The sequence below is a fragment of the Pseudomonas sp. NFR02 genome (assembly GCF_900119375.1).
Taxonomy (GTDB): Bacteria; Pseudomonadota; Gammaproteobacteria; order Pseudomonadales; family Pseudomonadaceae; genus Aquipseudomonas; species Aquipseudomonas paracarnis.
In genome coordinates, this window is record NZ_FPJJ01000001.1 from 229,502 (window position 1) to 344,844 (window position 115,343).

General features: G+C 61.8%; 101 protein-coding genes (2 of these 101 running past the window's edge). 69 read left to right on the forward strand and 32 right to left on the reverse strand.

What is annotated here, in order from left to right; all coding sequences use genetic code 11:
* Nucleotides 1-280: the 3' portion of a MarR family transcriptional regulator gene (locus tag BT199_RS01065; RefSeq protein WP_003193007.1), read on the forward strand. The gene continues 155 nt to the left of window position 1, outside the view; only the last 280 of its 435 coding nucleotides appear in the window; its start codon lies beyond the left edge, outside the window; the stop codon is at nucleotides 278-280.
* A 120-nt stretch (nucleotides 281-400) separates the two neighbouring features.
* On the opposite strand, the gene BT199_RS01070 is transcribed toward BT199_RS01065, so the two are convergent.
* Complete coding sequence (locus BT199_RS01070; protein WP_019818412.1) at nucleotides 401-2,590, reverse strand: patatin-like phospholipase family protein; 2,190 nt, start codon at nucleotides 2,588-2,590, stop codon at nucleotides 401-403.
* A gap of 83 nt (nucleotides 2,591-2,673) precedes the next feature.
* Between BT199_RS01070 and BT199_RS01075 the strand changes: the two genes are divergently transcribed.
* A complete protein-coding gene (locus BT199_RS01075; RefSeq protein WP_014719371.1) occupies nucleotides 2,674-2,961 on the forward strand; it encodes an Rdx family protein in 288 nt (95 codons plus the stop codon).
* A gap of 2 nt (nucleotides 2,962-2,963) precedes the next feature.
* Here the strand turns inward: BT199_RS01075 and BT199_RS01080 are convergent, their stop codons facing one another.
* Complete coding sequence (locus BT199_RS01080; protein WP_019818408.1) at nucleotides 2,964-3,845, reverse strand: DMT family transporter; 882 nt, start codon at nucleotides 3,843-3,845, stop codon at nucleotides 2,964-2,966.
* A gap of 100 nt (nucleotides 3,846-3,945) precedes the next feature.
* Nucleotides 3,946-4,695, reverse strand: coding sequence for an AraC family transcriptional regulator (locus BT199_RS01085; RefSeq protein ID WP_014719369.1), 750 nt, complete (start codon nucleotides 4,693-4,695; stop codon nucleotides 3,946-3,948).
* Between the two features lie 137 nt (nucleotides 4,696-4,832).
* On the opposite strand from BT199_RS01085, the gene BT199_RS01090 reads away from it, so the two are divergent.
* Nucleotides 4,833-5,642: a UDP-2,3-diacylglucosamine diphosphatase gene (locus BT199_RS01090; RefSeq protein ID WP_014719368.1), complete on the forward strand. Its 810-nt coding sequence runs from the start codon at nucleotides 4,833-4,835 to the stop codon at nucleotides 5,640-5,642.
* A gap of 176 nt (nucleotides 5,643-5,818) precedes the next feature.
* On the opposite strand, the gene BT199_RS01095 is transcribed toward BT199_RS01090, so the two are convergent.
* The 3 genes from BT199_RS01095 to phhA all read right to left on the reverse strand — a co-directional run bounded on the left by BT199_RS01095 (nucleotide 5,819) and on the right by phhA (nucleotide 8,258).
* Nucleotides 5,819-7,012 carry an amino acid aminotransferase gene (locus tag BT199_RS01095; protein WP_072433690.1) on the reverse strand — a complete coding sequence of 398 codons (1,194 nt, stop codon included), beginning with the start codon at nucleotides 7,010-7,012 and terminating at the stop codon, nucleotides 5,819-5,821.
* Nucleotides 7,012-7,368: a 4a-hydroxytetrahydrobiopterin dehydratase gene (locus BT199_RS01100; protein ID WP_003192995.1), complete on the reverse strand. Its 357-nt coding sequence runs from the start codon at nucleotides 7,366-7,368 to the stop codon at nucleotides 7,012-7,014. The genes BT199_RS01095 and BT199_RS01100 overlap by 1 nt, the downstream gene beginning before the upstream one ends.
* 98 nt (nucleotides 7,369-7,466) lie before the next feature.
* Nucleotides 7,467-8,258 (reverse strand): phenylalanine 4-monooxygenase, encoded by a 792-nt coding sequence (gene phhA, locus BT199_RS01105; protein WP_014719366.1) that lies wholly within the window; start codon nucleotides 8,256-8,258, stop codon nucleotides 7,467-7,469.
* Nucleotides 8,259-8,515: 257 nt separating this feature from the next.
* Between phhA and BT199_RS01110 the strand changes: the two genes are divergently transcribed.
* The 53 genes from BT199_RS01110 (at nucleotide 8,516) to yegS (ending at nucleotide 62,372) form a co-directional block, all read left to right on the forward strand.
* Nucleotides 8,516-10,078 carry a sigma-54-dependent transcriptional regulator gene (locus tag BT199_RS01110; RefSeq protein ID WP_072433691.1) on the forward strand — a complete coding sequence of 521 codons (1,563 nt, stop codon included), beginning with the start codon at nucleotides 8,516-8,518 and terminating at the stop codon, nucleotides 10,076-10,078.
* Nucleotides 10,079-10,405: 327 nt separating this feature from the next.
* Nucleotides 10,406-11,146: a flagellar basal body rod protein FlgF gene (locus BT199_RS01115; RefSeq protein WP_003192988.1), complete on the forward strand. Its 741-nt coding sequence runs from the start codon at nucleotides 10,406-10,408 to the stop codon at nucleotides 11,144-11,146.
* A gap of 62 nt (nucleotides 11,147-11,208) precedes the next feature.
* On the forward strand, nucleotides 11,209-11,994 hold the full coding sequence (gene flgG, locus BT199_RS01120) for a flagellar basal-body rod protein FlgG (protein WP_003192986.1): 786 nt from the start codon (nucleotides 11,209-11,211) through the stop codon (nucleotides 11,992-11,994).
* 52 nt (nucleotides 11,995-12,046) lie between these two features.
* A complete protein-coding gene (gene flgH, locus BT199_RS01125) occupies nucleotides 12,047-12,742 on the forward strand; it encodes a flagellar basal body L-ring protein FlgH (RefSeq protein WP_014719364.1) in 696 nt (231 codons plus the stop codon).
* A 6-nt stretch (nucleotides 12,743-12,748) separates the two neighbouring features.
* Nucleotides 12,749-13,858 carry a flagellar basal body P-ring protein FlgI gene (locus tag BT199_RS01130; protein WP_161981170.1) on the forward strand — a complete coding sequence of 370 codons (1,110 nt, stop codon included), beginning with the start codon at nucleotides 12,749-12,751 and terminating at the stop codon, nucleotides 13,856-13,858.
* Nucleotides 13,859-13,862: 4 nt separating this feature from the next.
* Nucleotides 13,863-15,122, forward strand: coding sequence for a flagellar assembly peptidoglycan hydrolase FlgJ (flgJ, locus tag BT199_RS01135; protein ID WP_072433692.1), 1,260 nt, complete (start codon nucleotides 13,863-13,865; stop codon nucleotides 15,120-15,122).
* Between the two features lie 10 nt (nucleotides 15,123-15,132).
* Complete coding sequence (flgK, locus tag BT199_RS01140; protein ID WP_014719361.1) at nucleotides 15,133-17,178, forward strand: flagellar hook-associated protein FlgK; 2,046 nt, start codon at nucleotides 15,133-15,135, stop codon at nucleotides 17,176-17,178.
* Between the two features lie 14 nt (nucleotides 17,179-17,192).
* Nucleotides 17,193-18,803, forward strand: a complete 1,611-nt coding sequence (locus BT199_RS01145) for a flagellar hook-associated protein 3 (RefSeq protein WP_072433693.1) — start codon at nucleotides 17,193-17,195, stop codon at nucleotides 18,801-18,803.
* Nucleotides 18,804-19,079: 276 nt separating this feature from the next.
* Nucleotides 19,080-20,009, forward strand: a complete 930-nt coding sequence (locus tag BT199_RS01150) for a ketoacyl-ACP synthase III (RefSeq protein ID WP_014719359.1) — start codon at nucleotides 19,080-19,082, stop codon at nucleotides 20,007-20,009.
* A gap of 264 nt (nucleotides 20,010-20,273) precedes the next feature.
* Nucleotides 20,274-22,001, forward strand: coding sequence for a flagellin N-terminal helical domain-containing protein (locus BT199_RS01155; RefSeq protein ID WP_072433694.1), 1,728 nt, complete (start codon nucleotides 20,274-20,276; stop codon nucleotides 21,999-22,001).
* A 76-nt stretch (nucleotides 22,002-22,077) separates the two neighbouring features.
* Nucleotides 22,078-22,425, forward strand: a complete 348-nt coding sequence (locus tag BT199_RS01160) for a flagellar protein FlaG (RefSeq protein WP_014719357.1) — start codon at nucleotides 22,078-22,080, stop codon at nucleotides 22,423-22,425.
* Nucleotides 22,426-22,507: 82 nt separating this feature from the next.
* The gene (gene fliD, locus BT199_RS01165; RefSeq protein ID WP_072433695.1) at nucleotides 22,508-23,875 is read left to right on the forward strand and encodes a flagellar filament capping protein FliD; all 1,368 of its coding nucleotides are present in this window, start codon (nucleotides 22,508-22,510) and stop codon (nucleotides 23,873-23,875) included.
* A gap of 128 nt (nucleotides 23,876-24,003) precedes the next feature.
* Nucleotides 24,004-24,393 (forward strand): flagellar export chaperone FliS, encoded by a 390-nt coding sequence (gene fliS / locus BT199_RS01170; RefSeq protein ID WP_057023033.1) that lies wholly within the window; start codon nucleotides 24,004-24,006, stop codon nucleotides 24,391-24,393.
* 25 nt (nucleotides 24,394-24,418) lie between these two features.
* A complete protein-coding gene (locus BT199_RS01175; protein WP_014719354.1) occupies nucleotides 24,419-24,715 on the forward strand; it encodes a flagellar protein FliT in 297 nt (98 codons plus the stop codon).
* 169 nt (nucleotides 24,716-24,884) lie between these two features.
* The gene (locus BT199_RS01180; RefSeq protein WP_003192966.1) at nucleotides 24,885-26,357 is read left to right on the forward strand and encodes a sigma-54 dependent transcriptional regulator; all 1,473 of its coding nucleotides are present in this window, start codon (nucleotides 24,885-24,887) and stop codon (nucleotides 26,355-26,357) included.
* 110 nt (nucleotides 26,358-26,467) lie between these two features.
* Nucleotides 26,468-27,679 carry a sensor histidine kinase gene (locus BT199_RS01185; RefSeq protein WP_072433696.1) on the forward strand — a complete coding sequence of 404 codons (1,212 nt, stop codon included), beginning with the start codon at nucleotides 26,468-26,470 and terminating at the stop codon, nucleotides 27,677-27,679.
* Between the two features lie 7 nt (nucleotides 27,680-27,686).
* Nucleotides 27,687-29,063, forward strand: coding sequence for a sigma-54-dependent transcriptional regulator (locus BT199_RS01190; RefSeq protein ID WP_019818386.1), 1,377 nt, complete (start codon nucleotides 27,687-27,689; stop codon nucleotides 29,061-29,063).
* A gap of 275 nt (nucleotides 29,064-29,338) precedes the next feature.
* On the forward strand, nucleotides 29,339-29,668 hold the full coding sequence (gene fliE / locus BT199_RS01195) for a flagellar hook-basal body complex protein FliE (protein WP_003192959.1): 330 nt from the start codon (nucleotides 29,339-29,341) through the stop codon (nucleotides 29,666-29,668).
* Nucleotides 29,669-29,684: 16 nt separating this feature from the next.
* Nucleotides 29,685-31,460, forward strand: coding sequence for a flagellar basal-body MS-ring/collar protein FliF (gene fliF, locus BT199_RS01200; protein ID WP_014719351.1), 1,776 nt, complete (start codon nucleotides 29,685-29,687; stop codon nucleotides 31,458-31,460).
* Nucleotides 31,453-32,469: a flagellar motor switch protein FliG gene (fliG, locus tag BT199_RS01205; protein ID WP_003192957.1), complete on the forward strand. Its 1,017-nt coding sequence runs from the start codon at nucleotides 31,453-31,455 to the stop codon at nucleotides 32,467-32,469. The genes fliF and fliG overlap by 8 nt, the downstream gene beginning before the upstream one ends.
* A gap of 10 nt (nucleotides 32,470-32,479) precedes the next feature.
* A complete protein-coding gene (gene fliH / locus BT199_RS01210) occupies nucleotides 32,480-33,244 on the forward strand; it encodes a flagellar assembly protein FliH (protein ID WP_014719350.1) in 765 nt (254 codons plus the stop codon).
* On the forward strand, nucleotides 33,234-34,592 hold the full coding sequence (fliI, locus tag BT199_RS01215; protein WP_003192955.1) for a flagellar protein export ATPase FliI: 1,359 nt from the start codon (nucleotides 33,234-33,236) through the stop codon (nucleotides 34,590-34,592). The genes fliH and fliI overlap by 11 nt, the downstream gene beginning before the upstream one ends.
* Before the next feature lie 3 nt (nucleotides 34,593-34,595).
* On the forward strand, nucleotides 34,596-35,045 hold the full coding sequence (gene fliJ, locus BT199_RS01220) for a flagellar export protein FliJ (RefSeq protein ID WP_003192954.1): 450 nt from the start codon (nucleotides 34,596-34,598) through the stop codon (nucleotides 35,043-35,045).
* Nucleotides 35,046-35,228: 183 nt separating this feature from the next.
* Nucleotides 35,229-35,534, forward strand: a complete 306-nt coding sequence (locus tag BT199_RS01225) for an STAS domain-containing protein (RefSeq protein WP_072433697.1) — start codon at nucleotides 35,229-35,231, stop codon at nucleotides 35,532-35,534.
* The gene (locus BT199_RS01230) at nucleotides 35,531-37,249 is read left to right on the forward strand and encodes a fused response regulator/phosphatase (RefSeq protein ID WP_072433698.1); all 1,719 of its coding nucleotides are present in this window, start codon (nucleotides 35,531-35,533) and stop codon (nucleotides 37,247-37,249) included. Before BT199_RS01225 ends, BT199_RS01230 begins: the two co-directional genes overlap by 4 nt.
* 30 nt (nucleotides 37,250-37,279) lie before the next feature.
* Nucleotides 37,280-37,627: an Hpt domain-containing protein gene (locus tag BT199_RS01235; RefSeq protein WP_014719347.1), complete on the forward strand. Its 348-nt coding sequence runs from the start codon at nucleotides 37,280-37,282 to the stop codon at nucleotides 37,625-37,627.
* Between the two features lie 84 nt (nucleotides 37,628-37,711).
* A complete protein-coding gene (locus BT199_RS01240; protein WP_072433699.1) occupies nucleotides 37,712-39,016 on the forward strand; it encodes a flagellar hook-length control protein FliK in 1,305 nt (434 codons plus the stop codon).
* A 262-nt stretch (nucleotides 39,017-39,278) separates the two neighbouring features.
* Nucleotides 39,279-39,779: a flagellar basal body-associated protein FliL gene (fliL, locus tag BT199_RS01245; protein WP_014719345.1), complete on the forward strand. Its 501-nt coding sequence runs from the start codon at nucleotides 39,279-39,281 to the stop codon at nucleotides 39,777-39,779.
* A gap of 9 nt (nucleotides 39,780-39,788) precedes the next feature.
* The gene (gene fliM / locus BT199_RS01250; protein ID WP_014719344.1) at nucleotides 39,789-40,757 is read left to right on the forward strand and encodes a flagellar motor switch protein FliM; all 969 of its coding nucleotides are present in this window, start codon (nucleotides 39,789-39,791) and stop codon (nucleotides 40,755-40,757) included.
* A gap of 43 nt (nucleotides 40,758-40,800) precedes the next feature.
* Nucleotides 40,801-41,268 carry a flagellar motor switch protein FliN gene (fliN, locus tag BT199_RS01255; protein WP_003192941.1) on the forward strand — a complete coding sequence of 156 codons (468 nt, stop codon included), beginning with the start codon at nucleotides 40,801-40,803 and terminating at the stop codon, nucleotides 41,266-41,268.
* A 1-nt stretch (nucleotide 41,269) separates the two neighbouring features.
* The gene (fliO, locus tag BT199_RS01260; RefSeq protein WP_072433700.1) at nucleotides 41,270-41,704 is read left to right on the forward strand and encodes a flagellar biosynthetic protein FliO; all 435 of its coding nucleotides are present in this window, start codon (nucleotides 41,270-41,272) and stop codon (nucleotides 41,702-41,704) included.
* Nucleotides 41,704-42,447, forward strand: coding sequence for a flagellar type III secretion system pore protein FliP (fliP, locus tag BT199_RS01265; protein WP_003192937.1), 744 nt, complete (start codon nucleotides 41,704-41,706; stop codon nucleotides 42,445-42,447). Before fliO ends, fliP begins: the two co-directional genes overlap by 1 nt.
* A gap of 4 nt (nucleotides 42,448-42,451) precedes the next feature.
* Nucleotides 42,452-42,721, forward strand: coding sequence for a flagellar biosynthesis protein FliQ (fliQ, locus tag BT199_RS01270; protein WP_003192936.1), 270 nt, complete (start codon nucleotides 42,452-42,454; stop codon nucleotides 42,719-42,721).
* Between the two features lie 4 nt (nucleotides 42,722-42,725).
* A complete protein-coding gene (gene fliR / locus BT199_RS01275; RefSeq protein WP_005790062.1) occupies nucleotides 42,726-43,511 on the forward strand; it encodes a flagellar biosynthetic protein FliR in 786 nt (261 codons plus the stop codon).
* 3 nt (nucleotides 43,512-43,514) lie between these two features.
* Complete coding sequence (flhB, locus tag BT199_RS01280) at nucleotides 43,515-44,651, forward strand: flagellar biosynthesis protein FlhB (RefSeq protein ID WP_072433701.1); 1,137 nt, start codon at nucleotides 43,515-43,517, stop codon at nucleotides 44,649-44,651.
* A gap of 100 nt (nucleotides 44,652-44,751) precedes the next feature.
* Nucleotides 44,752-44,934 (forward strand): cold-shock protein, encoded by a 183-nt coding sequence (locus tag BT199_RS01285; RefSeq protein ID WP_072433702.1) that lies wholly within the window; start codon nucleotides 44,752-44,754, stop codon nucleotides 44,932-44,934.
* A 148-nt stretch (nucleotides 44,935-45,082) separates the two neighbouring features.
* Nucleotides 45,083-45,286 carry a hypothetical protein gene (locus BT199_RS01290; protein ID WP_072433703.1) on the forward strand — a complete coding sequence of 68 codons (204 nt, stop codon included), beginning with the start codon at nucleotides 45,083-45,085 and terminating at the stop codon, nucleotides 45,284-45,286.
* A 33-nt stretch (nucleotides 45,287-45,319) separates the two neighbouring features.
* On the forward strand, nucleotides 45,320-45,523 hold the full coding sequence (locus tag BT199_RS01295) for a cold-shock protein (RefSeq protein ID WP_072433704.1): 204 nt from the start codon (nucleotides 45,320-45,322) through the stop codon (nucleotides 45,521-45,523).
* A gap of 689 nt (nucleotides 45,524-46,212) precedes the next feature.
* Complete coding sequence (gene flhA / locus BT199_RS01300; protein WP_019818353.1) at nucleotides 46,213-48,327, forward strand: flagellar biosynthesis protein FlhA; 2,115 nt, start codon at nucleotides 46,213-46,215, stop codon at nucleotides 48,325-48,327.
* 11 nt (nucleotides 48,328-48,338) lie between these two features.
* On the forward strand, nucleotides 48,339-49,655 hold the full coding sequence (gene flhF, locus BT199_RS01305; RefSeq protein WP_019818351.1) for a flagellar biosynthesis GTPase FlhF: 1,317 nt from the start codon (nucleotides 48,339-48,341) through the stop codon (nucleotides 49,653-49,655).
* A 105-nt stretch (nucleotides 49,656-49,760) separates the two neighbouring features.
* Complete coding sequence (fleN, locus tag BT199_RS01310; RefSeq protein WP_003192912.1) at nucleotides 49,761-50,594, forward strand: flagellar synthesis regulator FleN; 834 nt, start codon at nucleotides 49,761-49,763, stop codon at nucleotides 50,592-50,594.
* Nucleotides 50,591-51,331: an RNA polymerase sigma factor FliA gene (gene fliA / locus BT199_RS01315; protein ID WP_003192909.1), complete on the forward strand. Its 741-nt coding sequence runs from the start codon at nucleotides 50,591-50,593 to the stop codon at nucleotides 51,329-51,331. The genes fleN and fliA overlap by 4 nt, the downstream gene beginning before the upstream one ends.
* Nucleotides 51,332-51,498: 167 nt before the next feature.
* Complete coding sequence (locus BT199_RS01320; protein ID WP_003192908.1) at nucleotides 51,499-51,873, forward strand: chemotaxis response regulator CheY; 375 nt, start codon at nucleotides 51,499-51,501, stop codon at nucleotides 51,871-51,873.
* A gap of 18 nt (nucleotides 51,874-51,891) precedes the next feature.
* The gene (locus BT199_RS01325) at nucleotides 51,892-52,680 is read left to right on the forward strand and encodes a protein phosphatase CheZ (protein WP_003192906.1); all 789 of its coding nucleotides are present in this window, start codon (nucleotides 51,892-51,894) and stop codon (nucleotides 52,678-52,680) included.
* Nucleotides 52,681-52,691: 11 nt separating this feature from the next.
* On the forward strand, nucleotides 52,692-54,896 hold the full coding sequence (locus BT199_RS01330; protein ID WP_014719334.1) for a chemotaxis protein CheA: 2,205 nt from the start codon (nucleotides 52,692-52,694) through the stop codon (nucleotides 54,894-54,896).
* A 48-nt stretch (nucleotides 54,897-54,944) separates the two neighbouring features.
* On the forward strand, nucleotides 54,945-56,075 hold the full coding sequence (locus BT199_RS01335) for a protein-glutamate methylesterase/protein-glutamine glutaminase (protein WP_003192904.1): 1,131 nt from the start codon (nucleotides 54,945-54,947) through the stop codon (nucleotides 56,073-56,075).
* On the forward strand, nucleotides 56,075-56,815 hold the full coding sequence (locus BT199_RS01340) for a flagellar motor protein (protein WP_003192902.1): 741 nt from the start codon (nucleotides 56,075-56,077) through the stop codon (nucleotides 56,813-56,815). The genes BT199_RS01335 and BT199_RS01340 overlap by 1 nt, the downstream gene beginning before the upstream one ends.
* A gap of 16 nt (nucleotides 56,816-56,831) precedes the next feature.
* Complete coding sequence (motD, locus tag BT199_RS01345) at nucleotides 56,832-57,719, forward strand: flagellar motor protein MotD (protein WP_014719333.1); 888 nt, start codon at nucleotides 56,832-56,834, stop codon at nucleotides 57,717-57,719.
* 51 nt (nucleotides 57,720-57,770) lie between these two features.
* Nucleotides 57,771-58,559: a ParA family protein gene (locus BT199_RS01350; RefSeq protein WP_014719332.1), complete on the forward strand. Its 789-nt coding sequence runs from the start codon at nucleotides 57,771-57,773 to the stop codon at nucleotides 58,557-58,559.
* A complete protein-coding gene (locus BT199_RS01355) occupies nucleotides 58,559-59,350 on the forward strand; it encodes a CheW domain-containing protein (RefSeq protein WP_032902451.1) in 792 nt (263 codons plus the stop codon). Before BT199_RS01350 ends, BT199_RS01355 begins: the two co-directional genes overlap by 1 nt.
* 79 nt (nucleotides 59,351-59,429) lie before the next feature.
* Nucleotides 59,430-59,912, forward strand: coding sequence for a chemotaxis protein CheW (locus BT199_RS01360; RefSeq protein WP_003192896.1), 483 nt, complete (start codon nucleotides 59,430-59,432; stop codon nucleotides 59,910-59,912).
* Nucleotides 59,913-60,305 (forward strand): DUF2802 domain-containing protein, encoded by a 393-nt coding sequence (locus BT199_RS01365; protein ID WP_014719330.1) that lies wholly within the window; start codon nucleotides 59,913-59,915, stop codon nucleotides 60,303-60,305.
* Between the two features lie 1,146 nt (nucleotides 60,306-61,451).
* Nucleotides 61,452-62,372 carry a lipid kinase YegS gene (gene yegS / locus BT199_RS01380; protein WP_072433706.1) on the forward strand — a complete coding sequence of 307 codons (921 nt, stop codon included), beginning with the start codon at nucleotides 61,452-61,454 and terminating at the stop codon, nucleotides 62,370-62,372.
* Here the strand turns inward: yegS and BT199_RS01385 are convergent.
* From BT199_RS01385 to BT199_RS01395, 3 genes are all read right to left on the reverse strand, one after another.
* Nucleotides 62,331-62,990 (reverse strand): response regulator, encoded by a 660-nt coding sequence (locus BT199_RS01385; protein ID WP_014719328.1) that lies wholly within the window; start codon nucleotides 62,988-62,990, stop codon nucleotides 62,331-62,333. The genes yegS and BT199_RS01385 overlap by 42 nt on opposite strands.
* On the reverse strand, nucleotides 62,987-63,880 hold the full coding sequence (locus tag BT199_RS01390; RefSeq protein WP_072433707.1) for a sensor histidine kinase: 894 nt from the start codon (nucleotides 63,878-63,880) through the stop codon (nucleotides 62,987-62,989). Before BT199_RS01390 ends, BT199_RS01385 begins: the two co-directional genes overlap by 4 nt.
* Before the next feature lie 260 nt (nucleotides 63,881-64,140).
* Nucleotides 64,141-64,587 carry a hypothetical protein gene (locus BT199_RS01395; protein ID WP_014719326.1) on the reverse strand — a complete coding sequence of 149 codons (447 nt, stop codon included), beginning with the start codon at nucleotides 64,585-64,587 and terminating at the stop codon, nucleotides 64,141-64,143.
* Between the two features lie 548 nt (nucleotides 64,588-65,135).
* On the opposite strand from BT199_RS01395, the gene BT199_RS01400 reads away from it, so the two are divergent.
* Both BT199_RS01400 and BT199_RS01405 read left to right on the forward strand, forming a co-directional pair.
* Entirely contained in the window at nucleotides 65,136-66,071 is a 936-nt protein-coding gene (locus tag BT199_RS01400; RefSeq protein ID WP_003192887.1) for a chemotaxis protein CheV, read from the forward strand.
* A 38-nt stretch (nucleotides 66,072-66,109) separates the two neighbouring features.
* Entirely contained in the window at nucleotides 66,110-66,916 is an 807-nt protein-coding gene (locus BT199_RS01405) for an MOSC domain-containing protein (RefSeq protein ID WP_014719325.1), read from the forward strand.
* 49 nt (nucleotides 66,917-66,965) lie between these two features.
* Here the strand turns inward: BT199_RS01405 and BT199_RS01410 are convergent, their stop codons facing one another.
* The 8 genes from BT199_RS01410 to BT199_RS01445 form a co-directional block, all read right to left on the reverse strand.
* Nucleotides 66,966-67,250, reverse strand: a complete 285-nt coding sequence (locus tag BT199_RS01410) for a pyrimidine/purine nucleoside phosphorylase (RefSeq protein ID WP_072433708.1) — start codon at nucleotides 67,248-67,250, stop codon at nucleotides 66,966-66,968.
* 198 nt (nucleotides 67,251-67,448) lie between these two features.
* Nucleotides 67,449-67,991, reverse strand: coding sequence for a 3'-5' exonuclease (locus BT199_RS01415; RefSeq protein WP_014719323.1), 543 nt, complete (start codon nucleotides 67,989-67,991; stop codon nucleotides 67,449-67,451).
* 74 nt (nucleotides 67,992-68,065) lie between these two features.
* On the reverse strand, nucleotides 68,066-69,949 hold the full coding sequence (locus BT199_RS01420; RefSeq protein WP_072433709.1) for an acetyl-CoA carboxylase biotin carboxylase subunit: 1,884 nt from the start codon (nucleotides 69,947-69,949) through the stop codon (nucleotides 68,066-68,068).
* A gap of 111 nt (nucleotides 69,950-70,060) precedes the next feature.
* On the reverse strand, nucleotides 70,061-70,822 hold the full coding sequence (locus BT199_RS01425) for an enoyl-CoA hydratase-related protein (RefSeq protein ID WP_072433710.1): 762 nt from the start codon (nucleotides 70,820-70,822) through the stop codon (nucleotides 70,061-70,063).
* The gene (gene atuD / locus BT199_RS01430; protein WP_038451036.1) at nucleotides 70,819-71,976 is read right to left on the reverse strand and encodes a citronellyl-CoA dehydrogenase; all 1,158 of its coding nucleotides are present in this window, start codon (nucleotides 71,974-71,976) and stop codon (nucleotides 70,819-70,821) included. The genes BT199_RS01425 and atuD overlap by 4 nt, the downstream gene beginning before the upstream one ends.
* A 93-nt stretch (nucleotides 71,977-72,069) precedes the next feature.
* The gene (gene atuC, locus BT199_RS01435; protein ID WP_072433711.1) at nucleotides 72,070-73,683 is read right to left on the reverse strand and encodes a geranyl-CoA carboxylase subunit beta; all 1,614 of its coding nucleotides are present in this window, start codon (nucleotides 73,681-73,683) and stop codon (nucleotides 72,070-72,072) included.
* 4 nt (nucleotides 73,684-73,687) lie between these two features.
* Complete coding sequence (locus BT199_RS01440) at nucleotides 73,688-74,560, reverse strand: SDR family oxidoreductase (protein WP_072433712.1); 873 nt, start codon at nucleotides 74,558-74,560, stop codon at nucleotides 73,688-73,690.
* A 12-nt stretch (nucleotides 74,561-74,572) separates the two neighbouring features.
* The gene (locus BT199_RS01445) at nucleotides 74,573-76,351 is read right to left on the reverse strand and encodes an acyclic terpene utilization AtuA family protein (protein WP_072433713.1); all 1,779 of its coding nucleotides are present in this window, start codon (nucleotides 76,349-76,351) and stop codon (nucleotides 74,573-74,575) included.
* 153 nt (nucleotides 76,352-76,504) lie between these two features.
* Between BT199_RS01445 and BT199_RS01450 the strand changes: the two genes are divergently transcribed.
* Together BT199_RS01450 and BT199_RS01455 are read left to right on the forward strand one after the other, a co-directional pair.
* Complete coding sequence (locus BT199_RS01450) at nucleotides 76,505-77,128, forward strand: TetR/AcrR family transcriptional regulator (RefSeq protein ID WP_072433714.1); 624 nt, start codon at nucleotides 76,505-76,507, stop codon at nucleotides 77,126-77,128.
* 92 nt (nucleotides 77,129-77,220) lie between these two features.
* Nucleotides 77,221-78,009, forward strand: coding sequence for a substrate-binding periplasmic protein (locus tag BT199_RS01455; RefSeq protein WP_072433715.1), 789 nt, complete (start codon nucleotides 77,221-77,223; stop codon nucleotides 78,007-78,009).
* 433 nt (nucleotides 78,010-78,442) lie between these two features.
* Here BT199_RS01455 and BT199_RS01460 read toward each other — a convergent pair whose 3' ends face one another.
* Nucleotides 78,443-78,994: an RNA polymerase factor sigma-70 gene (locus BT199_RS01460; RefSeq protein WP_032904207.1), complete on the reverse strand. Its 552-nt coding sequence runs from the start codon at nucleotides 78,992-78,994 to the stop codon at nucleotides 78,443-78,445.
* Between the two features lie 301 nt (nucleotides 78,995-79,295).
* Here BT199_RS01460 and BT199_RS01465 point away from each other — a divergent pair, with 301 nt between their 5' ends.
* Nucleotides 79,296-80,048 carry a thioesterase II family protein gene (locus BT199_RS01465; RefSeq protein WP_072433716.1) on the forward strand — a complete coding sequence of 251 codons (753 nt, stop codon included), beginning with the start codon at nucleotides 79,296-79,298 and terminating at the stop codon, nucleotides 80,046-80,048.
* A 51-nt stretch (nucleotides 80,049-80,099) separates the two neighbouring features.
* Nucleotides 80,100-92,996 (forward strand): non-ribosomal peptide synthetase, encoded by a 12,897-nt coding sequence (locus tag BT199_RS01470; RefSeq protein WP_072433717.1) that lies wholly within the window; start codon nucleotides 80,100-80,102, stop codon nucleotides 92,994-92,996.
* A gap of 715 nt (nucleotides 92,997-93,711) precedes the next feature.
* Here BT199_RS01470 and dsbG read toward each other — a convergent pair.
* The 3 genes from dsbG to dsbD are packed head-to-tail and all read right to left on the reverse strand — an operon-like array spanning nucleotide 93,712 to nucleotide 97,021.
* Nucleotides 93,712-94,473, reverse strand: coding sequence for a thiol:disulfide interchange protein DsbG (gene dsbG / locus BT199_RS01480; protein ID WP_020302229.1), 762 nt, complete (start codon nucleotides 94,471-94,473; stop codon nucleotides 93,712-93,714).
* Entirely contained in the window at nucleotides 94,449-95,294 is an 846-nt protein-coding gene (locus BT199_RS01485; RefSeq protein WP_072433718.1) for a TlpA disulfide reductase family protein, read from the reverse strand. The genes dsbG and BT199_RS01485 overlap by 25 nt, the downstream gene beginning before the upstream one ends.
* A complete protein-coding gene (gene dsbD / locus BT199_RS01490; RefSeq protein ID WP_072433719.1) occupies nucleotides 95,294-97,021 on the reverse strand; it encodes a protein-disulfide reductase DsbD in 1,728 nt (575 codons plus the stop codon). The genes BT199_RS01485 and dsbD overlap by 1 nt, the downstream gene beginning before the upstream one ends.
* 175 nt (nucleotides 97,022-97,196) lie before the next feature.
* Here dsbD and BT199_RS01495 point away from each other — a divergent pair, with 175 nt between their 5' ends.
* The 5 genes from BT199_RS01495 (at nucleotide 97,197) to BT199_RS01515 (ending at nucleotide 102,060) form a co-directional block, all read left to right on the forward strand.
* Entirely contained in the window at nucleotides 97,197-97,877 is a 681-nt protein-coding gene (locus BT199_RS01495) for a response regulator (RefSeq protein ID WP_014719307.1), read from the forward strand.
* Nucleotides 97,877-99,196, forward strand: coding sequence for an ATP-binding protein (locus BT199_RS01500; protein ID WP_003192853.1), 1,320 nt, complete (start codon nucleotides 97,877-97,879; stop codon nucleotides 99,194-99,196). The genes BT199_RS01495 and BT199_RS01500 overlap by 1 nt, the downstream gene beginning before the upstream one ends.
* Nucleotides 99,197-99,318: 122 nt before the next feature.
* Nucleotides 99,319-100,092 carry an N-acetylmuramoyl-L-alanine amidase gene (locus BT199_RS01505; protein WP_072433720.1) on the forward strand — a complete coding sequence of 258 codons (774 nt, stop codon included), beginning with the start codon at nucleotides 99,319-99,321 and terminating at the stop codon, nucleotides 100,090-100,092.
* A gap of 260 nt (nucleotides 100,093-100,352) precedes the next feature.
* The gene (locus BT199_RS01510) at nucleotides 100,353-101,753 is read left to right on the forward strand and encodes an aspartate aminotransferase family protein (protein WP_072433721.1); all 1,401 of its coding nucleotides are present in this window, start codon (nucleotides 100,353-100,355) and stop codon (nucleotides 101,751-101,753) included.
* A gap of 82 nt (nucleotides 101,754-101,835) precedes the next feature.
* The gene (locus BT199_RS01515; RefSeq protein ID WP_003192847.1) at nucleotides 101,836-102,060 is read left to right on the forward strand and encodes an MbtH family protein; all 225 of its coding nucleotides are present in this window, start codon (nucleotides 101,836-101,838) and stop codon (nucleotides 102,058-102,060) included.
* A 109-nt stretch (nucleotides 102,061-102,169) separates the two neighbouring features.
* On the opposite strand, the gene BT199_RS01520 is transcribed toward BT199_RS01515, so the two are convergent.
* The 8 genes from BT199_RS01520 to minC form a co-directional block, all read right to left on the reverse strand.
* On the reverse strand, nucleotides 102,170-103,516 hold the full coding sequence (locus BT199_RS01520) for an amidohydrolase (RefSeq protein ID WP_054896340.1): 1,347 nt from the start codon (nucleotides 103,514-103,516) through the stop codon (nucleotides 102,170-102,172).
* Between the two features lie 16 nt (nucleotides 103,517-103,532).
* On the reverse strand, nucleotides 103,533-105,698 hold the full coding sequence (locus BT199_RS01525; protein ID WP_019818612.1) for a mechanosensitive ion channel family protein: 2,166 nt from the start codon (nucleotides 105,696-105,698) through the stop codon (nucleotides 103,533-103,535).
* A 72-nt stretch (nucleotides 105,699-105,770) separates the two neighbouring features.
* Nucleotides 105,771-105,947 (reverse strand): hypothetical protein, encoded by a 177-nt coding sequence (locus tag BT199_RS27155; RefSeq protein ID WP_175556185.1) that lies wholly within the window; start codon nucleotides 105,945-105,947, stop codon nucleotides 105,771-105,773.
* A gap of 194 nt (nucleotides 105,948-106,141) precedes the next feature.
* Entirely contained in the window at nucleotides 106,142-107,431 is a 1,290-nt protein-coding gene (locus tag BT199_RS01530; protein WP_014719300.1) for a M18 family aminopeptidase, read from the reverse strand.
* Between the two features lie 195 nt (nucleotides 107,432-107,626).
* Nucleotides 107,627-108,262: an RluA family pseudouridine synthase gene (locus BT199_RS01535; protein ID WP_003192838.1), complete on the reverse strand. Its 636-nt coding sequence runs from the start codon at nucleotides 108,260-108,262 to the stop codon at nucleotides 107,627-107,629.
* Nucleotides 108,263-108,463: 201 nt separating this feature from the next.
* Nucleotides 108,464-108,718 (reverse strand): cell division topological specificity factor MinE, encoded by a 255-nt coding sequence (gene minE / locus BT199_RS01540; protein ID WP_003175252.1) that lies wholly within the window; start codon nucleotides 108,716-108,718, stop codon nucleotides 108,464-108,466.
* A 3-nt stretch (nucleotides 108,719-108,721) separates the two neighbouring features.
* The gene (gene minD / locus BT199_RS01545; protein ID WP_003192835.1) at nucleotides 108,722-109,534 is read right to left on the reverse strand and encodes a septum site-determining protein MinD; all 813 of its coding nucleotides are present in this window, start codon (nucleotides 109,532-109,534) and stop codon (nucleotides 108,722-108,724) included.
* Nucleotides 109,535-109,733: 199 nt separating this feature from the next.
* Nucleotides 109,734-110,471, reverse strand: a complete 738-nt coding sequence (minC, locus tag BT199_RS01550; RefSeq protein WP_014719299.1) for a septum site-determining protein MinC — start codon at nucleotides 110,469-110,471, stop codon at nucleotides 109,734-109,736.
* 119 nt (nucleotides 110,472-110,590) lie between these two features.
* Here minC and BT199_RS01555 point away from each other — a divergent pair, with 119 nt between their 5' ends.
* The gene (locus BT199_RS01555) at nucleotides 110,591-111,526 is read left to right on the forward strand and encodes a lipid A biosynthesis lauroyl acyltransferase (protein ID WP_072433722.1); all 936 of its coding nucleotides are present in this window, start codon (nucleotides 110,591-110,593) and stop codon (nucleotides 111,524-111,526) included.
* 55 nt (nucleotides 111,527-111,581) lie between these two features.
* Nucleotides 111,582-112,730, forward strand: coding sequence for a patatin-like phospholipase family protein (locus BT199_RS01560; protein WP_072433723.1), 1,149 nt, complete (start codon nucleotides 111,582-111,584; stop codon nucleotides 112,728-112,730).
* A 108-nt stretch (nucleotides 112,731-112,838) separates the two neighbouring features.
* Here BT199_RS01560 and BT199_RS01565 read toward each other — a convergent pair whose 3' ends face one another.
* The 3 genes in view from BT199_RS01565 to BT199_RS01570 are tightly spaced (at most 44 nt apart) and all read right to left on the reverse strand, a layout consistent with a single transcriptional unit that may run on beyond the window.
* On the reverse strand, nucleotides 112,839-113,624 hold the full coding sequence (locus BT199_RS01565; RefSeq protein ID WP_003192827.1) for an outer membrane protein OmpK: 786 nt from the start codon (nucleotides 113,622-113,624) through the stop codon (nucleotides 112,839-112,841).
* A 23-nt stretch (nucleotides 113,625-113,647) separates the two neighbouring features.
* Nucleotides 113,648-114,016, reverse strand: coding sequence for a hypothetical protein (locus BT199_RS26645; protein WP_130175205.1), 369 nt, complete (start codon nucleotides 114,014-114,016; stop codon nucleotides 113,648-113,650).
* A gap of 44 nt (nucleotides 114,017-114,060) precedes the next feature.
* A protein-coding gene (locus BT199_RS01570; protein WP_003192826.1) for a nucleobase:cation symporter-2 family protein crosses the window boundary here: on the reverse strand, nucleotides 114,061-115,343 show its 3' portion. The gene runs 61 nt beyond the window's last position; the window shows 1,283 of its 1,344 coding nt (coding positions 62-1,344); its start codon lies beyond the right edge, outside the window; its stop codon occupies nucleotides 114,061-114,063.

The following is a 115,343-nucleotide window of genomic DNA, read 5'->3' on the forward strand; positions in this document are numbered from 1 at the left end:
CCAGCGTGAATTGGCCCAGAGTGTCGGCGTAGAAGGGCCCACCCTGGCCCGTCTGCTCGATAGCCTGGAAGGCCAGGGCCTGGTGCAACGCCAAGCCGTGGTGGAAGACCGCCGCGCCAAACGTATTCTGCTGTGCGATACCGCCCAACCGCTGATCGACCAGATCGAAACCATCGCCACGGCGTTGCGCCATGAGTTGTTCGTGGGCGTGAATGAGGAAGACCTGCGGGTGTGCATGCGGGTGCATGAGCACATCCTGGCGAACCTGGAAAAGTCCTGATCTAAATAATGTGGGAGCAGGCTTGCCTGCGATGACGGACATTCAGTCACAGGATTAGCTGGCTGACGCACCGCTATCGCAGGCAAGCCAGCTCCCACATTGGGTTTAGTGTTCGGCTTCTTAGAACGTCTGGCCCAGGTTCAAGTACACCGCCTTCTGATTATCATCATTGAACCCATAGCTGAAATTCAGCGGCCCCAAGGGTGTATCAAACCCCAGGAAAATACTCGCCGCGTTGATATAGCCGCTATCGAACTCGTTATCGTTGTTCCACGCCCGACCCCGTTCCAGGGATGCACCCAGGTACAACGGGAAGTCCAGTGGCAGGTAAGAGCGCGGGGTGAGCCTGCGGTAGTACACCGCGCGCATCAGGCTGATGTTCTGCCCCGAAATCGCATCCTGGCGGAAGCCTGATAATTGCCGTGCGCCTCCTAGCAGGAAGCTGGAAATCACCACATCCGAATCGTCCAGGGTGCGCCCATAGCGGCCGCCCAGTATCAGGGTGTCCGGGCCGTGGCTCATGGCCTTGTCCAGCTTGAATTCCCACTGGCGGTAGCGCTGGTCCGAGCCCAGGCCAGGTTCGAACTCGCGAAAGGCCAGGCCGATGTCTTCGCCGCTGTGGGGGAAGTACACGTTGTCCAGGGAGTCGAAGGAATATTTGAGTTCATAGAAGCCTTCGCTGAAGCTCACGCTTGGCAGATCGCGGTCGCCAATGCGCACGTCCGCCTTGCCCCAGGCTTCGCCCACGCCAAAGCGGATCTCGCCGCTGTTGCCGATCTGCCGGCCCACGTTCAAACCGAAGCCATAGCGTTCCAGGCGGTATTCGGAGATGGGGTCGTTATCCAGGATCAGCTCGACGTTCTGCGCCTCGGCCCTGATGTAGGGGGCCACAAAGTAGCGTGAGCCGGTGTCCATGGGTTGGTAGAACTCGCTGTAGAGCTCCTGCCGATCACCGATCTGCACCCGTGTGAGCCATTCCGCGCCGAGGCGGTTGATGCCGTTCACGCGGTAACTGGCGCCGAGGTTGAAGGCGCTGTCGCCGCGCATGTCGTCCGAGAGGTTCAAGCCCAGGCGCAGGTAGTCGGTGCCGCTGCGCTTGCCGCGTGCGCTGATCACCAGGGTGTTGTCCTGGCCTTTTTTTACCACGCGGTATTGCACCTGCTCGAAGTAATCGAGGCCGTACAGGGTGCCCATATCTGATTGCAGGCGGCCCAGGTTCAACGGTTCTCCCAGCCCCTGGCGAATGTAATAGCGGATAACGTCATCACTGACCTTGGAGTCGTTCTCCACCTGGATTGCGGTGATTACCGGGGTGCGTTCGCCCGGTGTGCGGGCGGCTATCAGGTCGGCGTCGATGGGTTCGGCAGGGCGCAGGTGTGCCAGGCGTACGTCGAGGGCACGGGTGGCGCGGTAGCCGGCATCGATCATGTCCTTGGCGCGGCCAAAGTCGGTGACGCCATAAGCGGCCAGCGGCGGTTGGATCAACACGTCCTTGGGGTTCAGGGCCTTGAGTTGTTCCTCGGAGTTACGCCGGGTCATCAGGGTGATGGACTGGTTGAGCACGTCCACCACGGTGGCCAGTTGTTTGCGCGAGCGCAGCGGGGTGCCGATGTCGACCACGATAGCAATATCGACGCCCATCTCCCGCGCCACATCCAACGGGATGTTGTCGGTCATACCGCCGTCCACCAGCAGGCGGCCATTCAGCTCCACCGGGGCGAACACCGCGGGAATCGACATGCTGGCGCGTATCACCTGGGGCAGGTGGCCTTTGCTGAAGACTACTTTTTCGCCGGTGGTGATGTCGGTGGCCACGGCGCGGAATGGGATCGGCAGCTTGTCGAAGTTACGCGTGTTGCTGCTGTGGGCGAACATGCTTTCCAGCAGCAACGCCAGGTTCTGGCCCTGGATCACGCCCAGCGGCAGGCCGAGGCTGCCATCGTCGCGGAAACTGAGTTTTTGTTTGACCAGGAAATCCCGGTCGTCCTGTTTGCGCCGAAACGGTACATCTTCACGCGGTGGCGCGTCGGACAGGGCCTGCTGCCAGTCGATCCCCAGCGCCAACTTCTCCAGCTCGTCAATTTTGTAGCCCGACGCATACAACCCGCCAATCACCGCGCCCATACTGGTGCCGGCAATCGCATCGATATGAATACCTTGCTCTTCAAGCGCCTTGAGCACGCCGATATGCGCCAGGCCACGGGCGGCGCCGCCGGACAGCACCAGGCCGATTTTCGGGCGGGGGGCTTCTACCGCGTCGGCAAGTAGGGGGACAAGGCACAGGAACAGGCAAGACAGCAGGCGGCGCATCATCAATCTCGTGGCTGGGCGACAAAGGCCGCTATTATAGCCACCCGATTCGCTGAGCCTGTTACGCCAGGAGCCGCTTAATGATGTCTGCATGCAAACCCGAGATCGTGATCACCTATTGCACCCAGTGCCAGTGGTTGCTGCGCGCCGCGTGGCTGGCCCAGGAGCTACTCAGCACCTTTGCCGATGACTTGGGGCGCGTGGCACTGGAACCAGCCACCGGCGGGGCCTTTCGCATTACCTGCGATGGCGTGCAGATTTGGGAGCGCAAGGCCGATGGCGGTTTTCCCGAGGCCAAGGTGCTCAAGCAGCGAGTGCGCGACCAGATCGACCCGCAGCGCGACCTCGGGCATAACGACCGTACCGTCTGAAGTCAGGCCGGCGCCGGTTGCTTGGCCTGGCTGGCGCTGCCCATCAGGCCGGAGAGCACGATGGCGACGATGATCAAGGCGCCGCCCAGCAGCATGCGCAGGGTCGGGGTTTCGGCAAACAACAGCCAGGCCACGGTGATGCCGTAGACCGGTTCCATCGCAAACACCACCGACGCGGTGCGCGCCTTGATCACCGCAAGGCTGGCGACAAACAGGCTGTGGGCCAGGCCGGTACAAAACACCCCCAGCAGCCCGATCCACAGCCAATCTATCCCTCGCACATCCGCCAACCCCGGCGCGGCCACGGGCAGCAGGAGCGCGGCGACCACGACGTTCTGGCAAAGCGCGGCCTGTACCGCAGGAATGCGCCCTGAACTGGCGCGATTGTTCAGCGACAACAACGAGAACAACAGGCCCGAAGCGATGCCCCACAGCAGCCCGCCCGTGGCCTCGCTGGCGAGATTGAAATCCGGGGTCACAAGCACCAGGCCAACGGTGACCAGCACCACCAGCAGCACTTCATTGGCGCGAATGCGCTCGCGGAAAATCAGCCCCTCAAGGATTACGGTAAAGGCCGGAAATGCGGTGAACCCCAGGGTCGCCACGGCCACACCCGCGACTTTGACAGCGATAAAGAACGTCACCCAATGGGCGGCCAGCACGACGCCGCTGACCAGCAGGCGACGCCAGTCACGCATCTCCAGTTTTTTCCAGGGAGCGTTGCTGGCAAAGCGGGCGAATACCGCCAGGGCCAGCACGGCAAACGCGGCCCGGCCGAATACGATGATGGCAGGGGAGGCCGCCGCCAGCTTGCCGAATACGCCGGTGAGGCCAAACATCAGTGCGCCGATATGCAGGGCGCCAAGGGCTGAGCGGGGAGTCATTGCGATCCTTGATCCAACAGGGGGTGACAGCCTCGCAGTCTAGAGGGTTGGAGGATGGGCGTCTGTCGCGGGCCGGGTGATTTTTAGCGCAAGACTCTTGCTAGCCCGCCCGACGCAACGCCCCGGGCGAGGCGCCAAAGGCCCGTAGCATGGCCGCGCAAAATGCACTTTGCGAGGCGTAGCCGACGCGCTCGGCAATCTCGCCGATGGGCAGGGAGGTTTCGCGTAAAAGCCTGAGCGCCATATGCAAGCGACGACTGCGTAGATAGTCCATCGGCGTTTGCCCGCACTCAGCCATAAACCGTGCATGCAGGCGCGGCACGGACAAATCGGCAATCCGCGCCAGGTCGGCCACCTGGAGCGGACGCGCCGCATGGCGCTCGATATGGCTATTGAACGCGGCATAAGGCAGACGCCGGCCAGGCAGCGGTTGACCCTGAGGGTGGTTGAGGCTGGCCAGTAACAACACGGCGCCTTGCTGGACGATCAGTGGGTCGTGCACCGGGCTCTGTGCCAGCCACTGCACCAACTGGTGTTGCCGGGCATCCAACGCGAGGCGCGCGGGTTGGTCGAGCAAGCGGCGGCTGGCGTCGGCATGTTCGCCCAAGGATTGCACCACCCAGTGCTCAGTCGGTACATCCAGCACCAGGCAGCGGCTGCCATCGCGGCTGATGCAGGCATGATGGGTGGAGAAGGGCAGCACCATCACGCTGCTTTCGCGCACCTGGCTGCCACGGCCATCGACTTCCAGGTCCAGGTGCCCGGACAGGCCGAACACCAACTGCGCATGGTCATGGCTGTGGGCAATGGGCGCTTCGAGGTAGTGGCGTAGCGTGAGGGTTGGGCTCATCGCGGTCTCCAGGGCGGCAAGCTGTCAGTCTACAACGCTTGGCGGGCCGCGGGCGCTGTCATCAGACTGACGCACGCTTGTCATGGGCTATTAATCGCCAAGGCGCAAGCTCGCCAAAACAGCGTCGAGGGATGCCCATGACCCGTGCCGAGTTCACCAAGCCCAGCCGCAAGCAACGGGTGCGAACCCTGTGGATTTCCGACGTGCACCTGGGCACTCGGGATTGCCAGGCCGAACACCTGTCGCACTTTCTCAAGGGCTACCACGCCGACAAGGTCTACCTGGTCGGTGACATCATCGACGGTTGGAAACTGCGCGGCGGCATGTATTGGCCTCAAGCCCATACCAACGTAATTCGGCGCCTGCTGACCATGGCCAAGCGTGGCACCGAGGTCATCTATGTCACCGGCAACCATGACGAGTTCCTGCGCCGCTATTCCAAGCTGATCCTGGGCAATATCCAATTGGTCGATGAGGCTGTACACGTCACCGCCGATGGCCGCCACTTGCTGGTGATTCATGGCGACCAGTTTGATGTGATCACGCGCTATCACCGCTGGCTCGCCTTCCTCGGCGACTCGGCCTACGAATTCACCCTGACGCTGAACCGCTGGCTGAACCACTGGCGTGCGCGGTATGGCTACGGTTATTGGTCGCTGTCGGCGTACCTGAAACACAAGGTCAAGACGGCAGTGAGTTTTATCAGCGATTTCGAAGAGGCGATTGCCCACGAGGTGACCAAGCGTGAATTGCACGGGGTGGTGTGCGGGCATATTCACCATGCCGAGATTCGCAAGGTGGGCGAGGTGGATTACCTCAACTGCGGGGATTGGGTGGAGTCGTGCACGGCCTTGATCGAGCACTGGGATGGGCATATCGAGTTGTATCGGTTGGCGGATGCGCAGGCCAAAGAGGCACTGCTAAAGGCCGAAATGGTCGCTGGCTGAAGCCCTGCGTGCTTATAAAAGTGGGCGCTGGCTAGGTATCGCACACGGATTCAGCGTCCGGCATCAATCCCCTGTGTGAGCGGGCTTGCCCGCGATGGCGGTGGGCCAGGCAATTAATCTGCAACTGAACCACCCCCATCGCAGGCAAGCCAGCTCCCACACGTAATCCTGTTGCTTCAGTTGGAAACGTCGGCGATGGCTTGAGCCAGCAACGTCAAGCGCGTTGCATCAACACCGGCCACGTTAGCCCGCCCCGAACTGACCATATACACACTGTGCTTTTCGCGCAGTTGCTTGACCTGCTCGGCACTCAAGCCGGTATAGGAAAACATCCCACGCTGCGTGCCGATATGTGCGAATTTCTCGGCCAGGCCATGGGGCGCAAGCGCTTCCACCAATCCTTCGCGCAGATGGGCGATCCGCGAACGCATGGCCTCGACTTCCTCGCTCCACTGCTTTTTCAGCTGTGCATCACCGAGGATGGTCGCCACCACGGCGGCGCCATGATCCGGCGGTGTCGACCACAGGTTGCGAGCGATATTCGCCAGTTGGCTGCGTACATCGGTGAGCTTTTCGGCATCCGCCGCACAGACGATCAATGCACCCACGCGGTCGCGATACAGGCCGAAGTTCTTCGAGCAGGAGCTGGTGATCAGCACTTCCGGCAGCTCGGCGGCAAACAGGCGCACCGCCCAGGCATCCTGTTCCAGGCCATCGCCAAAGCCCTGGTAGGCGAAGTCGATCAGCGGCAGCAACTGGCGTTCACGCACGATCTGCAAGACCTGGCGCCAGTCATCCTGGGACAGGTCAAAGCCGGTCGGGTTATGGCAGCACGCGTGCAGCAATACCACGTCGCCCTTGGGCACGCTGGACAGGGTTGCCAGCATCGCCGTCACATCCAGGCGGTTGTCGCTGCCCACGTAAGGGTAATGACTGACCTTGAGCCCGGCTTTGGCAAAAATGGTTTCGTGGATCGGCCAGGTCGGGTTGCTCAGCCACACGCCACGGCCCGGCAGGCTGTGAGCGATAAAGTCGGCACTCAAGCGCAGGGCGCCGGTGCCGCCTGGGGTTTGCGTGGCGCCAGCGCGGCGGTCACGCAGCAAGGCCGAGTCGGCGCCGAGCACCAGTTGGCTGATCAGGCTGCCGAAGGCTGCATCGCCATGCCCACCGATATAGGTCTTGGTCACTTGGGTGTCGACCAGGCGCTGTTCCGCCAGCTTCACCGAGTGGGGAATCGGCGTCAGGCCTTGCTCGTCCTTATAGACACCTACGCCCAGGTCGAACTTGTTCGGGTTGGCGTCCTGGGTATACAGGTCCATCAACCCGAGGATCGGGTCGCCGGGCACGCGGTCGATGGCATCGAAATGCATTACTTGCGACCCTCGGCAGTCTTGGCCACTTCGTCGGTGCGCGCGGCCATGATGAAGTCGTTGCGGTGCAGGCCCTTGATGGAGTGGCTCCACCAGGTCACGGTGACTTTGCCCCACTCGGTGAGCAGGCCAGGGTGATGGCCTTCGGCTTCGGAAATTTCACCCATGGCGTTGGTGAAAGCCAGGGCGAATTTGAAGTTCTTGAACAGGAAAACCTTTTCCAACTGCATCACCCCATCGCGCACTTCGATGTTCCAGTCAGGGATCTGCTTGATCAGCACCGGCAGTTCTTCATCGCTGACTTGCGGGGCATCGGCGCGGCAGGCTTCGCAGTGGGCTTGGTTCAAGGTGGTCATGGAAGGTGTCCTGAATTCGAATGATTGAAGGTCAGTGGCGTTACCCTAAAGCAACGCGGGGCCAGGGAACAGACTCACCTGGCCTTAAAACGTGAGGTTCACGCGGCTTTGGGTTTGGGCGGAAATTTCGGTGCGTGCAGACCCAACTGCATGCCGCGCTCGACCATGCCCATGATGTCTTCCTGCGCCACGTCGAACAGGCGCTTGAGCTCGGGCAAGACGAAGTACAGCGGTTGCAGGATGTCGATGCGATAGGGGGTGCGCATCGCTTCCAGCGGGTCGAAGGCCTGGTGCTCGGGCTCGTCCGACAGGCAATACACACTTTCTTTAGGCGACGACAAAATGCCGCCACCGTAGATACGCCGGCCCTGAGGCGTGTCCACCAGGCCGAATTCGATGGTCATCCAGTACAGGCGCGCCAGGTACACCCGTTGCTCCTTGGTGGCCGCCAGGCCGAGCTTGCCGTAGGTGTGGGTGAATTCAGCGAACCAGGGGTTGGTCAGCAGCGGGCAGTGGCCAAAGATCTCGTGAAAAATATCCGGCTCTTGCAGGTAGTCCAGTTCTTCACGGGTGCGGATAAAGGTCGCCACCGGAAACTGCTTGCTGGCCAGCAATTCAAAGAAGGTCTGGAAGGGAATCAGCGCCGGCACGCGGGCGACTTGCCAGCCGGTGGTGTCGGCCAGCACCTTGTTGATCTCGCCCAGTTGGGGGATGCGGTCCAGGGGCAGGCCGAGCTTGTCGATGCCGTCCAGGTATTCCTGGCAGGCGCGGCCCTCAATCACCTTCAACTGACGAGTGATCAGGGTATTCCACACCGCGTGTTCTTCTGGCGGGTAGTGGATAAAACCTTGCGCATCGGGCTCGCGGGCCACGTACTGCGTCTGCTTCATACGGCTCTCCTGCTAGGCATTCGTTCTTGTTATGTCCTGGGATGCCTCTATTGATAACCGGATAGGCGCAGGATTCCATCAGCCTTTAGCGAATGCATGTAGGAAAAATTACCGATATTCGTAAAGAATTCGTTACGATAGGCTCGTTTCTCGCAGCTATGGGCTGGGAATAGCTGCCGTGCTGTCACATAATCTTGACGACTATCTGCGCCTGGCAACAAAAAGACGCGGCGCCTACTCCTTTTTCGAGTTTTTCCATGCGTATCAAAGTGCACTGCCAGAACCGCATCGGCATCCTGCGGGACATCCTCAACCTGCTGGTGGAGTACGGCGTCAACGTCGCCAAGGGCGAAGTCGGCGGTGAGCATGGCAATGCCATCTACCTGTTCTGCCCCAACCTGGTGAACATGCAATTCCAAGCGTTGCGCCCGCAGTTCGAGGCGATTGCCGGGGTGTTCGGGGTCAAGCGGGTAGGGCTGATGCCCAGCGAGCGGCGGCATATGGAACTCAATGCGTTGCTCGGTGCCCTGGAGTTCCCGGTGCTGTCCATTGATATGGGCGGCTCCATTGTGGCCGCCAACCGGGCGGCGGCGCAGTTGCTTGGCGTGCGGGTAGATGAAGTGCCGGGGATTCCCCTGTCGCGTTATGCCGAGGATTTTGACTTGCCGGAACTGGTGCGCGCCAGCAAGTCGCGAATCAATGGCCTGCGGGTCAAGGTCAAGGGCGACGTATTTCTGGCGGATATCGCGCCGCTGCAATCCTCCGAGCACGACGACAGCGAAGCCATGGCCGGCGCCGTGCTCACCCTGCACCGTGCCGACCGTGTCGGTGAGCGTATCTATAACGTGCGCAAGCAAGAGCTGCGCGGTTTCGACAGCATCTTCCAAAGCTCCAAGGTCATGGCCGCGGTGGTGCGTGAAGCGCGGCGCATGGCGCCGCTGGATGCGCCGCTATTAATAGAAGGCGAAACCGGCACCGGCAAGGAGCTGTTGGCCCGGGCCTGCCACTTGGCCAGCCCGCGGGGGCAGTCGCCGTTGATGGCGCTCAACTGCGCGGGGTTGCCCGAGTCGATGGCCGAGACTGAACTGTTTGGCTATGGCCCCGGCGCATTTGAAGGGGCGCGGGCGGAAGGTAAATTGGGCCTGCTTGAGCTGACGGCGGGCGGTACCTTGTTTCTGGATGGCGTGGGAGAAATGAGCGCGCGCTTGCAGGTCAAGCTGCTGCGCTTTTTGCAGGATGGTTGTTTTCGCCGGGTGGGCAGTGATGAAGAGGTGTACCTGGACGTGCGGGTGATCTGCGCGACCCAGATGGACTTGTCGGAACTCTGCGCCCGGGGGGAGTTTCGTCAGGATCTTTATCACCGGCTGAATGTGCTGTCGTTGCATATCCCGCCGTTGCGCGAATGCCTGGATGGCCTCGCGCCGTTGGTCGAGCACTTTCTCGACCAGGCCAGTCGGCAGATCGGTTGCCCACTGCCCAGGCTGGCCCCTGCGGCCATGGACAAACTCAGCCACTACCACTGGCCAGGCAACGTGCGGCAACTGGAAAACGTGCTGTTCCAGGCGGTGTCGTTGTGCGAAGGCGGCACGGTCAAGGTTGAGCATATTCGCTTGCCCGATTACGGCGTGCGTCAGCCGCTGGGTGATTTTTCCCTGGAGGGGAGCCTGGAGGATATCGTCGGGCGCTTTGAGAAGGCGGTGTTGGAAAGCCTGTACGCCGAACACCCGAGCAGCCGCCAGTTAGGCAAGCGCCTGGGAGTTTCCCACACCACCATTGCCAACAAGCTGCGTGATTACGAAGTGCTCAAGGCCGATAAATAGTTCGCTGATTCAACGCGGCCAAAAATGTGGGAGCGGGCTTGCTCGCGAATGCGGTGGCTCAGTCACTGATATGTTGAATGACCTGCCGTATTCGCGAGCAAGCCCGCTCCCACATTTGGGCTCTGTCGTTTTCCAGGCCGGTGTTTGCCGCAGGCGGCAGTAGTCCGCCGTTTTTTCGACTGTTTCTTCCCGCGCTATTTCAGCTACCTCTACGAAACCCCCGCCGCGCTTGGACTTTGGTCTCTTTTGAAAAGTTGGTTCGCAAATTGCTTAAGCCTCCTCAGTACAGCGGTGGGCGGCAAGCGTCCGTCAGAAAGAGGATAGAGCGTGGACAAGTACCTTTATGTGGCAATGACCGGCGCCAGCCAGAATGCACTGGCGCAGAAGGCCCATGCCAACAATCTGGCGAACATTTCCACCAACGGTTTCCAGCGCGACCTGGAACAGGCGCGTTCGATGCCGGTGTTCGGTGACAGCTTTCCGGCGCGGGCGTTTGCCATGACCGAACGTCCGGCTACCGACTTTTCACCGGGCGCGATGATCGAAACCGGCCGCGACCTCGACGTGGCCGTCAGCGGCGACGGCTGGATGGCGGTGCAAACCCCCGATGGCGGCGAAGCCTACGTGCGCAGCGCCAGCATGAACGTGGATGCCTTGGGCGTGCTGCGGGCCGGCAACGGTATGCCGATCATGGGCAACGGTGGCCCGATTGCCGTGCCGCCCCAGCAGAAAATCGAAGTGGGTTCGGACGGCACCATCAGCATCCGTGCCATGGGCGAAGGTCCGCGGGTGATGGCGGAAGTGGACCGTATCAAGATGGTCCAGCCTGACCTCAAGAACATGACCAAGGGCCTGGACGGCACCATCCACACCAAGGATGGCCAACCGGCCCAGGCCGACGCGAATGTGCGGCTGACCTCGGGTTTCCTGCAGGCGAGCAACGTCAATGCCGTGGAAGAAATGACCGCGGTGCTGGCGCTGGCCAAGCAGTTCGAGCTGCATATCAAGATGATGAACAGCGCTAAAGAAGACGACCAGGCCATGACGCGCGTCATGCAGATGAGCTGATCCAAGCCCATTAACTAATTTGCAACGCAGCGCCAACCATCCGGCGCACGAAGGAGAACAGCATGCTTCCGGCTCTATGGGTTGCCAAGACAGGCCTGTCCGCCCAGGACACCAACCTGACGACCATTTCCAACAACCTGGCAAACGTGTCGACCACGGGCTTCAAACGTGACCGCGCCGAGTTCCAGGACTTGCTCTATCAGATCAAGAAGCAACCGGGCGCCCAGTCGACCCAGGACAGCGAACTGCCGTCGGGCCTGCAACTGGGTACCGGTGTGCAGATCGTCGGCACCCAGAAAAATTTCAGCGCCGGTAACCTGCAGCAAACCGGCCAGCCCCTGGACATGGCGATCAATGGTCGCGGCTTTTTCCAGGTGCTGCAACCGGATGGCACCACTTCTTACACCCGTGACGGCACCTTCCACCTGGACTCCAACGGCCAGATCGTGACCGCCAACGGTTTCGCCCTGGAGCCTGCTGTCGTGGTGCCGCCCGACGCCAAGACCTTCACCGTCGGCAACGACGGCACCGTGTCCATCACCGTTGCTGGCAACCCGGCCTCCCAAGTGATCGGCAACCTGCAAACCGCCGACTTCATCAACCCGGCCGGCCTGCAGGCGATGGGCAACAACCTGTTCCTGGAAACCGCCTCCAGTGGCGCGCCGCAAATCGGCACCCCTGGCTTGAACGGCTTCGGCACCACGCTGCAAAGCACCCTGGAAACCTCCAACGTCAGCACCGTTGAGGAGATGGTCAACATGATCACCACCCAGCGCGCCTACGAGATGAACTCCAAGGTGATTTCCACCGCCGACCAGATGCTTTCGTTCGTTACGCAAAATCTGTAATCAGTCTATGGGGCGCCCTTGAGGGTGCCTGCAACACCGTGAGGTTAGGGTCATGAATCGCTATGTTTGTGTGTTGGCATTGAGTGGGATCGCCGTGCTTGCGGGCTGTGTCGCCCCCACGCCAAAGCCCAATGACCCGTACTACGCGCCGGTGTTGCCACGCACACCGCTGCCGGCGGCGGCCAACAATGGCTCGATCTACCAGGCTGGTTTCGAGCAGAACCTGTACAGCGACCGCAAGGCGTTCCGGGTCGGTGACATCATCACCATTACCCTGAATGAGAAGACCCAGGCCAGCAAGAACGCCAACTCGCAGATCGGCAAGAACAGCAAGACCAGCATCGGCCTGACCTCGCTGTTCGGCGGCGGCCTGAACACCAACAACCCGCTGGGCAGTGGTGACCTGAGCCTGGACGCCGGCTACAGCGGCGACCGTGCCACCAACGGCAAGAGCGCGGCAGGGCAGGGCAACAGCCTGACCGGTTCGATCACCGTGACCGTCGCCGACGTATTGCCCAACGGCATCATTGCCGTGCGTGGTGAGAAGTGGATGACCCTCAACACCGGCGACGAGTTGGTGCGCATCGCCGGCATGGTCCGCGCCGATGACATCTCCACCGACAACACCGTGCCGTCGACGCGCATTGCCGATGCACGCATTACCTACTCGGGCACCGGTTCGTTTGCCGATGCGAGCCAGCCGGGCTGGTTCGACCGCTTCTTCCTCAGCCCGCTGTTCCCTTTCTAGGTGGCCATTTTGAAGTTCAAACAGCTGATGGCGATGACGCTTTTGCTGGCCTTGAGCGCTGTGGCCCATGCCGAGCGCCTGAAGGACATCGCCAGTATTTCCGGCGTGCGCTCCAACCAGTTGATCGGCTATGGCCTGGTCGTGGGGCTCAACGGCACGGGTGACCAGACCACCCAGACGCCGTTCACCCTGCAAACCTTCAACAACATGCTCTCGCAGTTCGGCATCAAAGTGCCGCCAGGCTCGGGCAACGTGCAGTTGAAGAACGTCGCAGCGGTGTCGATCAGCGCCGATCTGCCCGCGTTTGCCAAGCCGGGGCAGGTGGTGGACATCACCGTGTCGTCCATGGGTAACTCCAAGAGCCTGCGCGGTGGCACCTTGCTGATGACGCCGCTCAAAGGTATCGACGGCAACGTCTACGCCATTGCCCAGGGCAACCTGGTGGTCGGCGGTTTTGACGCCGAAGGCCGCGACGGCTCGAAGATCACCGTCAACGTGCCGTCGGCCGGGCGTATCCCCGGTGGCGCCACGGTTGAACGCACCGTGCCGAGTGGTTTCAACCAGGGCAACAGCCTGACCCTGAACCTCAACCGCTCCGACTTCACCACCGCCAAGCGCGTGGTCGACAAGATCAATGACATGCTCGGCCCTGGCGTGGCCCAGGCCATCGACGGCGGCTCGGTTCGCGTCACTGCGCCTCTGGACCCAAGCCAGCGCGTGGACTACCTGTCGATCCTGGAAAACCTTGAAGTGGACCCAGGCCAGGCCGTAGCGAAAGTCATCATCAACTCGCGCACCGGCACCATCGTGATCGGCCAGAACGTCAAGGTCTCGCCAGCGGCGGTAACCCACGGCAGCCTGACGGTGACCATCACCGAAGACCCGATCGTCAGCCAGCCTGGGCCGTTGTCCGGTGGCCAGACGGCCGTGGTCCCGCGCTCGCGCGTCAATGCCCAGCAAGAAGCCAAGCCGATGTTCAAGTTCGGCCCCGGCACCACCCTGGACGAGATTGTCCGTGCGGTGAACCAGGTGGGCGCTGCGCCCGGCGACTTGATGGCGATCCTCGAAGCTTTGAAGCAGGCCGGCGCGTTGCAAGCCGACCTGATCGTGATCTGAGGCCATGGCCATGGATATGCGCAAGAGCGGTATCAGCAGCACGGCGGACTCGGGGTCTTACTCCGACCTGAACCGGCTTAACCAGCTCAAGGTCGGCGACGACAAAAACAGTGAAGGCAACCTGCGCAAAGTGGCGCAGGAATTCGAGTCGCTGTTTTTGAACGAGATGCTCAAGTCCATGCGTTCGGCCACCGAGGCCCTGGGCAAGGACAACCCGCTGAACACCCCGGCCGCCAAGCAATACCAGGAAATGTACGACCAGCAATTGGCGGTGTCGATGTCCCGCGAAGGCGGTGGTATCGGCCTGGCCGATGTGCTGATGCGCCAGATGCAGAAGAACAAGCCGGTGGAGGCCCAGGCCGCGACCTTGCAAGGCCCGGCGGCGGATGCGTCGGCGAAGAAAGTCGATGTGCCGACCGAGATTGCCGCCGGTACCCAGGCTGAAGGCCCGTTGGGCCGCTCCAATGGCCAGCGGCCTTTGTGGGCGTATCGCGTGGCCGTGCCTGAGGGCGCCAGCACCCATGCCAACGACATGGAACTGATGAACCAGCGCCGTATCGCCTTGCCCAGCAGGCTGGCCGACCGCCTGCTGGCCGGCATCGTGCCGAACGCTCCGGTCGAAGCCAAAGCCGCGCCCCTGCGTAACAGCGCTGCCGACGACACGGTCATCAACAGCAGCGCGCGTAGCTTTGCCGTGCCGAGCGGGCGCATGCAGGTGTATGGCCGCGCCATTGCGCAGCCACCGCTGGCGCCGGCCAAGAAAGCCTTCAGCTCCCAGGATGAATTCGTCGCCACTATGCTGCCGATGGCCAAGGCCGCCGCCGCACGTATCGGTATCGACCCCAAATATCTCGTGGCCCAGGCCGCGCTGGAAACCGGCTGGGGCAAATCGGTGATGCGCGCCGAGGACGGCAGTAGCAGCCACAACCTGTTCGGCATCAAGGCTGGCCAGAGCTGGCAGGGCGGTCAGGCCCGGGCGATCACCAGCGAGTTTCGCGATGGTGCGATGGTCAAGGAAACGGCGCAGTTCCGTTCCTACAGCTCGTATCAGGACAGCTTCCACGACCTCGTGACTTTGCTGCAAAGCCATGATCGCTATAAAGAAGTTGTGAAATCAGCCGACAACCCGGAACAGTTTGTACGCGAGTTGCAAAAAGCCGGTTATGCAACCGACCCGGATTACGCCAGCAAGATTTCGCAGATCGCAAAAAACATGAACAGTTACCAGAACTACGCTGCCGCTGGCGCAACCACACATTTATAAGGTCTGAACCATGAGTTTGCTCAGTATCGGGATGTCAGGGCTCAATGCCGCTCAAGGATCGTTGTCGGTCTTGAGTAATAACATCGCCAACGTGAATACCCCAGGGTACTCGCGTCAGCAGACCACGCAAAATACCAACGCATCAAACCCGTTCGGCGGCGTGTACATCGGCAGCGGCACCACCCTGGCCGATGTGCGCCGGGTGTACAACGAGTACCTGGACACCGCTTACCAGAACAGCACGGCGCTCAATAACGACGCCAAGGCGTACCTGGACCAGGTGGGGGCCGTCGACAAAGTGCTGTCGGACAAAACCACCGGTCTGTCCTCAGTGCTCAGTTCGTTCTTCGCCACCCTGCAAACCGCCGCGTCCAACCCCAGCGACCTGTCGGCCCGCCAATTGCTGGTGACCAACGCCCAGACCCTGAGCAGCCGTTTCAACTCGATCTCCACGCAGTTGACCCAGCAGAAAGAGACCATCAACAACCAACTGAGCAGCATGACTGATCAGGTCAACCAATTGACCGCCTCGATTGCCTCGCTTAACCAGCAGATCTCCCAGGCCCAGGGCAGCTCCAATAGCGCCCCAGCCAACCTGCTGGACTCGCGTAACGAGGCAGTACGCTCGCTCAATGAGTTGATCGGTGTCACGGCCACCGAGAAAAACGGCCAGTTCAGCGTGACCACCGGCAGCGGCCAGTCCCTGGTAGAGGGTGGGATCTCCAACAAGATTTCCGCGGCACCAAGCAAAACCGATAACAGCCAGTACACCATCCAGTTGGACATGAACGGCACCAGCCTGGACCTGGGCTCGGTGATCAGCGGCGGCAGCATCGGTGGCCTGTTGCGCTATCGCAGCGATGCCTTGATGCCGGCCATCAATGAGCTGGGGCGTATCGCCATTGCCACCGCGGATACGCTCAACAGCCAGCTGGGCCAGGGCCTGGACCTCAATGGTGACTTTGGCGTTTCGCTGTTCAAAGACATCAACAGCGCGGCCGCCATTGCCTCGCGCAGCCAGGGTGCCTCGGGCAACAGCGCCGGCGCGGGCAACCTGAACGTGACGATCAAGGACAGCAGTCAGTTGTCCACGTTTGACTACACCGTGACCTTCAGCGACAAGACCGATCCTAACAAAATCACGGTGTTGCGCTCGGACGGCAAGGCCATGGGCACCTTTGACATGAGCGCTACACCGCCGCCGACCCTGGATGGTTTCACCCTGGCGCTGGACGGCAAGGGCACCATGGCGTTTGGTGACAGCTTCAAGGTCAGCCCCACCGCCACGGGCGCCAGCGGTATTGGCGTGGCGCTCACCGATGCGAACAAACTGGCGTTTGCCGGCCCGTTGGCAGGTACCAGCAGCAAGACCAACAGTGGCACGGGCACCTTTACCCAGCCGGCCTTGACAGTGCCTTTGGATATCCATGGCGGCACTGACACTGCCCAGTTGCGCGCCGGTATTGAAAACTCGATGCCGGTGAAGATGGTGTTCGGCAAGCCTGCCGCCGACGGTACGCAGTCCTATACCATCAGCGATTCCAAGGGCAACCCGATTAGCACCGGCTCGATCATCCCGGGGCAGGGCAACAAGATCACCGTGGACGTGCCAATGCGCGACGCCAGCGGTGCCGCCATTCCCGGCAAGAGCTTCAAGTTCGACACCACCGTCAACGGCTCCCCGGCAGACGGCGACAGCACCACCTTCGCCTTCAACAGTGGCGGCAAATCCGACGGTCGCAACGCCCAGGAACTGCTGAACCTGCAAACCAAGGCCACCGTCGGTATGGGCGAGGGCAACGCGGGCACCAGCCTGGTGGGTGCCAACAGTAAGCTGGTCTCGACCGTGGGTGCCAAGGCCAGCCAGGCCGGGGTCGACACCGCCGCCACTGGTGCGTTGCTCAGCGCCAACAAGGAAGCACGCAACTCGGTATCCGGGGTCAACCTGGATGATGAAGCGGGCGACATGATCAAGTTCCAGCAGTACTACACCGCGTCGTCGCAGATCATCAAGGCTGCGCAGGAAACCTTCACCACACTGATGAATGCTCTTTAAGGGAGGCTGGGACGATGCGTATTTCTACACAGCAGTATTTCGAGACCAGCTCTGCCAAGTACCAGAGCAACTATTCCAGCGTGGTCAAGGCCCAGGACCAGGCCAGCTCCGGCGTGCGCGTGCAAACCGCCGCAGATGATCCGGTGGCGGCGGCGCGGTTGTTGATGCTGCAGCAGCAGAAAGACATGCTGGCGCAGTTCAATGGCAACATCGACACCCTGAAAAACTCGCTGACCACCCAGGACGGCGTGCTGGAAAATATCAATATCGCGATTCAACGGGCCAGTGAGTTGGCGCTCAAGGCGGGTAACGTCGGCATCAGCGACGCTGACCGCAAGTCGACGGCCGCCGAGATTGGCGCCATTGAAGACCAGATCCTGGGCCTGCTCAATACCAAGGACGCCAGCGGCAATTACTTGTTCTCCGGCAGCAAGACCGATACGCCGCCCTACGCCCGCAACAATGACGGCACCTACAGTTACCAGGGCGATGACACGCCGTTGAGCCTGCAGATCGCAGAGAACCTGTCGGTTGCCATGGGCAATACCGCCAAGAGCATGCTTGAAAGCTCGGCGAATACGGGCCGTACGCAAACCGCGCCGATCCTCGTGCCGCCAGCGGTCGACGATGGCAAGGTCACCGTATCTGCCGGGCTGATCGCGGCCAACAGCAGCTATAACAGCAGCTTTTCCGATGGTCAGCCGTATAAGCTGACCTTCACCAGCAGCACCCAATACGTGGTCACGGACAATGCTGGCAAGGACATCACTTCGGAGATTCCAGGCAACGGCACTTTCGATGCCACCAAGGAAGGCGGCTCGACTATCAACCTGCGCGGGGTCAAGTTCGACATTGGCTTGAACCTGGGCAAAGACGCACTGGGCAAAGACATACTGCCAGGCGCGCCGTCGGACGCCATCGTCAAGGATCGCGAGTTCAGCCTGTCGGTCAAGCCGGACACCTTCAGCGTTTCGCGCACCCCGAGCAATCCGTCCACCGCGCAACTGAGCGGCGGCACGGTGAGCGATCCGGCGGCGTACGCCAGCACCTTTCCCAACTCGGGCGTGATCGTGAAGTTCGGTGCCGCCGGCGCCTATGACCTGTATGCCCAGCCGTATAGCGCAGACAGCAAATCCATCGCCAGTGGCACCCTGGCGGCCGGCGCCACCACCCTCACGGCGGCAGGGGTGACCTTTGATGTCACCACCGCACCGGCACCGGCAGCCGGCGACCAGTTTGCGATCAGTGCCACCAGCAACAAGAACGAGAACGTCCTCGACACCCTGAGCCATCTGCGCAAAATTCTGGAAACGCCGTCAGACGGCAACCCAGCGGCGCAGAAGGAGCTCAAGGACGTGGTGGCCAAGTCCATTGGCAACCTGACCAATGCCTACGGCCAGATCGACCAGGCGCGTGGCTCCCTGGGCGCGCGCCTCAATGGCCTGGACATTCAGTCCAAGGAAAACGTCAGCCTGGACCTGGCCAATACCACCACCATGAATGCCCTGGGCAATGTCGACTTCGCCGAAGCCGCCATCAACCTGAGCTTGCAACAAACCATGTTGCAGGCCTCGCAGTTGGCCTTCGTGAAAATCTCGCAGTTGAGCCTGTTCAACAAGATGTAAACGGCGTTCAGTCAAGCGGCCCGCTCTGGAAACAGGGCGGGCCGTTGTCGTTTCGGGGGCTTAATTGTTGAAACGTTTTGCATAAACCACGCAAAATTGAGTGACCTGTGAGTCATAAAGCGCATCTTCACTGTATCGTGTGAAAAGGATAAGTCGTCACAGGGCCTTCATCGGGCGGCTTTCAGCGGGATTTTTATGGGGTTATCCCCTTTATTGTCAGCACTTCCGGCATAGCCCGAGGGGTGTTCTCCAGCTATTTAGTATTGGGAAGCCACAATGATTGGCATAAAAAGCATCGCCAGTTACGTGCCGGCGGACGGGATCGATAACTACGCCCAGGGTGCCAAGTTCGCCAAGGATGAAGAGTTCATCATCGGCAAGATCGGCTCGGCGTTCCTGCCGCGCAAGGAAGCGGCACAGGAAACCTCGGATCTGTGTGTCGAGGCGGTCAACGCCTTGTTTGCCAACAACCCGCAATTGAAGCGCGAATCCATCGACGCGCTGATCGTCGTCACCCAGAACGGCGATGAAGAGGGCCTGCCTCACACCGCCGCCATCGTGCAGGACAAACTGGGCCTGCCAACTCACGTGGCCGCCTTCGACATTTCCCTGGGCTGCTCCGGCTACGTCTACGGCATCTACGCGATGAAAGGCTTCATGGAAGCCGCGGGCCTGAAAAACGGCCTGCTGATCACCGCCGACCCGTATTCCAAGATTGTCGACCCGGAAGACCGCAACACCACCATGCTGTTCGGCGATGCCGCCACCGCCACCTGGATGGGCGAGGACGCGCCATGGCTGCTGGGCAAATCCAAGTTCGGCACCGACGGTTCCGGCGCACCGCACCTGAAGGTCAGCGACGGCGTGTTCTTCATGAACGGCCGCCAGGTGTTTAACTTCGCCTTGCTCAAGGTGCCTGCGCACTTGCACGAGCTGCTCAAAGAGTCGGACCTCAAGGCCGATGACATCGATGCGTTCTGCATCCACCAGGGCAGCGCGGCCATCGTCGACGCCGTGGCGCGCCGTTTTGAAGAAGCGCCGGTGGACAAGTTCATCAAGGACATGGTCGAGACCGGCAACACCGTGTCGTCGAGCATCCCGCTGCTGCTGGAAAAGCACGTGATGGACGCCACTTGGAAGCGCGTGGCAATCAGCGGCTTTGGCGTGGGCCTGTCGTGGGGCTCGGCGATTCTCTATCGTCCGTGATGCATTAGCCGCTGCACAAAAAACGCCGATGATCGAATGATCATCGGCGTTTTTTTATTGGCGCCAGAAAAGCCAATGAAACCGGGCTTCTGCGCCTGCATAAGCCCTTGAAATACAAGGGCTGGCACAGGGCTACTAAAAAAAATCAAAAAAATCCTCAAGCAACCGGCTACCACGACGATAACTATTACGTAGGTTCTCTAGGCCACACCCGGCGGTCGCCAGGGCCGGAAGCCGCAGTATCCAAACCACGAGGATTTCGTCATGGCATTATCAGTAAACACCAACATCACCTCCCTGGGTGTCCAGAAGAACCTGAACAAAGCTTCCGACGCTCTGAGCCAGTCGATGAACCGTCTGTCCTCCGGCCTGAAAATCAACAGCGCCAAAGACGACGCTGCCGGCATGCAGATCGCTAACCGTCTGAACAACCAGGTCAAAGGTCTGAACGTTGCCATCGCCAACGCCAACAACGGCGTGTCGATTGCCCAGACCGCTGAAGGCGCGATGCAAGAATCCACCAACACCCTGCAGCGTCTGCGTGAACTCGCCCTGCAAGCGGCCAACGGTGATAAAAGCGACGCTGACCGTGTTTCCCTGCAGCAGGAATTCACCGCTAAAGTGGGCGAGCTGAACCGTATCGCCAGCACCACCACCTTCGGTGGTCGTAACCTGCTGGACGGCTCGTTCAACAACGTAGCGTTCCAGATTGGCGCAAACGCCAACGAGACTATCTCGTTCGGTATGACCGATATCAGCTCTACTGCGCTGAAGGGTAACTACAAAGAAGCGGCTGTAGATGGTGCCGCGATGAAAGGCCTGGCAGCTACCGCTACTGGTTCGGTGCTGGGTGACAAAGCTTCCAAAGTAGGTACTGCCGCCGCCGCCGCTGTTGTTGCCGGTGATGCCTTCACTATCAACGGTGTTGAGATCGCGCTGACAGCCGCTGCTGGTGGTGCTGCTGGTGGTACCGCAGCCGTTGCAGACATCAACGCTAAAACTGCTCAGACCGGTGTTACTGCTTCTACAGATGCTGCCGGCGTTGTAACTCTGTCGTCGAAGAGCGATATCGTTCTTGGCGCCTCCGCAGTTCCTGCTGCCACTGATGGCCTGGCTAAACTCAACCTGGGTGCTCCTGGTACTACCGCAGCTGTAGCTACAACTGGCGCAAGCGCCATGGGCGCAGCAGGTGCAGTCTCTGTTAATGGCAGTGCCGTTACTTGGACTAACACTGACACTCTGTCCAGCGTATTGACCAAGCTGACTACCGCTGCTGGCGGCGCGGCTAACGGTGCTTCCGCTACCTTTGCTGACGGTCGTGTCAAGCTGACCTCGGGTGATGGTGCTGATATCAAGCTGTCCAACACTACCAGCGGTTCTCTGTCGCAGTTGGGCCTGTCGGCTGGTACTACTCAGGCCAAGCTGACCGCAGACACCTCCATTGATGTCAACGGCGTTGAAGTCAAGTTCAAGAAAGGCGACACCTCTGACGCCATCGTTGCTTCGATCAACAGTGCCAGCACCGGTGTTCAAGCCAGCAAAAACGCTGACGGTACCCTGAACCTGTTCGCTGACAAAGACATCACCATCAAGGACGGCAGCGCCGGTACTGGCCTGGCTGCACTGGGTCTGACCGCTGTAGCTGCGGCCGGCACTAAGTCTGCCGTCACCATGGAAACCAGCGTTTCCGACCTGAGCATCCTGACTGCCGCTTCTTCGCAGCAGGCCATCCAGGCTCTGGACGACGCCATGCAGCAGATCGACAGCCAGCGTTCGCAGCTGGGTGCCGTACAAAACCGCTTCGCCAGCACCGTGGCCAACCTGCAGAGCATTTCGCAGAACTCCTCCGCTGCCAAAGGCCGTGTAGAAGACGCTGACTTCGCTTCTGAAGCCGCTGAGCTGACCAAGCAACAAACCCTGCAACAGGCTTCCACTGCGATCCTGTCCCAGGCCAACCAACTGCCATCGTCTGTTCTGAAGCTGCTTCAGTAATAGCGCTAGCGGTTAAATAACGGGAGGGTGCGTTTAACAACGTGCCCTTCCGTTTTTTCAGTTTGGAGGTGGTGACATGGACATGAGCATCAAGCTGACCTCGTCTTACCCCGCAGCCACGGCCCCGGCCAACCTTGGCGCAGTGGTGACCCAGGCCAAGCCTGTGGCCAGCAATGAGCCGATCAAAAGTGAAGAGCCGCAGCGCGTGGCGCTGGAAAAGGCTGTTACCGATATGCGTGAGTTTGTGCAGGCTTCACAGCGCAACCTGGATTTTTCCATCGATGACTCTACCGGCAAGGTAGTGGTCAAGGTGATCGCCACTGACAGTGGTGAAGTGATTCGACAGATTCCATCGGAGACCGCGCTGAAATTGGCGCAGAACCTGAGCGATGCCGGCAGCCTGCTGTTTGATAGCAAGGCTTGAGTTGGCACGAAACATGTTTCTGATTGCGGTCTAGGCGTATAAGCGCCAAAAAACGGCCGCTGCAGGACAAGGAGAATGGCAAATGGCTAGTTCAACGATTTCCGGCCCAGGTTCGGGCTACGACACCCAGGCTATCGTCAAGGCGCTGGTAGGTGCCGAGCAGGCGCCCAAGCAGGCTCAGATCACCAACGAGCAGAAGAAGGCCACCGTGCAGTTGTCTGCCGTGGGCTCGGTCAAGACGGCGTTGGAAGCCTACCAGGCGGCGATCACCAAGTTGAACAATGCCTCGGCCTTCAACGGGCTGGCGGCGACTTCTTCGGAAGAGAAAAACGCCAAGGTTACCTTGGGTGACGGCGCATCCAGCGGCAAGTACGTATTGAAGGTCACTAACCTGGCGACGGCTTCGAAAGTCACCACGGCGGTGAATGTCGATGGCGCATCGGGCAAGGCCAACAGCACGGACGAAGACCAGACGCTGACCATCAACCAGTCGGGCAAGAGCTACGACGTGATCATTCCCGGTGGCGCGACGTTGCAGCAGGTGCGCGAATCCATCAACACCCAGCTCTCGTCCCAGGGCATCAGTGCTAACGTGCTGAGCGACTCCAATGGCGCGCGGCTGGTACTGACTTCGACCACCATGGGCGAGGGCACCGACATCACCCTCAGCGGCGATTCGCAGCTGGCTACCGGGTACGACAAAGGCAAGCCGCCGACCAACGCCAAGTACTCCATTGATGGCATTGAAATGTCATCGAACAGCAACAAGATCACCTCGGCGATCAGCGGCGTGACCCTGGACCTGTTGGACACGGTAGACATCACCAAGCCGACCACCATCACCGTGGCCAGCAACACCGATACCTTGAAAACCTCGGTGCAGTCCTTCGTCAGCGCCTACAACACGCTGATGACGGCGATCAACACCCAAACCAAGGTCACTGCAACCGGTGATGCCTCCACCACCACCGCAGGTGCGTTGACCGGCGATGCGTCGATGCGTCAATTGGTGAACAGCCTGCGTTCCGAATTGGTCAACGGCTCCGGTGCGGGCACCATGACCAGCCTGGCGCAGATGGGCATCACCACCGACCAGAAAACCGGCCTGCTGAGCCTGGATGACAAAACCTGGGACAAGGCCGTGGTCAAGGGCGCTGGCGACATTGCCAAGCTGTTCACCGGCGACACGGGCTTGATCACCCGCATGAACAAGGCGACCAACAGCTACGTCGGCACTACCGGCACCCTGGCGACACGTGCCACCGATCTCAACAACAAGTTGACCGACTTGACCAAAGAGACCGACGACCTGACGCGGCGCATGGATGCCTTGCAGAAGTCCCTGACCGCCAAGTACACGGCGATGGACACCATGATCGCGCAGATCAACGCCAGCAGCTCCAGCATCCTGACCACCCTCAACTCGCTGAACAATCCTAAGTCGAACTGATGAGCGGTGCGCGCCAGGGCCCTGTCCAGGGGCTCTCGCGCAGGGTGCTGGATTAAAGTTTTTATCGCCGTGGTCGAAAAACTGGTTAAGCAAACCTATTCGATTGTCGCCAGTAACGAGGTAGCAACATGAACCCGATGAGAGCCCTTCGCCAGTACCAGAAGGTCAATGCCCACGCTCAGGTCTCCGAAGCCAGCCCGCACCGCCTGGTGCAGATGCTGATGGAAGGTGGCCTGGATCGCATGGCCCAGGCCAAGGGTGCGTTGAGCCGCGGGGACATCGCGCAAAAGGGCCTGATGCTGGGCAAGGCGATCGAAATCATTTCGGGCCTGCGCGATGGCCTGGAGCCTGAGAAAGCCGAAGACCCGGCCGCGATCCAGCGTCTGGATGCCCTGTATAACTACATGGGCAATCGCCTGGTCGAGGCGAACCAAGTCAATGATGTCGAGATGATCGACGAAGTCGCCCGCCTGCTGATCACCGTCAAGACCGGCTGGGATGCCATCGCTCCACAATAAGGCCGATTGCCTTGAGGTACACATCATGAGCCACGCACTGCAACGCATCGACGAAACCCGCGAAGCCCTTCTCGGCGCGCTGGCTGAGCGCAATTGGGAAGCCGTGGGCGAGTTGGACCTGGGTTGCCGCGCAGTGATTGATGAGGTGCTCAGCGAAGCACCGGTAGACGAGGGCGCATTGCGCGAGAAGCTGGAAAGTTTGTTGGTGGTGTACCAGCAGTTGCTGGAGGTGACGACCGGCGAACGCCAGGCGATTTTCGAAGAGATGTCGCAGATCAACCAAGCGAAAAATGCGTCAAAGGTTTACCATCTGTTCGGTTGAACGGGCGCAGTTAATCCGAACGGCGCGTCATATATTTGACTGTGCCAGCATTTTTGACTTAACTAGTGCTGTTTTCAGATTTCAGACGTCTAGAAGGTAAGAAATCTTACAGACGTCTAGATTGCCCTCATTCCGGGGCAGGAAGTTTTACTAGGGAAGTTGCTATTGCATGTGGCGTGAAACCAAAATTCTGCTGATCGATGACGATAGCGTCCGCCGCCGCGATTTAGCGGTGATTTTAAATTTTCTCGGTGAAGAAAATTTACCCTGCGGCAGCCACGATTGGCAGCAGGCGGTCAGCTCGTTGTCGTCGAGCCGTGAAGTCATTTGCGTATTGATCGGGACGGTAAACGCTCCTGGCGCAGTTCTGGGCCTGTTAAAGACACTGTCTACCTGGGATGAGTTCCTTCCGGTGTTGCTAATGGGCGATATTTCTTCCGTGGACCTGCCGGAAGACCAGCGCCGCCGTGTGTTGTCCAACCTGGAAATGCCGCCCAGCTACAGCAAATTGCTCGATTCCCTGCACCGTGCCCAGGTCTATCGCGAAATGTACGACCAGGCCCGCGAGCGCGGCCGTCACCGTGAACCCAACCTGTTCCGCAGCCTCGTCGGCACCAGCCGCGCCATCCAGCACGTGCGCCAGATGATGCAGCAAGTGGCCGACACCGACGCCAGCGTGCTGATCCTCGGCGAGTCGGGCACCGGCAAGGAAGTGGTCGCGCGCAACCTGCACTATCACTCCAAGCGCCGCGACGGGCCCTTTGTGCCGGTCAACTGCGGGGCGATCCCGGCAGAGCTGCTGGAAAGCGAATTGTTCGGCCACGAGAAGGGTGCCTTTACCGGGGCGATCACCAGCCGTGCCGGGCGCTTTGAGCTGGCCAATGGCGGCACCCTGTTCCTCGACGAAATCGGCGACATGCCGTTGCCGATGCAGGTCAAGCTGCTGCGCGTATTGCAGGAACGCACCTTCGAGCGCGTGGGCAGCAACAAGACCCAGAGCGTGGACGTGCGCATCATTGCCGCCACCCACAAGAACCTCGAAAGCATGATCGAGGTTGGCAGTTTCCGCGAAGACCTGTACTACCGCCTTAACGTATTCCCCATCGAGATGGCCCCGCTGCGCGAGCGCGTGGAAGACATCCCGTTGCTGATGAACGAACTGATCTCGCGCATGGAGCACGAAAAGCGCGGCTCCATTCGCTTCAACTCTGCGGCAATCATGTCCCTGTGCCGCCACGGCTGGCCGGGTAACGTGCGCGAGCTGGCCAACCTGGTGGAGCGCATGGCGATCATGCACCCGTACGGGGTGATCGGCGTGGTCGAACTGCCGAAGAAATTCCGCTACGTCGACGACGAAGACGAACAGATGGACAGCCTGCGCAGCGACATGGAAGAGCGCGTGGCGATCAACGGCCATACTCCGGACTTCGGCGCCACCGCGATGTTGCCGCCCGAAGGCCTGGACCTTAAGGACTACCTCGGCAACCTCGAACAAGGGTTGATCCAGCAGGCCCTGGACGATGCCCATGGCATCGTGGCCCGGGCCGCTGAGCGCCTGCGTATCCGTCGCACCACCCTGGTGGAGAAGATGCGCAAGTACGGTATGAGCCGCAAAGAAGGTGATGAACAGGCGGATGATTGACGCCTGTTTTTCAACTACCTGATTTATAGGTAGTTTTTTTTCGGCACGGGTATTGCTACAGCCCTCGCAACGTTCCGTTTAACTGACGGTCAGCCAAGCGAGAGAGCATCATGCCCCACGCCGCCCAACTATCTTCGGCCCCTGCCATCCAGGGGCTGGTTTCGCCTGTAGAGCCGCCGACCCGCCAGGGCCTGGAGCACGCGTTCTCGCAGTTCAACCAGATGTCGAGCCAGCTGACCGACTCCTACAGTCTGCTTGAGGCCCGGGTTTCCGAGCTTAAAGGCGAACTGGCGGTGGTCAGCGCCCAGCGCATGCAAGAGCTGGCCGAGAAAGAACGCCTGGCCAACCGCCTGCAAAACCTGCTGGACCTGTTGCCCGGTGGCGTAATCGTCATCGATGACCAGGGCCGCGTGCGCGAAGCCAACCCGGCAGCCTGTGATCTGCTCGGCCTGCCGCTGGAAGGCGAGCTGTGGCGTGAAGTCATCACCCGCTGTTTTGCCCCCCGTGAAGACGACGGCCACGAAGTCTCCCTCAAGGACGGGCGTCGGCTGTCTATCGCGACCCGTTCCCTGGACGCCGAGCCGGGCCAGCTTGTGTTGCTCAATGACCTGACAGAAACCCGGCACCTGCAAGATCAACTGGCGCGCCATGAGCGGCTGTCGTCCCTGGGGCGGATGGTCGCTTCCTTGGCGCATCAGATTCGTACGCCGTTGTCGGCGGCATTGATCTACGCCAGCCATTTGACTGACGAGCAATTACCGGCGGCCACCCACCAACGCTTTGCCGGGCGCCTCAAGGAGCGCCTGCATGAGTTGGAGCACCAGGTGCGTGACATGCTGGTGTTTGCCCGCGGCGAATTGCCGCTGACCGATCGCGTTACCCCTGCCGGCTTGATGCAGTCCCTGCAAGCGGCAGCGGCGACCCATGTGCAGGAGGCCAACCTGCGCTGGCAGTGCGACAGCCACCAGGGCGAATTGCTGTGCAACCGCGACACCCTGGTGGGCGCGCTGCTCAACCTGATCGAAAACGCCACCCAGGCCAGTGGCCCCGGGGCGCGCCTGAAAGTGCACCTGTACACCCGCGGGCAAACCCTGCGCCTGTGCGTCAGCGACAGCGGCAGCGGTATCGCCCCGCAGGTGCTGCAACGTCTGGGCGAGCCGTTTTTTACCACCAAGACCAACGGCACTGGCCTGGGCCTGACTGTGGTCAAGGCAGTGGCCCGCGCCCATCAGGGACAATTGCAGCTGCGTTCCCGCCTGGGGCGTGGCACCTGTGCATTGATGACCTTGCCGCTGTTTTCCAGCGCGGCAAGCGCGGAGTAAGAGGATGATGGCTATCAAGGTTTTATTGGTGGAAGACGATCGCGCCCTGCGTGAAGCATTGGCTGACACGCTGCTGCTGGCGGGCCATGACTACCGTGCGGTCGGCTCTGCCGAGGAAGCCTTGGAGGCGGTCGAACAGGAGGCCTTCAGTCTGGTGGTCAGCGACGTCAACATGCCCGGCATGGACGGCCATCAATTGCTCGGCCTGCTGCGCGTGCGCCAGCCGCAACTGCCGGTGCTGCTGATGACCGCCCATGGCGCGGTGGAGCGGGCAGTGGATGCCATGCGTCAGGGCGCGGCGGATTACCTGGTCAAACCGTTCGAGCCCAAGGCGCTGATCGAGCTGGTGGCCCGACATGCTCTGGGCGTAGCGTCGGCGGGCGAGGGCGATGGCCCGATTGCCTTTGAGCCGGCCAGCGCGCAATTGCTGGAACTGGCCGCGCGGGTGGCGCGCAGTGATTCCACTGTGTTGATTTCCGGTGAATCCGGTACCGGTAAAGAAGTGCTGGCGCGCTACATCCACCAGCAGTCCAGCCGCGCCCAGCAACCGTTCATTGCGATCAACTGCGCGGCGATTCCCGACAACATGCTCGAAGCCACCTTGTTTGGTCATGAAAAGGGCTCGTTCACCGGCGCCATCGCGGCCCAGGCCGGCAAGTTCGAACAGGCCGACGGCGGCACCATCCTGCTCGACGAAATTTCGGAAATGCCCCTGGGCCTGCAAGCCAAGTTGCTGCGCGTATTGCAGGAACGTGAGGTGGAGCGCGTGGGCGCGCGCAAGCCGATCCAGCTGGATATTCGCGTGGTTGCCACCACCAACCGCGACCTGGCGGGCGAAGTGGCGGCGGGGCGCTTCCGTGAGGACCTGTTCTACCGGTTGTCGGTGTTCCCGCTGGCCTGGCGCCCATTGCGTGAGCGCCCGGCGGATATCATCCCCTTGGCCGAGCGCCTGCTGAACAACCACGTCAAAAAAATGAAGCATGCCCAGGCGCGGTTGTCGCCCGAGGCCCAGGCGTGCCTGGTCAATTATCCATGGCCGGGCAACGTGCGCGAGTTGGATAATGCCATCCAGCGTGCGCTGATTTTGCAGCAGGGCGGCTTGATCCAGCCGCAGGATTTCTGCCTGGCCATGGGCACTGGCGCTGCGCCGTTGCCGAGCCTGGCTCCGGCTCCAGTGGTCGCCGAGGCGGAATCGGCAGGCGCCCTGGGTGATGACCTGCGCCGCCGTGAATTTCAGATGATCATCGACACCCTGCGCGCCGAGCGCGGCCGTCGCAAAGAAGCGGCCGAGCGCCTGGGCATCAGCCCGCGCACCTTGCGCTACAAGCTGGCGCAGATGCGCGACGCCGGTATGGATGTGGAAGCGTATCTTTTCGCCACATGACCAATGCCCTGTGTAGGAGCGAGCTTGCTCGCGAAGAGCCCATAGACGCCGCGGGCATTCTGGAAGCACGCGTTATCGTTGACGTTTTTCGCGAGCAAGCTCGCTCCTACAAAAAAACCGTGCGGTAAGAAGGGCCAAAAACGTGCGGTAACAAGTTCGACAAGCTTTGTCGCCTTTTCTTACGAGTTGCTCCAGAGCTGGCACCCTTGTTGCTACCACCCCTAGTAACCGCTGCGTAGTGTCAAAAAATTGCGGGTCGTCGGAGAGAGAAGGTCATGAGCCAGGGTATTGAGTTCAATCGGTTGATGTTGGATATGCGCGCCATGCAAATGGACGCCATGGCTCAACCGAAATCCGTCGCGCCAGCGCCGGAATTGGGCCAAAGCAATTTTGCCGACATGCTCGGTCAGGCAATCAATAAAGTCAGCGATACCCAGCAGGCGTCCAGCCAGCTGGCGACGGCCTTCGAGATCGGTAAAAGCGGCGTGGACCTCACCGATGTGATGGTCGCCTCGCAAAAGGCCAGTGTGTCCTTCCAAGCCTTGACCCAAGTGCGTAACAAGCTGGTTCAGGCGTATCAAGACATCATGCAGATGCCGGTTTAAGGACGAGATTTAAGTCATGGCTGAAGCAGTCTCCGACAACCTCCCCGCCAAGGCCGACGGCAAACCGCCGTTGTTTGGCCTGTCGTTCCTGGAAAACCTCTCGGAAATGACCATGCTGCGTCAGGTGGGCCTGATGGTGGGCCTGGCCGCCAGCGTGGCGATTGGTTTTGCCGTGGTGCTGTGGTCGCAGCAACCCGATTACCGCCCCCTGTACGGCAGCCTGTCGGGCATGGATTCCAAGCAGATCATGGAAACCCTCGCCGCCGCCGACATCGCCTACACCGTGGAGCCCAACTCAGGTGCCTTGCTGGTCAAGGCTGACGACGTCGCCCGCGCACGCATGAAATTGGCCGCCGCTGGTGTGGCGCCGTCCGACAGCAACATCGGCTTCGAGATCCTCGACAAAGACCAGGGCCTGGGCACCAGCCAGTTCATGGAAGCCACCCGTTATCGCCGTGGCTTGGAAGGCGAACTGGCGCGCACCATTTCCAGCCTCAATAACGTCAAGGCCGCCCGTGTGCACCTGGCGATTCCGAAAAGCTCGGTGTTCGTGCGTGACGAACGCAAGCCCAGCGCCTCGGTCTTGGTCGAGCTGTTTGCTGGCCGCTCCCTGGAGCCTGGCCAGGTACTGGCGATCGTCAACCTGGTGGCAACCAGTGTTCCCGAATTGAGCAAGTCGCAAATCACCGTGGTGGACCAGAAGGGCAACCTGCTGTCCGACATGGCCGAAAACTCCGCGCTGACCCAGGCCGGCAAGCAGTTCGACTACAGTCGCCGCATGGAAAGCATGCTCACCCAGCGCGTGCACAACATCCTGCAACCGGTACTGGGTAACGACCGCTACAAGGCTGAAGTCTCCGCCGATGTGGATTTCAGCGCTGTCGAGTCCACCTCCGAGCAGTTCAACCCGGACCAGCCAGCGTTGCGCAGCGAGCAGTCCACCAGCGAACAACGCACCGCCAGCAATGGCCCCCAAGGTGTGCCGGGCGCCCTGAGCAACCAGCCACCCGCGCCGGCCTCGGCACCGCAGACCACCGGTGGCGCTGCCGCCACGGCGGGCGCGATCCAGCCTGGCCAGCCATTGCTGGACGCCAACGGCCAGCAGATCATGGACCCGGCCACCGGCCAGCCGATGCTTGCGCCGTACCCTGCGGACAAGCGTAACCAGTCCACCAAGAACTTCGAACTGGACCGTTCCATCAGCCACACCAAGCAGCAACAGGGCAAGATCAATCGTCTGTCGGTGTCGGTGGTGGTCGATGACCAGGTCAAGGTCAACCCGGCAGACGGCGCGGTGACCCGTGCGCCGTGGACGGCTGACGAACTGGCCCGTTTCACCCGCCTGGTGCAGGACGCCGTTGGCTTCGACGCCAGCCGTGGCGACAGCGTCAGCGTGATCAACATGCCGTTCTCCGCCGAGCGCGGTGAAGTGATCGCTGACCCTGCGTTCTACACCCAGCCGTGGTTCTGGGACATCGTCAAACAAGTGCTGGGCGTGTTGTTCATCCTGGTGCTGGTGTTTGGTGTACTGCGCCCGGTGCTCAACAACATCACCGGTGGCGGCAAGAAGCAACTGGCACTGGCCGGTGGCGACGTCGAGTTGGGTGGCATGGGCGGCCTGGACGGCGAACTGGCCAACGACCGCGTCAGCCTTGGCGGCCCGCAAAGCATCCTGTTGCCAAGCCCGAGCGAAGGCTATGACGCTCAGTTGAACGCAATCAAGAGTCTGGTGGCAGAAGACCCGGGCCGTGTGGCTCAGGTCGTGAAAGAGTGGATTAACGCTGATGAATGATCGAGCCGCTGTGGCCAAGCTGTCCCGGGTCGACAAAGCCGCTGTGTTGCTGCTGTCCCTGGGTGAAACCGACGCTGCCCAAGTGCTGCGCCACATGGGCCCCAAAGAGGTCCAGCGTGTCGGCGTGGCCATGGCGCAGATGCGCAATGTGCACCGCGAGCAAGTCGAGCAGGTGATGAGCGAGTTCGTCGAGATCGTCGGCGACCAGACCAGCCTGGGCGTCGGCTCCGACAGCTACATTCGCAAGATGCTCACCTCGGCCCTGGGCGAAGACAAGGCCAACGGCCTGATCGACCGCATCCTGCTGGGTGGCAACACCAGCGGCCTGGACAGCCTCAAGTGGATGGAACCGCGGGCAGTGGCCGACGTGATCCGCTATGAGCACCCGCAGATCCAGGCGATCGTGGTGGCCTATCTGGACCCGGACCAGGCCGGTGAAGTGCTCGGCCACTTCGACCATAAAGTGCGCCTGGACATCATCCTGCGTGTGTCATCGTTGAACACCGTGCAGCCGGCGGCGCTCAAAGAACTCAACACCATTCTGGAGAAGCAGTTCTCCGGCAATTCCAACGCCTCGCGCACCACCCTGGGTGGCATCAAGCGCGCAGCCGACATCATGAACTTCCTCGACAGCTCGGTCGAAGGCCAGTTGATGGACTCGATCCGCGAGATCGACGACACCCTGTCCGGCCAGATCGAAGACCTGATGTTCGTGTTCAACAACCTGGCCGATGTCGACGACCGTGGCATCCAGGCGCTGCTGCGCGAAGTTTCCTCGGACGTGCTGGTGCTGGCGCTCAAGGGCTCGGACGAAAACGTCAAAGAAAAGATCTTCAAGAACATGTCCAAGCGCGCCTCGGAGCTGTTGCGCGACGACCTGGAAGCCAAGGGCCCGGTGCGCGTCAGCGACGTGGAAACCGCCCAGAAGGAAATCCTCACCATTGCCCGCCGTATGGCCGAAGCCGGAGAAATCGTTCTCGGCGGGAAGGGCGGCGAAGAAATGATCTAAGGCGCCTTGCATGTCGAATAAAGATGAGGCACCCAGCGATCTGATTCGCGCGCGGGATGTCGGTGGTTTCGACATCTGGTCGCTGCCCAGTTTCGACCCCCATGTGCCGGAGCCTGAGCCTGAACCGGTTGAAGAACCTCCGGCAGAGATGGAAGAAGTGCCACTGGATGAAGTCCAGCCACTGACCCTCGAAGAGCTGGAAACCATTCGTCAGGAGGCCTACAACGAAGGCTTCGCGGCGGGGGAAAAAGACGGTTTTCGCAGCACCACCCTCAAGGTTCGCCAGGAGGCCGAAGCGGCGCTGGCCACCAAGTTGGGTAGCCTGGAACGCCTGATGGGCAACCTGTTCGACCCTATCGCCGAACAGGACTCGCAGCTGGAAAAATCCATGGTTGGCCTGGTGCAGCACATCGCGCGCCAGGTGATCCAGCGCGAACTGGTGCTCGATTCCAGCCAGATCGAAGGCGTGATGCGCGAAGCCCTCAAGCTGCTGCCCCTGGGCGTCGGCAATGTGCGGCTGTACATCAACCCCCAGGATTTCGAACAGGTCAAAGCCCTGCGCGAGCGCCATGAAGAAACCTGGCGCATCGTCGAAGACGCTTCGTTGCAGCCCGGTGGTTGCCGTGTCGAAACCGAGCACAGCCGCATCGATGCAACGGTGGAAACCCGCATCAGCCAGATCATGGCCAAGTTGTTCGATCAACTGCATGAACAAGCCCTGCACCCCGCCGAGCCGGACCTGAGCGTTGACCTGGACGCCACCGATGCGCCTTGATCGCACCAGCTTCGCCAAGCGCCTGGGCAGCTACGCCGAGGCCACCGAGTTGCCCGGCCAGCCGATCCTCGAAGGGCGCCTGTTGCGCATGGTCGGCCTGACCCTCGAAGCCGAGGGCCTGCGCGCCGCCATGGGCAGCCGCTGCCTGGTGATCAACGACGACAGCTACCACCCGGTGCAGGTCGAAGCCGAGGTGATGGGCTTTTCGGGCAGCAAGATTTTTCTGATGCCGGTCGGCAGCCTCGCCGGCATTGCCCCCGGCGCCCGCGTGGTGCCGCTGGCCGACACTGGCCGCCTGCCCATGGGCATGAGCATGCTGGGCCGCGTACTCGACGGGGCCGGCCGTGCGCTGGACGGCAAGGGCGGCATGAAGGCCGAAGACTGGGTGCCGATGGACGGCCCCACCATCAATCCGCTCAAGCGCAACCCCATCAGCGTGCCACTGGACGTGGGTATTCGCAGCATCAACGGTTTATTGACGGTCGGTCGCGGCCAGCGCCTGGGCCTGTTCGCCGGTACTGGCGTGGGTAAGTCGGTGTTGCTGGGCATGATGACGCGCTTTACCGAGGCCGACATCATCGTGGTGGGGCTGATCGGCGAGCGGGGCCGCGAAGTGAAGGAATTCATCGAGCACAGCCTCGGTGAAGAAGGGCTCAAGCGTTCCGTTGTCGTCGCTTCTCCGGCAGACGATGCACCGCTGATGCGCCTGCGTGCGGCGATGTACTGCACGCGCATCGCCGAATATTTTCGCGACAAGGGCAAGAACGTCCTGTTGCTGATGGACTCGCTCACGCGTTTCGCCCAGGCCCAGCGCGAAATCGCCCTGGCCATCGGTGAACCGCCCGCGACCAAGGGTTACCCGCCATCGGTGTTCGCCAAGCTGCCCAAGCTGGTGGAGCGTGCCGGTAATGCCGAAGCCGGCGGTGGCTCGATCACCGCGTTCTACACCGTGTTGTCCGAAGGCGACGACCAACAGGACCCGATTGCCGACTCGGCGCGAGGTGTGCTCGACGGCCACATCGTGCTGTCGCGCCGCCTGGCCGAAGAAGGGCACTATCCGGCCATCGACATCGAAGCGTCCATCAGCCGGGTGATGCCGGCGGTGGTCACGCCGGAGCATATGGCCCGTGCCCAGCAGTTCAAGCAGTTGTGGTCGCGTTACCAGCAAAGTCGCGACCTGATCAGCGTCGGCGCCTATGTGGCTGGTGGTGACCGCGACACCGACCTGGCCATCGCCTTGCAGCCGCAACTGGTGACCTACCTGCGCCAGGGTCTCAACGACAAGATCACCATGGGCGAGAGCCAGTCGCACTTGCAGTCCATCTTCGCCCCGGCGCCGGGCGGCTAAGCCATGGCCAACAGCCGCGCCGCCCGCCTGGCTCCGGTGGTGGACATGGCCGAAAAGGCCGAGAAAGCCGCCGTGCAGCGCCTGGGTTACTTCCAGGGCCAGGTGCGCCTGGCCCAAAGCAAGCTGGGCGACCTGGAGCGCTTTCGGGGCGAGTACCAGCAACAGTGGATCGAGCGCGGCAGCCAGGGTGTATCCGGCCAGTGGCTGATGGGGTATCAGGGCTTTCTCAATCAGCTTGAAACCGCCGTTGGTCAGCAACGCCAGAGCCTGGCCTGGCACGAGGCCAACCTCGACAAAGCGCGCGAGGCCTGGCAACAGGCGTTTGCCCGGGTCGAGGGGCTGCGCAAACTGGTGCAGCGCTACATCGACGAAGCGCGAGCCATCGAAGACAAGCGCGAGCAAAAGCTGCTCGATGAATTGTCCCAACGCCTTCCCCGCCCAGAACAGTTCTAACCGGCACCACAAATCCAGTGTGGGAGCTGGCTTGCCTGCGAAAGCGGTGGTTCAGTTAAAGATTCAGTGGCTGACACGCCGCCACCGCAGGCAAGCCAGCTCCCACAGTTGATTCACTGTGTTGCTCAGATGCTCTTCAACTGCTACACCTTGTGTCTAGTGCAACGACAAGGAAGCAGTCACATGACAGTCGAGTCAGAAGTATCCCTGGACGGGAAGAAGTTGACGATCGCAATCAAGGGTCGGTTCGATTTCGGCAGCCACCAGGCGTTTCGGGAAGCCTACGAGCGTTTCTACAAGGTGCCCGAGACCTATATCGTCGACCTCAAGGATGCCACCTACATGGACAGTTCAGCCCTCGGCATGCTGCTGTTGCTACGGGATCATGCTGGAGGTGATGACGCCGAAGTCAGTGTGATCAACAGCAGCAACGACGTGCGCAAGATCCTCGCCATCTCCAACTTCGACAAACTGTTCGATATCAATTGAGCGCCCTGGCCCCTGTCCTGGAGGCGCTGACCATCCTGATCGCCGAAGACAGCGCCGCCGACCGCCTGTTGCTGGCGAGCATCATCCGCCGTCAGGGCCACCAGGTGCTGACTGTCAGCAACGGCGCCGAAGCGATTGAGGTGTTTGCCCGTGAGCGCCCGCAACTGGTGTTGATGGACGCGCTGATGCCGGTGATGGACGGCTTCGAAGCCGCACGGCAGATCAAGCAACTGGCGGGGGAGGCGCTGGTGCCGATCATCTTCCTCACGTCGCTGCGCGAAAGCGAAGCCCTGGCCCAGTGCCTGGACGCCGGCGGCGATGACTTTCTGCCCAAGCCCTATAACCCCTTGATCCTGGCAGCGAAGATCAACGCCATGGACCGCCTGCGCCGCCTGCAAGCCACGGTTTTGCAACAGCGTGACCTGATCGCCAGGCACCACGAACACCTGCTGCATGAACAGCGGGCGGCCAAGGCGGTGTTCGACAAGGTGGCCCATTCCGGTTGCATCAACGCCGCGCCGAATATCCGCTATCTGCAATCGCCTTATGCGTTGTTCAATGGCGACTTGTTGCTGGCGGCTTACACGCCATCGGGTGACATGCATGTGTTGCTGGGTGATTTCACCGGCCATGGCTTGCCGGCCGCCATCGGCGCCATGCCCCTGGCCGAAGTGTTCTACGGCATGACCGCCAAGGGCTACGGCCTCACGCAGACCCTGCGGGAAATGAACGCCAAGCTCAAGCGCATCCTGCCGGTGGACATGTTCTGCTGCGCCACCTTGCTGTGCCTGAGCGCCCAGCGGCGGGCGGTGGAGGTGTGGAACGGCGGCATGCCCGAAGGCTATGTGCATGAAGTCGCCACGGGCAGGCGCACGCCATTGATGTCGCGGCACCTGCCCCTGGGGGTGTTGTCGGCAGAGGCGTTCGATGACAGCACCGAGGTCTGGCCCATGGCGTTGGGCGACCGGGTGTTTTTGCTTTCCGACGGCGTGCTCGACACCGCTGACGCCAACGATCAACTGTTCGGCGCCGAGCGCTTGCAGCAGGTGTTCGCCGCCAACCGCGAGCCCGACCGCCTGTTCGAGGACATCGAGCAGGCCCTGGCGGCCTTTCGCGGCCAGGCGCGCGATGACGTCAGCATGGTCGAGATCACGTTGCAGGCGGGCCAACCCTTGCGAGCGGCCGAACCGATGTATGCCGACAGCGGCCGGTCGTGCCCGCTGGATTGGTCGGTGAGTTTCGAATTCCGCGCCCAGACGCTCAGGACCTACAACCCGTTGCCGTACCTGCTGCAACTGCTGTTGGAGATCCATGGCCTGCGTGCGCAGAGCGGGGCGCTTTACAGTGTGATGGCCGAGTTGTATTCCAACGCGCTGGAGCATGGCGTGCTGGGCCTGGACTCACGGCTCAAGCGCGATGCCCAGGGGTTTGCGCAGTATTATCGCCAGCGCCATGAGCGCCTGGCGCAGTTGGACAGCGGTTACGTGCGCGTGCATGTGCAGGTGGTACCCACCGACAAGGGCGGCAAACTGACCTTGCGCCTCGAAGACAGCGGGCAGGGTTTTGATGTGGAGCAAGAGCTAGCGCGCCCCGTGGACATCGACCGTCTGTCTGGTCGGGGCCTGAGCCTGGTGCGTCAACTGAGCAGCGCTGTAGGCTGGTCCGATGGCGGGCGCACTGTCTGCGTGGAGTTTTGTTGGGCGGCTCTGGCATAATCCGCCGATTCTTGATCAAGGAGCGAGCAAGTGGCTGAGATTCATATGGACCCCGAGGTGTTGTCGGGTTTGCAGGAAGTCATGGAAAGCGAATACCCCACGCTGCTGGACACCTTTCTGCATGACTCTGAAGAGCGCGTGCAAGCGCTGCGCAAGGCGCGGGACGACGCCAAGACGTTGGGGCGTATCGCACACAGCTTCAAGGGCAGCAGTGGCAACTTGGGGGCGCTGCGCTTGGCAACGTTGTGTGAGCGGTTGGAGACCGAGTCCTTCAAGTCTGCTTCCGACTTGGGGGCGTTGGTGGATCAGATTGATCGTGAGTTTGCGCTGGTTCGGCCGCTTTATGAGCATGAGCGGGAGCGGTTTTCTGGGGTTTGATATTTTATCGGCCTGACTTGGCCCGACTCTTGCTCTACCTCCATAGACTGCATCCCCGACCCCATGCAGTGGAGACCCTTACTTATGCCAGTCGCCCCCAATTCGCTTCTTCAGGCTGCTGCTGCGGCCAAGCCTCAAGCGCCGGCCGCCACGCCTGCGGTAGCGCCTGCGGCCCCGCGGGACAAGGGCGCTGGCTTCGCTCAAGTGTTTGCCAAGCAAGCTGCCAAGCCGCAGGCCAAGAGCGACGACGCGCCAGCCAAACCCGTGCGCGACAAGGCTTCTGATCCCAGCGCCAAACCGGCCGCCGGCGACGATAAACCTGCCGCCAGCGCGCCAGCGGTTGCCGATAGCGGCAATCCCTTGCCTGCCAAGCCGGCCAAGAGCGACGACCACGCTGACAGTGAAGGCGAGCCACCTGCCGACCCGTCCCTGGCGCAGCAACCGGTGGCCGACCCGGCGCTGGTCGCCGCCGTGACGCCCGTGGCGGCCCCTGTGTCCGTACAAGCGCCTGCCGTTACGGCCGAAGATGACCAGGCCCAGCCGCTCATTGCTGTGACCGAGGAGCCCAAGCAGCCGGCCTTCGACCCTGAGGCCGACCCGCTGGATTCGATGCCGGCCGTGCGCCTGGCGATGGAGCAGGGCGGTCACGTCTCGGCCAGCAGCCAGGCGCTGCAGAAAGCCGCGCCCACCCCCCAGGACCAGCCGACCGCCGCGCAGAGCTTTGCCGCCGGCCTGGCCAACATGGTCGACCAGCAAGCCACCAAGGACAGCACCGACCAGGGGGGCGACAAGGCCTTCGGCGCGCTGATCGATGACGGCCTCAAGGACCTCAAGAACGCCAGCAGCGACACCCGTGTGGATGACTTCGCCAACCGCCTGGCGGCGCTGACCCAGGCAGCCACGCCGAAAGCCGCGAATGCCTTGCCGCCCGTCACCAATGCGCCACTGGCCATGCACCAGAGCGGCTGGACCGAAGAGGTGGTCAACCGCGTGATGTACCTGTCCAGCGCCAACCTCAAGTCGGCCGAGATCCAGTTGCAGCCCGCTGAGCTGGGGCGCCTGGACATCAAGGTCAACATGACGGCGGACCAGCAGGCCCAGGTCAACTTCATGAGCGGCCATGCGGTGGTGCGTGAAGCGCTGGAAAGCCAGTCTGGCCGTTTGCGCGAGATGTTTGCCCAGCAGGGCATGGGGCAGGTGGATGTGAATGTCTCCGACCAGTCGCGGGGCCAGGACCAGCAGCAACAGCAGAGCCAGGCGCGAGGCGTCAGTAGCAGCGGCAGGCGCGCTGACAGCGGCGACGCCGGTGGCCCTGTGGACGTGGCCGAAGTGGCAGCGCCCGTGAGCCAGAGCGTGATCGGCTCCAGCGCGGTCGACTACTACGCCTGACTTCCTGCTCAAACCCGGTCAGTGTGGGAGCTGGCTGATCGTTCCCACGCTCTGCGTGGGAATGCCACCCCGGACGCTCCGCGTCCCGAAGTCGGCGATGTTTTCGACCGTTGCGCACGGTGACGCGTAGCGTCACAGGATGCATTCCCACGCAGAGCGTGGGAACGATCATCTTCCTGCGCCTGCCAGCCAACTCTGGCATAACACTTGCTCTTGCCTTGCCATAGATCTACGAATCCCCGAATAGTGACGGATTATTGGCATGGCGAAGAGCGACGACGCAGCAACTCCCCCCGCAGGCAAAGGCAAGCTCAAGCTGATCCTGATGATTGTGCTGGGCCTGCTTCTGGCCATCGGTGCGTCGGTGGGCGGCACCTGGTACATCATGCACAGCAGTGCAAGCAAACCGGCGCCCGCCGCCGAAGCCGCCACGAACGTCAAGCAACCGGCAATCTTCGAACAGATGCTTCCGGCCTTTGTCGCCAACTACAACCAGAATGGTCGTCAACGCTACCTGCAGGTGAGCATCACCTTGTTGGCGCGCAACCAAGCGGATCTGGATGCCCTCAAGGTGCATATGCCGGTGATTCGCAACAACCTGGTGATGCTGTTCTCCGGGCAGAGCTTCGACAGCCTGGCCACGCCAGTCGGCCAGGAAATGCTGCGCCAGAAGGTCACTGCCAGCGTGCAGGAAGTGGCCCAGAAAGAACTCGGCAAAGTTGTGGTCGAGCAGGCGCTCTTCACTAACTTCGTATTGCAGTAGGATCACGACATGGCCGTGCAAGACCTGCTGTCCCAGGATGAAATCGATGCGCTGTTGCATGGCGTGGACGATGGTCTGGTACAGACCGAAATGGCTGCCGAACCCGGCAGCGTCAAAAGTTATGACCTGACCAGTCAGGATCGCATCGTGCGGGGACGCATGCCGACCCTGGAGATGATCAACGAACGCTTTGCCCGCTACACCCGCATCAGCATGTTCAACATGCTGCGCCGCTCGGCGGACGTGGCCGTGGGCGGTGTGCAGGTGATGAAGTTCGGTGAATACGTACACTCGCTGTACGTGCCCACCAGCCTCAACCTGGTCAAGATCAAGCCGTTGCGCGGCACTGCGCTGTTCATCCTCGACGCCAAGCTGGTGTTCAAGCTGGTGGACAACTTCTTCGGCGGCGACGGCCGTCACGCCAAGATCGAAGGGCGTGAATTCACCCCCACCGAACTGCGCGTGGTACGCATGGTGCTGGAGCAGGCCTTCATCGACTTGAAGGAAGCCTGGCAGGCGATCATGGAAGTCAACTTCGAGTACATCAACTCGGAAGTGAACCCGGCCATGGCCAACATCGTCGGGCCGAGCGAGGCCATTGTGGTGTCGACCTTCCACATCGAACTCGATGGCGGTGGCGGCGACCTGCACGTGACCATGCCGTACTCGATGATCGAGCCGGTGCGCGAAATGCTCGACGCCGGCTTCCAGTCCGACCTCGACGACCAGGACGAACGCTGGGTCAAGGCCCTGCGCGAAGACCTGCTGGACGTCGACGTGCCGTTGAGCGCCACCGTGGCCCGCCGTCAGTTGCGCCTGCGCGATATTTTGCACATGGCGCCTGGGGACATCATCCCCGTCGACTTGCCGGAAGAGTTGATCATGCGCGCCAACGGCGTGCCGTCATTCAAGGTCAAGCTCGGTTCCCACAAGGGCAACCTGGCGCTGCAAGTGGTTGAGCCGATCAACCGCCGCTGATTCACCCCCAATTCATGATTGTTTGCTGCGCCGAGGACATGTAATGGCTACCGAACACGAAAACACTTCCGCCGAAGACCAGGCCCTGGCTGACGAGTGGGCTGCGGCCCTGGAAGAAACCGGCGATGTTGGCCAGGACGACATCGACGCGCTGCTGGCCGCCGACGCCGCTACCGCGCCGGCCGGCAACCGCCTGGCCATGGAAGAATTCGGCAGCGTGCCGAAGAACAACGACCCGGTGAGCCTCGACGGCCCGAACCTGGATGTGATCCTCGACATCCCGGTGTCGATTTCCATGGAAGTGGGCAGCACCGAAATCAACATCCGCAACCTGTTGCAGCTCAACCAAGGCTCGGTGATCGAGCTGGACCGCCTGGCCGGCGAGCCGTTGGACGTGCTGGTCAACGGCACCCTGATTGCCCATGGCGAGGTGGTGGTGGTCAACGAGAAGTTCGGCATCCGCCTGACCGACGTGATCAGCCCGAGCGAACGCATCAAGAAGTTGCGCTGAGATGAAGTACTTGATGGCGGGACTGTTGCTGGCGCTGCCATTGAGCGCCCTGGCGGCGGAGCCGGTGGCGCAGGTGGCTGCGACGCCAGCGGTCGGCAGTGTCAGTGGGCAGTTGACGCAACTGGTGCTGGGCCTGTTGCTGGTGATTGGCCTGATCTTCGTGCTGGCCTGGTTGATGCGCCGCGTGCAGCGCATCGGCCCGGGCAACGGCCAAGTGATCGAGCTGGTGGGCTCGCGCGCCCTCGGCCCGCGTGATCGGCTGGTGCTGGTGCAGGTGGGCGAGGAGCAGATCCTGCTCGGCATCACCCCCGGCCGCATCACCCCGCTGCATGTACTCAAGACCCCGGTGGACGCGGTCAAGACCGAAGCCGCCACGCCAGAATTCGCCCAGCGCCTGATGGAGTTGCTGGGCAAGGATCAGAAGGATAAGAAGTAATGCGCGTTTTGTTGACGCTCATGCTGTTGCTGGCCGCACCGATGGCCCTGGGCGCCGACCCGTTGTCGATCCCGGCGATCACCCTGGGCACCAACGCGGCGGGCGCGCAGGAATATTCGGTCAGCCTGCAGATCCTGCTGATCATGACGGCGCTGAGTTTTATCCCGGCGTTCGTCATGCTGATGACCAGCTTTACGCGGATCATCATCGTCTTCTCGATCCTGCGCCAGGCCCTGGGCCTGCAGCAGACGCCATCGAACCAGATCCTCACCGGCATGGCGCTGTTTTTGACGCTGTTCATCATGGCGCCGGTGTTCGACAAGGTGAACCAGCAAGCCCTGCAACCTTATCTGGCGGAAAAGCTCACAGCCCAGGATGCCATCGACAAGGCTCAGGGCCCGATCAAGGACTTCATGCTGTCGCAAACCCGCTCCAGCGACCTTGAGCTGTTCATGCGCCTGTCCAAGCGCACCGACATCGCTACCCCGGACCAGGCGCCGCTGACTATTCTGGTGCCGGCGTTCGTCACCTCCGAACTGAAGACCGCGTTCCAGATTGGCTTCATGATCTTCATCCCGTTCCTGATCATCGACCTAGTGGTGGCGAGCGTGCTGATGGCCATGGGTATGATGATGCTGTCACCGTTGATCATCTCGCTGCCGTTCAAGATCATGCTGTTTGTGCTGGTGGACGGCTGGGCGCTGATTATTGGCACCCTGGCCGGCAGTTTTGGAGGGGTATAGCGCTATGACGCCAGAAGTCGCCGTTGACCTGTTCCGTGAAGCGCTGTGGCTGACCACCCTGATGGTCGCCGTGCTGGTGGTGCCCAGTCTGTTGGTGGGCCTGCTGGTGGCGATGTTCCAGGCGGCTACCCAGATCAACGAACAAACCCTGAGCTTTCTGCCGCGCCTGCTGGTGATGCTGGTGACCCTGATCGTCGCCGGCCCGTGGCTGGTGCAAACCTTCATGGAATACATCCTGCAGTTGTACGGCAGTATTCCGCAGTTGATCGGCTGAGCCGATGCAATCCTTGCTGGCCTTGACCGACACCCAGATCAGTACCTGGGTGGCCTCGTTCATCCTGCCGCTGTTTCGCGTCACGGCGATGTTGATGGCCATGCCGGTGTTCGGCACCACGTTGGTACCGCGTCGTGTGCGCCTGTATTTCGCTGTGGCAATCACCGTGGTGATCGTGCCGGGCCTGCCGCCGATGCCGCCGGTGAACGCACTGGACCTTAGCGCCTTGTTGCTGATTGCCGAACAGATTCTGATCGGCGCCATGCTGGGGTTTTCCCTGACCCTGTTCTTCCAGGCTTTCGTGGTGGCCGGGCAAATCATCTCGATCCAGATGGGTATGGGCTTCGCTTCAATGGTGGACCCCACCAACGGCGTGTCGGCGGCGGTGATCGGGCAGTTTCTGACCATGCTGGTGACCTTGCTATTCCTGGCCATGAACGGTCACCTGGTGGCGTTCGAGGTGCTGACCGAGAGTTTCACCACCTTGCCGGTGGGCGCAGGCTTGGTGGTCAACCACTTCTGGGAACTGGTGGGGCGCCTCGGTTGGGTGCTGGGCGCGGCGCTGTTGCTGGTGTTGCCGGCGATCACGGCGCTGCTGGTGGTCAATATCGCGTTCGGCGTGATGACCCGCGCGGCGCCGCAACTGAACATCTTCTCGATTGGTTTCCCGCTGACCCTGGTGTTGGGCATGGGGATTTTCTGGGTCGGCCTGGCTGACATTCTCAATCAGTATCAACCGCTGGCGACCGACGCCTTGCAGTTCTTACGTGACCTGGCACGGGCGCGCTGAGCCATGGCCGAGAGCGAGAGTGGTCAGGACAAAACAGAAGACCCCACGGAGAAACGTAAAAAGGACTCCCGGGAAAAGGGTGAGATCGCGCGCTCCAAAGAGCTCAACACCTTCGCCACCATGATCGCCGGTGCAGGCGCCTTGCTGATCTACGGCGGTGGCCTGGCGCTGGACCTGCTGGAGATGATGAAGCACAACTTCAGCTTGCCGCGCGAAGTGTTGCTCAACCCCGATGCCATGGGCCAGTACCTGCTGCATTCGGGCAAAATCGCGCTGCTGGCGGTGCAGCCGATCCTGATCACCTTGTTGCTGGCCGCGCTGATCGGCCCGGTGGCCCTCGGCGGTTGGCTGTTTGCCGCGGGCAGCATGGCGCCCAAGTTCAGCCGCATGAACCCGGGGGCGGGGCTCAAGCGCATGTTCTCTGCCAAGGCCCTGATTGAATTGCTCAAGGCCCTGGCCAAGTTTTTCCTGATTCTGTTCGTGGCGTTGGCGGTGTTGTCATCCGACATCGACGACTTGCTGCGCATTGCCCATGAACCGCTGGAATCGGCGATCATCCACAGCGTGCAGGTGGTGGGCTGGAGCGCACTGTGGATGGCCCTCGGGCTGATCCTGATCGCCGCCGTGGATGCGCCGATCCAACTGTGGGAAAGCCACAAGAAACTGCTGATGACCAAGCAGGAAGTGCGCGACGAGCACAAGGATCAGGAAGGCCGCCCCGAGGTCAAGCAACGCATCCGCCAACTGCAGCGGGAAATGTCCCAGCGCAAGATGATGGCCTCGGTGCCCGACGCCGATGTGGTCATCACCAACCCGACTCACTACGCCGTAGCGCTTAAGTACGACCCGGAGAAGGGCGGCGCACCGATGCTGCTGGCCAAGGGCAGTGATTTTACCGCGTTGAAAATCCGCGAAATCGCGGTGGCCAACGACATTCTGCTGCTGGAATCGCCGGCGCTGGCGCGGTCGATCTTTTACTCCACGGACCTCGACCAGGAAATCCCGGCGGGCCTGTATCTGGCGGTGGCGCAGGTATTGGCCTACGTCTACCAGATCCGCCAATACCGCGCCGGCAAGGGCAAGCGGCCGGATCCGCTCAAGGACCTGCCGATTCCGCCGGATTTGCGTCGCGACACCTGATTTCTTTTCGACCTGTCAACTTTGACAGTAGCCATTACGCCGCCTTCACTGTTTGATACAGCGATGAGACGCGCAGCCATGTGCGGCTCGGGAGGCGGTGATGGACAGGGGCACGGTCAGGTGGTTCGATGCGGTCAAGGGCATCGGTTTTATTGCCCGGGATCGCGATGGCAATCAGGTGTCCGCTCAGTCGACGGGCACTGAATGCAGTGAAGCCCATGCGCCGCCAACCCCCCTCAAGCTCCCCAAAAAACGCCAGCGAAAAATGTCGCCGGATACCTGATCCGGGTTCGCTTCGCAGCTAATCCCCTACCACCCGTCGACCACTCGCATCTACCTGTCAACTTTGACAGTAGCCAGCCGCTGCTTCTCACGGTTTCATTACGTCATGCACTGCGCGCATGTAGTAAACGAGATGCAGGGAGGGCGATATGGAAGCTAAGGGGACTGTCATAGCTTATGACTGGATTAGAAAGGAGTGGTTGATTGTGCGGGATGACGGCGAGGAAGTGTTTATCGATGTGGAAGATTGGCACCAGCCTGAGTTTTCGGTGGGTGAGCGCATGAGGTTTCAGATGATTCAGCGACCCTTGGGCGTGTATGCATTGCCCGTCAATGCGGTCAACGCCAATTGATCGGGTCCTTGGCGAAGTGTAGGGAGAGCGGCGATGGCAACTGGCACTGTGAAGTGGTTTAGCGCGGACAAGGGGTTTGGTTTTATTGCGCCAGATGATGGCGGGGCGGATGTTTTTGCCCATTACTCGGCAATTGCGTCGAGTGGGGAAAGAATCCTGGAAGAGAACGAAAAAGTGGAATATGAAGTCACGCAAGGCCCAAAAGGCCCGCAGGCCGAGAATATACGGCCTCTTTAAGACGCTCATCCGGTCATTTCCACGCGAAAATGTGGGAGGGCTTACTCCCACATTGGACCGTGGTATCAGTTGCTTTGATCGTTCCCACGCTCCCGCGTGGGAACGCATCCATGACGCTCTGCGTCACACCCTTGCAGAGTGCTCAAGTCGTGCGCCTGGCTCGGGACGCGGAGCGTCCCAGGCGGCATTCCCACGCAGAGCGTGGGAATGATCCAGGGAACCGCGTTATTGTTCTAGCCTCAGGTATCAAGCCTTTTGATCGTTCCCACGCTCCCGCGTGGGGAACGCATCGCGTGACGCTCTGCGTCACCCTTGCAGAGTGCTCAAGTCGTGCGCCTGGCTCGGGACGCGGAGCGTCCCAGGCGGCATTCCCACGCAGAGCGTGGGAATGATCCAGGGAACCGCGTTATTGTTCTAGCCTCAGGTATCAAGCCTCTTGATCGTTCCCACGCTCCCGCGTGGGGAACGCATCCGTGACGCTCTGCGTCACCCTTGCAGAGTGCTCAAGTCGTGCGCCTGACACACCGCATCGCAGGCAAGCCAGCTCCCACACTTGAATCGGTTACCACCCGAAAATCGTCCCAAAACCAAAGTTGGAAGGCTTCTTGCAACCCCGCCTCCAAGTCGCCCTCCAGCGTCAAAACTTTGCTTCAAGGACCCGAGGAATACCGGTGGTAGATCGCTCTCAAATGCTCAACACGGCCCGTGGCACCCTGACTGACCTGTCGCGGGGCAATCTGGGTGTGCCGTTGTTGTTGCTGGTGATGCTGGCAATGATGATGTTGCCGATGCCGCCCTTCCTGCTCGACGTGTTCTTTACCTTCAACATTGCCCTGTCTGTCGTGGTCTTGCTGGTGTGCGTGTACGCCTTGCGGCCGCTGGATTTCGCGGTGTTCCCGACGATTCTGCTGGTGGCGACCCTGCTACGTCTGGCATTGAACGTCGCCTCCACGCGGGTGGTGATGCTCCACGGCCAGGACGGCCATGCCGCTGCCGGTAAGGTGATCCAGGCCTTCGGTGAGGTGGTGATCGGCGGTAACTACGTGGTCGGTATCGTGGTGTTCGCGATCCTGATGATCATCAACTTTGTGGTGGTGACCAAGGGCGCCGGGCGGATTTCCGAGGTGAGCGCGCGGTTTACCCTCGACGCCATGCCCGGCAAGCAGATGGCCATCGACGCCGACCTCAACGCCGGCTTGATCGACCAGAACCAAGCCAAGTCGCGCCGGGCCGAAGTTGCTCAGGAAGCCGAGTTCTACGGCTCCATGGACGGCGCCAGCAAATTTGTGCGCGGTGACGCCATCGCTGGCCTGTTGATTCTGTTTATCAACCTGATCGGCGGCATGGCGGTCGGTATCTTCCAGCACGGCATGACCTTCGGCGATGCCGGCAAGGTGTACGCCTTGCTGACCATTGGTGACGGTTTAGTGGCGCAATTGCCATCACTGTTGTTATCCACAGCGGCGGCCATCATGGTTACCCGTGCTTCGGGCTCCGAAGACATGGGCAAGCAGATCAGCCGGCAGATGTTCGCTTCGCCCAAGGCCCTGGCCGTGGCGGCGGGCATTATGGCGATCATGGGTATCGTGCCGGGCATGCCGCACTTCTCGTTCCTGAGCATGGCGGCCCTGGCGGGTGGCGCGGCGTACCTGTTCTGGAAGAAGCAGAACCAGGTCAAGGTCCAGGCCGAGCAGGAAATCGCCCGTCAACAGGATCTGCTGCCATCCCCGGCCCGTGCCCAGGAAACCAAGGAACTGGGCTGGGACGACGTCACGCCCATCGACATGATCGGCCTGGAAGTCGGCTACCGCCTGATCCCGCTGGTCGACCGCAACCAGGGTGGGCAACTGCTGGCGCGAATCAAGGGCGTGCGCAAGAAGCTGTCGCAGGACTTGGGCTTCCTGATGCCCACCGTGCATATCCGTGACAACCTCGACCTGGCCCCCAGCGCCTATCGCCTGACCCTGATGGGGGTGATCCTGGCCGAAGCCGAGATCTACCCGGACCGCGAACTGGCGATCAACCCAGGCCAAGTGTTCGGTACGCTCAACGGCATCACCGCCAAAGATCCGGCTTTCGGCCTGGAAGCGGTGTGGATCGAAGTCAGCCAGCGCAGCCAGGCGCAGTCCCTCGGTTACACCGTGGTGGATGCCAGTACCGTGGTCGCCACGCACCTCAACCAGATTCTCTACAAGCACTCCCACGAGCTGATCGGCCACGAGGAAGTCCAGCAATTGATGGGCTTGCTGGCCAAATCGTCGCCAAAACTGGCCGAAGAACTGGTGCCGGGTGTGCTGTCGCTGTCGCAGTTGCTCAAGGTGTTGCAAGCGCTGTTGGCCGAACAGGTGCCCGTGCGCGACATTCGCAGCATTGCCGAGGCCATCGCCAACAATGCCGCCAAGAGTCAAGATACTGCCGCTCTGGTGGCGGCGGTGCGTGTCGGTGTGTCCCGCGCAATCGTGCAAAGCATTGTAGGGACTGAGTCCGAGCTGCCTGTGATCACCTTGGAACCCAGGTTGGAACAAATATTGCTCAATAGTATTCAGAAGGCGGGGCAAGGCCAGGAAGAGGGCGTTTTACTGGAGCCAAGCATGGCTGAAAAGCTGCAGCGTTCGTTGATCGACGCCGCACAGCGCCAGGAAATGCAGGGCAACCCGGTGATCCTGCTGGTGGCTGGCCCGGTTCGCGCGATGTTGTCGCGGTTTGGACGCCTGGCTGTACCGAATTTGCACGTATTGGCTTACCAGGAAATTCCTGACAATAAGCAAGTGACTATCGTCGCGACAGTTGGGCCCAATGGCTGAGGTAGTGGGTTATGCAAGTTAAGCGTTTTTTCGCCGCCGATATGCGTCAGGCCATGAAGTTGGTCCGCGATGAGCTGGGCGCCGATGCCGCGATTATCGGTAACCGTCGGATTGCTGGCGGTGTCGAGCTGACGGCTGCCCTGGATTACACGCCCCAGGCGCTGGCCCCGCGCGTGCCGAACATGGAACTCGAAGACGAGCTGCGCAAGACCGCCTCGCGCATTGTGTCGGCCCAGGCTGAACTGAGCATGCGCGGTGACAGCGATGCCAGCACCAATCGCCAATTATTCGCCGGCCTGCCGCTGACCGCCGCCGAGCCGCTGGTTGAGCCCACCTTTGTCGAACCGCCGCGTCCTGCAGCGCCTGCCCCGGCCGCCGCAGTTGACCAGCGTGTGATCGACTCGATGCGCTTTGAACTCAATGGCCTGCGCGAATTGCTCGAAGTGCAGCTGGGCTCGTTGGCCTGGACTCAGTTGCAAGGCAGCAAGCCGCAGCAAGCCAACCTGTGGCGTCGCTTGCAGCGCATCGGCCTGTCCGGCCCGTTGTCCCGCGACCTGCTGGCCTTGACCGCCGAAGTCGAAGAACCTCGTCAGGCCTGGCGCATGTTGCTGGCGCATCTGGCGCGCATGATCGCCACGCCGGAAATCGAACCCCTGGAAGAGGGCGGTGTGATCGCCATGGTCGGCCCCGCCGGCATGGGCAAGACCACCACCCTGGCCAAGCTGGCCGCCCGTTATGTGCTTAAGTACGGCGCACAGAATATCGCGTTGGTGAGCATGGACAGCTACCGCATCGGCGCCCAGGAGCAGCTCAAGACCCTGGGCCGCATTCTCAACGTGCCGGTGACCCATGTCGACCCGGGCCAGTCCCTGGCCAATGCCCTCGAGCCGTTGCTGCGCAAGCGCGTGGTGCTGATCGATACCGCCGGCCTGCAAGCCAGTGATCCAGCGCTGCGCATGCAGCTCGAAAGCCTGGCCGGGCGTGGCATCAAGTCGAAAAATTACCTGGTGCTTGCAACCACCAGCCAGAAACAGGTTCTTACCGCTGCCTATCACAGCTACAAGCGTTGCGGCTTGGCCGGCTGCATCCTCACCAAACTCGACGAAACCGCGAGCCTGGGCGAGGTATTGAGCCTGGCCATCAGCCATGAATTACCGGTTGCCTACCTCACCGACGGGCCGCGGATCCCGGATGATCTGCATCTGCCGCGCCGTCATCAGTTGGTCAGCCGTGCCGTGAGTGTGCAAATGCAAGACGAGCCTAGCGAGGAAGCGATGGCCGATATGTTCGCCGACCTTTACCACCACCCGGCTAAACGGGTGGGTTGAGGCAGGATGAACACCGTGAAATGTACCTACATCGATGGTCTGCAAGCGATTCACGCGGCCAAGCCATGTAGCCTGCGTCTAAGCAAGACAAGGTAAAGAAATAAAATGGGCAGCATGCATCCCGTACAGGTGATCGCGGTGACCGGCGGCAAAGGTGGCGTCGGGAAAACTAACGTGTCAGTGAATTTGTCCCTGGCCCTGGCAGAGCTTGGCCGTCGCGTCATGCTGCTGGATGCTGACCTGGGCTTGGCGAACGTGGACGTTCTCCTGGGGCTGACACCCAAACATACCCTGGCCGATGTGATCGAGGGCCGCTGCGAGCTGCGCGATGTGCTGCTCCAGGGCCCTGGTGGCATTCGCATCGTGCCGGCGGCCTCGGGCACCCAGAGCATGGTGCACCTGAGCCCCGCGCAGCATGCCGGGCTGATCCAGGCGTTCAGCGACATCGGCGACAACCTCGACGTGCTGGTGATCGACACCGCCGCCGGGATCGGCGAGTCGGTGGTCAGCTTTGTGCGCGCAGCGCAGGAAGTGCTGTTGGTGGTGTGCGACGAGCCCACCTCGATCACCGATGCCTACGCGCTGATCAAACTGCTTAACCGTGACTACGGCATGAATCGCTTCCGCGTGCTGGCCAACATGGCCCAGAGCCCGCAGGAAGGGCGCAACCTGTTCGCCAAGTTGACCAAGGTCACGGACCGCTTCCTCGATGTGGCTTTACAATACGTCGGCGCAGTTCCCTATGACGAGTGTGTGCGCAAGGCCGTGCAAAAGCAGCGTGCGGTCTACGAAGCGTTCCCTCGTTCGAAATGCGCACTGGCGTTCAAGGCCATTGCCCAGAAGGTCGATACCTGGCCGTTGCCCGCCAACCCGCGGGGGCATCTGGAGTTTTTCGTCGAGCGTTTGGTGCATCAGACGAGCGCAGGACCGGTGCTATGACATCCAGCGGCTACAACCTTTACAAAAAGTCGGCACGTGACAGCCAGGGCGAATTGATCGAGCGCTATGCGCCGTTGGTCAAGCGCATTGCCTATCACCTGTTGGCGCGCCTGCCCGCGAGTGTGCAGGTTGAAGACTTGATCCAGGCCGGCATGATCGGCCTGCTTGAAGTCTCGACCAAATACGACGCCAGCAAGGGTGCCAGTTTCGAAACGTATGCGGGTATCCGTATCCGTGGCGCGATGCTCGACGAGGTGCGTAAAGGCGATTGGGCGCCGCGTTCGGTACACCGCAATACGCGCATGGTCAGTGATGCAATTCGAGCAATTGAAGCAAAAACCGGTCGTGACGCTAAAGATCATGAAGTTGCGGCCGAACTCCAATTGAGTCTCGACGATTATTACGGGATTTTGAACGATACCTTGGGCAGCCGCCTGTTCAGTTTTGACGACCTTTTACAGGACGGCGAACACGAAGGGCTGCACGAGGACGGCGCGAGCGCGCATACGGAGCCGTCACGCGACCTGGAAGATGAACGTTTCCAGGGCGCGTTGGCCGATGCAATCGCCAACTTGCCGGAGCGTGAGCGGCTGGTGCTGGCGCTGTACTACGACGAAGAGCTGAACCTCAAGGAAATCGGTGAGGTCCTGGGGGTCAGCGAATCGCGTGTCAGCCAGTTGCATAGCCAGTGCGCAGCCCGCTTGCGGGGGCGATTGGCCGAGTGGCGCGCGCGCTGACAGGCAGTGTGGGGGCACTGCAGACGCTGCCGTGAGATCGCAAGGTTTCGCGGCTGTGTGCCGTGGTGCCCTGGGCAGTCCTTTTTGTGTAACGCCTGTTGATTGAAATGGCGCGTCCAGGTGCTGGGCGCGTTTAAGACTGCTTGGAGGTCGAATTGGACAAGAACATGAAAATCCTCATCGTTGATGACTTCTCAACGATGCGGCGGATCATTAAAAACCTGTTGCGTGACCTTGGGTTCACCAACACGGTCGAGGCGGATGATGGCCTGACGGCCATTCCGATCCTCAACAGCGGGAGCATCGACTTTCTGGTAACCGACTGGAACATGCCGGGCATGACCGGTATCGACCTGCTGCGCCATGTGCGCGCCGATGAAAAACTGCGCAGCTTGCCTGTGCTGATGGTGACCGCCGAAGCCAAGCGCGAACAGATCATCGAAGCCGCCCAAGCCGGGGTCAACGGTTATGTGGTCAAACCATTCACGGCACTGGCCTTGAAAGAGAAGATCGAGAAAATCTTCGAACGCATCCACGGCTAATGCCATCGCGGGGGAGCTATGGAGCATAACGAAACGTCACAGGGCGACTTTGAGTCGACCCTGAAAAAACATGCTCACCAGTTGGTCGACAGCCTGGAAAAAGGCCAGTTCGCCGATGCGGTGCAGTTGATCCATGAGCTTAACCAGACCCGTGACCGCGGCCTGTACCAGGAAGTGGGCAAGCTCACACGCGAGCTGCACAGCGCAATCGTCAATTTCCAGATTGACCCGCGCATGCCCCAGGCCGAAGAAATTTCCCAGATCACTGATGCCACCGAGCGCCTGTCCTATGTGGTCAGGCTGACTGAGGCGGCGGCCAACCGCACCATGGACCTGGTGGAAAACGCCACGCCCCTGGTCAACGGCATGGCCACCGAAGCCCAGGCCTTGAGCCAGGACTGGGGCCGCTTCATGCGCCGCGAAGTGGGCGCTGAAGAGTTTCGTGAACTGGCGCGTCGCGTCGACGGGTTCCTGTCGCGCAGCGAACAGGAAAACCGCACGGTGGCCAGCAACCTCAACGACATCCTGCTGGCCCAGGATTACCAGGACCTCACCGGCCAGGTGATCAAGCGCGTGACCCAGTTGGTTACCGAAGTGGAAAGCAACTTGCTCAAATTGGTGCTGATGGCCGGCCAGGTCGATCGTTTTGCCGGCATCGAACATGACCGTGAAGCGATCCTCTCGGAAAAAGATCCACAAAAACATCTCGCCAAGGGTGAAGGTCCGCAGATTCATGCCGATAAACGTGAAGACGTTGTGTCAGGTCAGGATGACGTAGATGACCTGTTATCCAGTTTAGGCTTCTAAGGAGCACCCACATGAGCTTCGGCGCCGATGAAGAAATCCTTCAGGATTTCCTTGTAGAGGCCGGCGAAATTCTAGAGCAACTGTCCGAACAACTGGTCGAGCTGGAAAGCCGACCGGATGATGCGAACCTGCTCAATGCAATTTTTCGCGGTTTTCACACTGTAAAAGGGGGCGCCGGCTTCCTCCAGCTCCATGAGCTGGTGGAGTGCTGTCACATCGCCGAGAACGTTTTCGACATCCTGCGCAAGGGTGAGCGTCACGTCGACTCGGAACTGATGGACGTGATTCTCGAAGCACTGGATGCGGTCAACGGCATGTTCAGCCAAGTGCGTGAACGTGCACCGATCACTGCCGCCACGCCGGAACTGCTGGCCGCCCTGGCGCGCCTGGCCGAACCTGCCGATACCGCGGCTGCGCCGGTGGTCGAGGCCGCACCGGAGCCGGTGGCGCAAGCCGAGCCGGACGTGACCGACAGCGAGTTCGAACAACTGCTCAACTCCCTCAGCGCGGTCAAGGCCGAAGCTGAAGTGCCGGTGCAGCCTGCCGCGACGCCGAGCAGTGAAGACATTACGGACGCCGAGTTCGAGTCGTTGCTCGACCAGTTGCACGGCAAAGGCCAGTTCGCGGCGGATGCCGTGGCACCTCCTGCGGCGACGCCAGAAGCACCCGCTGCCAACACCAGCACTGACATTACCGACGACGAATTCGAGGCACTGCTCGACCAACTGCATGGCAAAGGCACCTTTGTGGCCGAAGCCCTGCCCGAGGTTGCAGCGACTGCCGCCGCCGCTGCGCCAGCGGCCAGTACCGCACCGGCCGGTGACGGGTTGATCTCGGATCACGAATTCGAAGCCTTGCTCGACGAGCTGCACGGCAAAGGCAAGTTCAGCGAAGTTGCCCCGGCCGCGGCCGCGCAGGTTGCAGCACCAGCCACTGCGGCACCGGTTGCTGCCAAACCTGCGCCGGCAGCCAAGCCAGCACCTGCCGCCGCCCCGGCCCCTGCGCGTGCAGCGGCCCCAGCGGCAGCGGAAAAACCTGCCAGCGAAGCCGAAACCACCGTGCGTGTGGATACCGCGCGCCTGGACGACATCATGAACATGGTGGGCGAACTGGTGCTGGTGCGTAACCGTCTGGTGCGCCTGGGCCTGAACAGCGGCGACGAAGCCATGCAGAAGGCCGTGTCGAACCTCGACGTGGTCACCGCCGACCTGCAAACCGCGGTGATGAAAACGCGGATGCAGCCGATCAAGAAAGTCTTCGGCCGTTTCCCGCGCCTGGTTCGTGACCTGGCGCGCCAGCTCAAGAAAGAAATCAACCTGGAACTGGTGGGCGAAGAAACCGACCTCGACAAAAACCTCGTCGAGGCTCTGGCTGACCCGCTGGTCCACTTGGTGCGCAACGCGGTCGACCACGGCGTAGAAACTCCGGAAGAACGCGAAGCTGCGGGCAAGTCCCGCAACGGCAAAGTGATTTTGGCGGCGGAGCAAGAGGGCGACCACATCCTGCTGTCGATCACCGATGACGGCAAAGGCATGGACCCGACCATCTTGCGCAATATCGCGGTCAAGCGCGGCGTGATGGACAAGGACGCCGCCGACCGCCTGACCGACACCGAGTGCTACAACCTGATCTTTGCCCCGGGCTTTTCGACCAAAACCGAGATCTCCGACGTGTCCGGGCGTGGCGTGGGCATGGACGTGGTGAAGACCAAGATCAGCCAGCTCAACGGCTCGATCAATATCTACTCGACCAAGGGCCAGGGCTCCAAGATCGTCATCAAGGTGCCGTTGACCCTGGCGATCATGCCGACCCTGATGGTGATGCTGGGCAACCAGGCGTTCGCCTTCCCGCTGGTCAACGTCAACGAGATCTTCCACCTCGACCTGTCGCGCACTAACGTGGTGGACGGCCAGGAAGTGGTGATCGTGCGTGACAAGGCGTTGCCGCTGTTCTACCTCAAGCGTTGGCTGGTGGCCTCGGCCGCCCATGAAGAACAACGCGAAGGCCATGTGGTGATTCTGTCCGTGGGTACCCAGCGCATCGGCTTTGTGGTCGACCAACTGGTGGGCCAGGAAGAAGTGGTGATCAAGCCTTTGGGCAAGATGCTGCAGGGAACCCCAGGCATGTCGGGCGCAACCATTACCGGTGACGGTCGCATCGCACTGATTCTCGATGTTCCGAGCATGCTCAAGCGTTACGCCGCACGGCGTATTTGATTCTGGTGGGGCAGGGCGGTCATGCCCGCCCCGCCTAACGGAGTGTTTATGGCAGTCAAGGTCCTGGTGGTGGACGATTCGGGTTTCTTCCGCCGCCGCGTCTCGGAAATTCTTTCCGCTGATCCAACGATCCAGGTGGTCGGCACGGCCACCAACGGCAAAGAGGCGATCGATCAAGCCATTGCCTTGAAGCCGGACGTGATCACCATGGACTACGAGATGCCGATGATGGATGGCATCACGGCCGTGCGCCACATCATGCAACGCTGCCCTACACCGGTATTGATGTTTTCCTCGCTGACTCACGAAGGCGCGCGGGTGACCCTCGACGCTTTGGATGCCGGCGCGGTGGACTTTTTGCCGAAGAATTTCGAAGACATCTCGCGCAACCCCGACAAGGTCAAGCAGATGCTGTGCGAGAAGGTGCACAGCATTTCCCGCAGTAACCGTCGCAGCCTGTTCAGCACACCTGCGCCAGCCCCTACGCCTGCGCCCGCCGCAGCGGCGCCCAGTTCGTCGTTTGCGCGCCCGGCCCCGGCGCCCGTGGCCCGGCCTGCGGTCGCGCCGGTGCGTGCCGCCGCAGCGCCGAGTGCGCATTCGCCGGCACCCAAGCGCAAGGCTTACAAGCTGGTCGCCATCGGCACCTCCACCGGCGGCCCGGTGGCCTTGCAGCGGGTATTGACCCAACTGCCGGCCAACTTCCCTGCGCCGATTGTGCTGGTGCAGCACATGCCGGCGGCATTCACCAAGGCGTTCGCCGAGCGCTTGGACAAGCTGTGCCGTATCACCGTCAAGGAAGCCGAGGATGGCGACATTCTGCGTCCTGGCCTGGCACTGCTGGCGCCGGGCGGCAAGCAGATGATGGTGGATGGGCGTGGCGCGATCAAAATCCTGCCGGGCGATGAGCGCCTGAACTACAAGCCGTGTGTGGATATCACCTTCGGTTCGGCGGCCAAGTCCTATGGCGACAAAGTTCTGGCGGTGGTGCTCACCGGCATGGGCGCCGATGGCCGTGAAGGTGCGCGCCTGCTCAAGCAGGGCGGCAGCGCCATCTGGGCCCAGGATGAAGCCAGTTGCGTGATCTATGGCATGCCCATGGCCATCGTCAAGGCTGACCTGGCCGATGCGGTCTACAGCCTGGACGACATCGGCAAGCACCTGGTGGAGGCCTGCCTCTGATGGATGTGTTGAGCCTGATCGGCATCACCATGGCGTTTGTCGCCATCATCGGTGGCAACTACCTGGAAGGCGGCCACCTCGGCGCCTTGGCCAACGGCCCGGCAGCGCTGATCGTGATCGGTGGCACCGTGGGCGCGGCGTTGTTGCAGTCGCCCCTGAGCTCATTCAAGCGTGCCATGCAGATTCTGGTGTGGATCATTTTTCCGCCACGGGTCGACCTGGCAGGCGGCATCGACCGCGTGGTCAATTGGAGCCTCACCGCCCGCAAGGAAGGCCTGCTGGGCCTGGAAGGCGTGGCCGATGCCGAGCCTGACAGCTACGCGCGCAAAGGCCTGCAACTGTTGGTCGATGGCGCCGAACCGGAAGCGATCCGCAGCATCCTCGAAGTGGACTTCTACACTCAGGAAAGCCGTGACATCAACGCGGCCAAAGTCTTTGAAAGCATGGGCGGCTACGCGCCGACCATTGGCATCATCGGCGCGGTGATGGGCCTGATCCACGTGATGGGCAACCTGGCCGACCCTTCGCAACTGGGCAGCGGCATTGCCGTGGCGTTTGTCGCGACCATCTACGGCGTGGCCAGTGCCAACCTGGTGCTGCTGCCGGTGGCCAGCAAGCTCAAGTCGATTGCCATGCGCCAGTCGCGTTATCGCGAAATGTTGCTCGAAGGCATCCTGTCGATTGCCGAGGGCGAGAACCCGCGCTCCATCGAATTGAAGCTTCAGGGCTTCATGGATTGATGGGGAGGAACTGCCTGTGAGCCGTCGCCGTCGCGAGCCCGAGGAACACGTCAACCACGAACGCTGGTTGGTGTCCTACGCGGACTTCATCACCTTGCTGTTCGCGTTTTTTGTGGTGATGTACTCGATCTCGTCGATCAACGAAGGCAAGTACAAGATTATTTCCCAGGCGCTGGTGGGCGTGTTCAACGATGCCGAGCGGTCGCTCAAGCCGATCCCTATCGGCGAAGAGCGGCCCAAGACCGTGACCCCGGCCAAGCCTCTGGTCAATGACAGTGATGAAACCGCTGCCGGTATCCAAGGCACCAGCGACCCGCTCAAGAGCATCGCAGACGATATCAGTGCCGCCTTTGGCGACCTGATCAGCTCCAACCAGATGACCGTGCGTGGCAATGAGTTGTGGGTGGAGATCGAGCTGAACTCCAGCCTGTTGTTCGCCAGTGCTGATGCATTGCCCAGTGACCAGGCGTTCACCATCATCGACAAGGTCGCGGCGATCCTCAAACCGTTTGAAAACCCGATCCACGTGGAAGGCTTCACCGACAATTTCCCCATCAGCACTGCGCAGTACCCGACCAACTGGGAGCTGTCCTCGGCCCGCGCATCGAGCATCGTGCGCATGTTGGCGATGCAGGGTGTGAACCCCCAGCGCCTGGCGTCGGTGGGCTATGGTGAATTCCAGCCGGTGGCCAATAACGCCACGGTCGAAGGCCGTGCCCGTAACCGCCGGGTGGTGCTGGTGGTCTCGCGCAACCTGGATGTGCGTCGCAGCCTGACCGGAACCGGCACCGCCAATGCCACCCCGGATGCGGCGTTGAAGCGTGCTGGCACACAAACTGCACCGCCCGTTGTCAAACCGCCGGTCCGACCGAGTAACGTCAATTCTCCGTCGCTGGCTCAATAACCGTATGCAATGTCTCGGTCGCGCCTGTGCCCGCCGGGAGGAACCAACCGAATGAGAGTCTGGGCAGTTGCCAATCAAAAGGGTGGAGTCGGCAAGACCACCACTTCCATCGCCTTGGCCGGTTTGCTGGCCGAAGCGGGCAAGCGTGTGGTCGTGGTCGACCTGGACCCCCACGGTTCCATGACCAGCTATTTCGGCTACGACCCGGATGCGCTGGAACATAGCTGCTATGACCTGTTTTTGCACAAGGGCAGCGTGCCGGCGGATCTGCCTGGGCAACTGCTGTTGCCCACCAGCAACGAAAGCATTTCCCTGCTGCCGTCGAGCACCGCCCTGGCCACGCTGGAGCGCCAGTCGCCAGGCCAGAGCGGCCTGGGCCTGGTGATCGCCAAGACCCTGGCGCAGCTGTGGCAGGACTTCGATTACGCGATCATCGACAGCCCGCCGTTGCTCGGCGTGCTGATGGTCAACGCGTTGGCGGCCAGCCAGCAATTGGTGATCCCGGTGCAGACCGAGCACCTGGCGGTCAAGGGCCTGGAGCGTATGGTCAGCACCCTGGCGATGATCAACCGTTCGCGCAAGCAGGCGCTGCCGTTCAGCATCGTGCCGACCTTGTTCGACCGTCGCACCCAGGCGTCCCTCGGCACCTTGCGCGTATTGCGCGATGCCTACCCGGACACCATCTGGAACGGTTACATCCCGGTGGACACGCGCCTGCGTGACGCCAGCCGTGCCGGGCTCACACCGTCGCAGTTCGACGGCAAGAGCCGTGGCGTGCTGGCCTACCGTGCGTTGCTCAAGCACCTGCTGTCGCAACAACTTGTGGCGCAGGTGGCGTGATGAACCGTCCTGTCGAATTCAAGACCCGCCCGCAACTGGCACTGGAATCCTACCTGGATGCCTTGCTGCAGGATGCGACGGCCGAGGAACTGCCAGAACCGATTCTGGTACTTGAGCCTGCTGTCGAACCCGAAAGCCCGCTGGATGAATTCCAGCAGGCGGTGATGGAAGAGCAGGCACGGGATGCGCAGGGGGTGGAGGCGCCCGTGGTGGTGCCGAGCGCCCCGGCAGTGGTGGCGCCGCCGGTGGTCGAACCGCTGGTGGACGTGCACCTGCCGCCCAGCATCACGCCGCCACCGGTGACGGGCGACGGTCGCCCCTCATGGGCTGCCGAGCCGTTCGAGTGCCTGCTGTTCGACGTCGCCGGGTTGACCCTGGCGGTGCCGCTGGTGTGCCTGGGCTCGATCTATTCCCTGGAAGGCCAGGAGCTGACGCCGCTGTTCGGGCAGCCGGAGTGGTTCCTCGGCATCCTGCCCAGCCAGGCCGGCAACCTCAAGGTGCTGGATACGGCGCGCTGGGTGATGCCCGACCGCTACCGCGATGATTTTCGCCAGGGCCTGCAATACGTGATCTCGGTGCAGGGCTACGAGTGGGGGCTGGCGGTGCATCAAGTCAGCCGCTCGTTGCGCCTGGACCCCAATGAAATCAAATGGCGCAGCCACCGCGGCCAGCGGCCGTGGCTGGCGGGCACGGTGATTGAACACATGTGCGCGTTGCTGGATGTCGCCGAACTGGCCGAGTTGATCGCCAGCGGTGCGGTGAAGGCAATGCCACAGAACAAACGCAGTTGATTGAACAATAAGGGCCGTGCGGTTGCGCGGCCTACGTGCACACACGCCGTCGATAGCGGCATTTGAAGGGGTCAGATGAATGAACAAGTCAGCGTCCGCACAAGGTTTGGATGATCCGATCCTGCAATGGGTGACCTTCAAGCTGGACAACGAAACCTACGGCATTAACGTGATGCGCGTGCAGGAAGTGCTGCGCTACACCGAGATCGCCCCGGTTCCAGGCGCGCCAAGTTACGTGCTGGGCATCATCAACCTGCGTGGCAACGTGGTGACGGTGATCGACACCCGCCAGCGGTTCGGCCTGGACACGGTTGAAGTCAGCGACAACACCCGTATCGTGATCATCGAGGCCGACAAGCAAGTGGTCGGCATCCTGGTCGACAGCGTGGCCGAGGTGGTTTACCTGCGCCAATCGGAAGTGGAAACCGCACCGAACGTCGGTAACGAAGAGTCGGCCAAGTTCATCCAGGGCGTGTGCAACAAGAACGGCGAACTGCTGATTCTGGTTGAGCTGGACAAGATGATGAGCGAAGAAGAGTGGTCGGAACTGGAGAGCATCTGATTGTTCCTTGAGGCAGCGGTGATTGTCCTGGCCCTGTTGTGGGCCGGGACCTTGGCGTTTGTGCTGCGCTATGTGCGCCAGCAGCGGGAGTTGGCCTTGCAACAGGCCGAGCGCGATGCGGTGCGTGACCGGCGCATTCTGGAACTGGTCAAGCGCGTTGATCATTACCAGCAAAGTGCGGTGCGGGTGGGGGATGAGGTGCATGAACTGCGTGCGATTCTTGCGCCGTTGCCGGACAGGTTGGTGCAGTTGGAGCAGCGTGATCCGTCGAACCTGTCGTTTGCCCAGGCGGCCAAGCTGGTTGGCATGGGGGCGACGGTGGATGAGTTGACCCAGTCGTGCGGGCTGACCCAGGCCGAGGCGCAGTTGATGAGTAAGTTGCACAAGGGCTGATTCTCGACGCGGCTTGGCCGCCGCAGCGATCAACTGTGGGAGCTGGCTTGCCTGCGATGACGGCCTACCAGCCGACACCTCTCTACCTGACACCCCCGATCCAACTGTGGGAGCTGGCTTGCCTGCGATGACGGCCTACCAGCCGACACCTCTCTACCTGACACCCCCGATCCAACTGTGGGAGCTGGCTTGCCTGCGATGACGGCCTACCAGCCGACACCTCTCTACCTGACACCCCCGATCCAACTGTGGGAGCTGGCTTGCCTGCGATGACGGCCTACCAGCCGACACCTCTCTACCTGACACCCCCGATCCAACTGTGGGAGCTGGCTTGCCTGCGATGACGGCCTACCAGCCGACACCTCTCTACCTGACACCCCCGATCCAACTGTGGGAGCTGGCTTGCCTGCGATGACGGCCTACCAGCCGACACCTCTCTACCTGACACCCCCGATCCAACTGTGGGAGCTGGCTTGCCTGCGATGACGGCCTACCAGCCGACACCTCTCTACCTGACACCCCCGATCCAACTGTGGGAGCTGGCTTGCCTGCGATGACGGCCTACCAGCCGACACCTCTCTGCCTGACACCCCACAATCCAACTGTGGGAGCGGGCTTGCTCGCGAAGGCGGCCTGACAGGCGACGCTGTTATAGCGAGTACATATCCATTCCTGCGGTAACGGCCACTTAGGGTTCCGCCCTGACGGCGGCTCACTTTCGAAAAGCGCGAAAGTAAGCAAAGCGCTCTTGCCCCACCACTCGGCATCTCGCTTAGGCTCGGTGTGCCCGAACACAGTCTTGAATCCGTGGGCCGCCGCCCCGCGCCATCCATGGCGCGGGGCGGCTAACCCGGCGTCCTGCCGGGTTACCCACGAATTCAAGCCTGCGTTCGGCCAGCGTGGTTTAACGGGGCGCCTGAGATCAAAAGCAGAGCAAGATCAAGATCAAGAGCGGCTCGCTTCGCATCGTGGTTACCGTTGGGTGGCAGATTTGAGGTCTTTGTCGATTGAACCGCCGCCATCGCAGGCAAGCCAGCTCCCACTTCTTGATCTGTGTACTTCAATCAATTTTCTCCAGCCACAGACTTTTCCTGTTCCCCAAAGGTCAACATCCTTCAAGCACCTTGACCCAGGAGATTCTCCCAAATGACCGCCCCCAAAGCCCTGTTGATCCTTCACGGCAAACAAGCCCTCAACGAGGATGTGCGCGCTGCCGTGCTGGCCCGGCGTGAGCAGGGTGGGGAGCTGGCCGTGCGGGTGACGTGGGAGGGCGGTGATGCCCGGCGACTGGTCAATGAAGCGCTGGCCGAGGGGTACACCCATATCATTGCCGGCGGTGGCGACGGCACCTTGCGCGATGTGGCCGAAGCCATGGCCCATGCCAACACCGACGCCAGCCTGGTGCTGATGCCCCTGGGTACCGCCAATGATTTCGCCAAGGCCGCCGGCGTGCCGTTGGAGCCGGCTGGCGCCCTGGCTTTGCTGGACGTGCCGCCCAAGGCGATTGACCTGGGCCAGGTCGGTGGGCAAATCTTCCTGAACATGGCCACCGGTGGTTTTGGCAGCCAGGTCACGGCCAACACGTCCGAAGACCTGAAGAAGGTCCTGGGCGGTGCCGCGTACCTGTTTACCGGTTTAACCCGCTTCAGTGAATTGAAAGCCGCCTACGGTGAATTGGAAGGCCCGGATTTCCATTGGAAAGGCGAGTTGCTCGCGCTGGGCATCGGTAACGGTCGCCAGGCCGGTGGCGGGCATGTGCTGTGCCCCGGTGCATTGGCTGATGACGGGCTGTTGGATGTCAGCATCTTGCCGGCGCCTCAAGAGGTGGTCGGCACGTTGCGTGAGTTGATGAACAACGGCTGGGGCCTGGACACCATGTTCGTGCGCGCACGCCTGCCGTGGGTGAAGATCAAGGTCGCACAAGGCTTGTACATCAACCTCGACGGCGAGCCGCTGGAAGGCGACGACCTGCACTTCGAAGCGCTGCCCAAGGCCCTGCGCGTGCACTTGCCGCTGGGTTCGCCGTTAGTCGTCCAGGCTGATGATCTGCTCACGCACGGCAAATAACACCAGGCCCGCCACGTCAAAAATCTGCAAGCGCTTCATGATCTGCGAGCGGTGGGCTTCGACAGTCTTGATGCTCAGGCCCAGGCCGTGGGCAATTTCGCGGGTGGATTTGCCGCGCACGATCAAGCGCAGGATTTCCAGTTGCCGCGCCGTCAGGCTGTGGCTGTGGGCGACAGGCGCGCTGGGGGCCTGGCTACGGATCAGCGCCTGGTTGATCACTGTGTGGGCGATGGCGGGGCTCAGGTAGCGTTCGTTGTTACGCAGGGCCAGCAGGGCATGTTCCAGCTCGTTGGCGGTGGTGTCCTTGAGCAGGTAGCCGTGGGCACCGGACTCCAGTGCGCGCATGATCAGGTCCGGCTCGGTGTGCATCGACAGAATCAGCACCTTGCACGTGGGGTAAAAACGCTTGAGTTGCTGCAAGGCATCCAGCCCGCCGGTGTGCTTCATCGACAGGTCGAGCAGCACGATATCTGGCTGCAAGGCACTGTATTGCTCCAGTAGTTGCGCGCCATCGCTGGCTTCGCCGATGACGCTGTAGCCGGGAATATCCAGAATCAGCGCGCGCACGCCGGCGCGAATCAGTGCATGGTCGTCTACCAAGAGTAAATTGCAGGTCACTCGAGAACCTTAGGGGCGCTGGCCCGTTCGAGAGCGCGGGGCGCCCAAGGGAAAAGTGCGTTGATGCGTGTACCTTTGCCGGGCTCGCTGCTGACGGAAAAGGTGCCTCCCAGTTGGTGTGTTCGTTCGCACATACCGGCCATGCCCCGTTGGCCTTCCCGGCCCGGATCGGGGGCAGGCAAGAACCCCTGGCCGTCATCGCAGATTATCAACGACAAGCCTTCAGGCAGGCGTTGCAGACGCACCAGCAGGTTGCGAGCCTTTGCATGGCGAAGCATGTTGGTCACCGCTTCCTGAGTGACGCGAAAGGCCGCCACGGCCATTTCTTCGGGGATGCCGGTGAGCCGTTGCTGGCACTCCAGGCTCCAGCACACCTGGGTGTTTTCCAGGGTCTTGAGCAGGTGCGCGCGCAGGCTGGCTTCCAGGCCCAGGCTGGTCAGTTGGCGCGGGTTGAGGATGGCGCAGACGTCACGCACCTTGGCCAGGGTTTCATTGAGCGTATTGCACAGCACCGAACAATGGTTTTGCAGATCCTGGGGCAGGCGGCGCTGCAGCCATTCACTTTGCAGCTTGGCGGCTGTCAGTAGCTGGCCGATGTCGTCATGCAGTTCGCGGCTGAGTCGGTGACGTTCGTTCTCCTGAACTTGCAATAGGCGGGCGGCCAGTTCCTGAGGCTCGAACTTGATGGCTGTGCGCGAACGCCACTGTTGCAGCCCGACCACCATCAGCGTGGCGAGGTTGAGCAGCACGATCAGCAACGGCAGTGGCGCGTCCAGCAGATAGACCCACAGGCTCGCCACCAACGAGCACAGGCATAGCGAAAGGGTAAGGCGGCGCGCGTGGCCGGGGGACACGGACCTGGCGATAAGTGACTTGAAACTGGCGTACATAGCGGATGGAGCCAATGAGGGTTCACTGCGGGGAGGCCGGTTGACCGGGCTCTGTTTGGAGTGCGCTGCCAAATCGTTTTTAAGCCTGTTGAAGTTAAATCACTTCGGGGGGTGCATAGTAACACCCCTATTAGCGTTGGTCGTCTGATTGGGTTTATGGCCCACGCGAATACTCTGGGCAGGCACCCCAGAGTTCAACATGGAAAGTTGTATTAACAAAGTTGGTTTGTATCGTTATTGCATTGATAGCTAATTGATATTTATTGTGCGCGCCGATCATGCTGCGGAGTGTATTGGGGGGCTTTTTGCGGGATCTGCAAGCTGACCGCCTCAATCAGCGACGATTGCTCTTCTTCATCCAGACTAAGCTTGCCAGTACGGATATCGATCAGTTCCAGTTGCCAGGCCAGTAGCGTCAAGCAGTCATGCAAGGCATGCAGCGCCTGGTCATGCAATTGCACCGGGCTCACGGCATTGGCAATCAAGTATTGAATCTGCCGAGAGAACTCGCTAATGGCCTGCAATGCGAGACAGTCTGCGCTCTCGGCGAGCTTGTTCAGGCTGGCTTTCATGCAGTCGATAGCGTCACTGTCGTTTCGAATCAAATGCAGGTGGTTCAAGCACTCTTCTGACCTGATCAGCAGCTTTTCAGCCTCGTGCAGGAACTCGGGAAGTGCAGATTGCCACTCGTTACCGTCGTTCATCATGCAGGTCTCCGCAACGTAGGGTCGGATGATGAGATGTCGCACCGGGTGAATGACGTAAAACTAGCGCTGAAATACGGCTCGGACTTGTAGGTCGATTCTGATAATCCAGTAGGACGTTTAGCGAAGTGCTCACGAAAGTCGTATGTAGCCCCGGTTGTACGGGATGACACGACTTCAGTTGCCGATACGTGAGTGCCTGAAAGGCCCGTGGGCCAAGGGCTGGGGATGGCAAACAAAAGCCTGACTCCATTCATGCAATGAGAATGGCGTCACATTAATGGCTATTAGATATCGCGAATATCAGGTTGGGCCTGATTGCGCATAGGGGAATCCCCTATGTGGTGGAACTGCACGTCAATTCGACTGTCGCGCAAGGCGGCTTGAAAGAGCATCAGGGGCCTAGGCAGTAAAGCATGATGTCAGTGTGACATCAATGGATTTACATGGCATTTTATTCGGGTCAAGGTCCGGCGCTTGCCGCCGATAACGTGCTTATACAGTTGCACACCCTTTCAACGCGCCTGCGGCGTGTACACCAGGAGCTTTTAATGGCCGGCATTCTCGACACGGTAGATCAACGCACGCAATTGGTGGGTGAGAATCGCCTGGAAATTCTCATGTTCCGCCTCTTCGGACGGCAGTTGTTCGCGATCAACGTGTTCAAAGTGCAGGAAGTGCTGCAGTTGCCCAAGCTGACCCTGATGCCCCAGCGCCACCCGTTCGTGTGCGGGGTGGTCAACCTGCGTGGCCAGACCCTGCCGGTGATCGACCTGTCCCAGGCCATCGGTATGCGGCCTCTGGTGCCGGGCCCCAACAGCACCATTATCGTCACCGAGTACAACCGCTCGGTGCAGGCGTTCCTGGTGGGCGGCGTCGACCGCATCGTCAACATGAACTGGGAAGCCATCCTGCCGCCGCCGACCAGCGCCGGTCGCCAGCACTACCTCACCGCCATCAGCAAGGTCGATGAGCAACTGGTGGAAATCATCGACGTGGAAAAAGTCCTCGCCGAGATCGTGCCCTACAACGCCAAGGTCTCCCGGGACAAACTTGAAGACCCGGTGCTGGAGCGTGCCCGTGGCCGCGAAGTGCTGCTGGTGGATGACTCCAACGTGGCGTTGTCGCAGCTGCGTGACACCCTGGGCCAGTTGGGTGTGAAGATGCACATTGCCAGCGACGGCCTCAAGGCACTGAACATGCTCAAGGCCTGGGCTGACAGTGGCCAGGTCATGACCGACAAACTGCTGATGATCTTTACCGACGCTGAAATGCCCGAGATGGATGGCTACCGCCTCACCACCGAGATCCGCAACGACCCACGCCTGCGCGGTCTGTACGTGGTGATGCACACCTCGCTGTCGGGCAGCTTCAATGATTCGATGGTCAAGAAGGTCGGCTGCGACAATTTCCTCTCCAAATTCCAGCCGGACAAGCTGGTGGACGTGGTGCGCCAGCGACTGATGTTGGACGAAATGCCCGCCTGACTTTAGGATGACACTTTGTTTCCTAGGAAGGCAGGCCCATGCTGCGTCTCAGCGCGTTGTACCGTTACCCCTTGAAGTCCGGCAAGGCCGAAACTTTGCAGCAGATTGGGCTGGATAAACTCGGGTTGGACGGGGATCGACGCTGGATGCTGGTGGATGAAGCCAGCGGGCGGTTCCTGACGCAGCGGGCCGTGGCGAAGATGAGCCAGCTCTCGGCGTTATGGAACAGCAGCGGGGGCCTCACCCTGAGCTCGCCGGGCTACGCGCCGCTGGATGTAGCGTTGCCGGGCAGCGCCAGCGAACTGCGCGGTGTGACCATTTGGCGTGACACTCTGCGCGTGCCGGATGCTGGCGATGAGGCCGCGGCCTGGGTCAGCGCGTTCATTGGCAAGCCGACGCGCCTGGTGCAACTGCCCCTGGAACGTGCGCGCACCACCGAAGCCGGTTATGGCAAGGATGACGACAAGGTCGGCTTCGCTGACGGCTACCCGTTGCTGTTGATCGGCCAGGGCTCCCTCGACGACTTGTGTGTAAAGATCGGCCGCCCGATGGAGATGCTGCGTTTTCGTCCCAACCTGGTCATCGAAGGCGCCGAGGCCTTCGCCGAAGACGGCTGGAAGCGCTTGCGCATCGGCGATATGGAGTTTCGGGTGGTCAAGCCGTGTTCGCGGTGCATCCTCACCACCATCGACCCCCAGACCGGTGAGCGCAGCCCCGATCGCGAGCCCTTCACGACACTGGAAACCTACCGCAAGACCGAAAAGGGCGCGATGTTCGGCCAGAACCTGGTCAACGATGGCATCGGGCGCCTGGAAGTCGGCATGCCGGTAACGGTGTTGGAATAAAAAAAGCCCGTCTGGTGGGAGACGGGCTTTTTTGTGTGCCGGGTACCGCTTAGCCGCGGTATTCACACAGGTAGGCGGTGTCCACCGCAACCTTCAATTTGAACTTGCTGTTGGCCGGTACGTGGAACTGGCTGCCGGCAGCGAAGGTTTCCCAGTCGCTGCTATCAGGCAGCTTCACGGTCAGGGCGCCGGAGACCACGTGCATGATTTCACGTTGGGCGGTGCCGAATTCGTATTCACCCGGAGCCATCACGCCGATGGTCGCCGGCCCTTCTGCGGTGCCGAAAGCGATCGACTTGACGGTGCCGTCGAAGTACTCGTTGACTTTGAACATGGGTGAATCCTCGGAAAAAGGTCAAGACTTACGCCAACCACTGTAGGAGCCAGCTTGCTCGCGAAAAACCTGAGAACACCGCGTTAAAGCTGAGGCGCTGCGTTATCGTTGGCGACCTTCGCGAGCAAGCTCGCTCCTACAGGTGGGCAGCATCAACGGAAATTGGCTGGCCAGTATGCCCAAGGCTGCAAGCGCTGCCTAGACCGGCAAAATCAGTGGCAGCAGGCGCGCGGTGTTGCGTGCATCCTCCAGGGCGCGATGCTGCTGGCCATTGAACTGCATTCCGGCCAATTGCAGCGCACCATTGAGCCCCAGCGGCTTGTCCAGGCGCCGGGCCTTGGCAAAGCGTTGCTTGAGGTTCACATGCGGCGTGTCGCCCAAGGCGCTGGAGAGGCCATGGCGCTGCCACTCCAGCTCAAGCTGCACGCGATCATAGTCACCCCAGCTGGCCCAGCCTTCCAGGCGTGGCTGATGTTGGCCCAGCCAGCGCTCGAACAGCGGCCACACCTCGGTGATCGGCGCGGCCATGTCGATATTGGCCTGGGTGATATGGGTGAGTTTGCGGCAAAAGGGTGTCAGCAATGGCCGGCGCAAGGGCCGCACAAAGCGCTGGAAGTGGTCCAGTTCGCGGCCCTGGCGGTTGACCAGGCTGGCACCGATCTCGATGACTTCCATCTCCGTCACGGGCCAGCCGCCGTCATCCGTTGTGGCTTCAAGGTCAATAATCAGCCAATGAGGCATGTGCAGGTTCCCGTACTCGTCCCTTCCTGATGGGGATAGAGCGTAGCCCGGCCCTGTAGTTCCGCCTAGGGGCGTTATTCGATCTCCAGCAAAACCTGACGGTTGCGCACCTGATCGCCCGTCATGACGCGCATCTCCTTGACGGTGCCATCGATGCCGGCCTTCAACGGGTGCTCCATTTTCATCGCTTCGAGCACCAGCAACAGTTGGCCTTTGCTGACGGCCTCACCGACGCACACCCGTATATTGACGATGGCGCCGTCCATGGGCGCCTGGACCGTACCGCTGCTGGCGTCGGCCTGGCGGCTGGCGACTTGCTGGGTGCGGTCGGTGACGGTCAGCCCTGGCAGCCATAGCCGGTTGCCGTCCAGGTGATAGGCGATGCGGCGGCGGATACCTTTGATGACCAGGCTGGCGTGGCGGCCGTCGGTGGTGAGTTGCAGGTCGTCAACGCTGACACTGTGGAGTTGGCCGTTGACCTCCAGGCGGTACGTGGCGGGGACACTCGCCGTGTTGCGCCAGCGCGCGAGTGTTTGGGGGTGCTGGTTGGCGCTGTGTTGATAAAACAGCGCGGCGGCCAGCGAGAGCTGTTCAGCGGTCGCCGTCTGCTGTGAGATGACGCTGAAGTGTTCGGCGATCAAGCCCGTGCTGAAGTCGCCGTTGATAAAGTCCGGGTGCTTGAGCAGGTCGATGAGCAAGCGCTGATTGGTCGCTACCCCCAGTAATACACTGTCTTCCACGGCCCGCAGCAGTTTTCGCCGGGCTTCTTCGCGGCTGGCGCCGTGGGCGATGATCTTGCCCAGCATTGGGTCGTAGAACGGGCTGACGGTTTGGCCTTCAAGCAATCCATGGTCGATGCGTACGCCGGGGGCTGGTTCCCAACGCAACACGTCACCGGTTTGCGGCAGGAAACCCTGGGCCGGGTCTTCGGCGTACAGGCGCACTTCCATGGCGTGGCCGGTCAGGGTCACCTGTGATTGGGTGAGTGGCAGCGGTTGGCCGGCGGCGATCTGCAACTGCCAGTCCACCAGGTCGAGGCCGGTAATCATCTCGGTGACGGGGTGTTCGACTTGCAGGCGCGTGTTCATTTCCAGGAAATAAAACTGGCCGTTGCGGTCGAGCAGAAACTCCACGGTGCCGGCACCTACATAGTTCACCGCCCGCCCGGCCTTGAGCGCGGCTTCGCCCATGGCCTGGCGCAGATCGGCCGTCATCACGGAGCAGGGCGCTTCTTCAATGACTTTCTGATGGCGGCGCTGGATCGAACAGTCGCGCTCGCCGAGGTAGATGAGGTTGCCATGGCTGTCGCCGAACAGTTGCACTTCCACGTGGCGCGGGTCGATCAGCGCCTGTTCGAGGATCAGCTCGTCGCTGCCGAACGCATTCATGGCTTCCGAGCGTGCGGTGCGCAGTTGCTCCAGCAGCTGTTCGCGCTGATGCACCAGGCGCATGCCACGCCCACCGCCACCGGCGCTGGCCTTGATCATCAGTGGGAAGCCGATGCGTTCGGCTTCCTGTTGCAGGGTGGCATCGTCCTGGGCACTGCCTTGGTAGCCGGCGATGCAAGGTACGCCGGCGTCGAGCATGGCGAGTTTAGCCAGGCGTTTGCTGCCCATCAGTTCGATCGCCTCGACGCTGGGGCCGATGAAGGTGAGAGTGGCCTGCTGGCAGGCGCGGGCGAAGTCGGGGTTTTCCGAGAGGAAACCGTAGCCGGGGTGAATGGCGTCGGCGCCGGTCAGCTGGGCGGCGGCGAGGATGGCCTCTGTGTTCAGGTAGGACTGGTGGACGGGCGCCGGGCCGATGTGTACGGCTTCATCGGCCATCTGCACGTGCAGGGCGTCGGTATCCGCGTCGCTGTACACGGCCACGGTGCGGTAGCCGAGGGCCTGGGCAGTGCGCTGGATGCGGCAGGCGATTTCGCCGCGGTTGGCGATCAGGATCTTGCTGAATGCGGGCATTGGGTTATCCCTTGGCTGATGGGGTGTTTGTTCTGGCCTCTTCGCGAGCAAGCCCGCTCCCACAGGTTGGAATGCATTTCAAATGTGGGAGCGGGCTTGCTCGCGAAGGCGTCATTTGCACCAACTCGGCTTTCGCTTCTGCACAAACGCCTGCGTCCCCTCAACCCCTTCCTCACTCCTCACCGCCTCGGCAAACCACTGCGCCCCGCGATCCAGCACGGTCTCAAGGGGCTCATCCACACTGGCCAACAACAAGGCTTTGGTTCGCGCATTTGCCCCCGGCGCGCACTGCAACACCTGCCCCAAGACCTCATCCACCCGCTGCGCCAATGCCTGGGCGTCGTGCTCGACAAAATGCACCACACCCAGCCGCCCAGCCTCCACCCCATCAAACCGCGCCGCCGTCAGCGCCAGGCGCCGCGTGTGAGTAAGGCCAATACGCTTGACTACAAAGGGCGCAATCTGCGCCGGCAATAAGCCCAGGCGGGTTTCCGGCAAGCCGAATTGCGCCTGGCCCTGTGCAATCGCAATATCACTCACGCACGCCAGCCCGACCCCACCGCCCAGCACCGCGCCTTGCAGCACCACGATCACCACCTGCGCCAGCGCCTCCACCTCTTGCAGCAAGGTCCCAAACGCGCGGTTCAACGCTTGCAGTTGATCCCCCGCGCCGACCAGATCCTTCACATCGGCCCCCGCGCAAAAATGCCCGCCCGCGCCGCTGATCACCACGGCGCGCACCTGGCTGTCCAACTGCGCCAGTACCGTACGTAGCTCCTTGACCATTTCAAGGCTCATCGCATTGCGGCATTCAGGCCGGTTGAGGGTGACGTGGAGCACGCCGTTGTGGGCTTCGAGCAGCAAGGTGTTCATGGCTTTTTACCGGGCAGGGTGCCCATCAGTTTGCAGATGATGCCCAGCATGATTTCGTCGGCACCGCCGCCAATCGACACCAGGCGCACGTCGCGATAGGCGCGGGCCACCGGGTTGTCCCACATGAAGCCCATGCCGCCCCAATATTGCAGGCAACTGTCGCTGACCTCACGGCCCAGGCGCCCGGCCTTGAGCTTGGCCATGGAGGCCAGCCGCGTGACGTCCTGGCCTTTGATGTATTGCTCGGTGGCCTGGTAGACCAAGGCGCGCAGGCATTCGATTTCGGTGGCCAGTTCCGCCAGGCGAAAGTGGATCACCTGGTTGTCGATCAACGCCTTGCCGAAGGTCTGGCGCTCCTTGCAGTATTCGATGGTGCTGTCGATGCAGTACTCCAGGCCCTTGATCATATTGGCCGCGCCAAACAGGCGTTCCTCCTGGAACTGCAACATCTGCATCATGAAGCCCGCGCCTTCGTGGCCGATGCGGTTGCGTTGCGGCACGCGCACGTCGTCGAAAAACACCTGGGCGGTCTCGGAGCTGTGCATGCCGAGTTTTTCCAACGGCGGGCTGACGCTGATGCCGGGGCTGTTCATCGGCACCATGATCAGGGATTTGTTGATATGCGGCTTGTCGTCCGAGGTGTTGGCGAGCAGGCAGATGAAGTCGGCGCTGGGCGAATTGGTGATCCACATCTTGCTGCCATTGATCACATAGTCGTCGCCATCCTTGCGCGCATGGGTCTTGAGCCCGGCCACGTCGGAGCCGGCACCGGTTTCCGAGACACCGATGCAGCCGACCTGTTCGCCGCTGATGGCCGGGCGCAGGAACTCTTCGCGCAGTTCATCGGAGCCGAAGCGCGCCAGGGCCGGGGTGCACATATCGGTCTGCACACCAATGGACATGGGGATGCCGCCGCAGCGGATGGTGCCGAACTCTTCGGCGGCGATGATGGAATAGCTGTAGTCCAGGCCCATGCCGCCGAATTTTTCCGGTTTGGAAATGCCCAGCAGGCCGAGGTCGCCGGCCTTGCGGAAGATCTCGTGAATGGGAAAGCGTCCGGCTTTTTCCCATTCATCCACGTGCGGGTTGATCTCGCGGTCGACGAAGGCGCGCACGGTGCGGCGCAGTTCCTGGTGTTCCTGGGTGAAGATCATTTTTATTGTTCTCCCTGTTGGGACGCGGAGCGTCCTGGTTTGCATTCCCACGCGGAGCGTGGGAACGATCACCCACGTGGAGCGTGGGAACGATCAGCGCGCTACGCCGAAGGTGTTCGGTTGCAGTTGCCGCAGTTCGGCTTCGTGACAGATATCCAGCAAAAAACCGAGCAAGGTGCGGGTGTCCCGTGGATCAATCAGCCCGTCGTCCCACAGGTTGGCGCTGCCGTAGAGGGCGGTGGACTGGCTGTCGAGCTTCTGCGCGGTGACCTGTTCGAGCATGTCGAGCACCTTGGGGTCGGGCACCAGGCCATCCTTGAGTTGCTTGGCCTCGGTGACAATGCGCAGCACCTTACCGGCCTGTGCGCCGCCCATCACTGCCGTGCGGCTGTTGGGCCAGGCGAAGATAAAGCGCGGGTCCAGGCCGCGGCCGCACATTGCGTAGTTGCCGGCACCGTAGGAGCCACCGACCACGATGGTGAGTTTAGGCACCCGGGCATTGGCCACCGCCTGGATCATCTTCGCGCCGTGCTTGATTACCCCTTGCTGTTCCGACTCGGTGCCCACCATGAAGCCGGTGGTGTTGTGCAAAAACAGCAGCGGCGTGCGGCTTTGGTCGCACAGCTGGATAAACTGCGCGGCTTTGCTCGCGCCCTTCGGCGTGATGGGGCCGTTATTGCCGATCACTCCCACGGCGCGCCCCTGGATATGCAGATGGGCACAGACGGTGTGGGGGTCGAACTCGCCCTTGAATTCCAGCAGGTTGGAACCGTCAGCCAGGCGCGCCAGGATCTCGCGCACGTCGTAGGGTTTTTTCGGGTCATCGGGGATCAGCCCCAACAGCTCTTCAATCGGATACAGCGGTTCGCGATAAGCGCGTTGTGGTGCGTGCGGCAAGCGATCATTCCAGGGCAGCAGGCCCACAATTTCACGCACGATGCGCACGCCGTCGGCATCGTCTTGGGCCAGGTACTCAGCGGTGCCGGCGGTTTGCGCGTGCATCTGCGCACCCCCCAGTTCTTCATCGGTGGCGACTTCGCCAGTGGCGGCCTTGAGCAACGGTGGCCCGGCGAGGAACAGCTTGGCCTTGCCGCGCACCACCACCACGTAATCCGACAGGCCCGGCTGATACGCACCGCCGGCCGTGGCCGAGCCGTGCACCACGGTAACCTGCGGCAAGCCCATGGCGGACATGCGGGCCTGGTTGGCAAAGCTGCGCGCGCCTTCGACGAAAATCTCGGCGGCATAGTTGAGGTTGGCGCCACCGCTTTCGGCGAGGGTCACCACCGGCAGTTTGTTTTCCATGGCGATCTGTTGCAGGCGCAGGGATTTCTTCAGCCCGGAAGGGGAAATGGTGCCGCCCTTGATCGCGCTGTTGTTGGCCACCACCAGCATGCGCACGCCGCTGACATAGCCGATGCCGGCGATCAGCCCGCCACCGGCGGCGCTGCCGTCCTTGTCGTCGTGGAGTTTGTAGCCGGCCAGGCTGGCCAGCTCCAGGAACGGCGCGCCGGGGTCCAGCAGCAGGTTGAGGCGCTCACGGGGCAGCAATTGGCCGCGCTTGTCGAACTTGGGCTTGGCTTCCTGGGCCTTGGCCAGCAGGGCGTGTTCCAGTTGGCGCAGTTGGGCGATGGACGCCAGCATGGCTTCACGGTTTTGCGCGAATGCTGGGCTGTCAGGGTCGATCAGGGTTTCAATGACTGGCATGGCGTTATTGCTCCGCCTTGAGCACATCCGGCAGATAAGCGCGATGGAACCCATTGAACGGCTCGCTTGGCGCCTGCGCCTTGTGCAGCGGCCATGCGCGGCTGCCCAGGCTCGCGGCGCCGTCGATGCGCAGGGTGCTACCGCTGATAAAGGCCGCAGCCGGGCTGAGCAGGAAGACGATGGCCGCGCTGACTTCCGACTCGGTGCCGATGCGCTTGAGCGGCACATGCTCACGCAGGGTGGGAATCACCGCCTTGAACGCGCCTTCGTAGGTGTCCATGCCGCTGGAGGCAATCCAGCCAGGCGCCACGGCGTTGACGCGCACCCCGGCATAGCCCCACTCAAACGCGGCGGTCTTGGTGAAGTTGTCCATGCCGGAGCGCGCCGCGCCGGAGTGGCCCATGCCGGGCATGCCGCCCCACATGTCGGCGAGCATGTTGACGATCGCGCCACCGTGCTTGCTCATCGACTGGTTGAACACTTCCCGCGCCATCAGGAAACCGCCCACCAGGTTGGTGCGCAGTACGGTTTCAAAGCCCTTCTGATTGATCGCCGCCAGTGGCGACGGGTATTGGCCGCCCGCGTTATTCACCAGGCCATGGATGGGGCCGTGGTCGTGCAGGATCTGCGTGACCAGCGCTTTCACCGCCTCTTCCTCACGAATGTCACAGGCATGCCAATGGGCCATGCCGCCATCTTCAGCAATTTCCGCCGCGACCTTCTGCAGTTTTTCTGGCTTGCGCCCCACCAGGATCACGCAGGCACCAAGGGCCGCCAGCTCATGGGCGGTGCAGCGGCCAATGCCACTGCCGCCTCCGGTGACAATCACGGTTTGCCCCTTGAACAGGTCGGCTTTGAAGATCGAGTCGAAGGCCACGGCGACGGTCCTTTAGGTGAGTTGGTCGGCAATGTGTTGCGGCACGGCGATGGGGATTTCCAGCAGTTGCTGAGCGAAGGCTTTGCCTTGCGGGTCGATGCGCAGGCTGGCGATACCGCCGCCGCCCAGGGCATTCTCCAGCAGGAAATTCAGGCTGTGGCTGCCGGGCAAATACCAGCGTTCGACGCGGCCATGGATCGGGTCGAGCACGTGGTCCATCCAGTCGACGATTACCTCCGGGGTCAGGGCTTCGGCGATCCACGGCAGGTAGTCAGGGTGGCGAGCGATCACGCCGATATTGCTGTGGTTGCCCTTGTCACCTGAGCGCGCCACGGCGAGTTTCACCAGCGGTACGCTGGCGTCGGCACGGCCCTGGGGCTTGGCCGGCTCGATGGGCACAGCCGGAGTGAGCAGAGGCGCGGAGGCGGGCAACTCGACGGCATGACGTTGGCCTTGGTACTCGATGGCGACGTTACACCGTGATTTGTCGACCAGGAACGAAAACAGCCGAATCAGCGGATACACCGTCGGTCGCCCGCCCACAATGCCGGTCAGCCCCGGTGCCATGCCGGTTGCCGCCTGGGCGATCTCGCGGGCGAACAGCACCAGTGCCTGCTTGCTCGGGTGCCGCACCGCCAGCTTCACCACCACTTCACGGCAATCCGCACGCCGGGCGTGGGCGCCGTAGGTGGCTTCGCTGCCGAGCAGTTCGATGTTGACGTCGGTGTAGGGCGCCCAGCCGCGCTGGCTGAACAGCTCCGAAGTCTTGTTGATGAGCGCCTGGCTGACCCGCTCGGCCTTGGCCACCGCGTCGATGCCAGCGAGCAGGCAACTGGCGGTGCAGCGAAAGCCATCGGGGTAGGTGGCGCTGACCTTGTACTGGTCGGTGGGTGGCAGGCCCTTGGCGCCGTGCAGGCGCACCGCGTGTTTGCCTTGTTGCTGCAGTTTGACCTGGCTGAAATCGCAGATCACGTCCGGCAGCACATAGGCGCGCGGGTCACCGATTTCATACAGCAGTTGTTCGGCCACGCTGAGTTCGCTGATCAGCCCCCCGCTGCCTTCGACCTTGTTGACGGTGAACTGGCCGTCGGCGCTGACTTCGACGATAGGGAAGCCGATGTGTTCGTAGTCGGGCACGTCACGCCAGTCGGTGAAGTTTCCGCCGGTGCATTGGGCACCGCATTCGATGATATGCCCGGCCAGGGCGGCCTGGGCCAGGTGATCGTAGTCCTGCCATGACCAATTGAATTCATGCACCAGTGCCGCGCTGACCACTGCGCTGTCGACCACCCGGCCGGTGATGACAATATCAGCGCCGAGCCCCAGAGCCTGGGCAATGCCCGGTGCGCCGAGGTAGGCGTTGGCGGACACGCACAGAGGCGGCAGTGGGGCGCCGTTGTACAGGTCGGTGACAGGTGGCAGCTGTTTGAGTTGAGGGTGCAGGTCATCGCCGAGCAACACGGCGATTTTCAGCGGGGTGTGGGCGTTATCGCAGGCCGCTTGCAGGGCGGCGGCGCAGGCTTGGGGGTTGATACCACCGGCATTGCTGATCACCCGGATGCCCTGGCGCTGGATATCCGCCAGCAGGGGTGTCAGCACCTCGACAAAATCCGTGGCGTAACCGGCCTTGGGGTCTTTCAGGCGGGCACCGGCGAGGATCGACAGGGTGACTTCCGCCAGGTAATCGAACACCAGGTAATCCAAGGCACCGCCCTGCACCAATTGGGCGGCGGCGGTGCAGGTGTCGCCCCAGAAGGCGCTGGCGCAGCCGATACGTACCGTCTTGCTCATGAGAAATCCTTCCTCCAAGGGCTGGTGCCGAGACTACCAAGCAAGCGCTTGGTTTGTAAACTCCAGTCACAAGTTTTACCCAAGCGCTTGCTTGGGTGGCAGTCACGGCCTAAATTGCCGGCCAAGACGACAGTAGACGTGAAGGAGAGCAGCATGGATGAGCACAAAGCCCTGGGGGTGATGCGCACCATGGTCGACAGTGGCCAATTGACCGACCCCGAGAGCGCCCGCGGCAAGTTGCTGCAAACCGCGGCTCATCTGTTTCGCAACAAGGGTTTCGAGCGCACCACCGTGCGAGATCTGGCCAGCGCCGTGGGCATCCAGTCCGGCAGCATCTTTCATCACTTCAAGAGCAAGGATGAGATATTGCGTGCCGTGATGGAGGAAACCATCCATTACAACACCGCGATGATGCGCGCTTCACTGGAGGAGGCGAGCACGGTGCGCGAACGCGTGCTGGCGCTGATCCGCTGCGAGTTGCAGTCGATCATGGGCGGCAGTGGCGAGTCCATGGCGGTGCTGGTCTACGAATGGCGCTCGCTGTCGGCCGAAGGCCAGGCGCACGTGCTGGCCCTGCGTGACGTGTATGAGCAGATCTGGTTGCAGGTACTGGGCGAGGCCAAGGCCGCTGGCTACATCCGGGGCGATGTGTTTATTACCCGGCGCTTCCTCACCGGGGCCTTATCCTGGACCACCACCTGGTTTCGTGCCCAAGGCAGCCTGACCCTTGAGGAGTTGGCCGAAGAGGCCTTGTTGATGGTGCTGAAGTCGGACTGAGGCGCAAGTTATTAATTTGCTGGCGAAAGTTGTCTCCCCCAGTAAAAACGCCTAGCTTATCGGCATTGAACTCTTCAACGGTGTGTGCCTCGATGTTTTCGCCATGGCGGCTGGCTGCAGGACTTACTTTATGGGCACTGGGCACCGCCGCGTGGACGCAGGCCGGTGCCGCGCAGTTGGTGAGAGTCGGCGCGGCGCATTTTCCGCCCTATACCGTGCGCCCTGAACAAGGCGCCGACACCGGGTTGCTGCCGCAATTGGTCGAAGCGTTGAACGCTGCGCAAACCGATTACTTGTTCGTGGTGGTGCCTACCTCGATCCCCCGACGTTTTCGTGACTTCGAGCAAGGCCGGGTCGACATGGCGATCTTCGAAAACCCGTCCTGGGGTTGGCAGAATATTGCCCATACCAGTGTTGATATGGGGCTGGAAGATGCGGAAATCTTCGTTGCCCAGCGCCAACCCGGGCGTGACCAGAGCTACTTCGCCGACCTCAGCGGCAAGCGCCTGGCGGTATTCAGCGGGTATCACTATGCCTTCGCCGACTTCAATCCCGATCCCAAGAACATGGCCGAGCGTTTCAACGCGACGTTGACCTATTCCCATGACAGTAACCTGCTGATGGTTGCCCGTGGGCGTGCGGATATTGCGCTGGTTACCCGTTCGTACCTGAGTGATTTCATGGTGCGCAACGCAGACATGGCGGGGCAGTTTTTGGTGTCGGAGCGTATTGACCAGGTGTATCACCACTATGCGTTGTTGCGGCCCAAGGCACCGATCACTGGTCCGGCGTTTGCCGAACTGCTCAAGCGTCTGCGCGACAGTGGCCAGATGCTGAAGATTTTTGAGCCGTATCGTATTGATGTGACGCCGGTGCCCTGAGGTCTTTGTGAATAAATCCTTCGGGCTCAGTGGGATCAACTGTGGGAGCTGGCTTGCCTGCGATGGCGGCCTGACAGCCGACACAGATATAACTGATGCCCCGCGATCCAATGTGGGAGCTGGCTTGCCTGCGAAGACGGCCTGACAGTCAACACAGTTGGACCGTGTACATATCCATTCCTGCGGTAACGGCTACTTAGGGTTCCGCTTTTACAGCGGCCCACTTTTGAAAAGCGCAAAAGTAAGCAAAACGCTCTTGCCCCACCACTCGGCACTTCGCCTAGGCTCGGTGTGCCCGTAATCCGCCAGCGTGGTTTAACGGGGCGCCTAAGATCAAAAGCCAGATCAAGATCACAAGCAGATCAAGATCAAGAGCGGCTCGCTTCGCATCGTAGTTTCCGTGGAGCCCTTACCCACATATGTCGGCGCTGCATTAAACACGCCGCGCAAACGTATCGCTATGACTGCCCGACACCTTGCGGCAATGCACCAGCGCATCGCGAATCATAAAGTTCACCAAGGTCGGCGACACCCCAAGCTCCTTGGCGATGTCTTTTTGCGGCACGCCATGCAAGCGGTACATCTCGAACGCGTAGCGGGTACGCTGGGGCAACTGCGTCAGGGCGTCGGCGATGTTTTCCAGGGTGTTGAAATTGATGTGCGAGGTTTCCGGTGAAGCGCCGTGAATAACCACATTCAAGCCTTCCTCTTCGGTCCCGGAGTATTTGAGCTCCAGGGCCTGCTTGCGGTAATGATCGATCGCCAGGTTGCGCACGATCTGGAACAGATAACTCAGTTGGGCCTTGAACGATGAGGTGATGGTCGGCGCCGACTGCAGCCGGAAGTAGGCGTCCTGCACCACGTCTTCGGCGCGGGAGCGGCACCCGGTGATACGGGCCGCGATCTTCACCAAAATCAGTCGATTGTCGACGAACGCCTGGAGAAGGGGTGAATCGCACCTGCCTGTGGATACTTGTTCCGTCATGGAAATCACCTTGCTGCGAATAGGTTAGGGGAGGGCATCCCTGCTGAGGCCTCCTACATATCGGGCAACAAATTATGCTTAATGATAATGATTGTCAAATGAGAAGACGAACTAATCTTATGCCTTGGGCAAAGGTGTGAACCACGTCTCGCTCGCCCCCGGCGACTAATTATTTGAAGGCTCCGTCCGTTCTCATGGGTGACAGGTTCGTTAGTACAACGGCCAAGGATCAGCACCCGCAGGAGGACCAGATGGGTTTTTATCGTGCATTCAGCGTGTTTCAGTTCGGAGTCCTCGCGGGATGAGTACGTCCCTGCGGCTGCGCCTGTTTTGCCTGCCCCACTCAGGCGCCAGCGCCTCGGTCTACTCTCGCTGGCGCCGGGTGCTGCCGGACTGGCTGCAAGTGTGCCCGCTGGAATTGCCGGGACGCGGCATGCGCATGGACGAGCCATTGCAGCGCGATATCAAGGCCTTGGCCGCGCAGCTTGCTGAAGAAATCAGCCGTGATCTGGATGGCCCCTATGCCTTGTTCGGCCACAGCCTTGGCGGGCTGTTGGCGTTTGAATTGGCTCACGCTTTGAGCGCGCGCAATCTGCCTGCGCCCCTGGCGTTGTTCGCGTCCGGCACGGCGGGCCCGGCGCGTCGTGATGTGAGTGAGTACGCCGTCGAAAAGACCGATGCCCAACTGATTGCCCGCCTGCGGCAATTGCAAGGCACCGCCGAAGAAGCCCTGGCCAACCCCGAGCTGATGCAACTGATGTTGCCGATCCTGCGCGCCGATTTTCTGCTGTGCGGCAGTTTCACCTATGGGGAGCGCCAGCCCCTGGCGCTGCCGATCCATGTGTTCGGTGGCAAGCAGGACAGCGTGCGTGCCGACCAGTTGCTCGACTGGCAACTCGACGCTGCCAGTGGGTTTTCCCTGGACATGTTTGACGGCCATCACTTCTTCCTCGTGCAGCACGAAAGCGCCGTGCTGCGCTGCGTGCGTCGCTATGCCGACGAGCACTTGGCGCGCTGGCGCATTGGCGCGGCGCGGCAGCTCGCCGCCGGCTGAACCCCACCGATTTCCCGAATTTCCCGTAAGCCGATTTCAGGCAGGAACCCCATGATGGACGCCTTCGAACTCCCCCGCACCCTGGTCCAGTCCCTTCAACAGCGTGCTGCGCAGACGCCGGACCACGTGGCGTTGCGCTTCCTCGCCGAGAGCGCCGAGCACAGTGTGGTGCTCAGTTATCGCGACCTCGACCAACGCGCCCGCACCATCGCCGCTGCCTTGCAAGCCAACGCTGGCCTGGGCGAGCGTGCGGTGTTGCTGTTCCCAAGTGGCCCGGACTATGTGGCGGCGTTCTTTGGCTGCCTGTACGCCGGGGTGATCGCGGTGCCGGCGTATCCGCCGGAATCCACGCGTCGTCATCATCAGGAGCGCCTGCTGTCGATCATCAGCGATGCCGAGCCGCGGCTGCTGTTGACCATTGCCAGCCTCAGCGAGGGCCTGGCCCAGATTGAAAATGCGCCGCCGGTATTGAGCGTCGACACCCTGGAGGCGCAGCGGGCCGACCAGTGGGTCGAGCCCGACCTCAAGGCCGACGACATCGCGTTCTTGCAATACACCTCCGGCTCCACTGCATTGCCCAAGGGCGTGCAGGTCAGCCACGGCAATCTGGTGGCCAACGAAGTGCTGATCCGCCGTGGTTTTGGCATCGACCTCAACCCCGACGACGTGATCGTCAGCTGGTTGCCGCTGTACCACGACATGGGCCTGATCGGCGGCCTGCTGCAACCGATCTTCAGCGGCGTGCCCTGCGTGTTGATGTCGCCGGCCTACTTCCTTGGCCAACCTTTGCGCTGGCTGGAGGCGATCAGCGAATACGGCGGCACCATCAGTGGTGGGCCGGATTTCGCCTACCGCCTGTGCAGCGAACGGGTCAGCGAGTCGGCCCTGGAGCGCCTGGATTTGAGCCGCTGGCGCGTGGCCTATTCGGGTTCCGAACCGATCCGCCTCGACACCTTGGAACGCTTCGCGGAAAAATTCGCCGCCTGTGGTTTCACCCCGAATAATTTCTTCGCCTCCTACGGCCTGGCCGAAGCCACCCTGTTTGTCGCCGGCGGTACCCGTGGCCGTGGCATTCCCGCCCTGCGCCTGGATGAACAGGCGCTGGCCGCCAACCGTGCCGAACCGGGGCAGGGCCCTGCGATCATGAGTTGCGGCACCAGCCAGCCGGACCACGCCGTGCTGATCGCCGACCCGCACACCCTCACCGAGCTGCCCGACCAGTGCATCGGCGAACTCTGGGCCACGGGCCCGAGCGTCGCCCACGGCTACTGGCGCAACCCCGAAGCCAGCGCCAAGACCTTCGTCCAGCATGCTGGCCGCACCTGGTTACGCACCGGTGACCTGGGCTTTATCCGCGACGGTGAGGTGTACATCACCGGGCGCCTGAAAGACCTGCTGATCGTGCGCGGCCATAACCTCTACCCCCAGGACATCGAACAGACCATCGAGCGCGAAGTGGAAGGGGTGCGCAAGGGCCGGGTCGCCGCGTTTGCGGTGAATGACCAGGGCCTGGAAGGCATCGGCATCGCTGCGGAAATCAGCCGCAGCGTGCAGAAAATCCTGCCGCCCGAAGCGCTGATCAAAGCGATCCGCCAAGCCGTGGCCGAGGCCTGCCAGCAAGCTCCGAGTGTGGTGGTGCTGCTCAACCCCGGCGCCTTGCCGAAGACCTCCAGCGGCAAAGTGCAGCGTGCGGCCTGTGCGATTCGGCATGCCGATGGCAGCCTCGACAGCTACGCGCAGTTCCCCGGGCAGCAGGGGCAGGCGAGCGAAGTGGCGCTGGAATCGGACCTGCAACAGCGGATCGCGGCGATCTGGTGCGAGCAACTGCAACTGGCCCAGGTGGCGGGCGACGATCACTTTTTCCTGCTGGGGGGCAACTCCATCACCGCGACCCAAGTGGTCGCCCGCCTGCGCGAAAGCCTGGGGCTGGAGCTGAACCTGCGCCTGCTGTTCGAAGCGCCGACACTCGCGGCCTTTGCTGCGGCTGTGGCGCAACTGCAACAGGACGGCGGCGTGGCCCAAGGCGCAATGCACGCCTTATCGCGTCAAGAAGACCTGCCCCAATCCCTGGCACAGAACCGCCTGTGGATCACCTGGCAATTGGACCCTCACAGCAGCGCCTACACCATTCCAGGCGCCTTGCACCTGCGCGGCGAGCTGGATGAAGACGCACTGCGCCACAGCTTCCAGCAACTGATCCAGCGTCACGAAGCCCTGCGCACGCGCTTCTACGAGCGCGATGGTCAGGCGTTTCAGCGTGTCGAGGCTACGGCGGATTTCGAACTGCCGGTCATCGACCTCAGCGACTTGCCAAACGCCGTGCGCGAAGCCCGTGCGCAACAGGTTCGCGAAGACCAGGCGCGCAGCCCGTTCGATCTGGAAACAGGCCCGTTGCTGCGGGTTACCCTGGTGCGCCTGGGCGATGAAGAGCACCAACTGCTGGTGACGCTGCACCACATCATTGCTGACGGTTGGTCGCTGAATATCCTGATCGACGAGTTCTCGCGCCTGTACGCCGCTGCCGCCCAAGGCCAACCCCTGGAACTGCCGCCGCTGACCTTGCAATACGCCGACTACGGCAATTGGCAGCGCCAATGGCTGGCCGAAGGTGAGGGCCAGCGACAGCTTGCATACTGGAAAGCGCAGTTGGGTGACGAGCATCCGGCCCTGAACCTGGCCACCGATCACCCGCGTGCCGCCCAGCATCGGCACAGCGCCTCGCGCCATCGCCAGCGCCTGGATGCGCGCCTCAGTGCGGCGATCCGCCAGACCGCCCAGGCCCACGACTCAACATCGTTCATGCTGTTGTTGGCGACGTTCCAGACCTTGCTCTATCGCTACAGTGGCCAGCGCGATATCCGTATCGGCGTGCCCAATGCCAACCGCCCACGCCATGAAACCCAGGGCCTGATCGGCTTCTTTATCAACACCCTGGTGCTGCGCGCCGAGCTGGACGGGCGCCTGCCGTTCAACCAGCTGTTGGCCGCCACTCGCGAGACCACATTGGCCGCCCAGGCGCATCAGGACTTGCCCTTCGAACAACTGCTGGAAGCCTTCCCCCAGGCCCGCGAACAGGGCCTGTTCCAGGTCATGTTCAACCACCAGCAGCGCGACCTCAGCGCCTTGCGCCGCCTGCCGGGCCTGCTGGCCGATGAGTTGCCCTGGCACAGCCGCGAAGCCAAGTTCGACCTGCAACTGCACAGCGAAGAAGACCGCAATGGGCGCTTGAGCCTGTCGTTCGACTACGCCGACGAGCTGTTCGATTGCGCGACCATCCAGCGTCTGGCCGAGCACTTCATCCATCTACTTCACGCTGTGTGCGCGCAACCACAACACGCCATCGGCGATCTGCCTTTGATGCAGGCTGACGAACAGCAACCCTGGAGCGAGGCCCCCTGCGCGCCGGCCCGGCGCTGGCTGCCCGAGCTGCTCAACCAACAGACGTCGGACGCCACCGCATTGGTCTGGCAGGACGGCAGCCTGACATTCGCCCAATTGCACACCCAGGCCAACCGCCTGGCCCATTACCTGCGCGACAAAGGCGTCGGCCCGGACGTGTGCGTGGCTATCGCCGCCGAGCGTTCGCCGCAACTGCTGATCGGCCTGCTCGCCATCATCAAGGCCGGTGGCGCCTACGTGCCGCTGGACCCGGATTACCCCGCTGAACGCCTGGCCTACATGCTCAAGGACAGCGGCGTGCAACTGCTGCTCACCCAGACCGCCTTGCTCCCCCAACTGCCCAGCGCCGAAGGCGTGTGCGTGATTGCCATGGACAGCCTGCATCTGGACAGCTGGCCGACCCAGGCGCCAGGCTTGCACCTGCACGGCGATAACCTCGCCTACGTGATTTACACCTCCGGTTCCACCGGCCAACCCAAAGGCGTGGGCAACACCCACGGCGCCCTGGCCGAGCGTTTGCAGTGGATGCAGGCCACCTATCAACTGAACGAAACCGATGTGCTGATGCAAAAGGCGCCAATCAGTTTCGACGTGTCGGTGTGGGAATGCTTCTGGCCACTGATTACCGGCTGCCGCCTGGTATTGGCCGGTCCGGGCGAACATCGCGACCCGCACCGCATCGCGCAGCTTGTGCAGGAACATGGGGTGACCACGCTGCACTTCGTGCCACCGTTGTTACAGCTGTTTATCGATGAACCCCTGGCAGCCGAATGCACCAGCCTGCGTCGCCTGTTCTCCGGTGGCGAAGCCTTGCCCGCCGAGTTGCGTAACCGTGTACTGGCGCGCTTGCCCGCGGTGCAATTGCACAACCGCTATGGCCCGACCGAAACCGCGATCAACGTCACCCACTGGCAGTGCGCCGCCTCGGATGGCGAGCGCTCGCCGATTGGCCGGCCATTGGGCAATGTGATCTGCCGCGTACTGGACGAGCAACTCAACCCGCTACCGGCCGGTGTGCCGGGCGAATTGTGCATCGGCGGTATCGGCCTGGCGCGGGGTTACCTGGGCCGTGCCGGGCTGACGGCCGAACGTTTTGTCGCCGACCCGCTGGGCGCGGCGGGCACCCGCTTGTATCGCACCGGTGACCGTGCGCGCTGGAACGCCGATGGTGTGCTCGAATACCTCGGACGCCTCGATCAGCAGGTCAAGCTGCGCGGTTTCCGGGTGGAACCGGAAGAAATAGAAGCGCGCCTGCTGGCCCAGGCAGGCATCGCCCAAGCCGTGGTGCTGGTACGTGATGCCCAGTTGATCGGCTACTACACCGCCGACGCCGAACTGGATGAGCAAACGGTCAAAATCGCCCTGGCTGCCGAGTTGCCGGAGTACATGGTGCCCGCGCTGCTGATGCGCCTGGACGCCATGCCCCTGAGCCCCAGCGGCAAGCTCGACCGGCGTGCCTTGCCAGAGCCGGTATGGCAAACCCGCGAACACGTCGAACCGCATACACCTTTGCAACTGCACATCGCCGCGATCTGGCGCGAGGTGCTTGGCCTGCCACGCATCGGCCTGCGCGATGACTTTTTCGCACTCGGCGGGCACTCGTTGCTGGCCACGCAAATCATCTCCCGCACCCGCCAGGCCTGTGACGTCGAACTGCCGCTGCGCACCCTGTTCGAAGCCAGCGAGCTGGGGGATTTCGCCGAGCAGGTCGGGCTGATCCAGGCGGCGGGCCAGCGCAACCAACAGACGGCCATCGCCAAAGTCGACCGCAGCCAGCCGGTCCCCTTGTCCTATTCCCAGCAGCGCATGTGGTTCCTCTGGCAGATGGAACCGGACAGCCCGGCCTACAACGTCGGCGGCATGGCGCGCCTGTGCGGCGTGCTGGATGTGGGACGTTTCGAGGCCGCCTTGCAGGCCTTGATCATGCGTCACGAAACCCTGCGCACCACTTTCCCAAGTGTCGATGGTGTGGCCTGTCAAAAGGTCTCGGCGCAAACCAATGTGCGCATGGACTGGCAGGATTTCTCCGCGCTGAATGAGCCGCAGCGCCAGCAGCGTTTGCAGCAACTGGCCGATGTCGAGGCGCACACGCCGTTCAACCTGGAAACCGGGCCGCTGTTGCGCGCCTGCCTGGTCAAGGCCGGCGAGCAGGAACATTACCTGGTGCTGACCCTGCACCATATCGTCACCGAAGGCTGGGCCATGGACATCTTTGCCCGTGAACTCAGCGCCTTGTATGAAGCCTTTATCGACGAGCGCGACTCACCGCTGCCAGCGTTGCCGGTGCAGTACCTCGATTACAGCGTATGGCAACGCCAGTGGATGGAAGCCGGTGAGCGCCAGCGTCAGCTGGACTACTGGACCGCCCAACTGGGCAACGAACACCCATTGCTGGAACTGCCCGGCGACCGTCCACGGCCACCCGTGCAAAGCCACCGGGGCGAGCTGTACCGCTTTGATTTGAGCGATGAGCTGGCCGCCCGCGTGCGAGCCTTCAACGCCCAGCACGGCCTCACGCTGTTCATGACCATGACCGCGACCCTGGCGGTGTTGCTCTACCGCTACAGCGGCCAGACCGACCTGCGCATCGGCGCGCCAGTGGCCAACCGTATCCGTCCGGAAAGCGAAGGCTTGATTGGCGCGTTCCTCAATACCCAGGTGCTGCGTTGCCAGCTCACTGGGCAGATGCGGGTCAGCGAGCTGTTCGAGCAGGTGCGCCATACCGTGATCGAGGGCCAGTCCCACCAGGACCTGCCGTTCGACCATCTGGTGGAAGCCCTGCAACCGCCGCGCAGCGCGGCGTACAACCCGTTGTTCCAGGTGATGTGCAACGTGCAGCGCTGGGAATTCCAGCAAAGCCGCCAACTGGCTGGCATGACCGTGGAGTACCTGGCCAACGATGCGCGGGCGACCAAGTTCGACCTCAACCTGGAAGTCACCGACCTCGACCATCGCCTGGGTTGCTGCCTGACCTACAGCACCGACCTGTTCGACGAGCCGCGCATTGCACGCATGGCCGCGCATTGGTGCAACCTGCTCGAAGCGTTGATCGCCGATCCTCACCAGCGCCTCAGCGAATTGCCGTTGCTGAGCGCGGATGAACAACGCGCCTTGCAAGACAGCCTGGGGGTGGAGAAGGGCGAGCATCGCCTCGACCAGTGCATCCATCAACTGTTCAGCCAGCAGGCCAGCCAGCGGCCGGAGGCCCCGGCGCTGACCTTTGCCGGTGTGACCCTCTCGTATGCGCAACTGGATGAGCGCGCCAACCGCCTGGCCTGGATGCTGCGCGAGCGTGGCGTGGGCCCGCAGGTGCGCGTGGGCCTGGCGCTGCCGCGTTCGCTGGAAATGGTCATCGGTTTGCTGGCGATCCTCAAGGCCGGCGGTGCCTATGTGCCGCTGGACCCCGAATACCCGCTGGATCGCTTGCATTACATGATCGAAGACAGTGGCATCGGCCTGCTGCTCAGTGATGCGGCCCTGTTCGAAGCCCTGGGTGAATTGCCGGCGACGGTGGCGTGCTGGTGCCTGGAGGATGACTCGCCGGTGCTGGCCAATTACCCCGCCGAGGCGCTGCCGCTGGTGAGCCTGGCGCAACACCAGGCGTACCTCATCTACACCTCGGGTTCCACGGGCAAGCCCAAAGGTGTGGTGGTGTCCCACGGTGAGATCGCCATGCATTGCCAGGCAGTGATCGAGCGGTTTGACATGCGCCCGGATGACTGCGAACTGCACTTTTACTCGATCAACTTCGACGCTGCCACCGAACGTTTGCTGGTGCCGCTGCTGTGCGGGGCGCGGGTGGTATTGCGCGCCCAGGGCCAGTGGGATGCCGAAGAGATCTGCGCGCTGATCCGTACCCATCGCATCAATGTGCTCGGTTTCACCCCCAGCTACGGCAGCCAGTTGGCGCAGTGGCTGGCGACCCAGCAACAGACACTGCCGGTGCGCATGTGCATCACCGGTGGCGAAGCCTTGACCGGCGAACACCTGCAACGCATCCGTGCGGCGTTTACGCCCCAGCTGTTCTTCAACGCCTACGGCCCCACCGAAACCGTGGTGATGCCCCTGGCCAGCCTGGCGCCCGAGCAGTTGGAGGAGGGCGCTGGCAGTGTGCCGATCGGTAGCATCGTCGGCGCGCGCGTGGCCTACATTCTCGACGCCGACCTGGCGTTGGTGCCCCAGGGCGCCAGCGGTGAGCTGTACATCGGTGGCGCCGGCCTGGCTCAGGGTTATCACCAGCGTCCGGGGATGACGGCGGAGCGCTTTGTCGCGGATCCGTTTGCCATCGAGGGCGGGCGTTTATATCGTACCGGCGACCTGGTGCGCCAACGCGCCGATGGCCTGGTGGAGTACCTGGGGCGCATCGACCATCAGGTGAAGATCCGCGGTTTTCGCATCGAACTGGGCGAAATCGAAACGCGCTTGCTCGAACATGACGCTGTGCGCGAAGCGGTGGTGCTGGCACTGGATGCGCCGAGCGGCAAGCAATTGGTGGCGTACCTGGTCAGCGATGCCGAGCACGCCGCCTTGCGCGACGCGTTGAAGGCGCACCTCAAGGCGCAACTGCCGGACTACATGGTGCCCGCGCATTTGATCGTGCTGCAGAGCATGCCGCTGACCGCCAACGGCAAGCTCGACCGCCGCGCCTTGCCTGAGCCGGACCCAGAGGCCAATCGCCAAGCCTACGTCGCGCCCCGCAGCGAGCTGGAACACAGCCTGGCCGCCATCTGGTGCGCGGTGCTGAACGTGGAGCAAGTGGGCCTCGACGATAACTTCTTTGAACTGGGCGGCGACTCGATCCTGTCGATCCAGGTGGTGAGCCGGGCGCGCCAGGCCGGGATTCATTTCAGCCCCCGTGACCTGTTCCAGCACCAGACCGTACAGAGCCTGGCTGCCGTGGCGACTCGCTCGGAGCTCATCATCGCCGAGCAAGGATTGCTGACCGGCCCCTCGGGCCTCACGCCGATCCAGCACTGGTTCTTCGACACCGATATCCCGGCGCGCCAGCACTGGAACCAGGCATTGGTGCTCAAGCCACTGCAACTGCTCGATGCCCATCGCCTGGAGCAAGCGCTGCTGGCGGTGCTGGAACACCACGACGCGCTGCGCTTGAGCTTTACCTCGCGCGATGCGCAATGGCATGCCGAATACTTGGGCGTGCCGGAAGGCGGCGTGCTGCTGCAGGCGCAGGTGCGCGACATGCAGGCGTGCACGGCGTTGTTCACCGACACTCAGCGCAGCCTCGACCTGGCACAGGGGCCGCTGTTGCGCGCCTTGCTGGTGGACGGGCCGCAAGGCCAGCAACGCTTGCTGATCGCCATCCATCACCTGGTGGTGGACGGCGTGTCGTGGCGCGTCCTGCTGGAAGACCTGCAAAACGTTTACCACCAACTCAGTGAAGGCCAGTCCGTCAGCCTGCCGGCCAAGACCAGCGCGCTGCGCGATTGGGCTGCGCGCTTGCAAGCCTATGCCCACAGTGAATCCCTGCGCGAAGAGTTGAGTCTGTGGCAAGCCCTATTGGCTGGCCCCGCCGTGACCTTGCCGGTGCAGCGCCCACACGGAACATTGCGAAACTGCGATGCCGACACGGTCAGCGTGCGCCTGGATGCCGAGCGCACCCGGCAGTTGCTGCAACAGGCGCCGAGTGCCTATCGCACCCAGGTCAACGACCTGTTGCTCACCGCCCTGGCCCGCGTACTGTGCCGCTGGAGCGGGCAGGCCTCGGCACTGATCCAACTGGAAGGCCATGGCCGCGAAACCTTGTTCGATGACATCGACCTGACCCGCAGCGTGGGCTGGTTTACCAGTGCCTACCCGTTGCGTCTGACGCCGCAGGCCGAGCAAGGCGACTCGATCAAGGCGATCAAGGAGCAACTGCGTGGCGTGCCGCATAAAGGCTTGGGTTATGGCGTACTGCATTACCTGGCCGATGATCTGTGCAAGCAGAGCATGGCCGCATTGCCGAGCGCGCAGATTACCTTCAACTACCTGGGCCAGTTCGACCAGAGCTTTGGCACTGACGCGCTGTTCCATCCGCTGGAGGAATCCGCCGGTCAGGCCCATGACCCGGATGCGCCGTTGCCCAACGAACTGAGCATCGACAGCCAGGTGTATGGCGGCGAGCTAGTGCTACGCTGGACCTTCAGCCGTGAGCGGCATGATCAGCAGGTGATTGGCGATCTGGCCGAAGCTTACCTGGCCGAATTGCACAGCCTGATCGCCCATTGCCTGCAGGACGATGCCGGCGGCCTCACGCCGTCCGACTTCCCCCTGGCGCGCCTGAGCCAGGTGCAACTGGACGCCTTGCCGGTCCCGGCCAGCGCCATCGAAGACGTCTACCCGCTGACCCCGATGCAGGAGGGCTTGCTGCTGCACACGCTGCTGGAGCCCGGCACCGGCCTGTATTACATGCAGGATCGCTATCGCATCAACAGCGCCCTGGACCCGGAGCGTTTTGCCCAGGCCTGGCAAGCGGTGATCGCCCGCCACGAAGCCTTGCGTGCCTCGTTCTGCTGGAACGTCGGCGAAGACATGCTGCAAGTGATCCACAAGCCCGGCAGCACGCCGATTGAGTACCTGGACTGGAGCACCGACCCGCAGGATGAGCAGGAGCCGCGTCTGCAAGTCTTGCTCAAGGCCGAGCGCGAAGCCGGCTTTGACCTGCTCAATCAAGCACCTTTCCACTTGCGCCTGATCCGCGTGGCCGAGGCGCGCTACTGGTTCATGATGAGCAACCACCACATCCTGATCGATGCCTGGTGCCGTTCGCTGCTGATGAATGACTTCTTCGATATCTACACAGCCCTGGGCGAAGGCCGCGATGCGCAACTGGCCGCGCCGCCGCGCTACCGCGACTACATTGCCTGGCTGCAACGCCAGGACCTCAACGAAGCGCGCCAGTGGTGGCAGCAAAACTTGCAAGGCTTCGAGCGCGCCACGCCGATCCCGAGCGACCGCCCGTTCCTGCGCGAACACGCTGGTGGCAGCGGCGGCATGGTGGTGGGCGACTGCTACACCCGCCTGGATGCCCGCGACGGTGCGCAACTGCGCGAACTGGCCCAGGCGCATCAGCTTACCGTCAACACCTTCGCCCAGGCGGCGTGGGCCCTGGTGCTGCGGCGTTTGAGTGGTGATCGCGATGTGTTGTTCGGCGTCACCGTGGCCGGGCGCCCGGTGGACATGCCCGAGATGCAACGTACCGTCGGCCTGTTTATCAACAGCATCGCGTTGCGGGTAAAACTGCCCGAGGACGGCCAGCGCTGCAGCGTGCGCCAGTGGTTGAGCGCCTTGCTCGACAGCAATATGCAATTGCGCGAGTACGAATACCTGCCGCTGGTGACGATCCAGGAGCATAGCGAACTGCCCAAGGGCCAGCCGCTGTTCGACAGCCTTTTTGTGTTCGAGAACGCGCCAGTGGAAGTCTCGGTGCTGGACCGTGCGCAAAGCCTGAACGCCACCTCGGATTCTGGCCGTACCCACACCAACTTCCCGCTGACGGCGGTGTGCTATCCAGGCGATGACCTCGGTTTGCACCTGTCCTACGACCAGCGTTATTTCGACGAAAGCACCGTGCAAGGCATGCTCGCTGAATTCAAGCGCCTGTTGCTGGCGCTGGTGCAGGGCTTCCATGGTGACATGGACGAGCTGGCGCTGATGGGTGAGCAGGAACGTGAATTCCTCGTGGAAGGCTGTAACCAGAGCGCACATGCCTACCCGCTGGAACGCAGCTATATCGAGTTGTTCGAGGCGCAGGTCGCGCAGCATCCGCAGCGTATCGCCGCCAGTTGTCTTGACCAGCAATGGAGCTACGAGGATCTGAATCGCCGCAGCAATGGCCTCGGCCACGCGCTGATTGCGGCGGGTGTCGGCCTGGACCAACCGGTGGCGTTGTTGGCTGAACGTGGGCTGGATTTGCTCGGCATGATCATCGGCAGCTTCAAGGCCGGCGCCGGCTACCTGCCGTTGGACCCGGGCCTGCCGGGCCAGCGCCTGAGCCGCATCATCGACCTGAGCCGCACGCCGTTGCTGGTGTGCACCGAGGCGTGCCGTGAACAGGCCATCGAGTTGCTCGAAGGTGTCGATTGCCAGTTGCTGGTGTGGGAGGAAATTCCCGCCCGTGGTGAAAACCCAGGTGTCTACAGTGGCCCGGACAACCTTGCTTACGTGATCTACACCTCAGGCTCCACCGGCTTGCCCAAGGGTGTGATGGTGGAACAGCGCGGCATGCTCAATAACCAATTGAGCAAGGTACCGTACCTGAACCTGAGCGATGCCGATGTGATCGCCCAGACCGCGTCGCAAAGCTTCGATATTTCTGTGTGGCAGTTCCTCGCCGCGCCGCTGTTTGGCGCGCGTGTGGACATTGTGCCCAATACCATCGCCCATGATCCGCAAGGGTTGCTGGCCCACGTTCAAGCACAGGGCATCACCGTGCTGGAGAGTGTGCCGTCGCTGATCCAGGGCATGTTGGCCCAGGAGCGTATCCGCCTCGACGGCCTGCGCTGGATGTTGCCGACCGGGGAGGCCATGCCACCTGAGCTGGCCCATCAGTGGCTGCTGCGTTACCCGCAAATTGGCCTGGTGAATGCCTACGGCCCGGCGGAATGCTCCGATGATGTGGCCTTCTTCCGCGTCGATCTGGCGTCGACCCGTGGCACTTACCTGCCGATTGGTACGCCGACCGACAACAACCGTTTGTACCTGCTGGACGGCGCTTTAGAGTTGGTGCCTCAAGGGGCGGTGGGCGAGTTGTGCGTCGCCGGCACCGGTGTCGGTCGTGGCTATGTCAGCGATCCGCTGCGCACCTCCCAGGTGTTTGTACCCAATCCCTTTGGCGCGCCTGGTGAGCGCCTCTACCGTACCGGCGACCTGGCACGGCGTCGCAGCGATGGGGTGCTGGAGTATGTCGGGCGTATCGACCACCAGGTGAAGATTCGCGGCTACCGCATCGAACTGGGTGAAATCGAAGCGCGCCTGCATGAACAACCCCTCGTGCGCGACGCGGCGGTGGGTGTGCAAGAGGGGGCCAGTGGCAAACATCTGGTCGGCTACCTAGTGGCCGCCGATGCCACGCTGGAACCGAGTGAACAGCTGGAGCGCGTCAAGCAACGCCTGCGTACCGAACTGCCGGAATACATGGTGCCACTGCATTGGCTATGGCTTGACCGCCTGCCCCTGAATGCCAACGGCAAGCTCGACCGCAAGGCCCTGCCGGCCCTGGAGATCGGCCAGTTGCACAATCAGGACTATGTGGCGCCGCGCACTGAACTGGAAACTACGTTGGCGGGTATCTGGGCCGAGGTGCTGAAGGTCGAGCGGGTCGGGGTGCAGGACAACTTCTTCGAACTGGGCGGGCACTCGCTGCTGGCCACGCAGATTGCCTCGCGGGTGCAGAAGACACTGCAGCGCGATGTACCGTTGCGGGCGATGTTCGAGTGCAGCACCGTGGCGGAGTTGGCCGAGTATATCGAGGGGGTGGCGGGCAATGAGATCAGTGCCGAGAAGGTGGATCGGTTGAGTGATTTGATGGCAGAGTTGGAGGGGCTTTGATCTTCGTTGTCTGTCAGGGCCTCATTGCAGCATAGGCATCTACACAGCTGGACCTGTGGCGAGGGAGCTTGCTCCCGTGACGGCCTGGCAGCCGACGCTGATCGAGCTGGTGCACCGCGATCCAAATGTGGGAGCTGGCTTGCCTGCGAAGACGGCCTGCTAGCCGACACCTATCTACCTGAGGCCCCGCGATCAAATTGTGGGAGGTGGCTTGCCTGCGATGGCGGCCTGACAGCCGACGCAGTTATACCGAGTACATATCCATTCCTGCGGTAACGGCCACTTAGGGTTCCGCTTTTACAGCGGGTCACTTTTGGAAAAGAGCCCCAAAAGTAACCAAAAGGGCTCCTGCCCCACCACTCGGCACCTCGCCTAGGCTCGGTGTGCCCGTAATCCGCCAGTGATTTGGGGGGCCGCCGCCACGCGCCATCCATGGCGCGGGGCGGCTAAACCGGCATCCCTGCCGGTTTACCCCCCAAATCCCTGTCGAATTCCGGCCAGCGTGGTTTGACGGGGCGCTTAAGGTCAAGATCAAAAGCAGATCAAGAGCAAGAGCGACTCGCTTCGCATCGTGGTTACCGTCTGCTGTTACAACCCACAAAGTTGTATAGATACCTATGCTCATCGCAGGCAAGCCAGCTCCCATATTTTGAGTTGCGAATACATTCAAATGTGGGAGCTGGCTTGCCTGCGATGGCGCCCGCGATGGCGGCGCTTATTTTGGTCCGAGAATTTTCACTAACTTATCCGGCGAAGGCGCCCCTTGCTGCTGCTGCAACCCACCCTTGTCATCCAGATAGAAGATCGCCGGCGTCGCCGACAACTCCAGTTCATCCATCAGCTTCATATTGGCATCAAGCTTGGCCTCGACCTCGGCCGGGATCTTTTCCAGCGCCTTGAGCTTGCTGCCCTTGCCGGCGGCTTCGTGTTCTTGCAGGGCTTTTTGCGGGTCTTTGGCGGCGAGCAGGGCGGCGGATTTGCCTGGGCTGTCTTCGCGGATGATGCCGACCATGATGTGGCGCAACTGCACCTTGCCGGCCTTCACCCACGGGCGCGCCTGTTCCCAGAACATGTTGCAGTACGGGCAGTTGGGGTCGCTGAACAGGTAGACGGTGCGCGGGGCATTTTTGTCGCCGTCCTGGATCCAGCTGCTGTTTTCCATCTTGGCCCAGACTTCCTTGGCCATCGGCGCGTACACCAGTTTTTCCAGGGGCGCGGTGCTCAGGTCATTGCCCTGGGCGTCGTACAGGTTGCCGGCGATCACGTGCTTGCCGTCGGCGGTCAGGTACAAGGCCATGCCACGGTTCTGGTACTGGGCGGCGTAGCCGGTAAGGCCACTGGGCGCATCGAATTTGCCGATGATCTTGGCACCCTTGGCTTCGATCTGTTTGATCGGGGCCGGCAGGTCTTCGGCCTGGGCCAGCGTAGCGGCTAGCGTCAAAGGCAGCAGGGTCAGCAGGTGGCGGAGGCGAGGCATGTCGGTTTCCTTGTTGTGGTGTTGTCGAAGGGTTCCATGGCACGAGCCAGGCTGGCTTCGGAGAGTTCGCCCAGGTGGCTGTTGATCAGGCGCCCATCGGCTTGGTAGAACAGCGTAGTCGGCAAGGCCATGGAACCCACGGCCTGGCCGAGGCGGCCGCTGGCGTCGAACAGCACGTTGTCCAGGGTCAGGCCCTGGGTGGCCAGGTAGGTGCTGACGCTTTGCATGCTTTCGGCCTGGTTGACGAACAGGAAGGTCACGTCGGGGCGCATGCGCTGGGCGTTTTCCAGTACGGGCATTTCGCGCCGGCACGGCGGGCACCAGGTGGCCCACAGGTTGATCACCAAGGGGCCGCCCTGATAATCCGCCAGTTGCACCACCTCGCCATTGGCATTGCGCAGGGTGATGTCCGGCAGGCGTGTGCCTTTTTCGTACAGGCTCAGGGACAGGCTGGTCATGCCCCAGAACAACAGGCCGGTGATCACCCCGGCGCTGAGCGGCTTGCGAAGGGCCGGGCGACGCCAGCCGTACGCCAGCGCGCCGAGGATCAGCGCGATGATCCCGGGCCAGGCGAGAAAGCCGCCGTCACGCAGGTCGACCATCTCCACCCAGTCGTTGCTGTAATAACTCCAATACATCAGCACAAAACTGACCCGGGCGGCGAGCAGGCCCAGCAGGAACAGGCTGAACAGCACCGACTCCGGGTTTTCGCCGCCGCGCTTGGCCACGCGCCAGCCCACCAGGGTGGCGAGAATCAGCGCGCTGATCAGCAGCAGGTGATTCAGGGCGATGGCGAAGGTGCCGATGGTAAGGGTCAGCATCAGAGAGCGTCCCGCGTCTGGGTCCAGCGTTGCAGGAAGGCGGCGGCGTCTACTTCCCCGGTGATGCGTTGGGCGCGGCGTTCTTCACCGTCCGGGCCGATCCACACGAAGCTCGGTGGCCCTGGCACTTTGTAGCGGCCCAGCAGCTCGCGGCTGGCAGCGTTGTCGGCGGTGACGTCCAGGCGCAGCAAGCGCACGTTTTTGAGCGCGTCCATCACCTCGGGTTTGCCGAACACCTGTTTTTCCATGATCTTGCACGACACGCACCAGTCGGCGTAATAGTCCAACAGCACCCACTGGCCCTGGGCCTTGGCGCTGTCGAGTTGGCTTTGCAGTACGGCCGGGTCGTTGATCGTGGTGAAGGCATCGTGGGCGCTCGGTGCACCGGCGACCTTTGAGCCGCTGTAAACCTTCAAGGGTTGCCACAGCTCATCGCTGCCACCGGCCGCCCCCACCACCAGCACCGCGCCCCACAGGCCCAGCACCAGGGAACCGGCGCCGAATACCTTGGCCGCCAGGCCGGACTCACGGGCCAGCGCCCAGCCGCAGTACGCCATCACCAGCGCCAAGGCGCCCCACAGGCCGATCCACAGGCTGTCGCCGACTACCGGGCGAATCATCAGCACCGCGGTGCCCAGGAACAGGAAGCCGAAGATGCCCTTGAGCACGTTCATCCAGGTACCCGGCTTGGGCAGGAAGCGGTTGCCCACAGTGACCAACAGCAACAACGGAATGCCGATACCGATGCCCATGGCGAACAAGATCAGGCCGCCGTGCAGCGCATTGCCGCTTTGAGCGATATACAACAGGGCGCCGGCCAGGGGCGCGGTCATGCACGGCCCCACCAGCAGGCCGGACAATGCGCCGAGCACACCGGCACCCACCAGGCTGCCACCGCTTTGCTGGCGGCTGACGTTATCGAGGCGGTCGCGCAGGAAGGCGGGCAGTTGCAGTTCAAAGAAGCCGAACATCGGCAGGGCGAGCAGCACGAACAACGCCGCAAAGCTGCCAAGGATCCACGGGGTTTGCAGCAACGCCGCCAGGTTGGCGCCGAGCAACGCGGCCATCACCCCCAGGGCGGCATACACCAGCGCCATGCACACCACGTAACTGCCGGCCAGGGCAAAGCCACGGCGCGGGCTGGCGCCACTGCCCACCACCAGGCCGGCGAGGATCGGCAGCATCGGCAACGAGCAGGGCGCAAACGCCAACAGCAGGCCCAGGCCGAAGAACACCAGCAGGCTCCACCCCAGGCTGCGCTGTTGCAGGCCGCTGGCCAGGCTTTGGTCCTGGGCTTGCGCGGTGGCGGCGACGGCCGGGTTGCCGCCCAGGTCCACGGTGATCGACTGCGGCGGATAGCATAGACCCGCATCGGCGCAGCCCTGCCAGCCGAGCTTGACCTGGCCGGTGGTGCCGGCGGGGATCTTCACCTCCAGGCCCTGGCGATAGACTTGCTGCTCGCCAAAGAACTCGTCGCTATGGGCTTCACCCTCGGGCAGCACGGGTTTTTCGGCCAGGCCGTCGAACTTCATGCGTTGCTGGTACAGGTAATAACCGTCGGCAATCTGCCAAAACAGCTGGGTTTCGCCGCTCTCAAGACGTTCGGAGGTAAAGGCGAAGGCTTTGCCCACCGGGAGGAAGTCGGGTTTGGTTTCGAAGGGGCTGCCCGGCGCTGCCTGGGCGAATCCCGCGAACAACACCAGCAGAAAGGTAAACAGATGCCGCATGGTCAAGCCTTAGTTCGATGCAAGTGAGGCACACAATGTGTGGCGTTGATTAACCGATGATTAACCGCCGCTATTCTAGAGCGTAGGGATTATCCGGTGTTGCGAACTTTAGCGGCATAATGCGCGCTTAATCCGTGGCTTTTCTAATCGCGCCATCTTTTATGAAGGGTTAACCATGCACGTACTGGTCTGTGAAGACGACGAACTGATCGCCAGTGGCATCGTGGCCGGCCTGACCGCCCAGGGCTTTACCGTGGAGCGCGTGGCCACGGCCTCGGCGGCGCGGGCGATGCTCAAGGCCGCGGCCTTCGACATCATGGTGCTCGACCTTGGCCTGCCCGACGAAGACGGCCTCAAGCTGCTGCAACAACAGCGCAGCCAGGGGTTGGACATTCCGGTGCTGATCCTCACCGCGCGGGACTCGGTGACCAACCGCGTCGACGGCCTGCAAGCCGGCGCCGACGACTACCTGCTCAAGCCCTTCGACCTGCGTGAACTCGCTGCTCGCCTGCAAACCCTGCTGCGCCGTGTGGCGGGACGCAGCGTCAATCTGATCGAACATGGCCGCCTGGCCTACGACCCCAGCAGCCGCGAGACCTTCCTCGGCGGCCAGCCGGTAGATTTGTCCCGGCGTGAACAGGCGTTGTTGCAGGCGCTTTTGCACAACAAGGGCCGCGTACTGTCCAGCGAACAGCTCAAGGACAGCGTCTACGGCTTCAGCGACGAACTGGAAAGCAACGCCCTCAACGTGCATATCCACCACCTGCGGCGCAAGTTGGGCAATGGCATCGTCGAAACCGTCAGGGGGCTGGGCTATCGCCTGGGCACCGCTGATGGGGGAGAAAACACGCCGTGATGAGCTTGCGCCTGCGCCTGACGTTCAAGCTGGGCGCCGCTTTTGTGCTGATCTGGGTGCTGGCGGCCGCCTGGATGCTCAACGATTTGCGCAACCAGATGATGTTTTCCCTCGACCAGCGCCTGGTGGCTTCGGCGCGCATGGTGGCCGGGCTCACCGAGCAGATGCCGGGCCTGGCCAGCGTCAGCGGTGGCGCGCATTTGCGCACCGAACAACTGAATGTGCCGGGCGGCATGGCCTGCCAGGTCAGTTCCTTGCGCGGCGAGATCCTGGCGCGTAGCCATACCACGCCGGAGGAAGGGCTGGAGTCGCGCCGCAGCGGTTTTCGCGACCAGATCATCGACGGTGTGGGCTGGCGCAGTTTTACCCTGTCCCGTGGCGATTTGCTGATCACCACCGCCGACCGCCAGGTGGAGCGCGAAGCCCTCAACCTGTCGATCCTGCTGGCGGCGTCGGTGCCGGTCGGCGTGGCGTTGCTGGGCTGCCTGTGCCTGCTGTGGCTGGGCATCGGCCAGAGCCTGGTGCCGCTCAACCGTATGCGTGACGCGCTGATGCGGCGCAGTGTCGACTCCCTCGAACCCTTGCAGATTCACCCGCTGCCCAGTGAACTCAAGCCGTTGCTCGACACCCAGAACCAACTGCTGCAGCGCATTGCCAAGACCATCGAGCGCGAACGTCGCCTGACCGGTGACGCCGCCCATGAACTGCGCAGCCCGTTGACCGCGATCAAGACCCACCTGCAAGTCGCGCGCATGACCGAGGGCGCGGCCCGCGACCAGTCCCTGGCGCACGCCGAGGAGGGCGCCGACCGCTTGCATCGCACCCTGGAGCAACTGTTGTTGCTGGCGCGGGTGGAAGGCAGCCTGTCGTTTGATGATGGCTTGCAATCGAGTGCCGAGGAAGTCGCCCGGTTGGCGATCCAGGATGCCAACGCCGGTGACAATTCCCGTATCGATCTGATCCTGGCGCCGGATCTCTCCCACGCTCCGGTAGAAATGCCCGTGGGCCTGGCCGTCGCGGCCTTGCGTAACCTGCTGGACAACGCCTTGCGCCATACCCCCGCCGAGACTCGCGTGGAACTGCAGGTGTTTTCTACCCCGGATAACGTGGTGTTCCGCGTGCGTGACCATGGCCAGCAGATCTCCAGCGAAGACCTGCAATACCTCACCCAACGCTTCTGGCGCAATGGCAGCAGCGAAGGCTGTGGCCTGGGCCTGGCGATTGTCCAGGCGATTGTGCAACGTTGCTCCTGCTCGTTGCATTTTGACAGCCAGCCCGACGGTATGCGGGTCGACCTGGGCATGCCATTGCGGCGCTGAACTGACTTTTCACGTGGCAAATAATTACCGCCCGCCTGAGGCTCAAGCCTTCAGGATGGCGGTAATTTTTTTGCGCTTGAACGGGCCGAATGAGTCGGCCTGAATTGAAAAGGACCGTTCTTATGTTGGTGATCGACACCAGTTTCCCCGCCAGGGATTTCAACGACCGCCGCGGCGAAACCGTGCAACAGGTGGTTTTGCACTACACCGCTTCGCCCTTTGCTTCCTCGCTACGCACCCTCACTCAAGATGGCGTCAGCGCTCACTATCTGCTGCCCGACCCTGATGAACCCAGCTACCGCGCCGCCGGTTATGAAGAACTGCGGGTGTTTCGCCTGGTGGACGAGGGCCAGCGCGCCTGGCATGCAGGCGTGAGCTATTGGGCGGGGAAGGCTGACCTCAACAGCCGCTCGATGGGCATTGAAATCGTCAACCTGGCGCGGGATGACGCGGGCGTCTTTACCTTTCCTGAATATGCACCAGCGCAGGTTGATGTATTGATTGAATTGCTTCGCGACCTGCTGGAACGTTATCCGCAGGTCGGCCCTACTGACTGGCTCGGGCATTCGGACGTGGCCTACTGGCGCAAGTGCGACCCAGGGCCTCGGCTGCCGTGGCGGGTGCTGCATGAAGCCGGCATCGGGGCCTGGTTTGATGAGTCGACCCGGGCGATGTACCAGCGCCGCTTTTGTCTCGGCTTGCCGCCGGAAGTGGAAGTGGAGCGGGCGTTTCAGCGGTATGGCTACAAGCCCGCGCAGAATCGCCAGGCCTTTGAGCAGCGTACCCGAGCGTTCCAGATGCACTTTCGGCCACTGGATTATTGTGGGTTCCTGGATGCAGAGACTTGCGCGATTCTTTATGCGCTGAATGAAAAATACCGCGGGCTTCGGAGCTGAGCGCTGTTCAAATGTGGGAGCTGGCTTGCCTGCGAAAGCGGTAGTGCAGTAACCGATGCAGCGACTGACACACTGCCTTCGCGAGCAAGCCCGCTCCCACATTTTAATCTCCCCACAATCGGTAAATATCCGACCAACTTCCTAAATCCCCGTGCACCTGAAGCGTCTCCACAACAGGAAATCCGTGCGCATGCCCTTGGGCCAGACGCCAACGGATCGGCAGTTTGGTCACGATCAACAGCGTATTGAGGGATCCAGAGATGTCAGTCGCTACCAGCCGTATCGAAGACGCCCCGGTGCAGGCCGCGGAAACGCTCTATCAGTTTGACGAAAGCCCGCTGCTGGCCCGCCAGCGCCAGCAGGAATCCAACGCCCGCAGCTACCCTAGGCGCATCCCCTTGGCGCTCAAGCGCGCCAAGGGGATCTACGTGGAGGACGTCGAGGGGCGTCGGTTCATCGATTGCCTGGCCGGCGCCGGAACCCTGGCGCTGGGGCATAACCACCCGGTGGTGATCCAGGCCATCCAGCAAGTGCTGAGCGACGAACTGCCCCTGCACACCCTGGACCTGACCACGCCGGTCAAGGATCAATTCGTGCAGGACCTGTTCGGTTTGCTGCCTTCGGAGCTGGCGCGAGAAGCGAAAATCCAGTTCTGCGGCCCCACCGGCACCGATGCGGTGGAAGCCGCGTTGAAGCTGGTGCGCACTGCCACCGGGCGCAGCACCGTGCTGTCGTTCCAGGGCGGCTATCACGGCATGAGCCAGGGCGCGCTGAGTTTGATGGGCAGCCTGGGGCCGAAGAAACCCTTGGGCGCCTTGCTCGGCAATGGCGTGCAATTCCTGCCATTCCCGTATGACTACCGTTGCCCGTTTGGGTTGGGTGGCGCCGAAGGTGTGCGGGTCAACCTGCATTATCTGGAAAACCTGCTCAACGACCCGGAAGCCGGCGTGCTGTTGCCAGCGGCGGTGATTGTCGAAGTGGTCCAGGGTGAGGGCGGTGTGATCCCGGCGGACCTCGACTGGCTGCGTGGCCTGCGCCGTATCACCGCGCAAGCGGGGGTGGCGCTGATCGTCGATGAGATCCAGAGCGGTTTTGGGCGTACCGGCAAAATGTTTGCCTTCGAACACGCGGGCATCATCCCGGACGTGGTGGTCATGTCCAAGGCGATTGGCGGCAGCCTGCCGCTGGCGGTGGTGGTGTATCGCGACTGGCTCGACACCTGGCTGCCGGGCGCCCATGCCGGGACCTTCCGCGGCAACCAGATGGCGATGGCGGCGGGCTCGGCGGTGATGCGCTACCTCAAGGATCACGACCTGGCAGGCCATGCGGCGACCATGGGCGAGCGCCTGGGCGAACACCTGCGCATCCTGCAGCGCGACTTCCCGCACCTGGGGGATATCCGTGGGCGTGGGCTGATGCTGGGGGTGGAGCTGGTAGACCCGACTGGCACGCCGGATAGTCAGGGCCACCCACCGGTGCATCGCCAGTTGGCGCCGCTGGTGCAGCGCGAATGCCTCAGGCGCGGGCTGATCCTGGAACTGGGCGGGCGCCATGGCAGTGTGGTGCGTTTCCTGCCACCGCTGGTGATCACCGCTGGCGAAGTCGACCAGGTGGCTGAGATTTTCGGGCGCGCCTTGGCGGCGGCCGTGGCCAGCCTGTAATTTTCCAGGCCCTTGGTACGTTTCTACAGATATCAGTGCTGCGCGTGGTGCGCAGCCAGCCTTTGAGCGACGGAGAACAGCAATGACCTCAGTATTTGACCGCGACGACATCCTCTTTCAGGTAGTGGTCAACCATGAAGAACAGTATTCGATCTGGCCCGACTACAAGGCCGTGCCGGAAGGCTGGCGCACCGTGGGCAAGAGCGGCATGAAGAAAGAATGCCTGGCCTACATCGAGGAAGTGTGGACCGATATGCGCCCGCTGAGCCTGCGCCAGAAAATGGACGGCGCGGCCCTCGCCAACTGATTCACCCCAATACACTGTAGGAGCGAGCTTGCTCGCGAAGAACGCAAGAACGCCGCGTTTACCCTGAATAAACGCGGCGTTCTGAAGTTTTTCGCGAGCAAGCTCGCTCCTACAGGGGGGTGTGGGTGTAGAGGTAATCCGTCGCCAACGACGCCAGTGTCCTCACGCCCACCACCAACGCCGACTCATCCACAAAGAACCCAGGGTTGTGATTCGGCGCCGCCTTGCTCATGTCCTGATCCCTTGGGGTCACCCCCAGGAAGACAAACAGCCCCGGCGCCTCCTTGGCATAGAATGAGAAGTCTTCGGCGCCACCCACCAACGGGCCTTGCACCACATCATCCTGAGCCGCCCAGCGCAGGCTCGGCAGCATTTTCTCGGTCAGCGCCGGGTTGTTGATGGTGGGGTCGTACTTCTCGATGATCGTCACTTCGGCCTTGGCGCCACCGCTTTCGGCGATTTTCTCTACGGTTTGACGCACGTCTGCATGCAGCTTCTGGCGGATACCGTAGTCGTAGGAGCGAATGGTGCCGCTCATGTCCACCGACTCGGGGATGATGTTATAGCGGGTGCCACCGTTGATGGTGCCGATGCTCACCACAGAGGGGAATGACGAAATATCGGTACGGCGGCTGACTACGGTCTGCAAGCCGACAATGGTCTGCGCGCCGACGGTGATCGGGTCGATACCGTCCCAGGGGCGGCCGGCGTGGGTCTGTTTGCCGAGGATCCTGATGCGCAGGTCATCGGAACTGGCCAGGGTCGGGCCCGGGCGATAGGCGATTTGCCCGGCAGGCACACCGGCCCACACATGCAGGCCGAACACCGCGTCAGGCTTGGGCGCTTTCATTACGCCTTCCTGCACCATCATCTTCGCGCCCCAGGTGTTCTTGCCGTCGGGGATAAAATCGCTGGGGCCTTCTTCGGCCGGTTGGAAATAAAACACCACGGTGCCGGGCAGCCGCTCGCGCATCCCGGTAAGAATCTTCGCAGTGCTCAGCAGGATAGCGGTATGGGCGTCGTGGCCGCAGGCGTGCATCACGTCGACTTCTTTGCCCAGATAGGTGCCCTTGGCTTTGGAGGCGAAGGGCAGGTCGGCGACTTCCTTGACCGGCAGCGCATCCATGTCGGCGCGCAGGGCCACGGTCGGGCCGGGCAGGGCACCTTTCAAGATGGCGACGACGCCAGTGCGGGCCACCCCGGTCTTTACTTCAAGGCCGAGTTCGCGCAACTGTTTGGCGACCAACTCGGCGGTGCGGGTTTCGGTATTGCCCAGTTCCGGATGGGCGTGGATATCGCGGCGGGTTTCCAACAGGCTGGGTTCGAGGATTTTTGCCTGGGCGGCAATGGTTTCCCGGGCACTGTCCTGGCCGCTGCTGGCGGCGATCACTGCACTGCTCGCGACCGCGCCGAGCAGACCCAAAACCCATTGGTGTGTCAGACCGTTCATTCGCATACCAACCTCTCCTTGCCTATTGTTGTGGATCTTTCTCCTGCACGCTCCCGGCAGTCTGCACCTGCACGCTCAAGCGCGGTGTCGCCAGGTCAAGCCCGGCTTCATCCAGGTGCCGCTTGAGCGACAGGTTGAATGCCCGCGACACTTCCCACTGCTTGATCGGCGCGGTCTTGAAGCGTGCGCGCAGGATCGCGCTGCCGGACTCGAAGCTTTCCACGCCCTGGATCTCCAGCGGCGACCAGATATTGCGGCGTTGCAGCGGGTCGTTGCGCATGGCATGGCCGACCTCGCGCATCAGTTTGATCGCGTCGTCGATTTCCATGTTGTAAGGGATCGCCACCCGGAAGATGGCGTAGCCGAACTCGCGGGAGTAGTTCTTGATGCTCTTGATTTCGCTGAACGGGATGGTGTGCACGATGCCGTCGATATCGCGCAGGCGCACGGTACGGATGGTCAGGCCTTCCACCGTGCCGAGGTGGCCGCCCACATCCACGTAGTCATCGATGGCCAGGGAATCTTCGATGATGATGAACAGGCCGGTGATCAAGTCCGCCACCAGCGACTGTGCACCAAAACCGATGGCGATACCGATCACACCCGCACCGGCCAGCAAGGGCGTGACGTTCATGCCCATGTTCGCCAGGGCGACGATGGCGGCGATGATGAAAATGGTCACGAACAGCACGTTGCGGATCAACGGCATCATGGTTTGCGCGCGGGCGTTGGCCAGGCCTTTGCGCGAGCGGGTCAGGGCGTGGTGAATCGCGGTGTCGCTGAGGATCCAGATCAGCCAGGCAAACAGCAACGTGCCCCCGAGGCCGAACAGCTTCACGGCTATTTCATGGCCTTCACCTTCGGTAAAGCGAATCATCGACAGGCCCCAGACCCGCAGCCCCAGTTCGATAAATACCAGCCACACCACCAGGTGCACCAGGGTGTAGACAAAGCCTTTGAGGCGTTCGGAATACAGTGCATGGCGCTTGTGCCCGCGGTGCGGCTTGAGGGCGTGGCGGCGCACCAGGCCGTTGATCACCATGCACAACACCAGCAACACCGTGCACAGCAGCGACTGGCGCAGGGCGGTGCTGGTGTCGCCGGCCGACAGGAAGGTGGCGAACAGTGAGATGCCCACCAGCAGAAGAGCCGGGATGTACCAGAAGGTGCCGATGATCGACAGGGTATCGGTGAGCGCTCGGCGGTTGAGGCGGCGCGACAGCGGTTGGTTGCGGATCAGGTGCGCAATCGGACGGCGGAACCGCAGGATAAACACCCCGGTGGACAACGCCGCCATGACATTGGCTACGGTCGCGGCGGTGTGGGCCAGATGCTGGCCGAGCGCGGCAACCAGGCGCGGGTCGCTCAAGGCTTCACCGAAGGCGGCAAAGCTGCCGATCCACCACAGCGGGCGGAACGCCTGATGGCGCAGGATATACAGGGCGCGGTGGCGGTGCGGGCCGTCGAGTACGGAGAAGGCAATCACGCAGATGGCCGAGAAACAGGTGCCGACCACCAAGGCATAGGCCAGCACCATGGCCAGGGATTTGCCCAGGGAGGAAGGCAGGGCGTAGCTCAGGTAAACCGTGATCACCAGGGCAATCAACCAGGGGCCCAGCTTGCGCAGGGCAAAGCGCAGCATGTCCCAAGTGCGCGGGTGCTGCGGCAGCTCTTCGGGCAGGCCGAAACGCTCGCGCACCCGATGGCTGAGCCAGATCAGCGCAGCGGCCAGCAGGCTCCACACAGCCAGGATCACAGCAAAACCGAAGATGATCGGCAGCCATTCGCTGGCCGGCAACATCAGGGCGGCGAGTTCATCCTTGGCCAGGTCGACTTCATTGGACCAGCGCCCCAACGGGCTGTCGGCGCCGGAAAACTGCTGCTCAAAGCCCGACAGCGTACTGCCGATCAACCCGAGTACGCCGAGTTCGGCGGCGGGCTGGGCCTTTTGTGTGGCGGCGCGCAGCTTCTTCAGGTCGCTGAGCAACTGGGTGCGTTGCTGGTCGTTTTCCAGGGTCTTGATCACTTCGTCCAGCGACTGCCCCAAGGGCACTTCGGCCTGGGGTTGGGTCTTGCTGGAGCCGCCCAGCATCCCGGGCAAGCCCACGGCTTGGGCGGGCATCACTGGCAGCAGCGTGAGCAGGGCGATCAGCAGGTAGCAGGGCAGGGCAAACAGACGGGAAAGCACGAGGCGGTCAACCTTGAAAACGACGAATTGACCGAGTGTACGAGGCCGCTATGCCCAATGCGAGCGCATTTGTCACTGCGCCAGTTTGGCGAGGATCTTGTAGAGCACGGTGCCGAGGATCAACAGCATGCCGATCCACATGCCAAACACGCCCAGAGGCTTGTCGCGAAAGTTGAAGCCGACCGTGAGCATGATCATGCCGATCAGGATGGGGATCAGCATGGCGTGGAATGAGGACATTGAGATCATGGCGAGGGGCGGCCTTGTCGGACTGGAAGTTCTGACAAGTCTAGGCCGGATTATAAAAGTTGCAGATGATTCAGGTCAGGTGTACTCAGCGTTAAATGTGGGAGCGGGCTTGCTCGCGAATGCGGTACATCAGCCAACAGATTCAGTGACTGGCACACCGCATTCGCGAGCAAGCCCGCTCCCACAGTGCGCAATCAGGGTAAATCGCGGCTGGCGTAGAACGCCCCCAGCACCTTGACCAGATGCGCCAGGTCATGGCTGCCGCACAGCTCGCGGATCGAGTGCATGGCAAAGGTCGGCAAGCCGATGTCCACCGTGCGCACGCCCAGGTGGCTGGCAGTGATGGGGCCGATGGTCGAACCACAGCCCATGTCGCTGCGCACCACGAAGCTTTGCACCGGCACTTCCTGGGCCATGCACAGGTGGCGGAAGAACCCGGCGGTTTCGCTGTTGGTGGCGTAGCGCTGGTTGCTGTTGACCTTGATCACCGGGCCGGCGTTGAGTTTCGGGCCGTGGTTGGCGTCGTGTTTGTCGGCGTAGTTGGGGTGCACGCCGTGGGCGTTGTCTGCCGACACCAGCAGGGATTTCTGAATGGTGCGTACGAATTCTTCACCTTCGGGCAGCAGGCGACGCAGGGTCTGTTCCAGCATCGGGCCATCGGCACCGCAGGCCGAGCAGGAGCCGACTTCTTCGTGGTCGTTGCACACCAGCACGCAGGTTTCATCGGTGTCGCTGGAGAGCAAGGCTTGCAAGCCGGCGTAGCACGACAGCAGGTTGTCCAGGCGTGCACCGGCAATGAAGTCGCCATTGAGGCCGATCACGGCAGCACTTTGGGTGTCGTAGAAACTCAGCTCGTAGTCGAGCACCACATCGGCATTCAACCCATGCTCGCGAGCCAACTGTTCGGTGAGCACGGCGCGAAAGTCCACGCGTTCGTCACCGGCAAACTGCGCCAGGATCGGCGGCAGCTCGGTCTGGGCATTGATCGCCCAGCCCTGGTTGGCTTCACGGTTGAGGTGAATGGCCAGGTTGGGAATGATAGCGATCGGCAGCTTGAAGTCGATCAGTTGGCTCTCGACCTTGCCATCGCGACGGAAGGTGACACGCCCGGCCAGGGACAGGTCGCGGTCGAACCAGGGCGCCAGCAGCGCGCCGCCGTAGACTTCCACACCCAGTTGCCAGAAGCCGTGGCGTTGCAGCTCCGGCTGGGGCTTGACCCGCAGGCACGGGCTGTCGGTGTGGGCGCCGACCATGCGGATACCGTCCTGCAGCGGCGATTGGCGGCCGAGCTTGAAGGCGATGATCGAGGAATCGTTGCGGGTCACGTAGTAGCGACCGTTGGCCTCGGTGGCCCAGGTGTCGCGCTCGTCGAGACGCTGGTAGCCGGCGGCTTCCAGGCGCTGGGCCAGGGCGGCAGTGGCATGAAAAGGAGTAGGGGAGGCCTTGAGGAAGTCGATCAGGCCTTGATTCAACGCTTCGCGCATAAATAGCTCCAGACAGCAGTGGCGAGAGTTTACCGTATTGGCCAGATATTTGGAGTGAGCGTGCATGGCCGAGAACCACATCAAACCCTGTGGGAGCTGGCTTGCCTGCGATAGCGGTCTTTCTGTGCCAGATGTATTGGCTGGCACGCCGATATCGCAGGCAAGCCAGCTCCCACATTTGACCGCATCAGCCCTTCAAAAAGGCGCAGGGCACTCGAAGCGCAGGCGCTCGCCGCTTTGCGGATGGGTGAAGCTGAGCATGCTTGCATGCAGGCACAGGCGCGGCCAGGCGGCCAGGGCTTGTTCATGGGCGTACAGACCATCGCCCAGCAACGGATGCCCGATGGACAACATATGCACGCGCAACTGGTGCGAGCGCCCGGTGATGGGTGTCAGCTCTACGCGGCACCAGTCGCCGCAACGCTCCAGGACTTTCCAGAAGGTCAGTGCATGTTTGCCGAACTCATGGTCGACCACATGGCGGGGCTTGGTCGGCGGGTCGTAGCGCAGGGGCAGGTCAATGCTGCCGCTGTCCAGTGCCGGTTGGCCCCAGGCCAGGGCGGTGTAGGCCTTTTCGGTCTCGCGGTCGTGAAACTGGCGGGACAGTTCGCGGTGGGTGTCGGCGTCCCGGGCCAGCAGGATGATCCCCGACGTTTCCCAGTCCAGGCGATGGACGATGCGGGCTTCGGGGTAGCCGTTTTCCTGCAGGCGAGTGATCAGGCAGTCCTTGTTGTCGTCGGCGCGGCCAGGCACCGAGAGCAGCAGGGTCGGCTTGTTCACCACCAGGACAGCGTCGTCCTGATGCAGGATGTGGATATTGGACAGCGGCATTAAACAGCCTCGTAACAAACACCAACGGCGGCTCCACTGACCGCCCCCTCACCCTGTAGGAGCGAGCTTGCTCGCGAAGAACTTATCGGCACTGCGTTCATTGAGGTTAAACGCGGTGTTCTCAGGTTTTTCGCGAGCAAGCTCGCTCCTACAGCAGTACAGGGCCAGGTAGCAGAGCCGCCGTGGCGACCGCCCGTTCGATCAACGATCGGGCAGGGTGATATTGAGTTCCAGAATCGAGCAGCTGCCGTCATTTTCCAAGGCGACATGCACGTCATCGTTGCCGATATTGACGTACTTGCGGATCACCTCGACCAGTTCCTTCTGCAAGGCTGGCAGGTAGTCCGGGGTGCTGCGTTGGCCGCGTTCGTGCGCCACGATGATCTGTAGACGCTCTTTCGCGACCGATGCGGTACTGGGTTTTTTGTTGGCGCGAAAGAAGTCGAGAAATTTCATTGTTTAGTTGCCTCCAAAGATACGCTCGAAGAATCCCTTCTTCTTGACATCGAGGAAGCGGTGTTCCACGGTCTTGCCCAGCAAGCGATCGACGGCATCGCTGTACGCCTGGCCGGCGTCGCTCTGGTCGTCGAGAATCACCGGTACGCCCTGGTTGGATGCCTTCAGCACGGCCTGGGATTCCGGAATCACGCCCAGCAGGGTCACGGCGAGGATTTCCTTCACGTCTTCAACACCGAGCATTTCGCCGTTGTTGACGCGCTCCGGGTTGTAGCGGGTGAGCAGCAGGTGCTCCTTGATCGGGTCCTGGCCTTCTTCGGCGCGCTTGGACTTGCTGGCCAACAGGCCGAGCATGCGGTCCGAGTCACGTACCGAGGAGACTTCCGGGTTGGTCACCACGATGGCTTCGTCGGCGAAGTACATCGCCAGGTGAGCACCGGTTTCGATACCGGCCGGGGAATCGCAGACCACGTATTCGAAGGTTTCCTTGAGCTCGGCGAGGACTTTGCCGACGCCTTCTTTGGTCAGCGCGTCTTTGTCACGGGTCTGGCTGGCAGCCAGCACGTACAGGTTCTCAAGGCGCTTGTCCTTGATCAGGGCCTGTTGCAGGTTGGCTTCGCCGTTCACCACGTTGACGAAGTCATACACCACGCGACGCTCACAGCCCATGATCAGGTCAAGGTTACGCAGACCGACGTCGAAGTCGACGATGACTGTCTTGTGGCCGCGCAGAGCGAGGCCGGTACCGATAGCGGCGCTGGTGGTGGTCTTACCCACACCACCCTTGCCGGATGTAACCACGAGAATCTTGGCCAAGGTGTTTCACCCCTAAGGAAAAAGGACTTTCGGTCCCTGAAAAACATCTCTTGGAACTCGCCGCAGGCGGACAGCCTTTGCAGGAAAAAGACGGGGTTTCCATGGGGAAACACCAACTTCCAAAAAGTCCTACACAAGTCTTGCCGGTTTCGCTTTGCTATCAGAGTCTAGAGATGCTTGGAAAATGCGGCAGTATCCGTTAAAGACGGATGATGTTCAACACATCGCCCGACAGGTTGACCTGTACCGAAGCGCCCCACAGTGGATCGCGGCGCAAATCTTCGGAAACCTTGTACTGACCTGCGATGGAAACCAGCTCAGCGGTCAACTGCTGGCAAAAAATACGGGCCTTGGTATCACCCTTGATGCCGGCCAGGGCGCGTCCGCGCATCGGGCCGTATACATGGATGTTGCCATCGGCAAGAAGTTCCGCCCCCGGGCTGACCGAGGAGACCACCACAAGGTCGCCGCCCTGGGCGTAAATCTGCTGCCCGCCGCGTACCGGCGAAGTGATGATCTTTGTAGGCCTGATCGCAGGCTCCGGTGGTTTTTCCGGTTTTTTCTTTTCTTCGCCGACCAATGGTTCCAGCGGGCGCTCACGGGCACCGGACGGTGGCAGTACTGGCAGTTCAATGGCGATGGCGGCGGCAATGTCTTCGATGCGGCTGGCGCGAATCGCCAGGGTGCGCAGGCCATGGGAACGGCATACGCGCATCAGGCCGGGCAAATCAATCACGCCCTGGCCGGCCGGCAGCTTGTCCAGCGCCAGCACCAGCGGGGCGTTGTTGAAAAAGTTTGGCGCCAGGGCGACCTTGGCGGCCAGTTGGCGGTCCAGGGCGTCGAGGTCATTGCGGGCCAGTTCCAGCACGGTAATGGCGAGCATGCTGCCTTTTAGCTGGAACACGGGATCTTGGTCTAGCGGTTCGGTTTGGCTCATGGTCGGCGAAAGCGGCTTGTCACGAAAAGTGTCGAGACTTATAACGAGAACACTCACTCGCCGCAAGCCGAGTCGAACCGTTGTAGAATGCGCGGCCCTTGTCTTTACCGGAATCTGTAATGGATCGCCCGCGTTTTCGAGCTGTATTTCTTCACCCGCGTTTTTGGCTGCTATGGCTGGGGCTCGGCCTGCTGTGGCTGGTCACTCAATTGCCGTATCGGGCGCTGTTGAACATTGGTCGCCTGCTGGGCGCGGGCATGTACCGCGTGGCGGGCGATCGTCGCCGTATTGCGGCGCGCAACCTTGAGCTGTGCTTCCCGGAAAAATCCGCCAAGGAACGTAAACGCCTGCTCAAGGAAAACTTCGCTTCCACCGGCATCGCCTTCTTTGAAATGGCCATGAGCTGGTGGTGGCCCAAGCCGCGCCTGGCGCGCCTGGCCCATGTCGAAGGGTTGGAGCACCTCACGCAGGCGCAGTTGGACGGCAAGGGCGTGATCCTCATGGCGCTGCACTTCACCACCCTGGAAATCGGCGCGGCGCTGCTGGGGCAGAAGCACACCATTGACGGCATGTACCGCGAACACGGCAACCCGCTGTTCGACTTTATCCAGCGCCGTGGTCGTGAACGCCACAACCTCGATTCCCTGGCCGTGGAGCGTGACGACGTGCGCGGCATGCTCAAGCTGCTGCGCGCCGGCCGGGCCATCTGGTACGCGCCAGACCAGGACTACGGCGCCAAGCAAAGCATCTTCGTGCCGTTGTTTGGCATCCAGGCTGCTACCGTCACCGCCACCAGCAAGTTCGCACGCCTGGGCAAGGCGCTGGTGGTGCCGTTTACCCAGGAGCGCCTGGCTGACGGTAGCGGGTACCGCCTGGTGATCCATGCGCCGCTGACCGACTTCCCGGGTGAAACCGACGAAATCGACTGCCTGCGCATCAACCAGTGGGTCGAGGCCTCGGTGCGCGACTGCCCCGAGCAATACCTGTGGACCCATCGCCGCTTCAAGAGTCGGCCGCCGGGTGAGCCCAAGCTATACGAGAAGCGCCGTCGATAACCGTGCCGTGATATGACGTTGATAAGCCCAACTTTTCGCCACATGGAGTGACGCAATGCGCCCAGTTGAACCGGTCACAGGCTTGATTCTTTCCGGCGGCGGGGCGCGAGCGGCGTATCAGGTGGGGGTGTTGGCGGCAATTGCCGAGTTGCTGCCGCCGGGGGCGCCGAATCCTTTTCCGGTGATCGTCGGCACCTCCGCCGGCGCGATCAATGCGGTGAGCCTGGCCAGTGGGGCCAGTGACTTCTGTGCGGCTGTCCAACGGCTGACAGCGTTCTGGCAAGGCTTTCGCAGCCACCAGGTGCTGCGCAGCGATTGGCCGGGAGTCATACGCCAGGCCAGTCGCTTCCTGATCCACAGCCTGTTGGGCCTGGGTGCCCAGGTGCCGGTGGCGTTGCTCAATAGCTCCCCACTGCGCGACTTGCTGCAAGCGCGCTTGAACCTGGACGGCATCGACGAGGCTATCCGCCGCAAGCACTTGCAGGCGGTGGCGGTGACGGCCTTTGGTTATGAGTCCGGGCAAGCGGTGACGTTCTATCAGGGCGGCGGCACCATCGATGCCTGGTTGCGTCATCGGCGCATTGGCGTACCGACCCAACTGACGGTAGAGCACCTATTGGCAAGCTCCGCGATTCCGCTGTTGTTCGCTCCGGTCAAACTTGACGAAGAGTACTTTGGCGATGGCGCCGTGCGGCAGTCAGCGCCCATCAGCCCGGCCTTGCACCTGGGGGCCAGCCGTGTGTTGGTCGTCGGCGTGAGCGGCAATCCCAGGGGTAACGAAGCCTCGACGCAGCGCACCTACACCGGCCAGCAACCGACCCTGGCGCAAATCGGTGGGCATATGCTCAACAGTACCTTCATTGACAGCCTGGAAAGCGACATTGAACTGCTGGAGCGCTTGAATCAGTTCAGTCGGGTTGTCCCTGCCGATGCCGCGGTACAGGGCCTGACGCCGGTGGATGTGCTGGTGATTGCGCCCAGCCAGCCCATCGATGAAATCGCTGCACGACATCGTCAGGAACTGCCGGCGGCGTTGCGTGTGTTTTTGCGTGGGCCGGGGGCGACCAAGACCAGCGGGGCGGGGGTGTTGAGTTATCTGCTGTTCGAGGCGGGGTATTGCAGCGAGTTGATCGAACTAGGGCGCAAGGATGCGCTGGCCAAGCGCGAAGAAATCACTCGTTTCCTCGGCCTGACGTCAAACTGAATGTGGGAGCTGGCTTGCCTGCGATAGCGGTATGCCAGCCAACACTGCTGGCACAGACACATCGCGATCGCAGGCAAGCCAGCTCCCACAGGGAACCGCGATCGACCTTTAGAAGTGGTACTTGACCAGGAAGCTTGCTGTGTCCTGAGTCGTTTTGAATGCTCCCGAATCCTCGATCCCGTATTTGTTCTTCCAGTAGTCGTATTCAAAACCCACATACAACTGCTTGTCGCCCCAATGCAGCGCCTTGCCCAAGTCGTATTTGACCTGCGGGTTGAAGTGCAGGTTGGCGTGATAAGTGCCGCGGGCGTTCTTGTCGTTATCCACCACCCAGTCCATGAAACCGTCGATCAGCACGTCGGAATTACCCACGGGAATGGTGTACGACCAGACCGGAGTGATCTGCCACACGCCGTCACCCGGGCGATTGCCCTCGGTCTGGCGCTGGTAGAAGTTCAACTGGAAGTAGTCGAAACCGGGGATGTTCAAGTCGAACGCCGGACCCAGCAGGTAGGACTCGTTATCGCCCTCGCCGAACTCATAGGTGAAGGCCAGCAGCACGTCCTTGATCGGGCCGAACGACAGGTCCTTGTCCAGGATCTTGCCGAACGACAAACGCGGGCTGAACTCGCCGTAGTAAGTATTCGGGCCGACATTGCCGTCTTCCTTGCCGTTGTAAAAGATACGGTCGAGGAAGAAGAAGTTGTCGCCGTACTTCCATGCGTCGGCATGTTCGAAGGTGACGGTTTGCTGGATCTGCGGGTTGACGGTAAAGCTCTTGCCCCACAGATAAGTCAGGCTGTTGTTTTGCCATTGCAACAAGTCACCGGCTACGGCCTGGCCACCGGCCAACAGTGATCCAGCCAGCATCAGGCCTTTGAACATAGGTTTCATTCGGTTGCTCCCGAGTTAAAATTTTATGGTTTTTCTTCTACGCAGGCGCTCTGGTGTGGCGCCTTTTGGTTCGCTGCAAAAATCGTCTGTTCGGTCAGCTTTGATGCTTTTAGCAAGAGCTGCGCCAAGGTGTTGAAAAAGCCAAAAAATCCCCGTCGGCTGCAGCGGATGCAGTCGAATTCAGGGGACTTTTGTGCACTTTGGCAGCAAACATCAGGCCGGGATAAGTTGGCCTTGAGGTCAGCTTTTACATTCGCTGTTTTTTTTTGAGTCGATTCGAGCGGGCGCGGAGAATACTGGCTCCCAGGCCTGGGCTCAAGTGCGCTGTAACAGAGCGCGAGGGGCAAGAATGGGGCGCGGCGTGTGGCCGGCCCCATGTCAAGGTTGTGCATGTGGGGGTTCCCTGTTTGTTGTTATTTTTGTACTAACAAAGGAATCAATGCGTATGTGCGACTTCGGGGCGCTCAGCGCCGCCGAGAATGTTGAACAGGATGTTCAGCGACAGCGCGCTGAGGGTGGCCATGGCGATGCCGCTGTGGGTAATCGGGCTCATCCACAACGGCAGTTGTGCGAAGAACTCCGGGCGTACCACGGGGATCAGGCCCATGCCGATACTCACCGCCACCAGCAACTGGTTACGGCGGTCGGCGATGTCGGCTTCCTGCAGAATCTTGATTCCGGTTGCCGCCACCATCCCGAACATCGCAATCGCCGCGCCGCCGAGTACCGCAGGTGGAATCGATGCCACCAGATAGGCCGCCTTGGGTAACAGGCTGAGCACGATCAAGAACGCGCCGGCCATGAGCGTGACCGAGCGGCAGCGCACGCCGGTCATCTGCACCAGGCCGATATTCTGCGCGAAGGAGGAGTGGGTAAAGGTGTTGAAGAAGCCGGCAAAGAACGACGCGCCGGCATCACACAACAGGCCGCGTCGCAGCATCTTCGGCGTGACCTCCTGGCCGGTGATCTTGCCCAGGGCGAGGAACATGCCGGTGGACTCGACAAAAATGATCACCACCACCAGGCACATCGACAGGATTGGCGCCAACTCGAACTTGGGCATGCCAAAGTGCAACGGCGTTACCACCTGCACCCATGGCGCCTGGGCCAGGCCACTGAGGTCGACCATGCCGATCACGCCACACAGCGCGTAACCCAGGCCCATGCCGATCAGCACCGAGATGTTCACCCAGAAGCCGCGCATGAAGCGGTTGATCAGCAAGATAGTGCCCAGCACCAGGGCGGCAATCGCCAGGTAGACCGGCGAGCCAAACGTGGCGGCGGCGCTACCTCCGCCGGCCCAGTTCACCGCCACGGGAAACAGCGAAAGGCCGATGGCAGTGATCACCGTACCGGTCACCAGCGGTGGGAAAAAGCGCACCACCTTGGACATGAACGGCGCGATCAGCATGCCGAAGAACCCGGCGGCGATGGTCGCGCCAAAGATGCCCTGCAAACCGATACCGGGCATGCCGGCCATGGCGACCATGCTGCCCACGGCGGCAAAACTGGCGCCCATCATCACCGGCATGCGGATCCCCATCGGGCCGATGCCGAACGACTGCACCATGGTGGCAATACCGGCTACGAGTAGGTCGGCGTTGATCAGAAAGGCGATTTCTTCACGGCTCAAGCCGGCGGCTTGGCCAATGATCAGGGGCACGGCGACGGCACCGCCGTACATCAGCAAGACGTGTTGCAGGCCTACCAGAATCAATT

Bases quoted from the DNA above. Each gene is read 5' to 3' on its own strand.
- fliQ (WP_003192936.1), top strand. From the start codon at position 42,452: ATGACGCCAGAAGTCGCCGTTGACCTGTTCCGTGAAGCGCTGTGGCTG.
- BT199_RS01145 (WP_072433693.1), top strand. From the start codon at position 17,193: ATGCGTATTTCTACACAGCAGTATTTCGAGACCAGCTCTGCCAAGTAC.
- BT199_RS01500 (WP_003192853.1), top strand. From the start codon at position 97,877: ATGAGCTTGCGCCTGCGCCTGACGTTCAAGCTGGGCGCCGCTTTTGTG.
- BT199_RS01325 (WP_003192906.1), top strand. From the start codon at position 51,892: ATGGAGCATAACGAAACGTCACAGGGCGACTTTGAGTCGACCCTGAAA.
- BT199_RS01415 (WP_014719323.1), bottom strand. From the start codon at position 67,991: ATGCCTCATTGGCTGATTATTGACCTTGAAGCCACAACGGATGACGGC.
- fliH (WP_014719350.1), top strand. From the start codon at position 32,480: ATGTCGAATAAAGATGAGGCACCCAGCGATCTGATTCGCGCGCGGGAT.
- phhA (WP_014719366.1), bottom strand. From the start codon at position 8,258: ATGAAGCAGACGCAGTACGTGGCCCGCGAGCCCGATGCGCAAGGTTTT.
- fliP (WP_003192937.1), top strand. From the start codon at position 41,704: ATGCGCGTTTTGTTGACGCTCATGCTGTTGCTGGCCGCACCGATGGCC.
- atuC (WP_072433711.1), bottom strand. From the start codon at position 73,683: ATGCCAGTCATTGAAACCCTGATCGACCCTGACAGCCCAGCATTCGCG.
- dsbG (WP_020302229.1), bottom strand. From the start codon at position 94,473: ATGCCTCGCCTCCGCCACCTGCTGACCCTGCTGCCTTTGACGCTAGCC.
- BT199_RS01515 (WP_003192847.1), top strand. From the start codon at position 101,836: ATGACCTCAGTATTTGACCGCGACGACATCCTCTTTCAGGTAGTGGTC.
- fliG (WP_003192957.1), top strand. From the start codon at position 31,453: ATGAATGATCGAGCCGCTGTGGCCAAGCTGTCCCGGGTCGACAAAGCC.
- BT199_RS01085 (WP_014719369.1), bottom strand. From the start codon at position 4,695: ATGAGCCCAACCCTCACGCTACGCCACTACCTCGAAGCGCCCATTGCC.
- BT199_RS01100 (WP_003192995.1), bottom strand. From the start codon at position 7,368: ATGACCACCTTGAACCAAGCCCACTGCGAAGCCTGCCGCGCCGATGCC.
- minE (WP_003175252.1), bottom strand. From the start codon at position 108,718: ATGAAATTTCTCGACTTCTTTCGCGCCAACAAAAAACCCAGTACCGCA.
- BT199_RS01150 (WP_014719359.1), top strand. From the start codon at position 19,080: ATGATTGGCATAAAAAGCATCGCCAGTTACGTGCCGGCGGACGGGATC.
- fliE (WP_003192959.1), top strand. From the start codon at position 29,339: ATGAGCCAGGGTATTGAGTTCAATCGGTTGATGTTGGATATGCGCGCC.
- BT199_RS01395 (WP_014719326.1), bottom strand. From the start codon at position 64,587: ATGATGAACGACGGTAACGAGTGGCAATCTGCACTTCCCGAGTTCCTG.
- BT199_RS01445 (WP_072433713.1), bottom strand. From the start codon at position 76,351: ATGAGCAAGACGGTACGTATCGGCTGCGCCAGCGCCTTCTGGGGCGAC.
- BT199_RS01420 (WP_072433709.1), bottom strand. From the start codon at position 69,949: ATGCCCGCATTCAGCAAGATCCTGATCGCCAACCGCGGCGAAATCGCC.
- flhB (WP_072433701.1), top strand. From the start codon at position 43,515: ATGGCCGAGAGCGAGAGTGGTCAGGACAAAACAGAAGACCCCACGGAG.
- BT199_RS01185 (WP_072433696.1), top strand. From the start codon at position 26,468: ATGCCCCACGCCGCCCAACTATCTTCGGCCCCTGCCATCCAGGGGCTG.
- BT199_RS01080 (WP_019818408.1), bottom strand. From the start codon at position 3,845: ATGACTCCCCGCTCAGCCCTTGGCGCCCTGCATATCGGCGCACTGATG.
- BT199_RS01155 (WP_072433694.1), top strand. From the start codon at position 20,274: ATGGCATTATCAGTAAACACCAACATCACCTCCCTGGGTGTCCAGAAG.
- fliS (WP_057023033.1), top strand. From the start codon at position 24,004: ATGAACCCGATGAGAGCCCTTCGCCAGTACCAGAAGGTCAATGCCCAC.
- fliL (WP_014719345.1), top strand. From the start codon at position 39,279: ATGGCGAAGAGCGACGACGCAGCAACTCCCCCCGCAGGCAAAGGCAAG.
- BT199_RS01340 (WP_003192902.1), top strand. From the start codon at position 56,075: ATGGATGTGTTGAGCCTGATCGGCATCACCATGGCGTTTGTCGCCATC.
- BT199_RS01285 (WP_072433702.1), top strand. From the start codon at position 44,752: ATGGACAGGGGCACGGTCAGGTGGTTCGATGCGGTCAAGGGCATCGGT.
- fliF (WP_014719351.1), top strand. From the start codon at position 29,685: ATGGCTGAAGCAGTCTCCGACAACCTCCCCGCCAAGGCCGACGGCAAA.
- BT199_RS01330 (WP_014719334.1), top strand. From the start codon at position 52,692: ATGAGCTTCGGCGCCGATGAAGAAATCCTTCAGGATTTCCTTGTAGAG.
- fliD (WP_072433695.1), top strand. From the start codon at position 22,508: ATGGCTAGTTCAACGATTTCCGGCCCAGGTTCGGGCTACGACACCCAG.
- BT199_RS01295 (WP_072433704.1), top strand. From the start codon at position 45,320: ATGGCAACTGGCACTGTGAAGTGGTTTAGCGCGGACAAGGGGTTTGGT.
- fliI (WP_003192955.1), top strand. From the start codon at position 33,234: ATGCGCCTTGATCGCACCAGCTTCGCCAAGCGCCTGGGCAGCTACGCC.
- BT199_RS01355 (WP_032902451.1), top strand. From the start codon at position 58,559: ATGAACCGTCCTGTCGAATTCAAGACCCGCCCGCAACTGGCACTGGAA.
- BT199_RS01390 (WP_072433707.1), bottom strand. From the start codon at position 63,880: ATGTACGCCAGTTTCAAGTCACTTATCGCCAGGTCCGTGTCCCCCGGC.
- BT199_RS01225 (WP_072433697.1), top strand. From the start codon at position 35,229: ATGACAGTCGAGTCAGAAGTATCCCTGGACGGGAAGAAGTTGACGATC.
- BT199_RS01485 (WP_072433718.1), bottom strand. From the start codon at position 95,294: ATGCTGACCCTTACCATCGGCACCTTCGCCATCGCCCTGAATCACCTG.
- BT199_RS01505 (WP_072433720.1), top strand. From the start codon at position 99,319: ATGTTGGTGATCGACACCAGTTTCCCCGCCAGGGATTTCAACGACCGC.
- flhA (WP_019818353.1), top strand. From the start codon at position 46,213: ATGCTCAACACGGCCCGTGGCACCCTGACTGACCTGTCGCGGGGCAAT.
- BT199_RS01290 (WP_072433703.1), top strand. From the start codon at position 45,083: ATGGAAGCTAAGGGGACTGTCATAGCTTATGACTGGATTAGAAAGGAG.
- BT199_RS01470 (WP_072433717.1), top strand. From the start codon at position 80,100: ATGATGGACGCCTTCGAACTCCCCCGCACCCTGGTCCAGTCCCTTCAA.
- BT199_RS01320 (WP_003192908.1), top strand. From the start codon at position 51,499: ATGAAAATCCTCATCGTTGATGACTTCTCAACGATGCGGCGGATCATT.
- flhF (WP_019818351.1), top strand. From the start codon at position 48,339: ATGCAAGTTAAGCGTTTTTTCGCCGCCGATATGCGTCAGGCCATGAAG.
- BT199_RS01070 (WP_019818412.1), bottom strand. From the start codon at position 2,590: ATGCGCCGCCTGCTGTCTTGCCTGTTCCTGTGCCTTGTCCCCCTACTT.
- BT199_RS01110 (WP_072433691.1), top strand. From the start codon at position 8,516: ATGCGTATCAAAGTGCACTGCCAGAACCGCATCGGCATCCTGCGGGAC.
- BT199_RS01410 (WP_072433708.1), bottom strand. From the start codon at position 67,250: ATGTTCAAAGTCAACGAGTACTTCGACGGCACCGTCAAGTCGATCGCT.
- BT199_RS01335 (WP_003192904.1), top strand. From the start codon at position 54,945: ATGGCAGTCAAGGTCCTGGTGGTGGACGATTCGGGTTTCTTCCGCCGC.
- fliN (WP_003192941.1), top strand. From the start codon at position 40,801: ATGGCTACCGAACACGAAAACACTTCCGCCGAAGACCAGGCCCTGGCT.
- BT199_RS01555 (WP_072433722.1), top strand. From the start codon at position 110,591: ATGGATCGCCCGCGTTTTCGAGCTGTATTTCTTCACCCGCGTTTTTGG.
- dsbD (WP_072433719.1), bottom strand. From the start codon at position 97,021: ATGCGGCATCTGTTTACCTTTCTGCTGGTGTTGTTCGCGGGATTCGCC.
- fleN (WP_003192912.1), top strand. From the start codon at position 49,761: ATGGGCAGCATGCATCCCGTACAGGTGATCGCGGTGACCGGCGGCAAA.
- BT199_RS01455 (WP_072433715.1), top strand. From the start codon at position 77,221: ATGTTTTCGCCATGGCGGCTGGCTGCAGGACTTACTTTATGGGCACTG.
- minC (WP_014719299.1), bottom strand. From the start codon at position 110,471: ATGAGCCAAACCGAACCGCTAGACCAAGATCCCGTGTTCCAGCTAAAA.
- BT199_RS01495 (WP_014719307.1), top strand. From the start codon at position 97,197: ATGCACGTACTGGTCTGTGAAGACGACGAACTGATCGCCAGTGGCATC.
- BT199_RS01190 (WP_019818386.1), top strand. From the start codon at position 27,687: ATGGCTATCAAGGTTTTATTGGTGGAAGACGATCGCGCCCTGCGTGAA.
- BT199_RS01160 (WP_014719357.1), top strand. From the start codon at position 22,078: ATGGACATGAGCATCAAGCTGACCTCGTCTTACCCCGCAGCCACGGCC.
- BT199_RS01460 (WP_032904207.1), bottom strand. From the start codon at position 78,994: ATGACGGAACAAGTATCCACAGGCAGGTGCGATTCACCCCTTCTCCAG.
- BT199_RS01240 (WP_072433699.1), top strand. From the start codon at position 37,712: ATGCCAGTCGCCCCCAATTCGCTTCTTCAGGCTGCTGCTGCGGCCAAG.
- BT199_RS01095 (WP_072433690.1), bottom strand. From the start codon at position 7,012: ATGCATTTCGATGCCATCGACCGCGTGCCCGGCGACCCGATCCTCGGG.
- BT199_RS01450 (WP_072433714.1), top strand. From the start codon at position 76,505: ATGGATGAGCACAAAGCCCTGGGGGTGATGCGCACCATGGTCGACAGT.
- fliA (WP_003192909.1), top strand. From the start codon at position 50,591: ATGACATCCAGCGGCTACAACCTTTACAAAAAGTCGGCACGTGACAGC.
- BT199_RS01090 (WP_014719368.1), top strand. From the start codon at position 4,833: ATGACCCGTGCCGAGTTCACCAAGCCCAGCCGCAAGCAACGGGTGCGA.
- flgH (WP_014719364.1), top strand. From the start codon at position 12,047: ATGAATCGCTATGTTTGTGTGTTGGCATTGAGTGGGATCGCCGTGCTT.
- BT199_RS01175 (WP_014719354.1), top strand. From the start codon at position 24,419: ATGAGCCACGCACTGCAACGCATCGACGAAACCCGCGAAGCCCTTCTC.
- BT199_RS01180 (WP_003192966.1), top strand. From the start codon at position 24,885: ATGTGGCGTGAAACCAAAATTCTGCTGATCGATGACGATAGCGTCCGC.
- BT199_RS01400 (WP_003192887.1), top strand. From the start codon at position 65,136: ATGGCCGGCATTCTCGACACGGTAGATCAACGCACGCAATTGGTGGGT.
- atuD (WP_038451036.1), bottom strand. From the start codon at position 71,976: ATGATCTTCACCCAGGAACACCAGGAACTGCGCCGCACCGTGCGCGCC.
- flgK (WP_014719361.1), top strand. From the start codon at position 15,133: ATGAGTTTGCTCAGTATCGGGATGTCAGGGCTCAATGCCGCTCAAGGA.
- fliO (WP_072433700.1), top strand. From the start codon at position 41,270: ATGAAGTACTTGATGGCGGGACTGTTGCTGGCGCTGCCATTGAGCGCC.
- BT199_RS27155 (WP_175556185.1), bottom strand. From the start codon at position 105,947: ATGATCTCAATGTCCTCATTCCACGCCATGCTGATCCCCATCCTGATC.
- BT199_RS01560 (WP_072433723.1), top strand. From the start codon at position 111,582: ATGCGCCCAGTTGAACCGGTCACAGGCTTGATTCTTTCCGGCGGCGGG.
- BT199_RS01360 (WP_003192896.1), top strand. From the start codon at position 59,430: ATGAACAAGTCAGCGTCCGCACAAGGTTTGGATGATCCGATCCTGCAA.
- BT199_RS01520 (WP_054896340.1), bottom strand. From the start codon at position 103,516: ATGCGAATGAACGGTCTGACACACCAATGGGTTTTGGGTCTGCTCGGC.
- fliR (WP_005790062.1), top strand. From the start codon at position 42,726: ATGCAATCCTTGCTGGCCTTGACCGACACCCAGATCAGTACCTGGGTG.
- fliM (WP_014719344.1), top strand. From the start codon at position 39,789: ATGGCCGTGCAAGACCTGCTGTCCCAGGATGAAATCGATGCGCTGTTG.
- BT199_RS01535 (WP_003192838.1), bottom strand. From the start codon at position 108,262: ATGCCGCTGTCCAATATCCACATCCTGCATCAGGACGACGCTGTCCTG.
- yegS (WP_072433706.1), top strand. From the start codon at position 61,452: ATGACCGCCCCCAAAGCCCTGTTGATCCTTCACGGCAAACAAGCCCTC.
- BT199_RS01465 (WP_072433716.1), top strand. From the start codon at position 79,296: ATGAGTACGTCCCTGCGGCTGCGCCTGTTTTGCCTGCCCCACTCAGGC.
- BT199_RS01350 (WP_014719332.1), top strand. From the start codon at position 57,771: ATGAGAGTCTGGGCAGTTGCCAATCAAAAGGGTGGAGTCGGCAAGACC.
- BT199_RS01075 (WP_014719371.1), top strand. From the start codon at position 2,674: ATGTCTGCATGCAAACCCGAGATCGTGATCACCTATTGCACCCAGTGC.
- flgJ (WP_072433692.1), top strand. From the start codon at position 13,863: ATGGCCATGGATATGCGCAAGAGCGGTATCAGCAGCACGGCGGACTCG.
- BT199_RS01510 (WP_072433721.1), top strand. From the start codon at position 100,353: ATGTCAGTCGCTACCAGCCGTATCGAAGACGCCCCGGTGCAGGCCGCG.
- BT199_RS01425 (WP_072433710.1), bottom strand. From the start codon at position 70,822: ATGAACACCTTGCTGCTCGAAGCCCACAACGGCGTGCTCCACGTCACC.
- BT199_RS26645 (WP_130175205.1), bottom strand. From the start codon at position 114,016: ATGCACAACCTTGACATGGGGCCGGCCACACGCCGCGCCCCATTCTTG.
- fliJ (WP_003192954.1), top strand. From the start codon at position 34,596: ATGGCCAACAGCCGCGCCGCCCGCCTGGCTCCGGTGGTGGACATGGCC.
- BT199_RS01405 (WP_014719325.1), top strand. From the start codon at position 66,110: ATGCTGCGTCTCAGCGCGTTGTACCGTTACCCCTTGAAGTCCGGCAAG.
- BT199_RS01565 (WP_003192827.1), bottom strand. From the start codon at position 113,624: ATGAAACCTATGTTCAAAGGCCTGATGCTGGCTGGATCACTGTTGGCC.
- flgG (WP_003192986.1), top strand. From the start codon at position 11,209: ATGCTTCCGGCTCTATGGGTTGCCAAGACAGGCCTGTCCGCCCAGGAC.
- BT199_RS01530 (WP_014719300.1), bottom strand. From the start codon at position 107,431: ATGCGCGAAGCGTTGAATCAAGGCCTGATCGACTTCCTCAAGGCCTCC.